The sequence below is a fragment of the Enterococcus sp. R12 genome, assembly GCF_058135755.1.
Window position 1 is genome coordinate 173,014 of the sequence record NZ_CM176874.1, and the last position, 115,343, is coordinate 288,356.

A 115,343-nucleotide genomic window follows, 5' to 3' on the forward strand; every position below is an offset into this window, starting at 1 on the left:
ATAGCAATAATTTTCATCTGGGAAACGCATCGTCTGAATGTCTTCAGATGCAAATTTACAGATCGTGTACTGCCAGCTGCCCTCATTATAAGACGGCAGCAGTTTCCCCCATAAGGAGAAGGGTTCGTTTTTTAAGCGGATGTCAGCTTGATGTTTTTGATCGATCAGTTTGATTTCTAGCATGGGGCACCTCGATTTTCTATAGATTTCAATCATGAGTATTTAAAAGTAAGTTGTTGCAGTTTAGTTTACTACAAAGAATGAAAAATCACGATACTTATTAAACAGTCTGGTCTTCCTGTGAGAAGGGACGTTTTTGTAGGAGAACTTAGTTGTTTGTCTATACGTTGAGGTTGGAAAAAGCAGAAATATTCCATTGATACCTTAGTCACAATGACCGACGGAAAAATACGCCTTAAGTTTGATTATATTTATCGCTTGTTTTTTTATACTGAAGGTAGATAGAAAAAACGGAGGACAATCACTTGAAGAAAGCAATTAGTATGATCCTGCTCGTGTTAACGATCGGGACCGTCACATTGGTTACATGGTCTTATTTTACGAAAGATGATTCCAGCGAACTGGTTCAGCTGGTGGATCGTTTCAATCCGTTCGTACCGGAGAAAAAGGTCTATGTCAAAACATCCGACGAGTATGGTGTGTTGCAAGAACACGATTCCTACGAATATACACAAGAAGGGGTCAATGAAGATGGACAAAAGATAAAAATCACGTTTTGGGCACCACAAAAGCTAAAAGAAAATGCCTACCTAGAGCTTGATGCAAAGGGCAAACATGTGGAGTCGTATCAAGAGGTGACCGAGCAAGATCTCCCTGACGCCGTCAAAGACGAGTTGGTTACGACTCATTGATCATCAAGCCTGCTTGAAAAAAAGGACAGGAAGTCATTTCCCGCAAGTTGGGAGATGGCTTTTTTCGTGCATTCACTTAGAGAAAAGCTCGCCAAGATTTGATTTAGGTGAAAAAGATTAGAGGATGATAGAATTTTCAGAAAAAATAGATAATTTTTTCAATTCTTAGTTGCAATAGCAGAAGCGTCTGGTATTCTCTATGAGGTAGTTAAAAAAAATCATTCATATAATTAAAAATAGCGACAATGAGAGAATCACCTTGTATGGAGGATCAACGGTTTTCAAGGAGGAACCTATGACAGAAAAAAATCAATTAAAAAAGCAGATGAAAACCAGACATATCACTATGTTGGCACTAGGTGGCGCCATCGGTGCTGGCCTATTCAAGGGCAGCGGTGAAGCGATCCAGTTAGCGGGGCCTGCGGTCTTGCTGGCGTTTATTTTTTGCGGGCTGATCTTATTTGTCGTCATGACAGGACTGGGACAGTTGGTCTTATCTGACCAAAAACAACATGGTCTTTCGGGCTTAGTCCAGCCATATCTTGGCGTGCATACAGCCGATTTCATTGACTGGATCTACTGGTCAATGTGGATGATCAACATCATCGCCGAAGCAGTTGCTGCCGCAAGCTTTTTGCAGTTGTGGTTTCCCAATATTCCAGCTTGGATCTTTGTGTTGATTTTGGCACTGCTCACGACCACCATCAATTTGTTTTCGGTTCGCTTGTTTGCGGAAACGGAATACTGGCTTTCCTGGGCCAAAATCAGTGTGGTGATCGCGTTGATCTTGGTGGGTCTCTATCTGGTTGCCACGCAAGTCTTTGATTTGGGCTTTTTCCCGACGATGAGACAAATGACAGACTATGGTGGTTTTGCCCCCCATGGTCTCAAAGGGTTTATCAATTCTTTACTGGTCGTAATCTATTCGTACGGCGGTTCTGAATTAGTAGCCATTACGATCAGTGAAGCGGAAAATCCCAAAAAAGCGATCCCGCAAGCAATCAAAGGAGTGATGACTCGGATTGCCGCTTTTTACATCATTCCCTTGTTTCTTTTACTGATCATTTATCCGTGGAATCAATTAGCCGATCCAAATGTCAGTCCTTTTGTGATGGTGTTTCAAAAAATCCATGTCCCATTTGCCTCCGACATCGTCAATTTAGTGATTATTTTGGCTTTGTTTTCGTCGATCAATTCTGGGGTCTATGCTTCTTCAAGAACGTTGTTTTTCCGATTAAGCAACAATGGCCAGAAAAAAAGCCGCTTTACGATGCTGAATAAAAACAGCGTGCCCCAACGAGCGATCATGTTTTGCAGCGGTACATTATATCTTGGGGTCGTTCTTTCTTACTTTTTAGGCGACAAACTCTTCAATTATCTAGCAGGCTCCCTGTCTTATACTGTATTGCTGATCTGGTTGCTGATCAGCGCGGCGGCGTTTGTTTTGGTACGCAAGCAGAAGAAAATGGGCTATACGATTTTCTTGAGTGGGGCGATCCTTGCACTGATTTTGCTGTTTGTCGGTATTTTGATCACTAACCCATTGGCGGTCACTGGCTTCACCGCACTATTGTATACGATCATTTTTCTTAGTTTTTATTGGAACCATCGAAAAATTGAGAAAACCAGTGAAAAAAGTTGAAGAAACGTCCCTTAAGACATAAACTGATGGGGAAGGAACCCCGCGTTCGGTTGTTTCTTCGGTTCTCAGGAATGTGACGATAAAATAAAGTGTAGGAGAAGACGAAAATGGTTAATTTTTGGACATTGATTTTCGGCACCCTCAGCTGGATCGTGGTGGAAAGTCTGCTTTACAATCCGATGCATAAGTGGGGCAAGTTTTGGGCGAAAGAATCAGGAATGGCAGAGAAGATGGCTGATCAGCAGATGACGACCGGTGACATGCTCTTTACCTTTGGCGGCACGATCGTTGGTGGGATTCTCTTATCAGCAGCGACCTATCAAGTCGTCTATTGGTTTGCAACATTCGATCATGATGGTTGGCTGATGACCTCCTTGCAAGTCGCTTGCTTATTGTGGCTAGGGGTTTATGGGGTCGCCACCTTCGTGATGGCTGTTTACTCGGGACAGTCCCGCAAATTAGTCGGGTTGCACCTTGTGAATGGGTTTCTAGGAGTGATCGTTTTAGGACTTGTTGTCGGCTTGATTGGACAGTAGGCAACGATCATACCCCAGCGAGAGCGTTCAAAGGTCTCAACGAATCAATCCTAAAGAAAGCCGATCTTGTTTCAACAAGGTTGGTTTTTTTTGTGCGTAAAATTAATCTTACTATAAAAAATAGCTATAAAAGCAAATAATTTATGCTATACTAAAAGCACTTTAATCTGTAGGAAACCCAAATCCGCGGATTGCGGAAAAATCATCAAAGAAACAAAATTAGGGGCAAAGAGGAGGAAAAAATGAAAACGAAAAGCATGTTAGGTAGAGGAATATTTGCTGCCGTTTGTTTAGCGACACTATTTTTCTTGACAAGCTGCAGTAGCTCAGGGGTTGACTCTGCAGCTGCGAATCAAGTATTGACCAATAGCAACAGTCATCAACAATATGCTTTGTATCTATTTGAAGATGGAAGGATCACTGTCAATAAAACGCTGACTTTTTTTACCAATCCGAATCAGGAACCTGCGGACTTGGTAGAAGAACAAGAGACACAATTAGCACAGATCAACGAAATACTACAAGCAGAGTTTCCCAAAAGCAAAGCACTGACTGCGGCAGACATCGGTCCTATGCACACCTTTGAAGTGACAAATGCCCAAGTGATCATTGATCAAGAGAAAAAGGAAGTGCGCATGACTGGCGATGATTTTGAGAAAGTATTCAAAATGGCGGACAACAATGACAAGCGTCTGATCGATGACGAACAAAACGAGTACGAGTTTTCGTATGAGGAAAACTAGCAAGTGACAAAAAAACGGCTGCCTCCGACGAGACAACCGCTTCAGACAGTAGACAAACCTTAGACAAAACTGAGGTTTGTCTTTTTTTCGTTGCAAAATTTAGTGGCTATTACGGAAAACATTTTGCGCAAGGAGTAAGTCCGCGACTTTGCGCTTCTGCTAAAGTTGCAGGCGTGTAGGTACCGTTGCCGCATTTTCTCGTATGGTATTTCGAACCTGTTGGTGTAACGAGGACCGACGTTTGGGCTTGATTGCTAGCAGCGGCTGGCTGGTTTTCTTCTGGCACAGCTGCCGCTGCTTGTCGTTCTTCCTCCGCCTTGGCTTGGGCGGCTGCTTGTTCGTTGGCAGTGATCGTTTGCGCCACTGTTTTCGTTCGAGCAGCTAATTCCTCATCGGGGGTCTTGAGACGAGCGACAGCATCTTCTGCACGAGCAAGGGTATCTTTTGTCGGCTCCGCCTCTGCTGCTTCCACCGCTTGGACAGCTTCTGCAACGAGGGCTTCTGCTTCTTTCTCAGAAATCTTGGTTTCTACAGTGGATAACCGACTTTCAAACGTTTCCTTGTTCAAAACCGCTTGTGCGACCAATTCTTTTGCCTGATCGAAATCACTGCGTTCAAGAGAAGCTTCAGCAGTATCAAGGGCTTTGCCGATGGCAAGATGGTCTTCAACTACCGCGAGCCGAGTAGCGAGATCTTCGTAGGTTTTACTTAAAGCATGAATCAGCGTCACGGCTTCGTCGTAATTCTTTTGGTTTGGCTGGGTTTCGGCAAGAGCCAGTGCCGTCTCGGCTTTTACCAGTGCTTCTTGTTCTTGTTTTTCAGCTTGCAAACTCGCTAGAAATGCGCGAGAAGGTTTGACGGTGACGACCTCTTCTTTAGTGATTCCACCCATGGAGGCTTGGAGAGTAAATTCCTGTTCCTCTTCATCTTCCAGTTGGACAGCATAAGAAAATGTTTCGTCCGCCAGCGAAACCTCCACCCCGTTGATCGTCAGTTGCGCTTCTGGGTTGGTTCGCCCAGTGATCGCCGCTTCTCCTTGCTCATTCGTAACCAGTTCTGCTTCATCTATGTGAAGCTCCGGTGTTGCTGCAGGAGTCAATAGTGCCCCGCCAATCAATAAGAGAAAACCACCCATAAAAATAACGATTTTGTTGCGAAGCGGCTTTTTCTTGATCAATCCAAGAATAAAAAAGATTCCGCTTACAACCATTGTCAAAAAACCAATAACAAAAATAAACATCCCCATAACTTTTTCCAATTCCTTTCTTGTGAATATTTTAATTATAACATTTTTATTAACGTATCCGCCATCAATAACCGACTAGTAAGGGTTGCTGAGCGTACGGAGGGAGTTTAATTAGTAAATCATCGGATATTTTTATCAATAATAAATAGATTTAAGATGTTTTTTATTATAAAATGATATAGAAAGAGATGTTTTTCGTTTGCGGTTGTTTTTTTGCTAAACAGCTCTTGGTACAAATACACTTGTTTGCTTCATCACTGGAAAAAATGTTTCGAACAAACGGATGAGAGCGAGCAACTACCTGCAAACAAGCAGCTTTCCTTCGCTGCTTCCCCCAACTAACACCTTAAAAAAGATATTCCCCCTCACTTGCAACCAAGCCACTTCATTGATAAGAAAATCAGTATGTGCAAAAGGAGAAGCAATGAAAATCACACAAATCCAATGTCCCAGCTGCTTGGGTCAGTTAACCGTTGACTGGGAGACAGGAAAAGCAGTCTGCCAGTATTGCTTAACTAAGTCAGTCCTACATTCGCCGCCAAAACAAACGCAAGAAGCTTCGAATGAACAAGCTCCCGTAGTTTTTCAAGAAGTCAAAGAAGGGTTTTATTCGTTTACCTTTAATGAAGACGAGGTAGCAAATGCCTTGAAAAAATGGCTGATCCAACAGGAATCAGTTCCTGAGGACATTGTCGTTCATCTTGAAGTCAGCGAGGTAAAAGGATATTTTATTCCGATTTATGAATTTCAGGTGACCTATACGATGCACTGGGAGGGGGCCTTTGGCTACGATACCCATTCCATTGCTTGGGACGGCTCGCATACGACCACGTGGGAAAAGAAGCGCGGCGACCATCCAGATGAGACGGTCATACTCTATCAATGCGGCAGTTCGGAGGTGATCGAGCAAGAAATTCCTCAGAGCTTCGAGGTCAATAATGAAATGAAAAGAAAACCGCACTTTAGTACCGATCAAAAGGAATTTCAACAGCTAATCTCAGCACATGCTATTCATGTTTTTCCCTTTGATATTGAGCAAGAGCAGGCGCTCTTTGGTTCTGAAAAACAAGCGGAACTGAGAGCCCATGCGAATGCCGTGATCCAGAAGAAAGAATCTGCCGATCATCTAAAAGAGCTGCACCTAGATCTTTCCCTGATCAGCTGTGCTACAGAAAAGCTCTACTTTCCCCTGTATATGGGCACCTTCAAGTACCAAGAGCGATCCTTTGAATTTGCGATCGACGGCAAAGATCCTGACCGAATGAAGCTGCCGATTATCCCACAGTGCCAAGAAACCTTACAAACGGTTGCGAATTTTTCAAAAGCTCGCAAGGTTTTTGGCTGGTCCTCCGTACTCTTTTTTACGTTAGGTGTGCTCCTGCTGTTCTTTGCACTATTCATTTCTGAATGGATCCCTCTAGGAAGAGTGTTCAGAGCTGTCATAGGGGGGATTGTCATGAGTTCCCTGCCAACTGCCGTCTATTGGGTAGTATCGGGGATAGTGTTGCACTTTCTAAAAGAACAGTATCTCAAAACAGTCCAAAAATTTAGAGATGAGCTTAAAAGAGCATTATTAGGCAAGAAAACGGCCGGGGCAGCTTTGTTAGCAAACTACGAGAAGCGTGGAAAGCATCTTGCAAGAATGAGGAAATTTTATGAATGGCTCGATACGCTCGCTTATGTGGTCGTGGTCGTTACCCTTATTTGGAACATTCTTCGGTTTCTTTGATAAACCATCTTGTTGAAAAGAAAAAAAGATTCATAAAAGGAGAAAAAATGAAAATCACCCAAATCCAATGCCCCAGCTGTCTGGGACGTCTAGAAGTTGATTGGGACTCAGGAAAAGCAGTCTGTCAGTATTGCTTGAATGAGCTGTTGATCAAACCGGAACAAAAAAAACAGGAACAAACAAACCAAGCCGTCTCGCTGAAAGAGTTGCCACGCATTCAAGGGACCGTCAAAGAAGGATTTTATCCGTTTGCCTATGATGAAAAGGCATGTGAAGCTGCGTTGAAAAATAAACTCGCCTGGCAAGAGACCATCTCGGAAAGTATCTTTTTTGAGCTAGAGATGGTTCATCTAAAACGTGTATTCATCCCGATGTATTATTTTCAAATTGCTTATGATGCGCAAGTGAGAGGAAGCTATGTCCACGAGGAACAGCAGAGGGAGAGTGGGCGCATTACTGCCGACATTTCTTTACATAACAGCGGGAACACAACGGTTTTCAATGAATATTTCCCTACGGATACCCAAAAAGAAGCGGATTACAGTATCAATGGTAAGCTGCCGCTGCATCTTCAAAAAGGAGCCGCCTATTGCACGGATATGCAGCAGTTTTCGGCACTTAGCCAAGACGTTCAGGTGCTACCCTTTGATATTTCCAGAGAAGCGGCACTCTCTGATACCCATCTATTGGAAGTCTTCGAAGCAAAAGCCAAAGACCATTTGGTGGGAGCAGATGTTGCTAATGAGGTTCAACTGACTCTTTTTCCGAAACAATGTGATACGGAAAAACTGTATTTTCCTTATTACATTGGCGAATTCAAGTACGGAAACCAAACCTATTCTTTCGTGGCTGATGGCACCGATGCTGAACGTCTTTTTCCAACCCAGCTTCCTGAATGTGAACAGCTCGTGCAAGTGAAAAAAAGTTTTTCCAAAACCAGCAGTGTCCTATGGCAGTTCTGCTATACCTTTTTTTCATTCGGAATAATTTCAGGGACCCTTTTAAATGTTCTTTTTGGTGGCTTTTTAATGCCTGCTGTTGCCTTTAGTCTGCTCGCTTCAGCGGTCATCTTGCTGATTGCTTGTCTTGCGACTTGGTATTTCTTGCTCGTACCAGAGGTCAAGTTTTTCTCAGAGTACGGAAGATTCAAAGCAGAACTTTCTCAGACGTTGAGTCAGTCGGATGGATCAACGGCTGCTGTGAAGAAAGCTTTTGAAGCCCGTAGGAAGAAACTCGTCCGAAAGACAGTATTTTACAGCGGTCTGGAAAACATGGCGTATGAATTTGCCTTGATCCTTTTTTTAGCAATCCTGACTTGGTATTTCGGTTTTTATGGCTTATCGTTTCTAGTGCTGCTGGCGTTTGTCAGCTGGAATACGATCCGTATCTTTACCACGGATAGCTCCGATACCTGTATCGAAACGAAAGGATGATTCAATGGATATTATTCCGATTCAATGCCCCCACTGCCTAGGAGAACTAGAAGTCAATTGGGACGCTGGCACGGCGATTTGTCTGTATTGTCGTGGGAAAATGGTGATCAAACAATCTTTCGATCCTACCAAAAGGCCGCATGCCAATTCTATGGCAGCAAAACAGCTTTCGTTGACGCACCTTGCTTTTTTGCTGAAGAAAATCAGTCAATCAGCTGCTGCCAACCAAACGATGGATCCTCTTCCCCTGGGAAACTCCTCAGCGGCAGGGGGTTCAAGTGATCACAAGCAGTCAAAGCAAGCGGCAATGAATCAGACGTCTTTGATTCAGCGGGCGCCACGCGATCCAGTCAAGGAGCGACAAACTCGTTTGAAAGCTTTTTTGCAAGAGCAAGATTTTTTGTTCTATTTTTCTGGAGAAAGACAAGTGCTGCCACGGCAATGGCAAAGACAAGTCCTTACCAGTTTTCAAGTGCCTGAAACGGAGACGCCTCTGGCACTGCTAACGGCACAGATGACTGGCAAGAAAGCGAATGCGGGGCTACTTTTTGGTATCGAGCGAGTGTATTTGTGCACGTACGAAAAGAAAGAAAAACGAATAGCCAGTTTTTCGTGGAGTATTTGGAAAAACCTCGCCTTTGAGGTCCAACATAAAATCTTTGGCAGTTTTTTGGTGGTTCAACAGGAATATCGTGTTCCTCTTCAAGCATTGGGCTTTGCGACCCAATCATTTTTGCAAGAATTACAGCAGTTGTTGCAAGAGTGGGAGGCTGGCTAGTGCTGAGTATCAATAAAATCAAATAATGGATCAATTTATTGGTCAAAAAAACAAAGAGAGCGTCGCAAACAGCGGCGCTCTTTTTTTATTCATTTGGTTTCTAGGTTTCCAACTCAGCGTCGTTGGTTTCTGATAAATACTCGGCTTCATCGTTTAAAAGACTGGCCGTCGTTCGCAGCGTGTCGTAAGAATGCAAAACGGCAGCGAGGCTTTTTTGCGAATCACTGATTTTCATGGTCGTCGAATCGGCACTATCTAACACGACTAAGGCTTGTTGGTTGATGGCTTGCATGGTTGCGGCAATGGTTTGGGTCAACTGCTTGGTCTGTTCGGCTAATTTTTGCATTTCATCCGCAACCACCCGAAAGCCAGCTGCCTGTTCGCCGATCCGTGCCGTTTCGATGGAAGCATTGAAGGACAGCAGTTTGGTTTGTTGCGCAATGCGGTCGATGTCATGCAGCACCGCTGTCACCTGTTGGCTATCCATTTCTAAGGCATGGGTCGTTGCTTGATTTTGATCAGACAGCTGTTTGACTTGCGCCAAGTTCTCTGACAAATGATCGACTTGCTGGTGTCCGTTGGCAGAAAGTCGTGTCAGGGAAGCAGCACTTTCTTGCACTTTTTTGATAGTGACCGCTAAGGCTTGTTCTCTTTGGGTAATGTCAAAAGCGATTTTGACGACGTTAACGACTTCTTGCTGCTCATCGAGGACGGGGAAGTAAATCCCTTCTAAAATCAGTTTTTCTCCTTGTTTGTTTTTCCGAATGATTTTGTCTTGAAACCGTTGCTTTGAGTAAAGCAGTTGATTCCAGAAAGTTTGGTAATCCGTACTGGCAGCATAATGGTCAAAACAAAAGGTCCGATGCGGCAAGCCAATGATTTCTTCTTGGCTATAACCTAGGATATCCGTCATGTTGGCATTGGCGAAAACAACTTCTTTTTGCGGATCAAAGACTATGACAGCGAGTTCTTGAAAAATAGCAGCGAGCAGACGGTTATTTTGTGTTTCATCTAATGTGAATTTCATACGTACTTACCTACGCCTTTCAGTTTTTTGGGAAGTTTACACAGCGAGTGTCTTACAGTTATCGGTGATGAAGGCAAGGCAGTTAAGAGTGCAAAAACCACCTTTTTTGTCGAGCGAAATGCCTGGAAGTAGAAGGAAGCAAGATTCTTTGCATCAGAATGACTTGGTGGTACCCTTAAGGTCAACACGAACGATTTCAAACAAAAGGAGAGAATCGTATGACAGATAGAATTTCGTTGGAAAAAGCAGCCGTTGAATTTAGTGAGGCAAATGCACCGCACCCACGGATCTATGAATTACCGCCAGAAGAAGGGCGCGCACTATTGGAACAAGTCCAAGAGTCACCCGTCAATAAATTGGCGGTTGAGATAGAAGATCAGACCGTAGATACAGGCGAATGGGGGACCATCAATGTTCGTTTTGTTCGTCCTGAAGGAAACCATGCGATTCTCCCTGTCATTTATTATCTCCATGGCGCGGGCTGGGTCTTCGGCAGTGCCGCGACTCATGATAAATTGATCCGTGAATTGGCGGTACGAACCAACTCGATCGTCATTTTTCCTGAATATAGTCGTTCACCAGAAGCAAAATACCCAACGGCGATCGAACAAAATTATGCGGTCTTGCAGCAATTACCGGGATTTGTCGATGTCAAAGGCTTAGACCTTAGCCGTTTGACCGTGGCTGGCGATTCCGTAGGTGGGAACATGGCGACGGTTATGACCTTGTTAACGAAAGCCCGTGGCGGCATTCCGATCGCACAGCAATTATTGTTCTATCCTGTGACAGATGCCCGCTTTGATACGCCTTCGTATGAAGCATTCGGTGAAAATTATTTTCTGACCAAAGAAGGGATGCAATGGTTCTGGGATCAATACACGACGGATGAAACACAGCGGGATCAAATGACCGCTTCTCCACTACGCGCGACCAAAGAGGAGTTAGCCGATCTGCCGCCAGCGTTGATCATTACAGGCGAAGCAGATGTCTTGCGGGATGAAGGGGAAGCCTATGCGCAGCATTTACGAGCAGCTGGCGTGGAAGTCACCCAAGCACGGATGCAAGGGATCATCCATGATTTTGTGATGGTCAATGCGATGGATCAGACCCAAGCCGCACGAGCGGCCATGACACTGGCTGTCGGTTGGCTGACGGAAAAAAATGTCCCCGCAGAATAAGAAACCGACGAAAGCAGCTTCTTTTTATGCGGTGTTCTGATACAGAAAAGGATGTATGGAGTGGAGCGATCCACTCCTTTTTTTGTCGGAAAAATGGAAAGACGTACACCTGCAGTCTGAAGCAGATGCAAACGCTCTCTAAAAAAACTCGCTTTTATAATACAGATTTTAATAAGTGTTTTTCGTTGATAAATAAATAAAAAGTGCTATTATATGTATTGTGATTAATACAGTTTTTGAAAAGAGGTAATACAGTGAGTGCAAAAGGATCAGAAATCATTGTTGAAAGTTTAGAAAATCATCGGGTGCCTTATATCTTTGGGATTCCCGGTGCAAAAATCGATGGCGTGTTTGACGTGTTGAGTGATCGGGGACCAGAGTTGATCTTGGCACGACATGAACAAAACGCGGCCTTTATGGCACAAGCAATCGGTCGCCTGACAGGAGAGCCAGGAGTCGTCATTGCAACAAGTGGACCAGGAGCCAGTAATTTAGCGACTGGGTTGGTCACGGCAACTGCCGAAGGTGATCCCGTCTTGGCACTAGCAGGCCAAGTGAAGCGTTCTGACCTTTCAAAATTGACCCACCAAAGCATGAATAACGCGGCGTTGTTTGCGCCGATCACGAAATTCAGCAGTGAAGTCCAAGATCCTGAAACCCTTTCTGAAAGTATTGCCAACGCCTTTCGCATCGCAAAAACAGCGAAAAAAGGGGCGAGCTTTTTATCCATTCCTCAAGATGTGACAGATGGAACCGTTCAAGGGGCAGCGATCAAACCACTATCTTCGCCTAAATTAGGCAGTGCCGATGCAGAAGATATCCAGGCACTCGTCGATCGGATCAAAGAAGCCAAATTGCCTGTCTTACTCTTAGGGATGCGGGCTTCAGGCGTGAAAGAAACACAAGCGATTCGTCAGTTAGTTGCAAAAACTGGGTTGCCTGTCGTAGAGACCTTCCAAGGTGCTGGGATCATTTCTCGTGAGTTAGAAGAGCATTTCTTTGGCCGCGTCGGCTTATTCCGCAATCAGCCTGGTGATATGTTGTTGAAACGCAGCGACTTAGTGATTGCTGTAGGGTACGACCCGATCGAATACGAAGCCCGCAACTGGAATGCGGAAAAAGATGCCCGCGTGATCGTTATCGATGAAGTACCGATGGAGATCGATCCATTTATGCAGCCAGAAGTTGAACTGATGGGCAGTATCGCGAAAATTATTGAACAACTATCAAAAACCATCGATCAGTATCACTTGAGCGAAGACGCCCAAAACTATTTAACGACGCTGCAAACCAAACTCAATGAAAAACCAGCGGATGTCGAAGGCAGCAACAATACCTTGCATCCTTTGGAAATCATCGATGCTTTGCAACAAGAAGTGACCGACGACATGACGGTAACAGTGGATGTCGGCAGCCATTACATTTGGATGGCCCGTCATTTCCGTAGTTATGAGCCACGGCATCTGCTCTTTAGTAATGGCATGCAGACCTTAGGAGTCGCTTTGCCATGGGCGATCGCTGCAGCGCTCGTGCGACCAAATACTCAAGTGATCTCTGTATCTGGCGATGGCGGCTTCTTGTTTTCTGCCCAAGAGTTAGAAACAGCTGTCCGTTTGAAACAAAACATCATTCACTTGATTTGGAATGACGGTACTTACAATATGGTGAAATTCCAAGAAGAAATGAAATATGATCGTGCTTCTGGGGTTGATTTTGGACCCGTTGATTTCGTAAAATATGCCGAAGCATTTGGTGCCAAAGGTTTACGGGCAACCACTAAACAAGAATTGATGGCAGCCATCGAAGAAGGCTTTGCAACGGATGGTCCAGTGATCATTGATATCCCTGTGGATTATTCAGATAATGCCGATCTGGGCAAAACGATCCTGCCTGATCAATTTTATTAAGACCAAAGGAGCAGCAAGATGAAAGTGAAAAACAAAAGTTATTTATATCAGCATGGCACCCTAGGTGGGTTGATGCAGGATTTAATGGATGGTACAGAGCAAATCGGCAAAATGCTTGAATATGGCAATTTTGGGATCGGTACGTTGGCTGGCTCCAATGGTGAAGTGATTATTTTAGATGGCGAAATCTACCATGTAGACGAATCGGGCAAGGTGCAAGTGCTCCAAGGCAATGAAGGAACCCCCTATGCGGCAGTCGTTGATTTTTCTGCAGCGAAGCACCTGCAGGTCAGCCAAGAAATGACCGATGAAGAAGTGAAAAACCACGTCCTGACAGAAGTCAGCCCGAATTTGTTTTCCGCTGTCAAAATCCATGGGGTATTTACCAAGATGCACGTCCGCGTTGCCCCAAAGCAAGAAAAACCATACCCAAAATTCATTGAGATCATCCAGCATCAGCCAGAATTTCAGGCAGAAAATATCAGCGGAACGATCGTCGGATTCTTTACCCCGCTGTTGTTCCACGGTGCTGCGGCTGCTGGTTTCCACCTGCATTTTATTAGTGATGATCGGACATTTGCTGGCCATGTCTTAGACTTTGAAGTGGCAGCTGGTGAAGTCGAATTGATGGAACTAGCCGAATTTCGTCAGCATTTTCCTATCGACAACCAAGACTACTTGCAGCGGGAGATCGATGTCGCAAAAATTGCCAAAGATATTGAAGCTGCCGAATAAGCAGCAGACAGCAAAAATAATTGATCGCCAGTAGAGTGGTCTTGAATCGAATGGAACGCAAAAAAGCAGTGAAGCCAACGCTTCGCTGCTTTTTTGTGCTTCTTTCTATTCGGATGGTTGGTATCGTCATGTATTATCAAGTACAACTAATCGCAAAATCCTTGGATTGATCCGATTCAAGAGATGATTCCAATCGGCAGCATCAGGTATCGATTTTAATAAGACGCTTTCGACATCCAGCAAATACTCCGTCGCATATTCAGGGTAGTTGGTAATCAGCAAGTTGATATTTTTTTCCTTTAAGTACTCATGGGAAAGCTCGTTTGAATCAGGGTAGTACATTTCATGATAAAACCCTAGATATTTTCGGATAATGCTTTCGGCATGCTCGCAAACATATTCATTGCCTTCAAAAATAACGGCAATGATTCGCGGCTTGCCCCAATTCTCTTCAATAATTGCTTCCATATGGAACGTGAGGCTTGTACAAAAATCATCCAAATGATCGAGAGAATAGAGATTTTTTACAAGCGGGTGGGAAAGGAGAAACTGGCGATTTTTCGCAAATTCTGCGGCAAACTTTTCTTGGACAAAGTCATTGAGGTCGTCAATATTGATATTCATCGTTGGCGATAACAATTCACGGAGTTTGACAACGATGAAAAAAGATTCTAGCCAAAGCAAGTCTTTTTGTTCATCCAAACTATGCCCGCGACTTTGTGCGTAAAAATCTGCAGTGATCTGTTTGATCTCTGGCCATTGGTTGTAATTGCGGCAAAACGCTTCGCTGGCTGCGAGGTCGGTGTTGATTTTGCGGCGACAAATGATACACGTCAAAAGGTAGACGGCTTCTTCTTGAGGAAATTCATAATGAAAATAACGCCGAATGATTGTTTTTAGCGCCTCATAATCAAACAGCAGATCATTTTTTTTGATCAGCTCCTTGAGTTGAGGGGAGGGGGCAGCAAGTAAACCACGTTTGCTGCGCTCCACGCTAATATAAAGGATATAAGCAAAATAAGAAAACGAAGAGCTCTGTAAGGCCTTCGTTTCCAAAAGATCAGTGATTTCCATCACCGCATCTTGGACATGGATCGAAGGGAATAGCGTGTGGACATTAATGTCAGACTCGTAGTAAAAAAGACAGAAAAATTTCCGAATATCGATCTCAGAACCTGCCAAAGAGACGGGGTCAGTTTTGATTTTTAAACCGAAAGGGGATAAAAAAGGCTGTATTTTTCGGAAATAGCTGATCAGTGCTTGTTCAGAAATATTAAGCGTTAAGCTCCAATCAAGGAGTGACTGCTGCTCATTATAAAAAATACTCTCTAAAATTTGGAAAATCGGTTCATCATTTACTAACTCTTGCTTTTGCTTTCGATACCTATCCTGATCGATTACTTCAAAAAGGTACCCGATTTTTGCTGTATGGATCGCAATCGCCCCTTTAAAGTGCTCTCGCAGGCTAGCGATGTCAGTAATCAACGTACGGGTACTGCTTTCGGTCACTTCAGCAAGTTCTCCCAATGTACGGGTGGGACTTTTCTCAAATTCATTTAACAATTGCAGCCAGCGAATCAACGTGCGGTTTCGCATGAATTTTAATTGAAATGTTTTCATGTCAGCCTCCAACAAAATAAGTTTCAATAATTATAGCATAATCATTTGCACAGATAATGAAACCTTCAACTGTTCGGCGTTTTTAGTCATAGTCCCTTGAAGACGCTGACTGCCAGCAGAAAATTTCTAAGAATATCAATTCTTCAGAGTAAGTATAGCAAGGACCTGAGAAACCAATTGCCAAAAATCATACATAAACTTGAGAAAAATGAAGCACGAATAGAAAGGGTCCCAACGCTCGATAAAAAGCCAATGGAGCAAGAAGAGACAATTGAAACACTGTTGTTCAACGGGCAGCCGCCTATTTGAACAACAGTGTTTTTTTCTGATGACGCCAGAGGATCTTAGGCAACAGAAAAAAACTGCTGAAGCCGAGGATCGACAATGCGTTGGATGCAAAACGTGATCTTTTACCAGTAGACCCATTCTCCAAAAGCTCGTTCTCTTTCGCTAGGGCGGGAGTCATTTGCTTGAGTCGAAAAAACGAAGCGTAGTATAATAAAAGAGAATTGATATTTATTTACTAATTGGATGGCAAGATGTTTTTTCAATAGAGGTTGTTAAGAGGAAAAAGAAAGAGAAAGGATTTCGCCTATGAAGCATTCGCAAAAAGGGGTAGCGCTTCTTTTGGTTTGCGGACAACTTTTAGCTGGTGTGCCAGTTTCAGCTGCGGTTGTTGCATCAGAAAGTACGACCGTTACCCAAACATCAGAAACAGCTGCACAAGCAAGTGACAGCAGCACAGCAGGGACGATCGAAGAAACCGCTCCAGCAGTGGAAGGACAAGTGCCCGATCCTGAGCAAGGATCGGTACCTGTAGAAAGTGTACCAGAAGGATCTGAGACAGCGCCGGAGGGAACAGGGCAAACCGAAGAACCAACCCCAGTTCCCCAACCGACCCCAGAGCCAGAGCCAGAACCGACGCCAGAGCCAGAACCAGAGCTACCGAGTAAGCCAGAGCCTTCTCAGCCAGAAGAACCAACGCCAGCACCGAAACCAGAAAAACCAACACAGCCTGAAGCACCCAAACCTGAGACGCAGCCAGAGAAGCCCAAACCGTCAAAACCTGTAGAAACAAAACCGACACCAGAAGCAAACAGTGATGCAAGTCAAGAAACACCTGCGGCTGTGTCACCAATCATGCCACCAAGTACCCAAGCACCAAGCGCGCCAAGTCAATCCGATCCGACACCGCAGCAAGGCAGCGAAACGACCTTGACGGTCACACCAGTAAAAGAAGTGTGGGATTTTATCCGAGAAATTGGTGAAGATGCCCGAGAAATCGGCTTGAAAAATGATTTGTACGCTTCTGTCATGATTGCACAGGCTATTTTAGAGTCAGGTGGAGGGCAAAGCAGACTGAGTCAGGCGCCGTACTTCAATCTCTTTGGTATCAAAGGAACCTATCAAGGACAGGGTGTCGCTTTTCGGACACAAGAAGATGATGGTTCGGGAAATCACTATACGATCACGGCAACGTTCCGCCAATATACTGGCTACAAAGAGTCATTGATGGACTATGCTCGCTTGTTGAAAGAAGGGGTCGGGCAGCAGTCTGATTTTTATAAAGGCGTATGGAAATCAGAAGCGGCTTCTTATCAAGAGGCTGCCCGTTATTTGACTGGTCGGTATGCCACAGATACGACGTATGATCAAAAGCTGACAGCTTTGATCGAAGCCTATGCGTTGACCCGTTATGATCAGAAAAAACCTGATGTGACCGCAAGTGAGACGTATCTTTTTCCTGTTGAAAAAGCCGTTGTCACTTCTACTTTTGGCCCACGTTGGGGAAGCTTTCATCGGGGCGTTGACTTTGCCGCAGCGTTTGGGACCCCAATCCTGGCGAGTCAATCTGGAACGGTCATTCGTTCAGAGGTTCATCCTTCTTGGGGGAATTATGTAGCGATTCTCCATGAGGACGGGATGACGACACTCTATGCCCACAATCAACAGAACCTTGTGAAGGTTGGTCAACAAGTGGAACGAGGAGAAACGATTGCCCTCATGGGTAGTACGGGCAATAGCACAGGCGCACACCTGCACTTTGAAGTCAGTGCATCGCCAAGCTTGAGTCAAGCGCAATTGATCGATCCAATCGCTTTTTTAACAAAATAAGAATAGACAAAAAAGAGAGTATCAGAGATGCTTTCTTTTTTTTGTTTCTTTCTAGTCATTTTTTTCGAGAGCAACGATTTTAATTTTTTTTTCATGAAAACCGAAAAAATGTTTAAAAAAATCGTGCATAGATTCTTTATAATTTTCACATAACCGCAACTGTTGCTAATCCATAAACTGGCGTGAGCAGATCGGTCAGCAAGTAGCACAAATGGTAGATTCGCATGCTCTTGGTGACGAGCGGAGAAGCAAAATCGTTACAGTTGTTACCCCTACGAATAAAAATTTGCTAACGAAGTAGGGGAGCGAATAATCAGGAAGTGCATCAATTATAAGCCTAATCCTTTTTCTATCAGTATTGATCGTTGAAAAGAACTAACAAGAAATGATTAACCATAAAAAAGTAGAAGAGATAAATGAGCTGCTCTTTTTCTGACAAACGAAAAGAACGTCGTAAACAGTGATGCATAAAATAGAAAAAGAGGGGAACATTTTATGAGAATAAATAAAACGGATTTTGAGACAGTGATGGCTAATAGCGAATTTTTAGACTATTACTATCAACTATTTGAACGAAACGGCGTAGGGTCAGTCGTAGATATGCAAGTAAAAGAATTCCAGTATTTGATTCACCAGCAAGTGGCAGCAACGATTCAACAGACTGCACGCTATTCTTTTTTTACTCAAACATACAAGCTGCCGCAAACACTCGCAAAGGATTACCAACTGCTAGCGGAGTGTACTGAGCGGCTTTCAAAAATAGAAATGGATCAGTTGATACCCAAACAATTTATTGAACAGGACTTTAACGTGCAGGTGAAAAAAACAAGTCAAGAATCTCAATATGAGCAGCTTTTAAACATCATGTCAGACACATTTAGACAAATAAAGAAAACATAGTCGATTTTTCACGCAGCAGCTTTTTCAAGCATGAAGCAAGATGCGTATCCGCCCTAGGTGGTCTCTGAGGAAAGCAAAAGCGAAATCCTTGCACTATTTTCAATAGCCGATAAAATAATTGTTATACAACAGTAGTCTTGAAACAACGCTTTTTTTCATCAGGCTATGAAAAAACCGATTTTTTATGTAGGATGAAAACCGATATAATGAGACTGCTTAGGCGCCTTTCATGCGTAATTTAGCCGCAAAAAGAAATCTTTTAGTAAGGAGCTTATGTTTGAAAAATTTTCAATTGAGTTTTGTCACCAGCAAATCGACCGTCCGATGGTTGCAGATTCTAAGTGAATTTGAAAAAAATGAAATTTGCAGTGCCAGTCAATTGGCTGAAGTAACAAGTAGTACCACCAGGACGATTGGCAAAGACATCAGTCAGATCAACGAGTATTTCTGTGGGCTGATCCTGATCACTTCCACCAATCAAGGCTATTCGTTTGAACTATTTGATTATTCACAGTATGAAAAGAAAAAAGCCTCGCTTTTAGCGAATGAACCGCTCTTTATTTTATTGGAAAATATTTTTATTGGAGAGTTAAAGACGATCGATGAGTGGGCGGACTGCTTGTTTTTATCCAAGAGTACCTTATCGAAGTACTTGCAGCGCATTCATGAACAACTGGCACGTTTTGATCTCCAGCTAGCATTAGATCCTGTGAATATCGTTGGGGAAGAAGCAGATATCCGCAATTTCTTCTGTACCTTTTTTTATGAAACGGACAGCACCCCCCACACTGTATTTCCGCCAGCAGCGGTCCAGCAGGCAGTAACGGAAATCGGCAGGATGTTTGACAAAAATAGTTACCACACCGTTTCGTTTTCACAATACACGTATCTGCTCTATATTTCGCTTGAGCGATTTATGCAAGGTAAGACTGTGCAAATCAACGCCGAATTGTACCACGCCTTGCGACACAGTATTCAGCTGATGCATTTTCAACGAATCAATGGGGTCATTGAAAAGTACTTTCAATGTCGATTGACGAACGATGAACTTATCTTCTTATTTGTTAGTATTATCACAAAGAAAAAACTGCAAAATGTGATCGTCGAACAAAAGTTTTGTCTTTCTTATAATCATTGGACAGAGATCCGCATGTTGACCAACGATTTTTATCAGATGTTGAAGGTATCGTCGAAAAAGCCCAAAGAGGATCAGATTCTGATTGAATCCTTTTTTACCTCTGCTAAATTGAAGGAGTGCTTATCCACGTCTGCCAATCGCAATATCTATGATGTGAATGCGTTTATTAAGAAAACCTTTCCTAAGGAGTTTGCTGCTTACCGAGAGTTTTTAGAAAATAGTCGCGAGTACCACAACCTTTATTCTGAGGAGTATCTGACGGATTTTTGTGCAAACTTAGTGATTTATATCGAGTCTGTTCGAGAACGTCATTGGTTTCCCCGAAAAAATATCGCCTTTATCTTCGAAGGAAATAACAATATCGTTCAGTACATTGAAGGCTGGTCTAACCGCTATTTTAGCCGATCTCATCAAGTCTTTTATCCTGACTCAGGGGAAGTCAATGCTCAGTATTTGGAACAAAACACCATCGATCTGCTAGTGACGAACTATGCCGAGCATGCGACCGAATTTCGAGATATCGTTGAGTGCATCGTCTTCAAAACGATCCCTTCTTCTTCTGACTGGAATCGACTGCTTGAACGGATCAATCCTAACGTCACCCGCCAATTTGCCTTAAAAGACCTCTTCTAGTTTCCCATTATGTTTTGACCTAAAGAGCTGCTAGAAAGGGCCTTTTACATGAAAAGAAAGCATTTTTCCTTCACTGCTTAAATAGTGAAAAGGAAAGATGCTTTCTTTTTTAATGGCTTGACTCTCCGCAGCTGTGCAGGAGTGTGGGGAGGGGAAGTGGGGAGTGCATCAGGTACGGATGCAAGCCTTTGGAACCAGCGGTTTTCAATTCAATCGATCGATGTGGGCGAACTCATTGGGCTTCACTTAAGTAAATCAAACTCCAAGGCGCCTTTTGGTTTAGCTGAAGACCGGTCAATTCCCGATAGAAACAGGTTTTGTCTTTGACCGTCAGCTGAATGATCTCTTCTTCCGTATACTCATTTAAAGAAGAAATTTTTAAAACATAAAGTTCTTTTAGTATTTGCAGCTGTGCGTCGATATCTAGTAGCAACGACATTTTTTCGAAAAAAGTACCCTCTTCTTGTTCATAGATCGCCAAAAATCGTTGGCGCAAAGAGAGATAAAAATTAAAGATTTTCGGATGAGTATAAGAACAGGGCGAGTGGATAAATTCTTCGTCAAAAAAGTTTAAATATTCTTCGGCTGATTGGATCGTTTTTAAGTTCATATCAATACTCCTTATAAGTGTTAGGAAAAAGCGACAATACGTGTCATTATCAAAAACAGTCACTGTTAAGCAATGTCTTACTGAGAAGGTCCGTTTGTTTTTTTAAAATGATTGGGGGAAGGACTTTCGCTACATTCAATGTACAGGATATTCCAAATTGGCTCAAACGCGTTTTTTCGTAACCATACGAAGATTTGTTTTTCGCTGGTATTAACGTCAAAAATGTTCAAATATTCTGATAATTGTTGTTATAAAAAGAATATTTCCGTAAATGACCAAATTGCTGGGGTTCCATTCTTTGCCAGCAGGTTGTTTTTTCATTTGCTGAAATCATGGTCGCAGATAAAGCAGTATCAATTGACCGATAGGCTCATCCCCGTCATTTTTTCAAAGGTGTGATACTATAGAATTATCTAGAAAAACGATCCTTTGATTCAAGCTGCCAATGCCAAAACAGTGCCAAGACACGCAGTTGCAGTGAGACGCAACCGTCTGTTTTGACGAGAAGGTTTGGCTAAATAGGGTCGTTCATTAAAGCAAACGAGGAGCAATTCAATGAAAGAGAAAAAAACAGTTGTAGTGATCGGCGGCGGACTTGGTGGTCTATCAGCGGCGGTCTCATTAGCCCAAAATGGCTTTGATGTATCATTATATGAAAAAAATCAACACTTAGGCGGCAAGTTGAACCGACTGGAAACAAACGGCTTCGGCTTTGACTTAGGTCCTTCGATTTTGACGATGCCGCAGATTTTCGAAAAGTTATTTACTGGCAGCAATCGCGATATGGCGGATTATGTTGTGATTCGCCGATTGCCATTGGAATGGCGCTCCTTTTTTCCTGACGGAACAAAGATCGATCTCTATGGCGATCTTGCACGCATGGCAAAGGAAAACCCGCACTTGTCGGAAAAAGACATGGCCGAGTACCAAGACTTTTTGGACTATGCGCAAAAGATTTATGAAATCACAGAAAAAGGCTATTTTGAGAAAGGCTTAGATACCACGAAAGAAATCTTGAAGTATCATGGCGTGATCAAAGCGCTGAAAGGCTTTGATTATTTCTCTTCGATGCATGATGCCATTCAAAAACGTGTCAGCAATCCGCAGCTGCAAGACATGCTGAGCTATTTTATCAAGTATGTCGGCTCATCTCCTTATGACGCTCCAGCCGTCTTGAACATGATGATCTATATGCAGCATGCCCAAGGTGTCTGGTACGTGCCAGGCGGGATGCATCGTTTAGCCGAAGGCATCGTTCGCTTAGCAAAAGAGATCGGTGTGACCTTCCACACGGGACACAAAGTGGAAAAATTGATCGTTGAACAGGAACAGATTCGTGCCGCTCGTTTGGATGATGGCACGTTGATCGAAGCCGACTATTTTGTTTCCAACATGGAAGTGATCCCGGCCTATGAAGAGTTGTTAGAAGAAGCGCCGACCTTTACTCAAAAACTGGAAGAAAAATTTGAACCAGCAAGTTCTGGTTTTGTCTTGCACTTAGGGGTCAAAACCTCCTATCCGCAATTGGCCCATCACAACTTTTTCTTTTCAAATGCCTCAAAAGAAAACTTTGATCAAAATTTCCATCAGCATCAGCTGCCAGAAGATCCAACGATCTATTTGGTCAATGCCAACAAAACCGATCCTTCGCAAACAGTGGCAGGGCATGAGAACATCAAAATCTTGCCTCATATCCCTTATTTGCAGGATAAGCCCTTTACGGAAGCGGAATACGATGCTTTTCGTGAACGGATCTTGATCAAGCTGGAAAACATGGGTTTAACGGATCTACGTAAGCACATCGTGTATGAAGACCGCTGGACACCCGAAGACATCCAAAAGAATTATTTGTCACATCGCGGTGCCATCTACGGCACGGTCTCTAATCGCAAGAAAAATCATGGCTTTAAACACCCGAAACACAGCGAACGCTACGACAATCTATACTTCGTTGGCGGTACGGTCAATCCAGGTGCCGGCATGCCGATGGTGACCCTCAGTGGCCAGCAAGTCAGTGAGATGATCACTAAAAGAGAACACTAAGACAAGAAAGGATGATGACTGTGTACCTGCTGCTCGCTGGTCTTTGCGCCGCTTGGCTGGCAGGCTGGCTGATTTTTTTTCGCCTGCCGACGATACCCACCCGCAAGGAGACAGCCGCATCCAAAGACTTAACGGAGAGGGGAGAACTGTCGATCATCATCCCCGCCCGCAATGAAGCAGAAAATTTGCCGCAATTGTTGGCGTCCTTGCAGCAGCAAACCCTTCATCCTGTGGAGATTTTGGTGGTTGATGACGGATCGGAAGACGAGACGATCGCTTGTGCCAAGGGCTTCGGTGCGACGGTCTTGCAAACCGCTGCTGATTCTGCTGGAAAAGCGGCGGCTTGTTGGTTAGGCGCCTCACAAGCGGTGGGCAAGTATCTATTATTTTTGGATGCCGATACCTTCTTTCTAGCAGAAGATGGCTTAGAGCGTCTTTTCGCTGCGTATGAGGAGCGATCGGGACAAGGACTGCTCTCGGTGCAGCCCTATCATCAAACGAAGCGCCTGTATGAACAACTGTCTGCCGTCTTTAATGTCGTCTTACCTGTCGGGTTGAACCGCTTTTCTATCGTAGGCGAAAAACTCTCAGCTGGCGGCGCCTTTGGTCCGTGTATTTTGTGCAGCAAAACTGCGTACCTTCAAGCCAATGGACATCAGGACATGCCACAAGGAATCTTAGATGATCTAGCATTAGCGAGACGCTTTAAGAAAAAACGCTTGCCGATCGCCTTGTATGGTGGAAAAGACTTGGTGGCCTTTCGGATGTATCCAGCTGGTGTTCGTCAACTTGTTCAAGGCTGGACGAAGGACTTTGCCACTGCTTCGCAATCCACTCACCCTTTGATTATGGCGGGCGTCATCTTGTGGATCAGCGGCGGCATTGGGGTACTGGCGGCACCATTTCTGATGGAACCGCTTTGGCTAGGACTGCTTTTTTATGCTGCTTATTTTGGACAAACTCTGTGCTTTGCCCGCCGTGTCGGCAACTTCAACCGAATCCTGCTGCTTTTTTTCCCATGTTACTTTCTTTTTTTCCTAGGCTTATTTGGTTGGTCGTGGATCCAAACCCATTTGTTGAAATCCGTGACCTGGAAAGGACGCAAAATCAATTTATAGGAGGCGATGCACATGCCGCTGATCACCTTATCCCCACTGCTCTTGCTCATTACAGACAGCTTGGCTTGGCTGCTGTTTCATCTAGGCATCTCCTTTGGCTTGCGCAAAGTCAGCGATGCCTTTTTTGAACGTCATGCCAACTGGTTCCGTTCTTTTGCCTTTGAAAAAGGCGGTAGGATCTGGTCGGAGGTGTTTCGTATTCGTCAGTGGAAAGACAAATTGCCCGACGGCACTGTGATTGCCAAAAAAGGCTTTGACAAATCCCGCTTGGCTCAACAGCAAAAGGACTATCTGGAAAAATTCGTCATTGAGACACGCCGAGCAGAGTTGACCCATTGGCTGCTGATGGTTCCAGCACCGTTCTTTTTCCTCTGGAATCCTGCGTGGGCGGGCTGGGTGATGACCGTCTATGCGTTATTGGCTAACTGCCCATTCATCATGATCCAACGCTACAATCGCCCCCGTTTGGAGCGAGTCTTGCGGAAAAAAAGTGCCCTGCAAGTCAAGCAGAAGGCGACGGTCTAGGTTCCTGTAGGTGCCGCTTTAAGATTCGCTGAAAAATAGGCAAACTGGAAATCAAAAGGATCGGAGGGCAACTGCCTTCGATCCTTTTTAAAAAATTGGTGTTAATTTTTATGGGATGTGCCAAGTCCATTTTTTGTACACTAAGGTCATTCAGAGGAAAGGGTGATCGTATGTCATCAGAAGGATGTGGGCAAATTTTCGAACTGCCATTGCAGACTGCTACATTGGTTGATCGTGTGTTTGGACAGGCACGAAGTATTTTTGTAAGTGTAGAAAAGAGGGAGGGATGCGCAAGATGATTGAAGATAGCCGACAACGGGACCACTATTACGACATGCTGATTGAAAAAAATTCCCAATATGAAGGGATTTTTTTCGTTGGGGTAAAAACCACCGGCGTCTTTTGCCGTCCCACCTGCCCAGCGAAAAAACCACTCAAAAAAAATTGCGAGTTTTTTCAGACGGCACAAGAAGCGCTGCTGGCGGCGTATCGTCCCTGCAAACGATGTCGCCCGCTCAGCTCGCCTAGCCACTTATCCCCTGACGTGAAAAGCCTGGTGGAAGCCGTGGAGAGTAACCCAGAGAAAAAGTGGACCGACAAAGATTTTGAAGCACTAGCGATCCATCCCAATACCGCACGCCGACAATTCAAAAAATATTTTGGCATGACCTTTATCGAATACTCCCGTGCACGCCGCTTAGGATTAGCGTTTAAGCAGATTCGTGAAGGAGAACCGCTGATCCAAGCGCAATTAGAAGCCGGTTTCGATTCTGGCAACGGCTTTCGAGATGCGTTTTCTCGGATTATGGGGGAGTTGCCTTCCAACAGCCGCGAAAAAACGATTCTTTCTTCTGCTTGGCTTGAGACCAAGCTGGGGTCGATGTTGGCGATCAGCGACCAGCAGCAGCTTTACTTGTTAGAATTCGTGGATCGCAGAGGGCTAGAAACGGAGATTGCTGTTTTGAGAAGCCGCTTGAATGCAGTGATCATTCCCCAGCAAACAGCAATCATTCAGCAACTCAAACAAGAACTGACGGAATATTTTGCAGGGAATCGAACTGTCTTCACGGTACCCATCGCATTGATCGGCTCTGATTTTCAGAAAGCCGTCTGGCAGCAGCTGTTGGCGATGAAGATCGGAGAAACATACTCTTACAAACAATTGGCACAGCGAATCGGCAATGAAAAAGCTACCCGAGCTGTTGCCAATGCCAACGGAAAAAATCAATTGGCGTTGATCGTTCCATGCCACCGCGTCATCAATAGCGATGGCAGTATCGGCGGCTATGGCGGCGGGATCGAACGCAAAAAGTGGCTGCTGGCTTTGGAAAAGCAGGTGCAGCCGACTGTAAAGGTTTGAAAAAGAGATAGCTATGGACACTGAGGATGAAGGGGCAATGGGAGAGCCAGAATGACATTGACCGAACATTTCTTATTAAATCTTATATTCAGCGGAAATCATGGTACTTTCATGAATTCCGCTTTTTTGCTGTCTTTTTTAATAGTACTAGATAAGGTGAATTTGCTCTATCAACGCTGCTTCAGTATACAAATATACTATGTTTTTTTGTAATAACATTGCGAGTGCTTACGATCTATTAGTAAAATCCGATTTTTTTACAAAAGAGAGCAGTTTTTGTTGTGCTAGGCTTTTCTCTTGGCTTTTTACCATACAAAGATCGACTGACTGAGAGATTGCAGGAGAAAGCGGAATAACAGTGACTGTTTCTTTATAGACTTCGGTAATATTTTTATTCATCAATAAAGAAATTCCCAAGCCATTTGAAACAAAATCAATAATGTTCGATATCTTTGAATCTGTAAAAACGATTTTAGGAGAGAAGTTATTTTCTGTACATAGGTCAATGACAGTATTATATGGTCGTGACCCTTCCGGAAGTAAGACAAAGTGTTCGTTTTGAAGCTCCTTGATGGTTATCTGTGCTTTATTAGCATATCTATGACTATTCGGTACGACCGCCATCAATTGATCTGTTGTAATCTGTTGTTTATTAAAGATTTGAGTAGGATCATACACATCGCGAATAAATGCTGCATCACAGCGACCTTCTTTTAGCGAAAGCTCAAGTTTTTCAGAGGGTTCGGTGATAACATGTACGTCAACCTTTGAGTGCAATATGAACTTAGTAATTAAATCCGTTAGATGATATTTTGCTAAAGACGGAATGGCACCAATGATCAAAGTATTTTGTTTTTTTGGTAACTTCGAATGAAGTTCGTGAAGGCACTCATTTTCTAAAGAAAGCATTTTTTCTGCGTATGGTTTAAAAACTTCTCCGTATTCACTTAATTCAACACTTTTGGTTGTACGTTCAAAAAGTGGTACACCCAGCTGGTGTTCCAAGCGTTTTATTCGTTTGGATAGAGTAGATTGAGTTATGTAGCATTCTTCTGCGGCAAGACTATAGTTTTTGTATTTAGTTAATGTGATAAAATCACGAATTATTTGGGTATCCATCAGTGAGGGACTCCTTATATTTATTCCGTTTCGTCATAAAAGTAGCCTAAATGGAATTGCTTGTCAATAGCAAAATCTTCATAATAGCAAGTAGATAAGCGGTTACATTGAATGAGAAAGCAGGTAAAGAAATGATTATAGATGCAAATATGTACTGGCTTCCGCAAAAAATTTTTTCAGATAAAAAGATCCGAAATGAATTTCTTCGCTCTATACCCCAAAAATTCGGAACGAGCATTCACGTAGAAGAACAAGCTGAAAGAACGAGTATGATCGTTGAACGACCAATGGGCTATCCGAGCTTAAACTACACTGATACTGATTATCAGCTAGAGCAGCAATTATCTGATATGAATCACCATGGAATTGATGTCGGACTGCTAAAATTACCTGGATGCCAAGAGTGGCTTCCGTTAGAATTATGTAAATTAATTAATGATGAAATGGCGGACCATATCAAACAAAGTCGTGGAAAACTAAGAGGATTGGCAGTGGTTCCTCCCTATGCCGATGAGGAAACAATTTTTGAGTTGGAACGAGCAATTGTAGAGCTAGGACTAACCGGTATTCAGCTATCTGCACATTATGGGAACTATTATTTAGACGATCACCAGTTCAGGCCTTTTTTTAAAAAAATAAATGAGATGAAAATTCCAGTCTATGTCCACCATACTCCGGTTCCAGTGGACTACCAGTCAATCTATCAATATGACAATTTAAGACGAACGCTAGGCCGCAATATTGATCAGCTGACTGCAATTGGTAGAGAAATATTCAGCGGGATGTTCGAGGAATTGCCTGAATTAACATTTATTCATTCAATGATGGGGGGACAGATCAGCAATTATTTAAATGCATTGTTTCCTCAAGATAGTGGCAATGGCCGTTTTGATGATCGAGCGACTCAGTTTAAGAATCGTTTCCGCAGACACATCTTTTTAGAAATGTCTCATGCTCAACCTTGGGGAAAAATACAGCTTGAGGCTGCTGTCAAAGAAATTGGTGCGGACAAAATTATTTATGGTTCTTCTTACCCCGTCAAGAGCAGCTGGTTTACAGAAGGTGTTTCTTTTATTGGTGGGTTGGAGATCACAGAAAAAGAGAAAAAAGAGTTGCTATTTGAAACTGCAAACAGCTTGTACAAACTAAATCTAACTGGAGGAAAATAACATGAAAAAGTTTACGGAACTACTAGAAAAATATTTACAACCATTATCTGGAAAAATATCTAGTCAAAAAGATTTGAGTGCCGTAGCTGCAGGACTAGCTCGGGTCACACCGCTGACAATTTTAGGATCTCTGTTTTTTCTATTGGCGAATTTTCCGATTGAATCCTATAAAGCGTTTCTGCAAGAAATAAACATTCAAAGTACGTTGATGATTCCTTATAATATCACTTTTGCTATTATTTCAATTTATACGACATTCTTTATTGCATACAGTTATGCACAAAGCGAAAAACTAGATGGCGTTTCGGTGGGCGTTCTTTCGATGGTTTCTTTCTTCATTTTGACGCCATTGACTGAAACAGAAGGTGCTTTATCTTATGATTTTACTAACTTAGGCAGTCGAGGCTTGTTTGTAGCAATATTAGTGGCTATTTCTGTCACTCGACTTTATCGATTTATTGTTCGGAAAAATTGGATTATACGTATGCCTGATGGGGTGCCGCCGTTTGTTGAAAAAAGCTTCTCTAGCCTTATTCCTGCCATCTTGATTTCATTCATTATGTTGATCGTTGCTTTTGTATTTAGCCGTACTTCTTTTGGAGATGTCCATAGTTTGATTTATACGGCATTACAAAGACCTTTATTGGGATTGGGTGGCTCATTTGGTGCATTTTTGATTGCTTATGTACTGATTCAAATCCTTTGGTGGTTTGGGATTCATGGATTTAACGTTGTTGGCGCTATTATGCTACCGATTTGGTTAGGATTAGACGCTCAACGATTAGAGCAGATTGCTGCCGGGGAACAAGTGACGACATTTGTAGGTAGTGCCTTTATGACTGCGATTGGTGGGCCTGCACTGGCAGTAACCTTGACGTTCTTACTATTTGCCAAATCTAAGCAATTGAAGGCTGTCTCAAAAATTGCTTTACCAGCGGCTATTTTCAACATTGCTGAGCCAGTGAATTATGGGATACCAACTGTTTTAAATGTGACATTGTTTTTGCCAGTTGCAGTAATTATTCCCTTGTTCAATGCCTGCATTCAATATTTTACGATGGTTGTTGGAATTGTTCCTGCTTTAACTGGCGTCCAAGTACCTCAACAAGTTCCTCGTGGTCTGTGGGGGATTCTACAAGGAAATTGGCAGATTGGTATCCTGCAAATTGTACTAGTTCTCATTAATATTGCGATTTTGTATCCATTTGCTAAAGTTTATGACAATCAATTGCTTCAAAAAGAAAAAGAATTAGAGGCAAAAGAAGTTACTGCGTCTGCTTAAATAGGGTAAAAGACAGACATTCGTTTGTCAAAATTATAGTTGAAGAGAGGGAAGTCTATGAAAGTTGGACGTGGGCGTGTCTGTTTAAGCCCGTATAATAAGGAGTTTTATTTAATTGGTTATAAGACTCCTTTCCGTAATTCTCCAGCAGAAGGGATTCATGATGACATTTTTTGTAATGGATTATTGATTGAAGCAGACGATAAGAAGATTTTTCTAGTCTCTCTTGATTTTTTGGAGCTTGAGGACGAGATGGTGGCGGAGGCAAAATCACGACTTTCAAAAGCATACGGCATTGATCGTGATCTGATTATGATGAGTGCTACTCATAATCATTCATCAATTATGAGTTACCATAAGCACTGGCACTCAGGTATTTTTGAACCTGATTATTATGAGTTTGTTATGAATCAGTTGCTTCTAGTATGTCAGCAATGTTTTGAGTCTCTGCAACCAGCAACAGCGGCATATGGCAGTGATATTATTGTGGGTTATTATGGAAATCGTAATCATCCAGGAGCGCTAGCAGATAACGAAGTGACAGTTATTACATTTAATAATTCGGAGGGAAAAGCCGCCGGTGTTATCGTAAACATAGCGGTTCATTCGACTGTATTAAGTGCTAAAAATAATTTATTAACTAGTGAATTAGCAGGAAATATTTGTAGTCGCTTGGAAAAAGAGTGGGGAATTTATCCATTGATGCTAATTGGAGCAGCCGCGGATTCCAGCAATCGGCATCAACGACAAGGGGATGATTTTACAGAATTAGAACGAGTTGCAGAAGCTTTGGCTGATCGGATCAGTCAGATCAGGCAAGTTCATCCTTTATCCATTGATCGAATTGCTTATCAGACTCTTAGTCATACGATTTATAATGATATGGTAGATACTCATCAAGAAGTACAACACTTTTTAGACAGTGATTCGCCGCTCAAAAATCCTGGGTTAATCAATAAATGTCAAGAGATTTTACAGGTGGATCATTTTTACCAGCAACTTGAATTCGGTGTCTATCATTTAGGAGAGCTCCAAATATATAGTTTTCCTGGTGAGTTAGGTTCGGCTTTTGGCATTCAGCTAAAAAAAGCAAGTGCTACTCACGGCTGCTTAGGAATCGTGGCTGGATATACCAATGGGTTTCATTACTATTTTTTACCCAAAGAAGAGTATGGTCTGTCATTTGAAACAATTGGTAATCCAGTACCGTTAGGTGAGCCAGAAAAAATTATTATAAAGATGATCCAAAGTGCGTTGTTACTTAACAGTCAACTATTAGAGGAGCAAGGCAATGAATGAGTCTTTGCATGGCGGAGTTGGGAAGGCACAAATTAAACTACGAACACAAGATTTTCCAATCAAAGAGTTTGTTTGCCAACATGATCCACTTTATATCCGAGCTCTTTTTTTACAAGCAAAAACAGAATTTTTGCTTCTTTCACTTGAACTTACCTCGTTGACTGAATCGATGGTTTATGACTTGAAAGCAAGCGTTTATGAAGAATTTAATATTCCAATAGAGAATATATGGATTACAGTCACGCACACTTTTTCGGCACCTCATCTTGATAAGTCGTATCCTATCTTTATCAAAAAAGTAAAAGAAGCTGTACAATTGAGTGTTTCTAGAGCATTAGAAAGAGTTACAAAGCTTGCAATTAGTACGGATTCTGTTACGACGAGCCTGAACTGTTCCCGCAATATCGAAACTCCTTTTGGCTGGTGGTTAGGTAGAAACGATCTAGAATATTCGAATCATGACATACGAATATTGAAAATTTATGAGATAAAAACCGATCATCTTCTTTGTGTTCTTTTCAATGGTGATTTGCCTCCTTCCGTAATGGCGGATTCCTATTTGGAGCAAGGAGGTAAGGCTGTCAGTTCAGATCTTATCGGTTATACTTGTCGAAAATTAGAGGAAACAGTGACTCAGACAGCAATTTTTATTTTGGGTGCTGCTGGAGATCAGCGGCCCCTAGAAAAATCTTGTGAGGATATTGTTTCTGAAGAATGTCTGAAGCGAAACGATCTGCATGAAGCGGGTTTTAAATTAGTTGAAACACAAGGGGATAGACTCTATGAAGAAATTTGCAGCTCATTAGTAAAACCCAATCCAATATTTCTTCCTATAAAGGCAATTTCTATTTACGAAAAAAAAGTTTTCTTGGAAGAAAAAGTAATGCCGATTCCCACAAAAGAACTTAAACCGACAAAGCACTTCGATTTTTCTAAAACAGGAAGACAACAAGAGCTGACAATAGCTGGCGTATCATTGGGTTCGATAGTTTTACTAGGTATTCAACCCGAGGTGAATAGCTTGTTTGGAGAGAAGCTGCGTGAGCTTGTAAATGTTCAAACAGTCTTTATTGCATCGATGGTAAACGGAGCGATAAAATACCTCCCTGAAGAAAAAGATTTTGAACGAGTCACCTATACGGCAATGAACACTCAGTTAGGTAGAGGTAGCAGCAAACAATTTTTGGAAGAAGTACGCAGATTTTTAAAAGAGAGTAATCTTTCTGTTGATAAGCAAATAAACTAAAAAATCAAAATCGCCATTAACTATATGATACATCATCTATTTTCCCTATAAAACGACGGTCTACTCCTCATCAAGGAGTGGCCGTTTTTTTTGAGCAGTCAAGCAGTTTGCAAGGTTGCAGAATGAATTTCTTGTTCATAGGGGGGATAAACAAAGCATATCCTTTTACAACTTACAAAAAGTAAGTTATGATTATCTCGAATTCGAAATAAAGAGGTGAGGAAAATGGCGCATCAAGAAGAAGCGCTCAAAGCGTACATCGGTTTACTGCGTACGGCGAGTCGTTTGGAACAAGTGGCAAAAAAAGATGTCCGTTGTTATGGCTTAAATATCACAGAGTTTTCCGTACTGGAATTGCTTTACCATAAAGGCACCCATACGACGCAGGCCATCAAGGAAAAAATCTTGATCGCCAGCAGCTCCACAACCTACGTGGTCGATCAATTAGTCAAAAAAGGCTGCGTGCAACGGGAACCTAGCCAAGAAGATCAACGGGTAACATACGTCAGTATTACGGAAGCAGGCAGGGCGTTGATGGAGAAAATTTTTCCCAGTCATGCACAAAAGATTGCGGCGAGTTTTTCCGAACTCAGCAGTGAAGAATTGCAACAATTAAAAACAATTTTACGAAAAATAACTTACGATCAGAAATGAGGAAAAGAAAATGAGAAAACAAGACCAATTATTAGGGGTACACCATGTGACGGCTATGACAAGTGATGTGGAACGGAATTACCATTTCTTTACAGATGTGTTAGGGATGCGTTTAGTGAAAAAAACCGTCAATCAAGATGACATTTATACGTACCATACCTACTTTGCGGATGATTTAGGGTCACCGGGAACGACCATGACGTTCTTTGATTTTCCCAATACCGCTCGCGGCAGCAAAGGAACCAACTCGATCACCCGCACCAGTTTCCGAGTACCCAGTGATGCTGCCCTTGATTATTATGCCGCACGCTTTGATGAATTTGAGGTAAAACACGAAGCAATCACCACCGAATTTGGGAAAAAAGTGTTGCGTTTTTGGGATTTTGATACGCAAGCCTATCAATTGATCTCTGATGAACACAATACTGGCGTGAAAGCTGGTACTCCTTGGAAAAAAGGACCGGTTCCTACTGAATTTGCGATTTATGGCTTAGGTCCTGTCGAAATGTCTGTTTCTTACTTGGCAGATTTCAAAGGGCTGCTGGAATCCGTTTTTGATTTCAAAACCATTGATCAAGTAGATAATCGCTATTTGCTAGAAGTCGGTGAAGGCGGCAATGGCGCTCAAGTCGTTTTAGTGGAAGATACCACGAGCCCGCAAGCGCAACAAGGCGATGGCGAAGTGCATCATGTCGCTTTTCGCTTAGCTCACCACGACTCATTAGCAGTTTGGCAAGAAATCTTTGATAACTTGGGATTGGCCAACTCCGGCTATGTGGATCGCTACTATTTTGAATCCTTGTATGTGCGCATCGGCCATATTCTTTTTGAACTAGCGACAGATGAACCAGGGTTTATGGGGGATGAGCCATATGAAACATTGGGCGAGTCCTTATCATTGGCACCATTTTTAGAAAATCGCCGTGAATACATCGAAGGAGTCATCAAACCCTTCAATACAAAACGCGCCTAAGGAGGCACATAGTATGCAACCCATTCAACAGATCCACCATATTTCAGCCATCGTAGGCGATCCGCAAACGAACGTTGCCTTTTACCGTGACGTGTTGGGGTTGCGCCTCGTCAAACAAACCGTCAATTTTGATGATCCCTACACGTATCATCTTTATTACAGCAATCAAGCGTTAGAAAATGGGACCATCATCACTTTCTTCCCTTGGGCAAATGCCCATCCTGGACGAGTAGGAAGCGGACAAGTCGGCACGATCGCGTTTCGTATTCCTAAAGGTAGCAGTGCCTATTGGCAAGAACATTTGGCGAAACATCAAGTAACTGTCCAAGAAAGTACATTGTTTGATCGGCCAACTTTAGAACTTCATGATCAGCATGACCTGTCTTTGGCGTTAGTCGAAGCCGAAGAATCGGCGGAAACACCAGCGATTGTAGGCTTTCATGGGGCCGTCTTGCTTTCGGCACAACCAGAAGCGACCATTCAAACGTTGGCAGATGATCTAGGACTAAACATTTTTAACAAAACAGAGAAAAGCACCCATCTTCATACCGCAGGCACCCTCGCTCATGAGATCGTCGTGCCCCATGAAGCAAAGCCAGCAGGGCGCTGGGGTGTCGGCACCGTCCATCACATCGCGTGGTCTGTGCCAACGGAAGCAGTGCAAAAAGAGTGGCAAGAGTACTTGTACGATCAAAGATACGGAGTCACTGAAATCAAGGACCGCAACTATTTCAAAGCCGTCTATTTCCAAGAGCGGGGCAACATCGTCTTTGAGATCGCAACAGAAACCCCAGGCTTTTTCGTTGATGAACCATTAGAAACGTTAGGACAGCAGTTGATGCTGCCAGCCCAATTTGAAAGCCGCCGTGCAGAGATCGAGGATCGCTTGCCAGACTTATCGGTTTAGAAAAAAGGAGACGCTGTATGCACTATTTAGATCCCAAGGATTTGACCCAACGAGAAAATTATAAGCTACTGATTGGCTCCATCATTCCACGGCCAGTGGCAGTGGTCAGTACGCAATCAACCGATGGTATCGTCAACATCGCCCCATTCAGTTTTTTTAACATCGTCAGCTCAGAACCCGTGATCCTCTCGTTGGCTATCCAGCGCAAAGAGGGGGAACTGAAAGACACCGCCCGCAATCTGTTGGCGACGAAAGAAGCCGTCGTGCATATTTTGGATCAAACAAATGTCCAAGAGGCCAATAAAACCGCGGCATTATTGCCCGCAGACCAAAGCGAGTTGACGGTTTCTGGGTTTACCACAACGACATCGAAAATGATTGCCGTTCCTGGCTTGAAAGAAGCCAGTGTCCGCTTAGAAACGATTCTGCATCAGCACGTACCCATCAAAAAAGACCAGCAGACCACTGCCGATCTCTTATTGTTGGAAGTCGTCGGCTACCAGATTGCAGAGGATGTCTATCAAGACGGCAAGATCGATCCCCGTGCCTTACAAGCAGTCAGCCGGCTAGCGGGAAATTCTTACGCAACGATTGGGGAGATTTTCGATATCAAACGACCAAGTTAAAGGAGGAACTTCGATGAAAGCAATCTACCAACAAGGAGCAGCCGACGCACCAGTTTTGGTGCTGCTCCACGGCACTGGTGGCGACGAACAGTCGTTGCTGGAAGTAGGCAAAGCCCTTGATCCCCAAGCATCACTATTAGGTATTCGCGGGAACGTTTTAGAAAACGGCATGCCCCGTTACTTCAAACGTCTAGCTGAAGGAGTGTATGATGAAGTCGACTTAGCACTTCGCGGCGACGAATTAGCCGAGTTCATTCGGCAATCCGCCAAAGAATACAACTTTTCGTTAGCGCAAGTGGTACTGGTGGGTTATTCCAATGGCGCCAACATTGCCATTCGCTTATTACTAAATGATAGTGACCACTTTAAAAAAGCGATCCTCTACCACGCCATGTATCCAGTCGAGAATTTACCGACGAATTCCTTGCCTGACACTCATGTGTTTCTGAGTTTTGGCAGAAACGACCCGATCGTTTCCCTAGCTGACAGTGCTTACGTCCAAGAGATCTTCACCTCCCGGGGCGCAGTCCTTTCAACCGTTTGGACACCAAGTCATCAGTTAACATATGAAGAAGTTGAACACTCACGCATGTGGTTGACCGAACAATAAAGCAGTGCCTCTTTCCTAATCAAACAGCGATCCTGCTGGTTGGTTAGGTTTTTTTGTTTCACGTGAAAACATTGAACAGAGAGTAGATCAGCTCCACCAAGATATGCTTTACATTAGTTCTGTTAGTATGGGTGGTTTTTATATTCTTAAAGCTTCTGGATTATAAGGTAGCATGTTATTTCTAACCTGTTTAAGTTAATAACATGAATTATTCTTAAAAAAAAATGGCAATATAATTTAATAAAACGCATAATGGAAAATGAGTTTGGCGATGATCAAAACCAGTTAGGGATTATACCTAACTGGTTTTTTTATTAAGGCAGCAAATTTGCTGATAGTTCCTTTATTCAACAACGTTGATTGCTGTATCGATGAATGGTGGAGTGACTCATGGTTCTTTAGATACCAGGGCGCAAAAATCAGTGGATTTATTAGTTAAAAATAACGTTGTTATCGTACTATTGATGAATTTCAATACCTTTATCAAGTGGTTTGTTGTTTTAAAATCATTGTTTTGGCGCTATTTTTCGTATTTAAAGATAACAAAGACATTTTTATATAAAAACAAAAATTTTGTTGACAGACAAAATGAAAGCGTTTATATTGGATATGTGGTTACTACCAGTTGAGAATAAGGGGAGGAGATAAGATGCTTGGTTTGGTTTTAACAGGTCATGGAGGATTTGCGCAAGGGATGGAAAATGCGCTTGCGATGATTGCAGGGCCGCAAGAACAGTTTCTAGCAGTGCCGTTTTTAGAGGAAAATCCGTTAGCTGACTTTGAAAAAGAGTTGCAAGGAGCAATCGATCAATTAAAGGAAACCTGTGATGGGGTCGTGATTTGTGCAGACCTTGTGGGCGGAACCCCTTTTAATGTTGCGATGACCGCTGCCAATGAGGATCCGCAAGTCGAGGTCATCGGCGGCAGCAATCTACTGATGCTAGTGGAAGGTTCGTTGACTAGATATACAGCAGCTGATCCAGAGCGTTTTTGCCAAGAACTGGCAGAGATTGGCAAGAGCGGTATTTTTCACGGAAAGATCAAAGGCCATGAGGAAAGCAAGGAGGAAGAAGGGATTTAACGATGTGGGAAATGATCTTAGCAGCCTCAATCGTGGTGCTTGTTTTTCTCTTTCTCTTTTTGGCGGTCTCGTCTTTCTTGAATGGGAAACATCTGAAAAAGCAAAAAGGCTATTTCGCTGAATTGCAGCAGTCCTTGAAAAAGGGGCAGAAAATCAAATTATATGGCGGCATTATTGGGGAGATTCAAGCACTTGGGAAAGAGACAGTAGATCTAAGGGTGAAATCGGGAACGGTGATTGAAGTAGAACGTAGTGCGGTTGCAGAAATCATGCAGTAAATAGAAGGAGGACATATTTATGGGAGAACCAAATATTTTATTGACGCGAATCGACAATCGGTTGATTCATGGGCAAGTTGCCACACAGTGGAACGGTACATTGGGGGCAAATCTAATTTTAGTGGCAAATGATAAGGTCGCCAAAGACAAAGTCAGACAAGGGTTGATGGATATGGCGGCGCCAGCTGGCGTCCAAACGAGGTATTTCTCGCTTAAAAAAACCATCGAGATCATTCATAAAGCATCGCCAAAACAAAAAATTTTCATGGTGGTTGAAAATCCGCAAGATGCGTTGAAATTAGCTGAAGGTGGGGTGCCGATCAAGAAACTGAACATTGGGAATATGCATATGTCAGAAGGAAAAAGACAGGTTGCTACGACAGTTGCCGTCGATGAAGCAGATGTCGATTCCTTTAAAAAACTGAAGGAAATGGGGGTGCAATTAGTGATCCAGCGGGTTCCAACGACACCTGTTGAAGATGAAAAGAAATTGTTTCAGTAATGCAGAGGTAAGGAAGGAGAAAGAAAATGGATTACACGATTTTTCAAATCATTTTAGTCTTCATAGTCACATTCATTGCCGCGATCGATCAATTTAGTTTTTTAGAATCATTGTACCAACCCATTGTTACTGGGATGGTTATCGGACTTATTCTTGGAGATCTTCAAACCGGCTTGATCGTTGGCGGAACCTATCAGTTAATGACGATCGGCAATATGCCGGTGGGCGGCGCGCAACCGCCAAATGCGGTGATTGGCGGAATTATGGCAGCAATCTTAGCGATCACGCTGCAGCTGGAACCCACAGTAGCGGTTGCTACGGCGATTCCGTTTTCTTTGCTGGGGCAATATGGGGTGACGATTATCTTCTCACTAATGTCGCCAGTGATGTCAAAAGCCGACAGCTACGCCCATGATGCCAATACGAAGGGGATTGATCGAATCAATTATTTAGCGATGGCGGGTCTTGGTACGATCTTCGGCTTGATCGTGGTCTTATTCTTTATCGGCGGTGCTGCCTTCGGGAATCAGGCGGTCGCAGCGATCCCTCAATGGTTGATGGGTGGGCTCGGCGCAGCTGGGGGCATGATGCGGTATGTCGGTTTTGCGATTTTACTAAAAGTGATGGTTTCCAAAGAAATGTGGGGCTTCTTCTTTATGGGGTTTGGTTTAGCCACGATCGTAATGGCGGCACCTTCCTTGCAAGGACCAGCCTTGATCATTCTAGCCTTTATCGGTTTTGCATTAGCCTTTTGGGATTATCAAATCCAGTCCAAATTTAAAGTAGCAGCAGCCAATACCTATGATTTCGGAGGCGATGAAGATGGCATATAATATTCCCGATTCTTATAGCGAACAAGCGCCCGCAGAACAACTGGATAAAAAGACCTTGAACAATATGGTCTGGCGTTCCTTATTTCTACAAGCCTCTTTCAACTATGAGCGAATGCAGGCAGGAGGCTGGTTATTCAGTATTTTACCGGGATTGAAAAAGATCCACAAAAATGAAAAGGACTTGGCTGCTTCAATGAGCCATAACTTAGAGTTTTTCAATACTCATCCATTCTTGGTGAACTTTGTGATGGGGATCATTTTATCGATGGAACAAAACAAAGCCGATATTCCCATGATTCGGGCAGTGCGAGTCGCCGCGATGGGACCGTTAGGCGGGATCGGTGATGCGTTGTTCTGGTTTACCTTGGTACCAATCACGGCGGGTATCACAGCCAATATGGCGATCAGCGGCAATATCGCTGCACCGTTTATATTCTTACTGGTATTCAATGCGGCCCAATTTGGTTTGCGGTACTTCTTGATGCACTGGTCCTATCGTTTAGGGACAGATGCAATTGGCATCTTAACGGAAAATGCCAAAGAGTTTACCCGAGCAGCGAGTATTTTAGGGATTTTTGTTGTTGGCTCCTTGACCTGCGTGTATGGAGCGACGTCTTTGGATATTCAGATCCCTAACGGCACTACCAATGAAGTGACGCAAGCGACGACGATCGTGGATGATCAAGCAGCCATTGCCGCTTACGAAGACATGCTGTATACCACGGATGAGAATGGTCAATTGACCGACACATTGCAAGAAAATGCTGCGGTCAACGAACTGGCTAACGGCAAATATGAATTGACGTTTAACAAAGTCAACGAAGTGCCTGTGACGATCGATATTCAAAAAATCCTCGATGGGATCTTGCCGCAAGTGATTCCATTGACCATCACATTGATGCTGTATTTCTTCTTATCAAAACGCGGCTGGACGCCGTTGAAATGTATCGCTTTGCTGCTAGTGATCGGCTTGATCGGTTCTGGCTTTGGCCTGTATCCATCCATTTGGCCGCAATAAGCAAGCTAGCAGAAGAAACGGCGCAACACGTAGGAGGAGTTTTGCTAAGCAAGCAACAGCTGACTTTTCAGCTTAGCTCGTGCTGGCAATTGGTTCATTTTCCTGCGTGAAAAGACACAAATTCAGGAAACAGAGCCCCTGTAGACGATTGTTTGACACGCCTATCGGGAAATAGTACACTCGTTATGTGGTAGTAACCAGTTTGGAGGGGCTTATGAATATCAATAAAAATCGACAACCATTATACGATCAATTGTTAAATTTACTGATTGAAAAAATCGAAAATGAAATGGAAGCAGACACAATGCTTCCCTCAGAAAGAGAGCTGTCAAAGCGCTACGGATTAAGTCGGACCACCGTTCGCTTGGCTCTACAGGAGTTAGAAAAATTAGGCTATATTTATCGCCAACATGGCAAAGGCACCTTTGTCTCGGATATCCGCAAGCAGGCAACCAATTTATCAGGTTCGTATAGTTTTACCGAACAGATGAAAGCACTAGGGAAACAACCAGAAACTAGAGTATTGGCATTCAAAAAAATGGAAGCGACAAAATATTTTGCCACTCAGTTGCAAGTTTCCATCGGCGAGCCGATCTACAAGTTAAAACGATTGCGTCTTGCTGATGGCCAACCGATGATGATCGAGCGTTCTTATCTGCCGGTCAAACGCTTCATGCATTTAACGAGTGAGATGATCGAGCAAAAACCATTGTACGATATATTCCATGAAGACTTTCATCAAGTGATCCGCCTCGCGGACGAAGAATTTTTTGCCAGCATTGCCAGTGCGAAAGATGCGGCATTGCTGAAAATCCACGAAGGTGCGCCAGTGTTGAACCTGGTACGCAGCACGTTCAATATTGAAAATGAAGTGATCGAATACACCTTGAGTGTTGCCCGAGCAGACCAATTTAGATACAAAGTCCGCCACTTGCGTAACGACGAGTAGCGCATTTCCTAGACAGTCTGAAATGATCCACTCGAGCAAAGAAAAGGCGTGTATTAAAAACCAGTGAGGTCGGGGAAGTTTGCCCTTTGGGTGATCGCTAAGCATTCATCCAAGACAAGCGCTCCTCGCACCGTCACTGGGAATACATACTGGAAAAACAGTAGCTAGGAGGAAGAAAGATGTTTCAACTGTCAACAAAGGAATTAGCAGAATTAGGTGCGGAGATTACAACAAGAGAAATCAAACAACAGCCAGAACTTTGGCAAGAAACCTTGACGATCTATCAAGAAAAGCAAGAGGCGATCGCGACTTTCTTACGTACCATCAAGCAAAAGACGGATAAACGCATTCGGGTGGTCTTCACGGGAGCGGGGACGTCGCAATATGTTGGAGATACGATCGTTCCTTACTTGAATAAGACGGGCGCAACTGCGGATTATCTTTTTGAAAGTATTGCTACGACGGATATTGTCGCAGCTCCAGAACAAGTTTTATTTGCGGATGAACCAACACTGCTCGTTTCTTTTGCTAGAAGCGGCAATTCACCAGAAAGTTTAGCAGCGGTCAAAATCGTCGATCAATTCGTTGCCGACAGTTATCATTTGACGATCACTTGTGCAGCCGACGGATCTTTGGCACAACAAGCTGCCGCTGATGAAACGAGCTATCTGTTATTGATGCCTGAGAGGTCAAATGATGCTGGCTTTGCAATGACGGGAAGTTTTTCTTGCATGGCTCTTTCCGCACTGCTGATTTTTGACCAGACGCCTCTGACAGAAAAGAGGCATTATGTTGAAACCCTTAGCCGATTGGGGCAAGAAGTGATCGACAGAGAAACAGAACTCCAAGTACTGACGGACCGTTCCTTTAAGCGGATCGTTTACCTTGGGTCAGGCACGTTGTCGGGGTTGACCAGGGAAGCACAGCTAAAAGTATTGGAACTGACTGCGGGAAAAATCGCCACCGTGTTCGATTCTTCGATGGGCTTCCGTCATGGACCGAAATCATTCGTAGATGACCAAACCCTCGTCTTTGTCTTTGTCAGCAATACGTCCTACACGCGGCAGTATGATCTTGATATGTTGGAAGAATTAAAGAGCGACGGCATCGCCGCCGCAGTGACTGCTATCGGACAGCCAACCGCTGTGAATTTTTCAGGAACAAACTTTTTCTTTCCAGATAACACATCATTGCCAGACGGTTATCTTGCCTTAGCAGACATTGTCTTTGCACAAACGATCGCACTGCTGGCATCGATCAAAGTCGGGAATACACCCGACACACCTTCGCCAACGCGTACCGTCAATCGGGTGGTCAAAGGCGTGACGATTCATCCGTATAACAACGAACGATGACTGAGAAAGCCCACCACGAGCACGTATCTTTTCGTGTACGAAGTCGATACGTGCGGTGGTCAATCAGTTGAACGGCTTCATCAATAGACATTTTTATACGTGCTGACAACCGTTTCGCCAACGCTGAAAAAAGTGAAAGCGGTTGATTCTTTGGCATGGACAAAAAAGGAGGAATTTTAATGAAAGCAACCGTAACGAAAGCCAAAAAAGCAGCGATGGATCGCCTGTCAACGAAAGAAGGAGTGATCGCAGCTTTAGCGATCGACCAACGAGGTGCCTTGAAAAAAATGATGGCAGCACTTGGCGTGGAGGCTGAAGCAGAGAAAATCAGCCAGTTTAAAACGCTAGTCTCACAAGAATTGACCCCTTACGCGTCTTCTATTTTATTAGATCCAGAATATGGGTTGGCAGCTGCGCAAAGCCGTGATCCAGAGGCGGGGCTTTTGCTGGCGTATGAAAAAACCGGCTATGATGCGACTACGCCGGGACGTTTGCCTGATTTATTAGGGCAATGGTCGGTTGAGCGATTAAAAGCAGCTGGCGCAGATGCCATCAAATTTTTGCTTTACTATGATGTAGATGAAGATGCCCAGATCAATCAGTTGAAACATGTCTTTGTGGAACGACTCGGCAGTGAATGCCAAGCGGCTGATCTGCCCTTCTTTTTAGAAGTCCTTTCCTATGATGCTAAGCTGCCTGAAGTCGACTCAAAAGCATATGCGCAACGCAAACCAGAAAAAGTCATTGGATTGATGAAGGAATTTTCAAAACCGCAGTACAAAGTCGATGTGTTAAAAGTGGAAGTACCAGTCAACATGAATTATGTGGCAGGTTTTGCTAAGGAAGAAGCCGTGTATACCAAGGAAGAAGCTGCCGCGTATTTCAAAGCGCAAAGCGACGCGACGCATCTGCCGTTTATTTTTCTCAGTGCAGGCGTATCAGCCAGCTTATTCCAAGAAACGCTGGTTTTTGCCAAAGAAGCTGGCTCCACCTTCAATGGCGTCTTGTGCGGCCGGGCAACGTGGAAAGATGGTGTTGAACCCTTTGTAAAACAAGGAACAGAAGCAGCCAAAGAATGGCTAGCAAGTACTGGAAAACAGCACATCGAAGACTTGAATGAAGTGATCCAAAAGACCGCCACTTCTTGGTGGGACAAAGTCACGGTCGAAGAATAGTTTTTTCGCTGTTTGACAAGAGAAATGGCCAGTAATCAGACATCTTAAGGGCTTTTGAGAAGAAGTGATAGGCTTCTGACTTAAGGCTTTAGGGTGTCTTTTTATGCCTTGACAAGTTCGGTTATCATCGTAGGAATGCAACGTAAATAGGAAGAGGTTGCGAGAGTAATTTACGAGGGGACTTGAATAGGATAAACTAGCAGTAAGAGCCATCAAATCCACCTGCTTCACTTTTGGTCGAAATAAAGTTCAATAAACCTACAATAAAGGAGCATTCATGAACGAGTATACGTTTCATTCCGTCACGTCAGAAAACCAACAAGCTGCCTATAGTATTTATCAGAAAAACCAGGCCTATTTTGCTTTAACGAAAGAGACACCTTCCATCGAACAACTCATGCGTGACATGACTGTTCTTCCGCCAGCCGTGGTTCAAGAGCAAAAGGTATTTTCTATCATTTATTCTGATCAAAAACCTATTGCTATCATGGATTATCTTGTTGATTATCCGCAAGAGGGCACTGTGTATATTGGCTTGCTACTGGTTGGCGAAAGACGTCAGGGGCACGGGCAAGCTATTTATCAGCAAGTAGAACAAGACTGGCACTTAAAGGGACTTTCCTTCGTTTCTCTCGCTGTTATTGAAGAAAATACAGCAGGTAGATCTTTCTGGAAGAGTCAAGGATTTAAAGAGACACGAAAAGCCGTGACAACAGTCAGTGATCAGGAGGTAAGTGTGGTCTGCTTTGAGAAAAAGATGAAATAGGTACTTAAAATAGAAGCAGCTAGAATAAAAGTAAATAACGTCCAATAGTTACTCTAAAGAGAATTATTGAACGTTATATCAAAGATAATTAACTAAATTGAATTATAAAAAAGAATTTAGATTTTCAGTAAAGGAATAAAATCCTACTCTAAACACTCCATTTAGGGGGCTTATCCTATAAATATATTTTTTAAATGGTATGTTAAAAATTCTTTATTTAAATCTTCTCTTTTATATGTTAATTCCTTATTATGAAAAGGATTGTGCGGGTCTGTATGAATAATTTTTTGTGAGTGAACGTCTATTGCAATTGCCCCATAATCAAATTCAACATGGTGGTTGGGACAAAGTATAATAATGTTACTCTCTATATCTGGCCCTTGATGAATACCCCCAAGTTTTTTTAAATGATGTCCTTCGGAGTAATATTTTTCTTTGGACAATGAAATAGATTTACCGCAAATTTGGCATTGATTATTGTATTTTTGCTTCATTTTTTTAACAAGAGACGTGTCCCTAACAATCCTATCGATAGTTGTTTGAATCCGGGCAACCTTCCCACCACTTCCCACACTAAGAAGTTCTTCTGAATCGCCTTCACGTACAATATTTTCTGATCTCTGCTTGTTTTTTTCGTTATAGTAGATAGGTTTTTTTATATAAGGAGTTAAGATTTCTAATAGCTCATTGCTAACAGGCGCCAAGTATTTCTGGGCGGGTTGCATTCGCACACCTGTTTCCGTATAAAAAGATTTTTGAGGCGCTATCGCTTTTAATGCGTCTTTGTTCTGATCGATAACTTCCTGTAAAAAAACTTTGTCTTGAAATTCTGTGTAGTGCTTTAAGGGGATCTGATAGTATTCGTCATATCCAACCCAATTAGCTGGGATCGGTGGCGGGCTTGATAAGATTTTATAGGAACCAGCAACTTGAGAACATCCCCATAATCTATGATTGATATTTCTTTTTTTGTCTTTGATAGAATGTAGAATCATATCCCCCTCTTTGGGTTTCCTCATAATCGTGTTCCATGATGAAGCTACAGGACTCCATAAAACCTCTCCTAGCTCCCAACCTTCTCCTCCATGGATGGGATTAGACAATTCAATATATACGGCCATCTGCGCACTCCTTTCTGATATTATGGATATTTATTCAAATAACGGATTCTATTTTATTATAGACAATCATTCTTCTTTCGTCATGTCTATTTGAATAACAGTTTTATTTTGTCTTTAAGGTATTGTTAATCCTTAGAAATATTCGAATTAAAAAAATGTGAGAAATATTTATTAATCGATAGATATTTATAATATAATTTCTAGGAAATTTTTATGAAAAAAATCGTGGGATTACTGATGAATTATCATATATTCCTCATTTTATCTAAGTTAACTTTCGCCATTTCTCCAATCACTTTCCCATAGCTTCAATTCCTCTTTTTTTGTTAACAGGTTAAGTCTAAAATCCCTCGAAATCTTTTCTCATTTTTCAGCAGTATTGCCAGTAGAAGATCGCTTGATAAAAAAGCCGTTGCTTGCTATTCTGTTCTGTAAATTGATAGAAGGAGATGGCGTATGAAGCAAATGGCAATCAAAGAGAATCCGTTTTTGACGCGTCTGGACTATCAGCGGGCATTGGAAGACATGATCACTCCTTTGCAAGCAGCGATCTTGGCAGATGACTATCTAGGATTGAATCTAGGTAGCAGTGGGGCCGTATATGATCGAACACGAGCTGAGATGGAAGCGCTTGTGCGTCCTTTGTGGGGGCTGGCGCCTTATTGGAGGGTTTGCCCAGATGATCCGTTACGAGCAGCTTACGTAGAAAAAGTGATAGCAGGGACAGATCCTGAACACGCGTTTTACTGGGGAAGGATCACGGATTATGATCAATACATCGTGGAAGCAGCCGCATTGTCATTGACCCTATTGTTGCAAAAGGACGCTTTTTGGACAGCGTTGCCGCAGAAGAACCAGCGAAAGCTAGTGGCTTGGCTTTCCCAAGCACTTGAGTGCAAGATTCCTAAGAACAACTGGACATTCTTCAAAGTGTTGATACGCGTTGCCTTGTTTCACTGTGGGGAACCGTTGGCAAAAGAAGCATTGTCCCAAGAGTTGGCATTGATCGATTCCATGTACGTTGGCGATGGTTGGTACGTAGACGGGAAAACGACGCAGCGAGATTACTACATTCCTTTTGCGTTTCATTATTACGGCTTGATTTACGCTACATTTATGCAAGACGAAGATCCAGAATGGGCGCAGCGTTTTAAAGAGCGAGCCACGCTATTTGCGCAAGACTTCGTCTATTATTTTGATGAAGATGGCGAAGCCTTGCCCTATGGCCGCAGCCTGACTTATCGGTTTGCGCAAGGGGCGTTTTTCTCGGCACTGGTTTTCGCAGACGTCGAAGCGATCCCATGGGGACAGGTGCGAGGACTACTGGCGAAGCACTTGCGCAATTGGATGGCACAAGAAATTTTCACTTTCGATGGTCGCTTGTCCATCGGGTACCACTATGAAAATCATGTAATGGCAGAAGGGTATAATGCACCAGGCTCGCCTTATTGGGGGCTGAAGACCTTTTTGCTTTTAGCGGTCGCAGAAACGCATCCTTTTTGGCGGGCTGAACCTGAGCCAATCAAAAGAGAGCCGCAAAAACGGATTGAAAAAGGCAATATGTTGCTGGTGCACAATGAAAAAAGCCATCATCTGTTGGGGTATCCTGCAGGCTTGATGCTTGAACAGCAAGCCCATGCTCAAGCAAAATACAGCAAATTCGTCTATTCGAGCAAATTTGGTTTCAGTGTGCCGAAAGCTGGCGTCACGTATGCCGAAGGCGCCTTCGATAGCACATTAGCTATTGCTCGAGATGGCAGCTATTTTCGCACGAAGGGCGCAGTCAGGGATTATCGAGTGACGGAAAAAGGGGTCTTTTACCAATGGGCACCCTTTGAGGAGGTAGTGATTGAAACTGAGATTTTTCCCTTTGGTCAGTGGCATGTGCGCGTGCACGAGTTGACGACGACGATTTCGTTGGACCTCCGTGAGGGCGGGTTTAGTGTACCGCTGACTGGACAGTTGCCTCAGGCCCAAACAGGACCGACCTGGAGTCGAGTCAGTGAAGGAGGCTTTTGTTCTCAAATCATCAACATCGAAGGCTATCAACAAGCCAGTATTGTTCAGCCAGAAGCCAATACCTCTGTCTTTTTTCCAAGAACTAGTTTTCCATACTTAGCACAACATATTCCACCAGGGAAGCACCGTTTGATTTGTTTAGTCGGTGGTATCGTAGAAAAAGAAAGGAGCGATCCAAATGATTACGCTAGCAATAAAAAATAAGCAGGACCAGGTGATCGTCGGTCGCATCGACCATGAAAAAGAACCCGCGCCGTTTCAAGTTTCTGGTGATGATTTGGCCGTATTAGCCATTAAAAACTATCCCTATGAGGAAGGGGATAAGATCGTCGTTGAGGTGACGGGGGAAAATCCGTATTATGTCCTTCAGCTTGATGAAACCTTAGCACCATCACTGATCTATCTTTCCCAATCCACTTGGGAATATCAGATCCCTTGGACGGAATCTCATCGAAAGTCCTCGGTGGAAACGGCCTTTGCCTCGCAGCGCCATCACCTGATGGTGCGTAAAGCCCATGCGTTTGAGATCACGAATTATCAAAATTTATCCTTCAATGCCCATGATCAAAAGTCAGCGACAGGGGCGTATCCTCATGCTTCAGCGAATGTGGAGACGCGAGATGATTCCGTCTTTTTTGCCAAGAATGCGATCGATGGAAAATATGGCAACCGATCCCACGGTTCGTATCCGTTTGCTTCTTGGGGCATCAATCAGCAAGCCGATGCTGCATTGACCATTGATTTTGGTCGTCCCGTCTTGATCGATCGGGTTCGTTTTCTATTACGGGCAGATTATCCCCATGATAGCTATTGGACCAAAGGGACCTTGGTCTTTGCTGATGGAGAAGAGCTGGTGGTGGAAACGACAAATACGGCGTCATTTCAAGAAGTTCGTTTTCCGAAAAAAGAAACGACTAAGCTAACCTATAAAGAGCTGCAAAAAGCAGAGGATGATTCCCCATTTCCAGCTCTTACACAAATCGAAGTATTTGGTTGGAACTGTTAAAAAAAAGAGGACAAGAGCATGACAGGTCTGCATTTGTGGGCAGTTGTCATGCTCTTTTTTTAGGAATCAATGAAGGAAGGTCGCTTTTTTTGTTCGTTTACGTTATAATGATTTCAGTTAATATGTTAACAAGTTAAGAGGAGGGTAAACATGCGTCTGCATGAGAACAAACAACGCTTGATCCTGTTAGGAGAAAAAGTGACCGATGTGTGGTTAGCGGATAAAATCACCGCGTGCATCCAACAGATCGAAAAAAATAGTCAGCGCTTTGGCACACAGTTTCCTTCAGCCTGTGCCACCAATGGCAAATATCGGCTGAAAGGCAACGATGATTGGACCAATGGCTTTTGGACCGGGATGTTGTGGCTCGCCTATGAGTGGACCAAAGAGAAGAACTTTTTGACGCGAGCAATGGAGAATATCGACAGTTTTCAAACGCGCTTAGACGACCATTTTGTATTAGATCATCATGATATTGGATTTTTATATAGCTTATCTGCCGGTGCGGGCTACAAGATCACTGGCGATGAACACTGCAAGCAAGAAGTCATTCAAGCAGCAGATGTTTTGTTGGCACGTTTTCAAGAAAAGGGGGAATTTATTCAAGCTTGGGGCACTTATGGCGACCCACAAGAATACCGCTTGATTATTGATTCGCTACTGAACTTGCCGCTTTTATTTGCAGCAACCCAATTATCGGGAGAGACTCGTTACGCAGAGGCCGCGAGTAAGCATTATCAGACAGTGCGAAAGACTGTCATCAAAAATGACGCCACCACCTTTCATACGTATTATTTCGATCCTGAAACGGGGCAGCCAAGTCACGGTGCGACGCATCAAGGAAACAGCGACCAATCGATTTGGGCACGAGGGCAAAGCTGGGCGATTTTAGGGCTTCCTTTGAATGAAAGCTACTTGCATAGCCAGCCTTTTCCAGAAAATTATCCGCAGATCGTGGATGTGTTTTTGGCTCATTTACCCGCAGATCTCGTGCCGTATTGGGACTTTGATTTTAACGACCAACATCCTGCTGAAAAAGACAGCTCAGCTTTAGCGATCGCGGCTTGTGGCTTGTTGGAAGCAGAGAAAATGGAGGCATATCCTGATGCCCAAAAAATCGCTAAAGGGATGCTTTACCAATTAGGCGAGCAGTATGCAGCGAGCCAAGTGCCAGAAAATGAAGGCTTATTGCTGCATGGTGTGTATGCTCATGCGGAAGGCAAAGGCATCGATGAACCCAATCTTTGGGGAGACTATTTCTATTTAGAAGGATTGATCCGATTGGCATTGCCTAATTGGCAAAGATACTGGTAAAGGGGAAGACGACATGCGAACGTTTGAGATAAAAGAAGATTTTTTGTTAGATGGAAAACCAATCAAATTGATCAGCGGAGCGATCCATTATTTCCGCATGACACCGGCGCAATGGACAGATAGCCTCTACAATCTAAAAGCACTGGGAGCCAACACAGTTGAGACCTACATTCCTTGGAATCTCCACGAACCTCGTGAAGGAGTCTACGACTTTGAAGGAATGAAAGACATCTGTGCTTTTGTAAAGCAAGCCCAAGCGCTAAGCTTGATGGTCATTTTGCGGCCTTCCGTCTACATTTGTGCTGAATGGGAATTTGGCGGGTTGCCAGCTTGGCTGTTAAACGAACCGATGCGGTTGCGCTCAACCGACCCACGCTTCATGGCAAAGGTGCGCAACTATTTCCAGGTCTTGCTGCCAAAGCTTGTGCCGTTGCAGATCACCCATGGGGGTCCAGTGATCATGATGCAGGTGGAGAATGAGTACGGCTCTTATGGAATGGAAAAAGCGTATTTGCGCCAAACCAAAGAGTTGATGGAAGAATGCGGCATCGATGTACCCTTGTTTACTTCAGATGGGGCATGGGAAGAAGTCTTGGACGCTGGGACATTGATTGAAGACGACGTCTTTGTCACAGGCAATTTCGGCAGTCGTTCCAAGGAAAATGCGGCTGTGATGAAAGAGTTTATGGCAAAACATGGCAAAAACTGGCCCATCATGTGCATGGAATATTGGGATGGCTGGTTCAACCGCTGGGGGGAGCCGATCATCAAGCGAGACGGTCAAGACTTAGCCAATGAAGTCAAAGAGATGTTAGCAGTCGGCTCCTTGAATCTCTACATGTTCCATGGAGGCACGAACTTTGGTTTTTCCAATGGCTGTTCCGCTCGGGGGGCGCTGGATCTACCACAAGTGTCCAGCTATGATTACGATGCTTTACTGACAGAAGCAGGAGAACCTACCGACAAATACTATCAGGTACAAAAAGCCATAAAAGAAGCCTGTCCCGAAGTGTGGCAAGCCAACCCACGGACCAAGCAATTAGCGGCATTAGGAACCTTTCCCATCGAAAACAGTGTCTCGTTACTGGCCATCAAAGACCAGCTGATGGCACCGCAAGAAAGCATGTATCCTCTAACAATGGAAGCTGCCAGCACAGGCTACGGCTATTTGCTCTATTCGGTTCAGTTAAAAAACTATCATCGAGAAAACAAATTAAAAGTGGTAGAAGCTAGCGATCGGCTGCATATTTTTACCGACGGCCAATTACAGGCGATCCAATACCAAGAGACGCTAGGTGAGGAGCTGTTGATCCAAGGGACACCTGATAAAGAAACCATCGAGCTAGATGTCTTAGTAGAAAACTTAGGGCGCGTGAACTACGGGTTTAAATTGAATGGGCCTACGCAAGTCAAAGGTATTCGTGGGGGCATCATGCAAGATATTCATTTCCATCAAGGCTATCGTCATTACCCATTGACGCTTTCCGCAGAGCAGCTACAAGCCATCGATTATCAAGCAGGAAAAAATCCGACACACCCCTCCTTTTATCAAACGACCTTCAGGCTGACAGAGGTAGGAGATACGTTTATCGATTGCCGTGGGTATGGCAAAGGCGTCGTTATCGTCAATGGCATCAATCTTGGTCGCTATTGGCAACGTGGCCCCGTGCATTCCTTATACTGTCCGAAAGAATTTTTGAAAAAAGGCAGCAACGAAGTCGTGGTATTTGAAACCGATGGCGTGGAGATCAAGGAACTCGTTTTCTGTGAACAACCTGTCGTAGAATAAAAAACTAGAAGTAGAGACCCAAATTTATGCGGGCTCTACTTCTATTTTTGTTTTGAAATATTTCCAATGCTTGTAGCTGACGATGTATTCAGCGACACTTCCATCTGCTAAATAGGAGTGCTTGACTTGTTTGACCGCAGGCTCTCGGAAGCTCAGTAGCAATAAGTTCAACAATTCAGCGTCATCAGGAAAGACGATTTCGTTGGTTTCAACAGAAGCCAATGAGAAAAGGTCGATCGCAAAGTCTTTTCGGACCCGCTCATAAACACTGGCATATCGGTTGAGGTTTTTGGCGATCGGTTCTTTCATCAGCTTCTTCGGCAAATGAGTGATGTGAACCAAGAAAGGAACATCGCCAAAATAGCGGACCCGTTTGATTCGGTAGTAGGAAGCACTGGCAGCCAAGCCTAATTCTTTCAAAATCTCAGGGTCATTTCCTTCTTCCACCGCAAGAACCTTGACCTTTTCTTGGTCTAGTGAATGCAGCTCAATGTCGGAAAACTTCACACTCTGAGATACTTTTGCTTTTGAAACAAAGGTTCCTTTGCCTTGGATGCGATACAGATAGCCAGCACTCGTCAATTCATTCAACGCTTTGACTGCCGTGATCGAACTAACAGAATACATCCGCTTGATATCCGCCTCTGAATAAAACTTATCACCGGGAATGAATTTATGGTCTTTGATTTCTTGTAAAAGATCTTGCTTGATCTGCTCATACTTTGGCAACACAGTGGTTTCCCTCCATTCCATATGAATACATCAAGCATAACATGTTAAATCCTTTCCTGCCACTTAATTATTGTAGAAAATTCGTTGTTTTCCAGTCTGTACAGGCCTAAAAAATAAAATTCAATATGTTAAGATATTAGGTTTACGGATGGCTTGCCATGTGGTATAGTATGCTTACAAGGAACATAACATGTTAAGTAGGGCGACCTACGGAGTAGGAGGGAAATTAGTGGAAAACATTGTATTGATCAGTCATGGAGGCATGGCAGAAGGGGTCAAAAGCAGTCTGGAGATGATCGTAGGCCAACAAGCAAACGTTCACACCGTTTCATTACGACCAGATAGTGACAATCTGCAGTTTGAAAAAGAATTGAACGAGAAAATGAAAGCCCTTAACGGTTCAACATTGATTATTGCGGATCTATTAGGAGGAACCCCGTGCAACGTTGCAGTCAAGAATTATTTAGAGGATGACGAAGTGGCGATTTTCGCTGGAATGACATTGTCCGTAGTGATCGAGGCAGTCGTCAATCAACGAGCGACGATCAACGAGCTGCTTTGCTTAGCCAAAGAAAACATCGTTGATGTCAAAGCAGGGATGAACCAGGCAGAACAAGAAATTTTAGAAGAAAAGCAAGAGGAATTAGGGGATTACAGTGCGTATGCTGGGCAAGAAAATATCGTCAATAGTCGGATCGATGAGCGCTTGATCCACGGACAAGTCGCCGGTATCTGGTCCACCAGTTTAAACACGCAACGGATCATCGTGGCCAATGATGAAGCCGCCGCAGACCCATTACAAAAATCTTCTTTACGAATGGCAGCGCCAACTTCGATGCGACTTTCCGTCCTTCCAGTGGCAACTGCAGCCAAGAATATTCGCGCTGGTCGTTACGGCAAGCAACGGTTGTTTTTACTTTTCAAAAATCCCCAAGATGTTTTGCGTTATATTGAAGCAGATGGACCGATCAAAGCGATCAACGTCGGCAACATGAGCTACAAAGAAGGCGCACGGGAAGTGACCAAAAGCATTCAAGTGCTGCCAGAAGAAGAGCCGATCTTTGAAGCGATCGCCGCAAAAGGAATCACCGTCACGGCACAGCTTGTACCCAATGAACCATCGATCGACTTTATGAAGAAATTACGAGGGTAAATCAGGCAGCGCTTCGATCGAGGAGAATATGTAGCGGAAGATTTGTCAAAAAACGAGTGTTTTTCACGATTTATCTGAGGCGACACAACGATCGATAACCAGCCAGTTAAGACTCGTTCATACAATTAGGAGGAAAATTCATGCATTTAGCAGCGTATCAAATCATTCTTATTACTGTTTATGCTTTTATTGCTATTAATGATTCACTTATTTCCAATACGTTGACCCAACCAGCGATCGCCGGAATGATTTCTGGAATGATCATGGGGGACTTGAAGACCGGTTTGATGGTCGGTGGGACCTTGCAGTTGATGCGTTTAGGGATCGCCGCATTTGGTGGTGCATCCGTCCCAGATTATTTTACCGGCGCAGTACTGGGGACAGCGTTTGCCGTGATCTCAGGAAACGGCGCGGAATACGGCATCGGCTTAGCAGTTCCAGTGTCCTTACTGATGCTGCAACTGGACGTCGTGGCTCGTTTTTGTAACGTATTTCTACTACACCGAATCGATAGAGCCATCGACAACATGCAAGTCAAACGAATCCCACGGTTAGTTTTATCGGGTTCTTTCTTATGGGGATTGTCACGGGCGATTCCGATTTTATTGATGCTTTTAGCTGGAGATGCAGTCGTTACGACGATTACCGATAACACGCCAGAATGGCTGATGACTGGACTAAAAACCGCTGGTGGCGTCTTGCCAGTCGTCGGGGTAGCGATCTTATTGCGCTACTTGCCAACAAAGCACTACATTCCTTATTTGTTATTAGGCTTCTTTTTAGCTGCGTATCTGCAAGTCCCAATGCTCGGCGTTTCCATCATTGGGCTCGTAGCAGCAATGTTAGTCTTTAAACGAGATAGCGAAAAAGGCACCGTTGCAACGGCAGCTGCTGGAGATTTTGAAGGAGGATATGATGGCGATGAGTGATCAAAAACTGACAAAAAAAGAGTTGAATACCATTAGCTGGCGCTATATTTTGGCAAGCCAATTAAACTGGAACTATGAGCGAATGATGAGTTCAGGTTACCTTTACGGCATCCTGCCCGTCTTGAAAAAATTCTATGGCCACGATGAAGCTCAGCTACAAGATATGCTGCGGACCCACAATCAATTTTTCAATACCAATGCGATCTTTGGGAACTTGATCATGGGGATCGATGTCGCGATTGAAGAACAAGACGGACACAAAGCCAAAGAAACGATCATCGCCTTGAAAACGGCCTTGATGGGTTCCTTGGCCGGTGTCGGTGACTCCTTGTTCCACGTGATTTGGGGAACAATCTTTGGCTCTGTTGCCGGCACATTGGCGCAAAATGGTTCCGTCGTTGGCTGTGTCATCTGGATCATCGCCAACATCGCGTTACTTTTCGGTCGGGCAGCGTTGCTACCTCTAGGTTACAAACAAGGGGTCAAATTAGTGACGACCTTGAAAGACAAATTATCGGCCTTCACCAATGCCGCAACCGTTTTAGGGGTTACAGTAATTGGTGCCTTGATTCCCTCTGTGGTCAAAGCAACTGTTCCTTTTGTCTATAAAAAAGACGGTGTCGAATTAGTGATCCAAGACACGTTGGATGCCATCTTGCCATCCCTTGTACCTATCTTGCTCGTCTTGCTGACCTACTGGATGCTAGGCCAAAAGAAACTAAATTCCACTCGAGTAATTTGGATCATCTTGATCTTATCGATCGTTTTGAGTGCGTTTGGTATTTTGGGTTAGAATTAGCAGTAACAACTGATAGATAAGAATATGTAAATAGAAAAAGAGTGTGGAATATTTTTCCGCACTCTTTTTTTATAAAATAATTTGTACGTTTTTACTCGTAAAGAATTTAGTTCAATTGGAAACATAGAAAAAAATAAAATTGGTCATTCCCTTTTTGCTCGTCTACTAATATTTTGATGTGTATTGAATATCTGTTGGAAAGAATCAAAATAAAAAAAGACAGAAACCCTTGATACAGAGGGTTTCTGTCTTTTTGAAGATTATTCCCACTCCACAGTAGCAGGTGGTTTGCTCGTAATATCGTACACGATCCGATTGACGTGTGCGACTTCGTTGACGATGCGGACACTGATTTTTTGTAGGACTTCCCATGGGATGCGGGCAAAGTCAGCGGTCATGCCATCGATTGAAGTGACTGCACGGATGCCGACGGTATAATCGTAGGTCCGGCCATCACCCATGACACCGACGGAGCGGATGCCTGGTAAGACGGTAAAGTACTGCCAAATGTCGCGGTCTAAGCCGGCATTTGCGATTTCTTCCCGCAAGATTGCGTCCGAGTCGCGGACGATCGTTAGTTTTTCTTCTGTTAATTCGCCAAGGACACGAATGCCTAGACCTGGTCCAGGGAATGGTTGGCGCCATACGATACTGTCTGGCATGCCAAGCTGGGTTCCTAACTCACGGACTTCGTCTTTGAACAAGGTGTTCAATGGTTCGATCAATTTGAATTGCATGTCTTCAGGTAAACCACCTACATTGTGGTGTGATTTGATGGTTTGAGCAGTCTCGGTCCCTGATTCGATGACGTCGGTATAAAGGGTTCCTTGGGCAAGGAAAGAAACGCCTTCTTCGCCAGCTAGTTTGGTTGCTTCATCATCGAAGACGTACACGAATTCATTTCCGATGATCTTGCGTTTTTCTTCAGGATCAGAAACCCCAGCAAGTTTTGATAGGAAACGTTCTTTGGCATCAACTTTGATGATGTTCAAGCCGAATTTGCCGCCTAAGCTTTCCATTACTTGCTCGGCTTCGCCTTTACGCAAGAGGCCGTGGTCAACAAAAATACAAGTCAGCTGATCGCCGATCGCTTTTTGTAAAAGAACACCAACGACAGAAGAATCGACCCCGCCGGAAAGACCAAGCAAGACTTTTTTGTCGCCCACTTGTTCGCGGATTTTTGCGATTTCCATATCGATGAAGTTGTCCATTGTCCAATCACCTGTACATTGACAAACGTCAATGGCAAAGTGACGCAATAAGTCGTTGCCGTATTCTGAATGGCGAACTTCTGCGTGGAATTGGATACCGTACATTTTGCGCTCGGCATCTTGGATAGAAGCAATCGGGCAATCTTTGCTCGTTGCCACGACATCAAAGCCTGCAGGTGCTTGAGTGACCAAGTCCCCGTGGCTCATCCACACGGTTTGGGTTGCGGGCGTGTTTTGGAAAAGGGCCGCTGCATCAGAAGTGACTTCCAATTCTGCTTTGCCGTATTCACGGTTTTTGGCAGGTTCAACTTTTCCGCCTAATTTATAAGTAATCAACTGCATGCCGTAACAGATCCCTAAAACTGGGATGCCTAACTCAAAAATTTTCTCGTCGATGCCGAAAGAGTTCTCGTCGTAGACGCTGTTTGGTCCGCCAGATAAGATGATCCCTTTTGGGTTCATCGCTTTTACTTCTTCAGCGGTAATGCGGTGGCTCAATAATTCTGAGAAAACACCGAACTCACGAATACGGCGTGTAATCAGCTGGTTGTACTGACTACCGTAATCAAGTACGATAATTTTTTCGACGTTTGGCAAAGTGTCAACGTTTGTCACAATAAATTACCTCAATTCTTTTAGTTTTTATTGAAAAAAGGCTGGGCCTTTTCAACAGCATAATCATAAAAATGAAGCGGTCAATACTTGCGCAAGAACACTTCATCGATCAAATGGTGCTTTGTTTTATGAAGAATTATATCGGCTCTGCTGCGTGTAGGCAAGATATACTCGTGTAAATTCTTTAAATTCACATTTTTCCATACTTCTTTTGCCATTTTAATCGCTTCCTTGCGATCCCCGATCGCATATTGGTAATAATAATTGCTGGGATCTTGAAAGGCCGTGTCTAGTAATGATTCAAATCGTTCCAAATACCATTTTTCGATCAGTGCTGGTTGGGCATCCACGAAAATTGAAAAATCAAAAAAGTCACTGATATAGATTTGTTGGTTGGCAGGCAGTTGCAGGGTATTGATGCCTTCCACGATCAAGATATCTGGTTGACTGATCGTTTCATACGTATCAGGAATAATATTGTAGACTTCATGGGAGTAGACGGGGATCTGAATGTCTGGTTCTCCTGATTTGACCGCATTCAAAAAGTTGATCAAGGCTTCCATGTCATAACTTTCTGGAAATCCTTTGCGATTCAAGCTGCCGCGTTCCTCCAAGACTTCGTTCGGGTACAAAAAGCCGTCAGTGGTGATCAGTTGGACGGTTCTACGGGGAAACAAACGGGCCAACAAATTTTGGACGAGCCGTGCGGTGGTGCTTTTGCCGACGGCGACACTTCCAGCGATGCCGATGATAAAAGGCGGCATTTTGACGTAGCGGTGTAAAAAGAGTCCCTTGCTGAGGGTCAATGATTCAAACTCTTTCATATAAAGATGGATCAGATGGCACAAAGGCACGTAAACATCTTCCACATCTTGGACCGAGATCCGGTCGTTCAAACTTTTGATATTATCCAATTCTTCTTGAGTGAAAGGCATCATGCCGTTCGTATAAAACCCTTGCCATTGCTCACGAGGAATTTGATAAAAATTCATGGTTTCTTGCATAGTAGGCTCCTTTTTTGCGGCATCATCGGTTTCTGTTAGAAGCGACGGGCCACTGTTCGAAAGTATTTTACCATAGAAACTTGCGGAACTTGAAAAAAAGACATGATTTCCTTTGCAGAAACAACAAAAAACTGTTTTTTCGTTGTTTTTTTTGCTGGGCGTTTACTTCTGACTGTTTTTCGGTATGATTAGAAAGAAGCAGCAGACAAATCTTGCAGGGCTTTTTTACTGGTGATTTCACTATGTTCACTTGTTCGAATAGAAGAAACAAGGAAAAACTAGTAGAAACCAGTAGAAAAAACAAGCGAAGAGGAAATAGAAGAAAGGAGCATAACCATGAGTAATCATTACTATACAGAAAATCCTGATACGGCCCATGATTTTGAGCAGTGGTCGTTTGAATTAAGAGGAAAGAACTTTCATTTTGTGACAGATAGCGGGGTGTTTTCCCGTGACACGGTGGACTATGGCTCGCGGGTGTTGATCGATGCGTTTGAGTGGGGGGAGCTACCAGAAGGAAGTCTGCTGGACGTTGGGTGCGGCTATGGACCTGTTGGCTTAGCGTTAGCTTATGCGAGTCAACGACCTGTCGAGATGATCGATATCAATCAGCGGGCAGTGGATTTGGCAAAAGGCAATGCCCAGCGTAACGGCATTGAACAGGTAGATATCCATCAATCCAATATCTATGCCCAATTAAATCAACCTGCTTATGCGGCGATCCTCAGCAATCCGCCGATTCGGGCAGGAAAAGAAGTCGTTCATGAGATTTTGACGGGGGCGTTTCCTTTGCTTAAAGCAGGCGGGACTTTAACGATCGTGATCCAAAAGAAACAAGGGGCGCCGAGTGCTCAAAAGAAAATGCAAGAGACCTTTGGCAATGCCGAAATCATCAAAAAAGACAAAGGCTATTACATCATTCAAAGCGTAAAAGAAGCGTAGCTGCTCCTTGATTCTCAACAGATCAAAGGTATCGCCAAGACAAGCACTGGTTAGCGGCAACTAGACCAGTTGGTTTCTCAAAAAGCCTGTTGTCATCAGCCTTTGGAGCAATCGCAGCTCCGCTAAAAGAGCTGTCTGTATCATCGGGCCATTTTTGATCAACGAAAAAGAAAGTCGCACACTTGTTGAAAGTGTGCTATTTTTTTTGAGAAAAATTTGCTACACTTTAGGCAAGAGAGGAGAGAAGCAGATGAAATTGACGATTAAACAGATTGCTGAAATGGCTGGCGTCTCTGTCACGACCGTGTCGCAGATCCTAAACAATAAAGGCAGCCGTTTTAGTGAAGAAACCCGAAAGCGGGTCTTAGATATCGTAAATAAATATCACTATAAGCCGGATTTTTTTGCTTCGAATCTTATCAACCGCCATTCAAAAACGATCGGAATGATCGTGCCTGATGTGACGGATTTCTTTTTCTCTAAAGTCATTGAAGGGGCGGAAAGTTATTTCAATCCACTAGGTTACATGCTAGTGTTATGCAATTCGCGCCACAGCCAAGAAAAAGAGGTTCAATATTTGAATGAACTGTCTCATCGTTCGGTAGATGGCATCTTATTAGCGACGCCGCATTTGCTGCCAGAGGATTATTCCTTGAAGAGCGGGTTCTTTGATGACCGACCAATTATTTTAGTTGATCGTGGGATCAATCAGCGGGACAATGGTCGTTTGATCGTGAAAGAATACGAAGGCGCCTACCAAGCCGTCAGCTATTTGATCAAAAATGGTCACCGCAACATTGCGATGCTCAAAGAAATCACCGGCTACTATCAATTAGAGGAACGGTTCAATGGCTATCGCCATGCCTTAAAGGATCATCAGATCCCTTTTAAAGGCCGATATGTAGAAAATGCTGAATTAACGGTTACCGGCGGGTACGAAGCAACGAAGGAATTATTGAAGTACAAAGAGATCACAGCGTTCTTCTGTGGCAACGATGCCATGGCGATCGGCTGTTATCAAGCGATTTATGAGGCGGGCAAAAAAGTACCAGAAGACTACTCGGTGATCGGCTTTGATGCCTTGAAATTATCGGAATACATCACACCACCGCTTACCACGGTCATGCAGCCGACTTTTGAGATCGGGTTTACCGCAGCGAAGTTTTTAGTGGACGCCATTGAGTTTCCGACACGGCGAATTCCAAATAAGATTTTTGATACAAAATTAATTATTCGTGAGAGCGTGAAGACATTGACAAGCGAGAAATAATGCGGTATATTTCTTCTTGTAAGTGTTTTCATAGTTTTGCGATATTTAGTAAACTGTTTTACTAAAGTGGTTTACCCTACGAAAAATTATTGTATAATGTTAAAGGAAGCGAGGGTCATTTCGATGCGAATGGTGGATTTAATTGAAAAGAAACGTGACGGCAAGTCATTGACGAAGGAAGAAATTGACTACATTGTAACTGCGTATACTGAAGGAAGTATTCCAGATTATCAAATGAGTGCCTTGTTGATGGCTATTTTTTATGTAGATATGACAGATGAAGAGATCACGAACTTAACGCTAGCAATGGCAAATTCTGGTGAAGTGATCGACCTATCCTCAATTGAAGGAATCAAAGTCGATAAGCATTCGACGGGCGGTGTTGGTGATACGACCACATTGATCTTAGCGCCCTTAGTGGCTAGTGTTGGCGTACCAGTTGCGAAAATGTCTGGGCGCGGCTTAGGCTATACTGGTGGGACGTTAGACAAGCTTGAAGCGATCCCTGGATTTAAAATCGAGCTTTCTGAAGCCGACTTTATCCGATTAGTCAACGAAAGCAAAGTGGCCGTGATCGGTCAATCAGGAGATTTAGCTCCTGCAGACAAAAAACTGTATGCCTTACGAGATGTGACGGCAACGGTTAGTTCGATCCCATTGATCGCCAGCTCGATCATGAGTAAAAAAATCGCGGCAGGTGCCGATGCGATCGTGTTAGATGTAACCACAGGCGATGGCGCCTTTATGAAAAACTTGGAGGATGCCAAACGCTTAGCCCAAACGATGGTCCGCATCGGAAAATTGGCAAATCGCCAAACGATGGCAGTCATTTCTGATATGTCACAGCCTTTAGGGGAAGCGATCGGCAACAGTTTGGAAGTGGTGGAAGCCATTGAGACACTGCAAGGAAAAGGACCGAAAGACTTGGAAGAAATGTGCTATGCACTGGGCAGCCAAATGGTCGTTTTAGCGAAAAAAGCTGATTCATTGGAAGAAGCACGCCAACTGTTGGAAGAAGCCCTGCATTCGGGCAAAGCGTTAGAAAAATTCAGACAGATGATCACAGACCAAGGCGGAGACGCTACAGTGATCGATGACCCGAGCAAGATTTTGACAGCGAAATATGAAGTGGAAGTCCCAGCGAAAACTAGCGGCGTGGTGACGAAATTAGTTGCCAATGAGCTAGGGATCGCGGCGATGATGTTAGGGGCAGGTCGTAAGACCAAAGACGAAGACATCGACCATGCCGTGGGCATCAAATTGCATAAGAAAGTTGGCGAATCCGTAAGCAAAGGGGAATCGCTATTGACGATCTATAGCAATACCGAAGCAATCGAGGATGTCAAAGCATTGATCGACCAAAATATTGAAATTGGGGAAGATGGCGCAGAACCGCCATTGATCCATGACATTATTACAGAATAAGGAGCGAATAAAAATGGAATTGAATCGCATGATCGACCACACGATTTTGAAAGCAGACGCAACGGAGGAAGATGTTTTACGAATCATCGAAGAGGCAAAAACCTATCACTTCTATTCTGTCTGCATCAATCCAACGTGGGTTTCATTAGCAGCAGAAAAATTACAAGGCGAACCAACGGCTGTTTGTACCGTGATCGGTTTTCCTTTAGGGGCAAACACATCTGAGGTCAAAGCTTATGAAACAACAGATGCGATCAAAAACGGCGCAGATGAAGTCGATATGGTAATCAACGTAGGTGCCTTGAAATCAAAACAATACAAAAAAGTTCAAGCAGACATCGAAGCAGTCGTTGAAGCAGCCAAAGACAAAGCGCTTGTCAAAGTAATCATTGAAACAGCGTTATTAGACAACGAAGAAATCGTCAAAGCCTGTGAATTAGCCAAAGCAGCTGGTGCAGATTTCGTGAAAACCTCAACTGGCTTTTCAACTGGTGGGGCAGTCGTTGAAGATGTTCGCTTGATGCGTGAAACAGTAGGACCAGAAATGGGTGTCAAAGCTTCCGGTGGTATCCACAACGAAGCAGAAGCTGCAGCTATGGTCGAAGCGGGCGCAAACCGCTTAGGAACAAGCGCAAGTGTTGCCATCGTGACTGGCTCAACAGGTGCTGGCTACTAAGCTTAGCATTATTAAGTAAAGTAGCAAAAAATAAAAATAAGAGCGGGGAAGACAATGACAATAGCGAAAAAAGAGTGGATCGACACCGCCGTTTCCGCCTTAGATAAAGCGTATGTGCCGTACTCTAAGTTTCCGGTCGGTGCTTGTCTCGTTGCCAAAAATGGTACGATATATCAAGGGATCAACATTGAAAATGCCTCATATGGCTTAACAAATTGCGCAGAACGAACCGCTTTTTTCAAAGCCGTTTCTGAAGGCGAAAAAGAGTTTCAACATTTGGTTGTGGCGGGTCATACGCCAGAACCGATCTCTCCTTGCGGTGCTTGCCGCCAGGTCATGGTGGAATTTTGTGCGCCAGATATGCCGGTGACCTTAGTCGGCGATGATGGTGTCATCAAAGAAACCACGGTAGAAGGCCTATTGCCTTATTACTTCACGAACAAAGATTTATAAACCATGTTCATTCAGTCGATGCGGCTGTTGAAAAAAACTATATTTTTAGGGGGCTTTACAGCAATGAAAAAAGCAAAATTATTTAGTTTAGGTATTGTTGCAGTAGCTGGGTTGACTTTACTTGGTGCTTGTGGCGGAGGAAATTCAGGTTCAACTGATTCAACTGGCGGAGGTTCTGCAGACGGTACGACTGATGCAGCGCATAGTGTCGCAATCGTTACCGATATCGGTGGGGTGGATGACCGTTCATTCAACCAATCAGCGTGGGAAGGCTTAGAAGCATGGGGTGAGGAACACGGGATCGCTCGCGGTGCTGGTGGTTATGACTACGTGCAATCAAATGAAGCTTCAGAATACACAACCAACGTAAATGGTGCCGTTCAAAATGGTTTCAAAACAGTTTTCGGTGTAGGTTACTTATTGAAAGATTCAATCGCAGCAGCAGCTGACCAAAACCCTGATACACAATTCGGGATCATCGATGATGTGATCGAAGGCAAAGACAACGTTGTTTCAGCAACATTTAAAGATAACGAAGCAGCTTACTTAGCTGGTTTTGCCGCAGCGTATACAACCAAAACAAACAAAGTCGGCTTCATCGGTGGTGAAGAAGGCGTCGTTATCGACCGTTTCGAAGCTGGTTTCATGAAGGGCGTTCAAGACGCAGCTGAAAAATTAGGCAAAGAAATCACGGTTGATCCTCAATATGCAGCATCATTTGGTGATCCTGCTAAAGGGAAAGCATTGGCAGCTTCAATGTACCAAAGTGGCGTTGACGTAATCTTCCACGCATCTGGTGGTACTGGTGCAGGTGTCTTCCAAGAAGCAAAAGCAATCAATGAACAATTGAACGAAGCAGACCTAGAAGACAAAAAAGTTTGGGTCATCGGTGTAGATAGCGATCAACAAGACGAAGGAAAATACACAACTGCTGACGGCAAAGAAGATAACTTCACATTGGCTTCAACATTGAAAGGTGTTGGCGCAGCGGTACAAGATATCTCAACTCGTGCGTTAGAAGACAACTTCCCTGGCGGCGAACATATTGTTTACGGCTTGAAAGATGGCGGTGTAGACATTACTGAAGGATTCCTTTCAGATGATGCCAAAGCAGCGATCGAAACAGCGAAACAAGACGTGATCGACGGCAAAGTAGAAGTACCAGAAACACCTGAAAAATAAAGTTGTTCTTTTCGGTTATCTTGCCCTAGTTTAGGGCAAGATGATCGTCATTGGATTACTATGTTGATGAAAGCTACGGGTTTTCATGAGGATAGTAATCATCCTAAGCAATAGCAATTATTTTTTTGACATGACGAATGGTTTGTATAAGCGAATTAGAAAGTAAGGATGTGAGTAATTTGGCTGAGGAAAAATATGTTGTAGAAATGCGTCATATCACCAAAGAGTTTGGAACGTTCAAAGCCAATGACGATGTCAACTTGCAAGTAAGGCCAGGAGAAATCCACGCATTGCTTGGTGAAAATGGAGCGGGCAAGTCGACCTTGATGAATATGCTGTCAGGATTATTGGAACCAACATCTGGTGAAATCTGGATGAATGGTGAAAAAGTGAATATCACGAGCCCGACCGCAGCAAACAAATTGGGGATCGGTATGGTGCATCAGCATTTCATGCTGGTAGACGCCTTTACTGTAACAGAAAATATCATTTTGGGGAGCGAACCACATCATCTCGGTGTGTTAGATCGCAAGAAAGCCCGCAAAGAAATCAAAAAAGTTTCTGAACAATATGGTTTATCGGTTGATCCAGATGCTTATGTGCGTGACATCTCTGTCGGGATGGAGCAACGGGTAGAGATCTTGAAGACTCTTTACCGCGGCGCAGATGTACTGATTTTTGATGAACCAACGGCAGTTTTGACACCGCAAGAAATCGAAGAGCTGATCGAGATCATGCGCGGATTGGTGCGTGAAGGCAAATCGATCATCTTGATCACCCACAAACTGGATGAGATCAAAGCGGTGGCAGACCGTTGTACAGTTATCCGTCGGGGACAAGGGATCGGCACCGTCAATGTCAAAGACGTCAGCTCGCAACAGTTGGCCGATATGATGGTTGGTCGTTCTGTGTCCTTCAAGACACCGAAGAAAGAAGCGTCACCAAAAGAAGTCGTGCTTTCTGTTGAAAACTTAGTCGTAAAAGAAAACCGTGGCTTAGAAGCAGTCAAAAACTTAAGCTTAGAAGTACGTGCAGGTGAAGTATTGGGGATTGCTGGGATCGATGGCAATGGGCAATCAGAGCTGTTACAAGCCATCACTGGTTTACGGAAAGTCGAAAGCGGCAAGGTCTTGCTGAATGGTGATGACATCACTAACTTCAAGCCTCGGAAAGTCACCGAAGCCGGCGTTGGTCATGTGCCAGAAGACCGCCATAAATACGGACTTGTCTTGGATATGATGTTATCAGAAAACATCGCCTTGCAAACCTACTACAAAAAACCTTTGAGTAATGCAGGTGTCTTGGATTACGGAGAGATCAACGAGTTTGCTCGTGATTTGATTCAAGAATTTGACGTACGAACAGTCAACGAGATCGTACCAGCACGGGCATTGTCCGGCGGGAATCAACAAAAAGCGATCATCGCACGAGAAATCAGCCGCGATCCTGATCTATTGATCGTTGCCAATCCGACCCGTGGGTTGGATGTTGGAGCGATCGAATTTATCCACAAGCGCTTGATTGAACAGCGGGATAAGTTCAAAGCGGTATTGTTAGTCAGCTTTGAATTAGATGAAATTTTGAATGTATCAGACCGCATTGCTGTTATTCATGCTGGTGAGATCGTTGGGGTCGTTGATCCGAAAGAAACATCAGAGAAAGAGCTTGGCTTGTTGATGGCAGGGTACTCCTTGGAGGAAGCAAGACGAGAGCTGCAAATGGAGGAAGTAGGTGGTTCGGTTGAATAACCGCAAAGAAAAGATCCGCAATATATTAGTGCCGATCATCGCTGTCTTGTTGGGATTCGTCCTTGGCGGGATCATCATGGCGGCCTTCGGCTATAGCCCGATCACAGGGTATACACAAATGTTTCGGACCGTTTTTATCAACGGACAAACAGGTGGGTTAAATGCCCGCAACATTGGTGAGATTTTTGTTACAGCAGGACCATTGATCTTTACCGCTCTGGGGTTTGCCGTTGCAAACTCAGCCGGATTCTTCAATATCGGTCTTTCTGGTCAAGCGCTAGCAGGTTGGGTTGCCAGTATCTGGGTCGCACTAGCGATGCCAGATGCGCCTCGGTTGGTGGTCTTGCCATTAGCCGTGATCGTAGGGGCTTTATGCGGGGCGATCGCAGCTGCGATTCCTGGTTTCCTACGGGCATTCTTTGGAACAAGTGAAGTCATCGTGACGATCATGATGAACTATATCTTGCTTTATACGGGGAACCATTTAGTCAATAATGTGATGAGCGAATCCATGATCACGACAAAAGGGGTCACAAAAATGGTGGGGGAAAATGCCTCCATGCAGACGCCGTTTCTAGCAAGCATCACGAGCAACTCTCGCTTGAACTTAGGGATCTTCTTAGCCTTGATCTTCTTAGTTTTGGTTTGGTTCTTGATGAAAAAAACCACTCTTGGTTATGAAATCCGTGCGGTGGGCTTGAACCCAAGCGCTTCTGAATATGCGGGGATGAGCAGCAAACGGACGATCATTATCTCCATGATCATCTCTGGAACGCTTGCTGGATTAGGTGGAGTCGTTCAAGGACTAGGAACGTTTGAAAACTTCTTCGTTCAAGGGTCATCATTGAGCATCGGGTTTGACGGTATGGCTGTATCCTTGTTAGGAAGCGGCTCATCGATCGGAATCTTGCTTTCAGCCCTCTTGTTCAGTATTTTGAAATTAGGTGGACAAGGCATGCAGTTTGCAGGTATTCCATCTGAATTAGTCGATGTCAATATCGCAATTATTATTTTCTTCGTAGCGATCAGTTTTGTGATTCGTTTCTTGTTGGCAAAAATCTTTGATGGCAAAAAAGAAGCGCTGGTCGTACAGGAGATTGAAGCCCAACCAAACGATCAAGATCAGGAAGGAGGAACCATCTAATGGATATTAGTTTAATTTCTTCGATCGTCACTCAAACATTGATTTATGCGTCTCCTCTGATTTTGACGGCGCTAGGTGGCGTGTTCTCAGAGCGCAGCGGGATCGTTAACGTGGGTCTTGAAGGAATCATGGTTATGGGTGCTTTTAGCTCGATTGTTTTCAATATTGAATTTGCGTCACAATTCGGTGCGTGGACACCGTGGTTAGGGATGCTCGTCGGCGGACTGGTCGGTGTGGTTTTCTCCTTGCTGCATGCGGTGGCAACCATCAACTTCCGTGCCGACCATATCATCAGTGGTACGGTGATGAACTTGATGGCACCAGCTTTGGCCGTGTTCTTAGTCAAAGCGATCTACAACAAAGGGCAAACGGATAACATCCAACGGACATTGGGGTATTTCAATTTCCCGATTCTTAAAGATATTCCTATCATTGGCCCGATTTTCTTTAATCAAACATTCTTACCGGCGTACTTCGCTATTTTGATCTCAGTGATCGCATGGTTCGTGATTTTCAAAACACGCTTTGGGTTGCGTCTTCGTTCTGTCGGTGAGCATCCACAAGCAGCGGATACCTTAGGGATCAATGTTTACGTGATGCGCTACTCAGGTGTCTTGATCTCTGGTTTCCTTGGCGGGATGGGCGGTGCCTTGTTTGCTCAATCGATCGCGGGTCGCTTTGCCGTGACAACGATCGCCGGTCAAGGGTTTATCTCGATGGCTGCGATGATCTTTGGTAAATGGAATCCACTTGGTGCGATGGGAGCTGCGATTTTCTTCGGTTTTGCGCAAAACATCAGTATCGTAGGTGGCCAACTGCCAATCATCTCTTCCATTCCAGCGGTTTACTTACAGGCTGCGCCTTATGCCTTGACGATCATCGTGCTCGTTCTTTTCCTTGGAAAAGCCGCTGGTCCGAAAGCTAACGGGAAGAACTACATTAAATCTAAATAATTTTTCAGTATGAAAGGGTGGGGCTATGGGACATGAATGTGTTGCTGTGTCCTGCCCTTTTTCTATCCTCTGGGTGAAAGGAACGCATCAGGAAATTTCCAAAGCAACCCAGCGCAATTTTTGCTTAAGTTTAGTATGATAGAGGTAGTAGATCCGCTTGTAAAAGCATAAAATAAAGAAAGTAGGGAATAGAATGTTTAAACGTGTACACTTGATCGTGATGGATTCAGTCGGAATTGGTGAAGCACCTGATGCGGCAGCTTTTGGTGATGTCGGTTCAGATACGTTAGGCCATATTGCAAAAGAAGCAGGCTTGACGATCCCTCACTTGGAACAATTAGGCCTAGGGACGATCCGTCCTTTAGAAGGCGTGAAGGCGGTAGCTGACCATGATGGGTATGCAACCAAATTGGAAGAAGTTTCCGTTGGGAAAGATACGATGACAGGGCACTGGGAGATCATGGGCTTGAATATCCAAAAACCTTTCCGCGTATTTCCCGATGGGTTTCCCGATGAATTGTTGCAACAGATCGAAGCGTTCTCTGGACGTAAAATCGTCTGCAATGCGCCGTATTCAGGGACAGCAGTCATTGATGACTTCGGCGAACATCAAATGAAGACAGGCGATCTGATCGTTTACACCTCGGCTGATCCAGTGTTGCAGATCGCCGCGCATGAGGAAATCATTCCATTAGAAGAATTGTATCGTATTTGTCAGTACGTCCGGGACATCACGAAAGATGAGCCATATATGATCGGCCGCATCATCGCGCGTCCGTATGTCGGTGAGCCTGGAAACTTTACTCGTACGAGCAATCGTCATGACTACGCACTCGATCCATTTGGCCATACAGTATTAGATTCCTTGAAAGAAGCTGGAAAAGACGTGATCGCCGTTGGGAAGATCAATGATATCTTCAACGGACAAGGAATCACCGATTCTGTACGGACGAAGAGCAATATGGACGGTGTGGATCAGTTACTGAAGGTGATGAAACAAGACTTTACGGGTCTAAGCTTTACGAACTTGGTCGACTTCGATGCGCTTTATGGTCACCGTCGCGATGTCGTAGGGTATGCCCATGCCATTGAAGATTTTGATTTGCGTATTCCAGAACTTTTAGAAGCAATGGGAGACGAGGATCTGTTGTTGATCACAGCTGACCACGGCAATGACCCAACCTTTACGGGAACGGATCACACGAGAGAATATGTGCCATTATTAGCGTACAGCAAGAAATTCCAAGGCCAAGGCAAATTGCCACAAGGCTATTATGCGGATATTTCCGCAACGATCGCTGAAAACTTTGGTGTTTCAGCTACAGAAAACGGAACAAGCTTTTTACAACATTTAAACTAGAGGTGATGAAATGACAACGTTACATGAGAAATTACAAGAAACAACGGCATTTATCCAAGAAAGCGGCGTCGGTGAAGTGGAATTTGGGTTGATTTTAGGATCTGGCTTAGGTGAATTAGCCGATGAGATCGAAAACCCAATCGTGTTGCCTTACAACGATATCCCGCATTTTCCTGTTTCGACAGTGGTCGGTCATGCAGGACAATTGGTCTATGGAACATTAGCTGGGAAAAAAGTCTTAGCGATGCAAGGACGATTCCATTATTATGAAGGCCATTCGATGCAGACGGTCACTTACCCCGTCCGTGTGATGGCGGCATTGAAAGCTCACTCTTTAGTCGTGACCAATGCCTGTGGCGGCGTAAACGAAAGCTTCCAGCCGGGAGACTTGATGTTGATCACCGATCAAATCAACTTTATGGGGGACAACCCACTGATTGGTGAAAACGAAGAAGAAATGGGGCCACGTTTCCCAGATATGAGCCAAGCCTACCATTTGCCTTATCGGGAAGCGGCACAAAAAGTTGGTGCATCAAAAGGATTGCACTTAAAAGAAGGCGTTTATATGGGCTTCTCAGGTCCTACGTATGAAACGCCAGCAGAGATCCGCTTTGCTCGGACGATCGGTGCCGATGCTGTCGGTATGTCGACTGTCCCGGAAGTGATCGTTGCTGTTCACAGTGGCTTGAAAGTCTTAGGTGTTTCTTGTATCACAAACTTGGCTGCTGGTATGCAAGCGAGCTTGAATCATGAAGAAGTCGTGGAAACGACGGAACGGGTCAAGGCAGAATTTAAAGCGTTGATCAAAGAAACGTTAGCAGTACTATAAAAAGCAGACCAAAGGAGAAAAACGAATGAGCGTTCATATCGAAGCAAAAGCAGGCGAGATCGCAGACAAAATCTTGTTACCAGGTGATCCACTGCGGGCAAAATATATTGCTGAAACATTTTTAGAAGACCCGATCTGTTACAACAACGTTCGGGGGATGTTGGGCTATACAGGCGTTTATAAGGGCGAGCGGGTCTCTGTCCAAGGAACCGGCATGGGCATGCCTTCAGCGAGTATCTATGCCCATGAATTGATCAACTCTTACGGCGTGAAGAAATTGATTCGGGTCGGTACGTGTGGTGCCATCTCAAAAGATGTCCACGTGCGTGATCTTGTGATTGCCCAAGCGGCAGCAACAAGTTCATCGATGGTAGCAAAAAACTTTCAAAGTTTCCATTTCCCACCAATCGCTGACTTTGCACTGTTGCGTAAAGCCTATGATACAGCGATTGAATCAGGATTTACGACTCACGTCGGTAACATCTTATCTGAAGATACCTTCTACAAAGATGACATGACGGAAACGTTACAGTTGGCAGACCTTGGGGTGATGGGTGTTGAGATGGAAGCCGCAGCCTTATACTATTTAGGGGCGAAATTCCACGTTCAAACTTTAGCGATCTGTACCGTCAGCGACCACATCATCACTGGAGAAGAAACAACGCCAGAAGAAAGACAAACGACATTTAACGACATGATCAAAGTTGGCTTAGAAACAGCGATCGCGTAAAAAAGATACCGCAGGATCGGTGCATGAACGATGCGAAGGCTGCTTGCTTTTGATAGAGCAAGCAGCCAAATCGTATTGGTTTGCATGCAACCGAGAATGTGTTATCTTTTTTTGTTGGCAAAAAGCCACGAAGAAGCGTTGCACTTTTGCCAGAAAATGGTTTAATGAAAAGAAAAGGTGTAAAAAGGAGACGAGACAATGAATAATTTTACGTTTCATGTAACGACGGACATTCGTTTTGGGAAAGACCGTCTGAACGAGCTGCCAGAAGTACTGAATACATTTGGAAAAAACGTCTTGCTAGTCTATGGTGGCGGCAGTATCAAGAAAAACGGTTTGTACGATGCAGTCATGGCGCAATTGACTGCCAACGGCAATCAAGTCACTGAATTGACTGGTGTCGATCCAAATCCACGAATCGAAACCGTTCGTCAAGGAGCCGCTCTTTGTCGTTCAGAAAAGATCGACGTCATTTTAGCTGTTGGCGGCGGTTCTGTAATTGATTGCAGCAAAGTGATCGCTGGGGCGGCTTGCAGTGAGCAAGAGCCTTGGGACTTAGTTCTTTCCAGAAGCTATCAAGGACCAGCGATTCCATTAGTAACGATCTTGACCCTTGCGGCTACTGGCAGTGAAATGAATCGCGGCGCGGTGATCTCTAATCTAGAAACGAAACAAAAACTTGGTGTTCACGGACCCGAATTTTTACCGAAAGTATCTTTTTTAGATCCAACAACGACCTTTAGTGTCAGTCGCTATCAAACGGCTGCCGGTTCAGCGGATATCATGAGCCATCTGATTGAAAATTATTTCAGTAAAACAGAAGGAACAGATGTCCAAGACGGTGTAGCAGAAGGATTGCTAAAAGCAGTCATTAAAAATCTGCCCATCGCATTAAATGACCCCACAGACTATGATGCACGGGCGAATTTGATGTGGGCGAGCACCTTAGCCTTAAATGGTTTGACTGGAAGCGGCAAGGGTGGTGCTTGGTCTTGTCATGCGATGGAGCATGAGTTGAGTGCATTTTATGACATTACCCATGGCATCGGCTTAGCGATCCTGACCCCACGCTGGATGCTTCATGTATTGAATGAAGAAACGGCGCCGAAATTTGCGCGGTTTGCTAGAGAAGTCTTTGGTGTCCAAGAAGCAGTGCCAGAATTAGCTGCCCGAATGGGGATTCAAAAACTGTATGACTTTTTTGCTTCTTGCGATATTCCGATGACTTTGCCAGAAGTAGGGATCGCCGATGACACTCATTTTGCTGAAATGGCGGCTCAAGCAGTTCAATTCAGCTCTATTGCAACAAATGCGTATGTACCGCTGCAAGAAGAAGACGTGATTGCAATTTACCAAGATTCCTTGACTCCTTCAACCTATCTTTGATCATAAAAAAGACCGTTCCTGCGACTTGGTTGTCGCGGAGCGGTCTGTTTATTTACCCTTCAGAAGAAAAAGCCAAACGGGCCATTAGCTGATCTGCAATCAAGGCGTGTCCAGCAGGAGTGGGGTGCACCCCGTCATCGCCTGTCAGTGCCTGCGGGGAGCTAGCAACGGCAGCTTCGGCAAACAAGCCATCCAGCGGCAGCAGCTGACAATGAAAGGCGGCAGCTAAGTGACGAACGATTTGGATTTTCGGATCAAGATCGATCCGCCAAGTTTGGCGATCCTCAGGATATGGCAAAACAAAAGGTTCCAGCAAGAAAATGCGCGTGATCCCCTGTTGGGTCACTTGTTCCAGAATTTGACGGTAGGTTTCCTCAAAGGACGTTGCGGCCTCTTCTGAACCAAAATCGGGACCACCGGCATTGTGCCACGTGTCGTTGATCCCAATCATAAAGATCAAGACGTCAGGTGCTAATTGAAGGCAATCTTCTTGGAGACGGGCTAAGACGTCGGCAGCTTTGTTGCCGCCGATCCCCCGATTATAAAAGGTAAATCCTGCAGTGGGGAATGTTTCTGCCAGCTGATCGGCAACGAGACGGGCAAACCCATGTCCTAAATCGTGGGGATCTTGGCGATCACGATCGCAATCTGTGATGCTGTCACCTAAAAATAAAACGGTATCATTTTTGACTAGTTCCATAGTAAGCTCCTTTCGAGTACGCCCTCAATTATAAAAGAGGGGGGAGGAATTGCCAATAAAAAAACTGCCCTTTTTTAAAAAAGGGCAGCGATAAGCGAGGCTTATAAGTAGTATTTTTTCGCAACAGTCAAATCATCGTTCAATTCATAAACAAGTGGTTGACCAGTTGGGATCTCAAGATCCATGATATCTTCGTCAGAAATACCTTCGATATGTTTTGCTAATGCACGTAGAGAGTTTCCGTGAGCCGCAACTAAGACAGTTTTGTCGTCTTTTAATGCTGGGGCGATTTCATCTTGCCAGAAAGGCAATGCACGTTCTAAAGTAACTTTTAAGTTTTCTCCACCAGGTACGTCGCGAGGGTCAAGCATTGCATAACGACGGTCGTTTGCAGCAGAACCTTCATCTGAAGCTTCCATCAATGGAGGTAAAACATCGTAAGAACGACGCCAGATGTGTACTTGTTCGTCACCGTATTTTTCAGCAGTTTCTTTTTTATTTAAACCTTGTAATTTACCGTAATGACGTTCGTTTAAGCGCCATGATTTGATCGTTGGTACCCAAAGTTGATCAGAATATTCTAAAATGTAATTACAAGTTTTGATGGCACGAGTTAAAACAGATGTGTAAGCAACGTCAAATTCGATGCCTGCTTCTTTGATTTTACGTCCGCCTTCGATTGCTTCTTCGACACCTTCTGGCGCTAGATCAACATCAGCCCAACCGGTAAACTGGTTTAATTTGTTCCATTCGCTTAGTCCATGACGAGAAAATACTAATTTTGGCATGTAAAACTCTCCTTTAGATATTCGATATTTTTCTGAAATTTTCAATTCCGTATTTATTGTACACTCTTTCTCAAAGAATTTCCATGGTTTTGGAGGAAAAGCTGGGGGAAAACGCCATTCTTAAGGAAAAACAAAAGGGGATCATTAAAAAGAGGACCGCTTTTGTTTCATGCTGTTCTAGGGGGAGTCGACAACTATGAACGTAACTTGTTCCATTCTTCTTCGGATAATTTTATGTATTTATAGCATGTACCTACAGAAACACCGCATTTTTCAGAAATATATTGAATCGTTTCTTTTTTCTCGTAGTACAATTGACGGATTTTTTTGATCGTTTTCGGATCGATTTTTGGACGACCACCAATTTTGCCTTTTTTGCGGGCTTTATTTAAGCCGACCAGCGTGCGCTCTTTGATGAGTGAGCGTTCCATGATCGCAAGTCCTTCCATTAAATTGAAGTAAACCTGTCCCATCGGACCGCGGGTATCGATTTGTTCTGCCAGTGAAACCAGATGAAGCTCTCGCTGTTTTAATAGATCAGTGAGATCGGTCAGCTGTCTGGTGGTTTTCCCTAAACGATGCAGTTCCGTAACGACTAAGGTGTCGCCGGGCTGCATTTGTGCCACCACTGACTCCAATGAATGATTTTCTTCACTTTCTTCCACGCTAAATGTCTCATGGAAAAATTCATGACACCCAAATTCTTCGAGCTTGTTTAATTGTTCACTTGTTGAGTTGTCGGTGATCGTTGAACGAGCATAGCCTATGATTTTCATAAACCCTCCTACCTTTCCCTTTTTATTGAATGTATCATAATTATTTCTTAAATGATAGGGTAATTTGCACAAAAAATAATAAAAATTAAGTCGATTGAAGAAAAATAACGAAAAAAAGAGAAGCGATATCGCTCCTCTTTTTTGTTTCCTTTATCTAACGTGCTTGGTACTCGGGCCTTCAGGCAATCCAACAATGATCGTATGCACCATATCCAAAAACAGACCGTGTTCAACCACGCCTACTGTAGCATCTAATTCCTGTGCCAACTCAGTAGGGGCGGTGATCGTTTCTAGATGAAGATCGATGATGTAATTGCTGCAATCGGTTTTTAACGGTTCGCCTTCTTCATTCAGACGCAGTTTTGGATGGTAGTTTTTCTTCTCGAACAGACGCAACAGCTGTTGGCTGCCATAAGGGATCACTTCCACTGGCAACGGGAAGGCACCAAGTGTTTCGACCATTTTCGATTCATCAACGATCCACAAGACTTTCTTGGAGTTAGACGCCACGATTTTTTCGAATAAAAGGGCTGCACCGCCGCCTTTGATGCCATGATAATCCTGGCTGATCTCATCTGCACCGTCGATCGTTAGATCCACAGCGTCCACTTCATCGATGGTGCGAATCGGGATACCTAATCCTTCTGCTTGTTTTTTCGATGCCCAAGAAGTTGGGACACCCGTGATCGATAGACCTTCTTCTTTTACACGTCGACCCAGTTCTTCAATCATGTAGTAGGCTGTTGAGCCAGTGCCCAAGCCAACGACCATGCCATCTTTTACATAACTAGCCGCTTCAATGCCGACCATTTCTTTTAGGTTCATTTTCTTCCCGCCTTTTTTAAATAAATGCTTTGTCTCTATTATATAGGAAGAAGCGCAAAATTTGCGGATTTTTTCGTAACAGATTTCTTTTGAAAAAAGCTTAGGAGGATACTTGACAGGTAAGAATAAGCATGATATTCTATCAAAGGTGCTTTATCTACAGGTCTCTCGTTGGAGACGTGCTGACTGTCTATCAAAGCATAGTTGATATGAATGCAGAGAATGCATTATTTTTTATCGCAAAAAAAGAACCACCTGGATGTGTGGGACTATAAAGCGAATCAAGGAAGGAGGACAACTAGGGATGCCTACAATTAATCAATTAGTACGTAAACCTCGTAAATCCAAGGTTGAAAAATCAAATTCACCAGCATTGAACAAAGGATATAACAGTTTCAAGAAAGCTCAAACGAATGTTAACTCACCTCAAAAGCGTGGGGTAGCTACTCGTGTGGGAACTATGACACCGAAAAAACCGAACTCAGCTCTACGTAAATATGCGCGTGTTCGTTTGTCAAACTTGATTGAAGTGACAGCTTATATTCCAGGTATCGGACACAACTTACAAGAACACAGCGTGGTCTTGTTACGTGGTGGACGTGTAAAAGACTTACCAGGGGTACGTTACCATATCGTTCGTGGTGCATTGGATACTGCCGGTGTTAACGATCGTAAACAATCTCGTTCTAAATATGGTACAAAACGTCCTAAAGCTTAATCTTTAAGACAAACAGATCAAATGAATCTTATTTAAATCAGAACTGATATCTCGGAAGGAGGAGTTACGGATGCCTCGTAAAGGTCCTGTTGCAAAACGTGATGTTTTACCAGATCCTATTTATAACTCAAAATTAGTAACTCGTTTGATCAACCGTGTAATGGTTGATGGTAAACGCGGTGTTGCTGCAAATATTATCTACAATGCTTTTGGCATTATCAAAGAATCTACAGGAAATGATCCATTGGAAGTTTTCGAACAAGCAATGAAAAACATTATGCCTGTATTGGAAGTTAAAGCTCGCCGTGTCGGTGGTTCTAACTACCAAGTACCAGTAGAAGTACGTCCTGAACGTCGTACAACTCTAGGTCTTCGTTGGGTGGTAAACTACGCTCGTTTGCGTGGCGAACACACAATGGAAGAACGTCTTGCAAAAGAAATCATGGATGCAGCAAACAACACTGGTGCTTCTGTGAAAAAACGCGAAGACACACACAAAATGGCGGAAGCCAACCGCGCATTTGCTCACTATCGTTGGTAAGATCCTCACTGCTTTTTATTGGAAGGTACTGAGACAACCTTAGCTTAAGTTAAGTAAGAATGAGAGGGGAACAACCTAGAATGGCAAGAGAATTTTCGCTAGAAAAAACTCGTAATATCGGGATCATGGCCCACGTTGACGCTGGTAAAACAACGACAACTGAACGTATCCTTTATTACACAGGTAAAATCCATAAAATTGGTGAAACACATGAAGGTGCTTCTCAAATGGACTGGATGGAACAAGAACAAGAACGTGGGATCACAATCACTTCTGCTGCGACAACTGCGCAATGGAAAGAAAACCGCGTAAATATCATCGACACACCAGGACACGTGGACTTCACAATCGAAGTGCAACGTTCATTGCGTGTACTTGATGGTGCTGTAACTGTGTTGGACTCACAATCAGGTGTAGAACCTCAAACAGAAACAGTTTGGCGTCAAGCGACAGATTACCGCGTACCGCGTGTTGTATTCTGTAACAAAATGGACAAAATTGGTGCAGACTTCTTATACTCTGTATCAACTTTACATGATCGTTTACAAGCAAATGCTCACCCAATCCAATTACCAATTGGTGCGGAAGATGACTTTACTGGTATTATCGACTTAGTAAAAATGAAAGCTGAAATCTACACAAATGACTTAGGAACTGAAATCCAAGAGACTGAAATTCCTGAAGAATACGTAGAATTAGCTGAAGAATGGCGCGAAAAATTAATCGAAGCTGTTGCTGATACTGATGAAGAACTAATGATGAAATTCTTGGAAGGTGAAGAAATCACTGAAGAAGAATTGAAAGCTGGTATTCGTCAAGCAACATTGACTGTTGACTTTTTCCCTGTTCTTTGCGGATCTGCCTTTAAAAACAAAGGGGTTCAATTGATGTTGGATGCAGTCATCGACTACTTGCCTTCACCACTTGATGTTCCTGCGATTAAAGGGATCAATCCTAAAACAGACGAAGAAACTGATCGTCCGGCTGACGATGAAGCACCATTTGCTTCATTAGCATTTAAAGTAATGACTGACCCATTCGTAGGTCGTTTGACATTCTTCCGTGTGTATTCAGGTATCTTGAACTCTGGATCATACGTATTGAATGCTTCAAAAGGCAAACGCGAACGTATCGGTCGTATCCTACAAATGCACGCCAACACTCGTGCTGAAATCCAAACAGTATACTCAGGCGATATCGCCGCTGCTGTTGGTTTGAAAGACACAACAACTGGGGATACACTATGTGATGAAAAATCACCAGTAATCCTTGAATCAATCGAATTCCCAGAACCAGTTATCGAAGTCGCTGTTGAGCCTAAATCAAAAGCTGACCAAGATAAAATGGGGGTTGCTTTACAAAAACTTGCTGAAGAAGATCCATCATTCCGTGTGGAAACAAACGCTGAAACAGGCGAAACTGTTATCGCTGGTATGGGAGAACTTCACTTGGACGTCTTAGTTGACCGTATGCGTCGCGAATTTAAAGTTGAAGCAAACGTAGGTGCGCCTCAAGTTTCTTATCGTGAAACATTCCGTGCAGCAACACAAGCGGAAGGTAAATTTGTACGTCAGTCTGGTGGTAAAGGTCAATACGGTCACGTATGGGTCGAATTTACACCAAACGAAGAAGGTAAAGGCTTCGAATTCGAAAACGCGATTGTCGGTGGTGTGGTTCCTCGTGAATACATCCCAGCAGTTGAAAAAGGACTTGAAGACTCAATGGCGAACGGTGTCTTAGCCGGTTACCCATTAGTAGACATCAAAGCAAAACTTTATGATGGTTCATACCATGATGTCGATTCAAGTGAAACTGCCTTCCGTGTTGCAGCTTCTATGGCTTTACGTGCTGCAGCGAAGAAAGCAAACCCAGTAATTCTTGAACCAATGATGAAAGTAGTTATCACTGTACCAGAAGATTACTTAGGTGATGTTATGGGTCACGTAACTGCTCGTCGTGGACGCGTAGAAGGAATGGAAGCACACGGTAATTCACAAATCGTGAACGCAATCGTGCCATTAGCTGAAATGTTCGGTTACGCAACAACACTTCGTTCATCAACACAAGGTCGCGGTACGTTCATGATGACATTTGATCACTATGAAGATGTACCTAAATCTGTTCAAGAAGAAATCATCAAGAAAAACGGCGGCAAAGCTGAATAATTGATGGAAGTATAGGAAATTAAGTAAAAAGCTATATTTTTTTCTGAGTTTCGTGTACAATATTATCGATGATAAGGGATGGGGGGCTGCGGCTCCCTACCTATCAAATATAAAAAATAAACTGCATTTTTAGGAGGAACATTTTAAAATGGCAAAAGAAAAATTTGACCGTTCTAAACCCCACGTAAACATTGGTACGATCGGACACGTTGACCATGGTAAAACTACACTTACAGCTGCTATCACAACTGTATTATCTAAAAAAGGTTTGGCTCAAGCTTCAGCTTACGACCAAATCGATGGCGCTCCAGAAGAACGCGAACGCGGAATCACTATCTCAACTGCTCACGTTGAGTACGAAACTGAAGCACGTCACTATGCTCACGTTGACTGCCCAGGACACGCGGACTACGTTAAAAACATGATCACTGGTGCTGCTCAAATGGACGGCGCGATCTTAGTAGTATCTGCTGCTGATGGTCCTATGCCTCAAACACGTGAACACATCTTGTTATCACGTAACGTTGGTGTACCATACATCGTTGTTTTCTTAAACAAAATGGATATGGTTGATGACGAAGAATTACTAGAATTAGTTGAAATGGAAGTTCGTGACTTATTGTCAGAATATGACTTCCCAGGCGACGATGTTCCTGTAATCGCTGGTTCTGCTTTGAAAGCTCTTGAAGGCGATGCTTCATACGAAGAAAAAATCATGGAATTAATGGCTGCAGTTGACGAATACGTTCCAACTCCAGAACGTGACACTGACAAACCATTCATGATGCCAGTCGAAGACGTATTCTCAATCACTGGACGTGGTACTGTTGCTACAGGCCGTGTTGAACGTGGACAAGTTCGCGTTGGTGACGAAGTTGAAATCGTTGGTATTGCTGAAGAAACTGCTAAAACAACTGTAACTGGTGTTGAAATGTTCCGTAAATTGTTAGACTATGCTGAAGCAGGGGATAACATTGGTGCATTGCTACGTGGTGTTGCTCGTGAAGACATCCAACGTGGACAAGTATTGGCTAAAGCTGGTACAATCACACCTCATACAAAATTTAAAGCTGAAGTTTACGTTTTAACAAAAGAAGAAGGTGGACGTCACACACCATTCTTCACTAACTACCGTCCTCAGTTCTACTTCCGTACAACTGACGTAACTGGTGTTGTTGAATTACCAGAAGGAACTGAAATGGTTATGCCTGGTGATAACGTAACAATCGACGTTGAATTGATCCACCCAATCGCTATCGAAGACGGAACTCGTTTCTCAATTCGTGAAGGCGGACGTACTGTTGGTTCAGGCGTTGTAACTTCAATCCAAGCTTAATTTGATTGATCAAAGAGCAAAAGCGTACGCGCTTTTGCTCTTTTTTTGACTCTTGTAGAAAAAAAGCCGCTCTTTCTAGCGTGGATGAATCCGTTACGGTTCATCGAAGCTAAAGAGAGCGGTGCTTTTTATTTTATTAGATTTTGCTTCTTCAAGAAGGCGTCAAATCCTTGGTCAGGACGATTGCTGTAAAAGCCAGCGAATTTTTCTGACCATGGTTTGGTCTCGCGGGCTTCTCCAAAAGCAGTCATCGTTTGATCGTACGCTTCGATCGCCTCATAAGAATAGTCCTGATAATGGTTGTAATGAATGACCGCTTCTTCTGGCAAGCGAGGTTTGACCTTCATTTCTACGATTGGTTTACCGATGCTCAAACCAGCCACAGGATAGACATATTCTGGTAAGTGCAACAATTCAGCGATTTTGGCGCTGTCTTTGCGGACACTGCCGGAAATGACGGTGCCTAAGCCCAGTGATTCAGCAGCGATCGCACCAGATTGCAAAGCGATGCTGGCATCAGTTGTGGCGATCAATAATGGCTGATAGCCCTCATCGATTGGATAGGGAGTCTGTTTTTCGTCAGCAACTTTTTTGGTTCGGTTTAAATCAGCTAAGAATAGCAGAAAGAGTGAACTTGCTGCGATATGAGGATTGCCAGGATTCCATTCGACCATTTGTTGGCGAATCTGCGGGTCGTCGATCACTAAGATCGAATAGGCTTGCCCGTTCATCCAGCTAGGTGCTTGACGAGCCGCAGTCAAAATCGCGGTTACTTGCTCTTGGCTCAAGCGGTAGTCAGGATCAAATTGTCGGTAAGTGCGGTGGTTGTGTAAAAGCTCAATGGTTTCGTTCATAGGTTTGCTCCTTTAACTGTTGGGTGATTTTTGTGAATCGTTCTTGAAATCGCGGTAAATCATCTTTGGCTAAGCGGGTATAGTTCAAACGCAAGCCATTCGTATCGTTACTGAAAAGAAACGCAGGTGCTACTAAGCAATCGTTCGCCAAAAAGAGTGCCCAATCTTTGCGAGTCAATGTGCGGTGACGCCAAGTCAACCACAGGTAAAGACCACCTTTCGTCGGCTGCCATTGCCAATCCTCCTGAAATGCCTGCAAGAGTTGGAGTAAGTCTTGCTGACGCTGGGCCATTTCTGCAAGCAGTGTCCGCTGTTGCTGGTGGTAATCAAAGGAGCGTAAGGCGATGTTGGCAAGGACTTGCGGGAAGATCGTGGTATCGATCGCCATCCGTTTTTTCGCTTGGGCAAATTGGTCGGCTAACGCTTCTGGCACCAAAAGCCAGCCGATTTTGATGGATGATCCTAGTAATTTGGAAAGCGAACCTAAATAAATGACGGTTTCGGGAGCCATGGATTTTAGCTTGGGCGGTACTTTCTCAAAAGCCAACTCGCTAAAAACATCGTCTTCTATGATCGGTACTTGGTAGGTCTGGCAAAGGCGGATGATCGCTTGGCGCCGATGGTCACTCATAGTATGACCCGTTGGATTTTGGAAGGTGGGATTCAGATAGACGAATTTGATCTTCTTTTCCTTCAACACTTTTTCCAATGCCGCAGGCCGCATCCCTTCGCTATCTTGCTTGATCCCGATCAGCTGGACATTCATCGTGGAAAACAAGGGGAGAGAGAACAAGAAAGAAGGGTCCTCTGTCGCGATACAATCCCCCGCATGCAATAAGACTTGCATTAGCAAGGTGATTCCTTGTGTCGATCCAGCAGTGATCACTAGTTTTTGTCCGTTGGTGGGCAAATTGAAGGAATCAGCAAGGTGCTGCAATAAGATTTCTTGCAAAGGTTCATAACCCGTCGGTAATACTTTGGTGCTTTCCTTGCGAATCTCTTCCCAGGTAAAGGCAGGAAACGTGAAATCGGGGATCAGATCGGCAGGTAGATCACCTGTGTACAGATCCAGCACATCCTTCTCGGTGCGCAAATGCTGAATCTGTTGAACGTAAGGGTCTTGCTGCAGATAAGGGCTGCTTAAAGACGAGCGCAAATAAGAAAGTGGCGTTTGGCGGTTCCCCCAACGGCCTTCCAATACACGAGAGCCGCTGCCTTGTTTTCGTTCGATCCATCCTAAGCTTTTTAATTCATCTAACGCTTTGACGACGGTGGAACGATTGACGCCAAAAGTCTGGGCGAGGCTGCGCTCTGGTGGCAAACGATCCCCAGGTCCATAGATTCCCGCTTGGATCTCTTCGATAAAATGAGTCACGATCTGCTGGTAAATCGGTTGTTTCTTCTGTTTGTCGATACTTGATGAAGCCATCCTGCACCACCTTTTTCAATTGGATGGTTTAAAAATAAGCCAAATGGCTCTTTTCGTCAAGGGGAAGATTGACTATACTTAGCAAAAAGCACAAGGAGATGAGGAAGATGGAAAAAGTCCTATCAATTGCTGGGTCAGATTCAACCGGAGGTGCCGGTATCGAAGCAGATTTAAAAACATTTCAGGAATATGGTGTCTTTGGTTTTGCCACGATCGCTTCGATCGTCACGATGGACCCACAAGCAGGTTGGAGCCATGAAGTAACAGCGATGGAAACAGCGCTTGTCGAAAAACAATTGATCGCTGCTTTTGCAGGTGATCCGATGGATGCTCTGAAAACGGGCATGTTAGGCAATGAAGACAATATTGTCCAAGCTGCGCAGATGATCCAACAGCAGCAAGTCAAAAATGTGGTGATCGATCCTGTCATTGCTTGCAAAGGGACTGCAGAAATCTTACAGCCAAAAAGCGTCGATGCCATCATCACGCATTTGTTGCCGTTAGCAGATGTTGTCACCCCTAATTTAGTAGAAGCGGGGATTCTTTCAGGTTTGGGTGATTTGACGAGTGTGGAGGCCATGAAGCAAGCTGCTGAAAAAATCCATGAATTAGGTGCTAAATACGTCGTGATCAAAGGGGGGCATCGCTTGCCAGGAGCAAAAGCCGTTGACCTCGTTTATGATGGGCAATCCTTCCTCTTGTTAGAAAGTGAAAAAATCGCTACCGATTTCAATCACGGGGCAGGCTGCGCCTTTTCAGCTGCGATCGCTGCTGGTCTTGCAAAAGACAAACCCGTCGTGGAAAGCGTTCGGTTAGCGAAAGCCTTTGTCACAGCGGCAATCAAAGAAGGAGTGGTGATCAATCCTTATGTGGGTCATGTGTGGCATGGTGCCTATACCCACGCCCAAGACCGTATGCAGGAGGAAGCGCCGCAATAGCAGGTTTTCTTCTATAATAAATGGGAAATGAAGAAGTGCTTAAAAGAAGCGGTCAACGCTTCTTTTTTTGTGTTACGAAACCAAAAGAAAATTTTCTGAAAGAAATGCAAAAGAATCCCGGTTTTTCCATAAAAAAAGCTTGCAATCAATGTTTATCCGTAATATAATCATAAAGGTGCTGTTTACGTAAATACGTAAGTCACACTGGCAGCAAAGAAATTTTCTGCCGGCTACGAAACGAGAGGTTGCGACACGCCCGGACGCTTTGCCATGGACGAGCGTGACGGAAAATTTTCGTGGAGCTATGTCTACTTTTCAAAATAGGCGAAGGAGGGAAAACAATGGCAAAACAAAAAATTCGTATCCGTTTAAAAGCGTATGAACATCGTATTTTAGATCAATCAGCGGATAAAATCGTAGAAACTGCAAAGAGAACTGGAGCTGGCGTATCTGGTCCAATTCCATTACCAACTGAACGCAGCTTGTACACGATCATCCGTGCGACGCACAAATACAAAGATTCACGCGAACAATTCGAAATGCGTACACACAAACGTCTAATCGACATTGTGAATCCAACACCAAAAACTGTTGATGCTTTAATGAAGCTAGACTTGCCAAGCGGTGTTAATATCGAAATCAAACTATAATAATTAAGATGGAGGTGTAATCATGACCAAAGGAATCTTAGGGAAAAAAGTGGGAATGACTCAAATCTTCACTGAATCTGGCGAATTGATTCCAGTAACTGTAGTAGAAGCTACACCAAACGTAGTGCTACAAGTGAAAACAATCGAAAATGACGGCTACGAAGCAATTCAAGTCGGCTACCAAGATATGCGTGAAGTTTTGTCTAACAAACCTGCGAAAGGTCATGTTGCAAAAGCAAACACGGCTCCTAAGCGCTTCATTCGCGAATTCAAGAATGTAGAGCTAGAGGGCTTAGAAGTAGGATCAGAAATCAAAGTTGATATTTTTGAAGCAGGAGACATCATCGATGTAACCGGCACTTCGAAAGGTAAAGGATTCCAAGGCGTTATCAAACGTCACGGACAAAGCCGCGGACCAATGGCTCACGGTTCTCGTTACCACCGTCGTCCTGGATCAATGGGTCCAGTTGCACCTAACCGTGTATTCAAAAACAAACGTCTTGCTGGACGTATGGGCGGAAATCGCATCACGATCCAAAACTTGGAAATCGTACGCGTAGACGCAGAACGCAACGTTATCTTGATCAAAGGTAATGTACCTGGCGCGAAAAAATCATTGATTACAATCAAATCAGCTGTGAAAGCTAAATAAGTAGATAGGAAGAAAGGAGGAACTAAGGAATGCCGAATGTAGCATTATTCAAACAAGATGGAAGCCAAAATGGCGAAATTACATTGAACGAAGAAATCTTCGGAATCGAACCAAATGAATCAGTTGTCTATGATGCGATCATCATGCAACGCGCTTCATTAAGACAAGGAACACACGCTGTGAAAAACCGCAGTGCCGTTCGTGGCGGTGGCCGTAAACCATGGCGCCAAAAAGGAACTGGACGTGCCCGTCAAGGTTCAATCCGTTCACCACAATGGCGTGGAGGTGGCGTAGTCTTCGGACCAACACCACGTTCATACAGCTACAAACTTCCTAAAAAAGTTCGTCGCTTAGCAATGAAATCTGTATTGTCAGAAAAAGTTGCTTCAAATAACTTGGTAGCAGTAGAAGGATTAAGCTTTGATGCTCCAAAAACAAAAGAATTCAAACAAGTTTTAGCTAACTTGACAATTGACTCTAAAGTATTGGTAGTTTTAGAATCTGAAAACGACTTTGCCGCTTTATCTGCGCGCAACTTGCCAAAAGTTTCTGTAGTTACTGCTGATAACATTAGTGTTTTAGACATCGTTTCTAACGACAAAATGTTAGTGACACAAACTGCTCTTACTCAGATCGAGGAGGTGCTTGCATAATGAACTTACTAGACGTTATTAAACGCCCAGTGATCACTGAAAAATCAATGCTTGCCATGGATGACAAGAAATACACTTTTGAAGTGGACACAAAAGCTAACAAAACTTTAGTAAAACAAGCTGTAGAAGCTGCCTTTGACGGAGTGAAAGTGGCAAACGTGAACATCATCAACGTTCGTCCGAAATTCAAACGCATGGGTAAATATGCAGGATATACAAAAAAACGTCGCAAAGCTGTTGTGACTTTAACTGAAGATTCTAAAGAAATCCAAATTTTCGAAGCTGCTGAATAAGCAACTCACGCATAAACTTTACATGGGAGGGAAAAAGACGTGGCGATTAAAAAGTACAAACCTACCACGAACGGCCGTCGTAATATGACAAGTTCTGATTTCGCTGAAATCACAACTTCAACACCAGAAAAAACATTGTTAGCTCCTTTGAAAAACAATGCTGGTCGTAACAACAACGGACGTATCACGGTTCGTCATCAAGGTGGCGGTCACAAACGTCAATACCGTTTGATCGATTTCAAACGTAACAAAGACAACGTCGTTGCTACGGTTAAAACGATTGAATATGATCCAAACCGTTCTGCTAACATTGCGTTAGTACATTACGAGGATGGAGTAAAAGCATACATCTTAGCACCTAAAGGATTAGAAGTTGGCATGACTGTCGTTTCTGGTCCAGATGCAGATATTAAAGTAGGGAATGCATTACCACTAGAAAACATTCCAGTCGGTACTGTTATCCACAACATCGAAATGAAACCTGGTAAAGGTGGACAATTGATTCGTTCAGCTGGAACAAGTGCTCAAGTACTTGGTAAAGAAGGCAAATACGTATTGATCCGCTTGAACTCTGGTGAAGTACGGATGATCTTAGCATCATGTCGTGCAACAATCGGTTCTGTTGGTAATGAACAACACGAATTGATCAACATCGGTAAAGCCGGTCGTTCTCGTTGGATGCGCAAACGCCCAACTGTACGTGGTAGCGTAATGAACCCTAATGATCACCCACACGGTGGTGGTGAAGGTAAAGCACCAATCGGACGTAAAGCACCAGTTTCTCCTTGGGGACAACCTGCACTTGGTTACAAAACACGTAACAAAAAAGCAAAATCAGACAAACTTATCGTTCGTCGTCGTAAAACTAAGTAATATACTTGACCGTGTGTCGCACATTTTGAGAGGAGGTACACCATGGGTCGTAGTTTGAAAAAAGGACCTTTTGTCGATGACCATTTGATGAAAAAGGTCGAAGCACAAGAAGGCGCTGAAAAGAAAAAAGTGATCAAAACTTGGTCACGTCGTTCTACAATTTTCCCTAATTTTATCGGATTTACAATTGCTGTGTATGATGGACGGAAACATGTACCAGTTTACATCCAAGAAGACATGGTAGGACACAAATTAGGTGAATTTGCACCAACAAGAACTTATCGCGGACATGCTGCCGATGATAAGAAAACAAGACGCTAATTTTGAGGGGAGGATATCCAAAAATGGCAGAACAAATCACATCAGCGAAAGCAACTGCTAAAACAGTCCGCGTTTCTCCTCGTAAATCTCGTCTAGTTATTGACTTAATCAGAGGGAAAAGCGTTGCTGAAGCAATCGCGATCTTAAAGTTCACACCAAACAAAGCAGCTGGAATCATCGAGAAAGTCTTGATGTCAGCTATTGCCAATGCAGAAAATAATTTTGACTTAGATGTTGAAAACTTGATTGTTTCTGAAGCATTCGTAAACGAAGGACCAACGATGAAACGTTTCCGTCCACGTGCGAAAGGTTCAGCTTCACCGATCAACAAACGTACAAGTCATATTACTGTAGTCGTATCAGAAAAATAAGGAGGGACAATCAGTGGGTCAAAAAGTACATCCAATTGGAATGCGTGTAGGCATCATCCGTGACTGGGATGCTAAATGGTATGCTGAAAAAGAGTATGCTGAATTTCTACATGAAGATTTGAAAATCCGTAAATTTATCGCATCTAAACTTGCTGATGCCGCTGTGTCTACAGTTGAGATCGAGCGTGCAGCAAACCGCGTGAATATTTCAATCCACACAGCTAAACCAGGTATGGTTATCGGTAAAGGCGGATCTGAAGTCGAAAACCTAAGAAAAGAATTAAATAGCCTAACTGGCAAACGAGTTCACATCAACATCGTTGAAATCAAAAAACCAGATTTAGATGCTAAATTAGTAGGCGAAGGAATCGCACGTCAATTAGAAAACCGTGTTGCTTTCCGTCGTGCTCAAAAACAAGCGATCCAACGCACAATGCGTTCTGGCGCTAAAGGAATCAAAACACAAGTTTCTGGCCGTCTAAATGGTGCGGATATCGCTCGTTCAGAAGGTTACTCAGAAGGAACCGTTCCACTTCATACATTACGTGCGGACATTGATTACGCATGGGAAGAAGCAGATACAACATACGGCAAACTAGGAGTTAAAGTGTGGATTTATCGTGGAGAAGTTCTTCCAACTAAAAAGAACACTGAGAAAGGAGGGAAATAAACATGTTAGTACCTAAACGTGTAAAACACCGTCGTGAGTTCCGCGGAAAAATGCGTGGCGAAGCGAAAGGCGGAAAAGAAGTAGCATTCGGTGAATACGGCTTACAAGCTGTTGAATCACACTGGATCACAAACCGTCAAATCGAAGCTGCCCGTATCGCAATGACTCGTTATATGAAACGTGGCGGGAAAGTATGGATCAAAATTTTCCCTCACAAATCTTATACTGCCAAAGCTATCGGGGTACGTATGGGTTCTGGTAAAGGGGCTCCTGAAGGATGGGTATCACCAGTTAAACGTGGTAAAATCATGTTTGAAATTGCCGGTGTACCTGAAGAAGTTGCGCGCGAAGCGCTACGTCTTGCTTCTCACAAATTACCAGTGAAAACGAAGATCGTAAAACGTGAGGAAATGGGTGGTGAATCGAATGAAGGTTAAAGAAATCAGAGAATTAACCACTGCCGAAATGCTAGATCAAGAAAAACAATTGAAAGAAGAATTGTTCAATCTTAGATTCCAATTAGCAACAGGTCAATTAGAAAACACTGCACGTATCAAAGAAGTACGTAAATCGATTGCACGCATTAAAACAGTATTGCGTGAACAAGCTAAGTAATAGTGGAAGGAGGCCATTTAGCGTATGACTGAAGAAAGAAATCAACGCAAAGTTTACCAAGGTCGCGTGGTATCAGACAAAATGGATAAAACTATCACTGTTGTCGTTGAAACAAAGAAAAACCACCCTATCTACGGCAAACGTCTGAACTATTCTAAGAAATACAAAGCACACGATGAAAACAACGAAGCAAAAGTTGGCGATATCGTGAAAATTATGGAAACTCGTCCATTATCAGCTACGAAACGTTTCCGTCTAGTAGAGATTGTTGAAAAGGCAGTGATTATCTAATCACACGAGATTTTCCTATATAGATTGTGAATTGCAAAATCTGAAAGGAGGATACACATCGTGATCCAAGCAGAAAGCCGATTAAGAGTGGCGGACAACTCAGGTGCCCGTGAAATTCTAACGATCAAAGTCCTTGGCGGATCTGGTCGTAAAACTGCCAATATTGGTGACGTGATTGTTGCTACGGTTAAACAAGCAACGCCAGGTGGGGTTGTCAAAAAAGGTGACGTCGTTAAAGCCGTTATCGTTCGTACTAAATCAGGAGCTCGTCGTACAGACGGTTCATACATCAAATTCGATGAAAATGCTGCGGTTATTATCCGTGACGATAAGAGCCCTCGTGGAACTCGTATCTTTGGCCCAGTTGCCCGCGAATTGCGTGAAGGCAACTTTATGAAGATCGTTTCCCTAGCACCAGAAGTATTGTAATAGTGATTCTTATCTAAAGGAGGTGCGAAACAAACATGTTTGTTAAAAAAGGCGATAAAGTTAAAGTTATCACTGGTAAAGACAAAAACAAAGAAGGCGTTGTGCTAGCAGCGTTTCCTAAAAAAGACAAAGTCGTTGTTGAAGGTGTCAATGTTGTCAAAAAACACCAAAAACCTTCTCAAACTGCTCCTCAAGGCGGAATCGTTGAAATGGAAGCACCAATTCATGTTTCTAACGTGATGGTGGTTGATCCATCGAACGGTGAAGCTACGCGTGTCGGTTACAAAGAAGTTGACGGCAAAAAAGTCCGCGTTTCTAAGAAAACCGGAGAAGTTCTTGATAAATAATCTGATGAAGGAAGGAGGGGCTAACAGATGAACCGCCTTAAAGAAAAATATTCAAAAGAAGTTGTCCCATCATTAATGGACAAATTTAACTACAGCTCAATCATGGAAGCACCAAAAGTTGATAAAATCGTTATCAACATGGGTGTCGGTGACGCTGTTTCTAATGCTAAAAACTTAGACAAAGCTGTTGAAGAATTACAATTGATCTCAGGTCAAAAACCATTGATCACAAAAGCGAAAAAATCTATCGCAGGATTCCGTTTACGTGAAGGAATGCCAATCGGTGCGAAAGTAACACTACGCGGCGAAAGAATGTATGAATTCTTAGATAAACTAGTAAGTGTGTCATTGCCACGTGTCCGTGACTTCCACGGTGTGAGCAAAAAAGCGTTCGACGGACGCGGAAACTACACTTTAGGTATCAAAGAACAATTGATTTTCCCTGAAGTAGATTATGATTTGATCGACAAAGTACGTGGTATGGATATCGTGATTGTAACAACAGCAAACACAGATGAAGAATCTCGTGAATTGTTGACACAATTAGGCATGCCATTCCAAAAATAAAAAAAGGAGGCGAACTACGTGGCTAAAAAATCAATGATTGCTAAAAACAAACGCCCTGCTAAATTCTCAACGCAAGAATACACTCGTTGTGAACGTTGCGGACGTCCACATTCAGTTTATCGTAAATTTCATCTTTGCCGTATTTGCTTCCGCGAACTTGCCTATAAAGGACAAATTCCCGGCGTGAAGAAAGCTAGCTGGTAAACTATACTCGCATAAAGGAGGTAAATTATCCCATGGTCATGACAGATCCAATTGCAGATTTTCTAACGCGCGTGCGTAACGCAAACATGGTTAAACACGAAAGCCTAGAAGTACCTGCTTCAAAAATCAAACGTGATATCGCTGAAATCTTGAAACGTGAAGGTTTCGTCCGCGATGTTGAATACATTGAAGATGACAAACAAGGCGTGATCCGCGTATTTCTTAAATACGGTAAAAACGGTGAACGTGTTATCACAAACTTAAAACGTATCTCTAAACCAGGCTTGCGTGCTTATGTCAAAGCTGACGAAGTACCAAAAGTATTGAATGGTCTAGGAATCGCGATTATCTCAACTTCTGACGGTGTAATCACTGACAAAGAAGCTAGAGCAAAAAATGTTGGCGGCGAAGTAGTCGCTTATGTATGGTAATTTAAAATATTCCACAAGGAGGTGCCTCTAAGTGAGTCGTATCGGTAATAAGATCGTCGTTCTTCCTGCTGGTGTTGAAATCAAGCAAAACGGAAACGACATTACAGTTAAAGGACCTAAAGGTGAATTAACACGTACTTTCTCTTCTGATATCACAATGAATATCGAAGGAAACGAAGTAACATTCACTCGTCCAAATGATAGTAAAGAAATGAAAACTATCCACGGAACTACCCGTGCAAACTTCAACAACATGGTTGTTGGTGTTTCTGAAGGTTTCCAAAAAGCGTTAGAATTAATCGGGGTTGGGTACCGTGCTCAATTACAAGGGAAAAAACTTGTATTGAACGTTGGTTACTCTCATCCAGTTGAAATCGAAGCGCCAGCTGGAATCGAAATCGAAGTTCCTTCAAACACTTCTGTGATCGTTAAAGGATCAGATAAAGAAGTCGTTGGCGAATTGGCTGCCAATATCCGTGGCGTTCGTCCTCCAGAACCTTATAAAGGCAAAGGAATTCGTTATGTTGGCGAATTTGTACGCCGTAAAGAAGGTAAAACTGGTAAATAGTCGTAATTCTTTACGACTAGCAGCTTAGGCTAGCAAAATTAAAAGAGGTGACAAATTGTGATTACAAAACCAGATAAAAACAAGACACGTCAGAAAAGACATCGTCGTGTACGTAACAAAATCTCTGGTACTGCTGAGTGCCCACGCTTAAACGTGTTCCGTTCGAACAAAAACATCTACGCACAAGTAATTGATGACGTAGCGGGTGTGACGCTAGCAAGTGCCTCTGCCTTAGACAAAGAAGTTTCAGGTGCAACAAAAACTGAACAAGCACAAGCTGTCGGTAAATTAGTCGCAGAACGTGCAGCAGCAAAAGGTATTAAAGAAGTAGTCTTTGACCGTGGTGGATACCTTTACCATGGCCGTGTAGCAGCTTTAGCTGAAGCAGCTCGCGAAAATGGACTGGAATTTTAAGAGAAGGAGGAACACCATTCATGGTTTATATTGATCCAAAACATTTGGAATTAGAAGACCGCGTTGTTGCGATCAACCGTGTAACTAAAGTTGTTAAAGGTGGACGTCGTCTACGTTTTGCTGCATTAGTTGTTGTCGGTGACAAAAACGGACACGTAGGTTTCGGTACTGGTAAAGCACAAGAAGTACCAGAAGCAATCCGTAAAGCAATCGAAGACGCGAAGAAAAACTTGGTGGAAGTACCAATGGTTGGTTCTACAATCCCTCACGAAGTTATCGGTGTATTCGGCGGCGGACGCATCCTTATGAAACCTGCTGTAGAAGGTTCTGGGGTAGCTGCTGGTGGACCAGTTCGTGCCGTATTGGAATTAGCTGGGGTAGCTGATATCACATCTAAATCTTTAGGTTCTAACACACCAATCAACGTTGTTCGCGCAACAGTTGAAGGTTTAAAACAATTAAAACGCGCTGAAGAAGTGGCAGCACTTCGCGGCAAATCAGTAGAAGAATTAATCGGTTAAGGAGGACACTATAATGGCTGAATTGAAAATTACTTTAAAACGCAGTATTATCGGACGTCCCCAAAACCAACGTGATACTGTTAAAGCGTTAGGTCTTACAAAGTTGAATTCAACAGTTGTAAAACCTGCTAATGATGCAATCAAAGGCATGGTTAACACTGTTTCTCACTTAGTGGACGTTGAAGAGGTCTAAGGATCAGCAGATCTAGTTTGATTAAGGAGGTGCCAAACCTATGAAACTTCATGAATTAAAACCATCAGAAGGCTCACGCCAAGTACGTAACCGTGTCGGTCGAGGAACTTCATCTGGTAACGGTAAAACAGCTGGACGTGGACAAAAAGGTCAAAAAGCTCGTTCAGGCGGCGGAGTACGTCTAGGATTCGAAGGTGGACAAACACCATTGTTCCGTCGTTTACCAAAACGTGGCTTTACAAATGTGAACCGCAAAGAATATGCAGTCATCAATCTTGATGTCTTGAACCGCTTTGAAGACGGTGCTGAAGTAACACCTGTTGCTTTACACGAAGCTGGAATCGTCAAAGACGAAAAAGCTGGAATCAAAGTATTAGCTAACGGAGAATTAACGAAGAAATTGACTGTGAAAGCAGCTAAATTCTCAAAAGCAGCTGAAGAAGCAATCGTTGCTGCTGGTGGATCAATCGAGGTGATCTAATGATCAGACTATTGAAGGATGCCTTTAAGGTTAAGGATATTAGATCCAGAATATTGTTCACCGTCTTAATCTTGTTTGTCTTTCGTCTGGGAACACATATTACTGTGCCAGGCGTAGACGCAAGTCGCCTAAATACCATCGCAGATCTACCATTTTTAAACATGTTAAACTTGGTAAGTGGTGGCGCCATGCAACAATTTTCGATTTTCTCGATGGGGGTTTCGCCTTACATCACTGCCTCAATTGTTATTCAGTTGTTGCAGATGGATATCGTCCCTAAATTTGTTGAATGGTCGAAGCAAGGTGAAGTGGGTCGTAAGAAACTAAATCAGGCAACACGTTACTTGACGTTGGTATTGGGCTTTGTTCAATCCATGACATTAACGGCTGGATTTAACTATTACACTCAACTCGGGTTTGTAAACAATCCTAATATGGCAACCTATATCGTGATTGGTCTGATTTTAACAGCCGGAACGATGTTAGTCACTTGGTTAGGAGAGCAGATCACCGAGCGTGGTATCGGAAACGGTGTGTCAATGATCATCTTTGCAGGGATCATTTCACGCTTACCAGCAAGCATCAAAGAATTGATTGAAGATTACTTCATTAACGTGGATCAATCGGATATCTGGCTAAATGCTATCTTTATGGCGCTGCTTGTGATCGCTGTGTTGATCGTCATTACTTTAGTAACGTATGTTCAACAAGCAGAACGCAAGATTCCGATCCAATATACAAAACGGGTAGCAGGAGCGCCTACCAGCAGTTACCTTCCTTTGAAAGTAAATGCTGCCGGGGTTATCCCAGTTATCTTTGCCAGTTCTTTTATTACAACACCAAATGCGATCATTCAAGCATTAGGTAGTTCATATAAAGGAGAAACTTGGTACGACGTGGTGCAAACGATCTTTAGTTACAACACTGTACCGGGTGCGATCATCTATACTGTCTTGATCGTTGCGTTTACTTTCTTCTACGCATTTGTTCAAGTGAACCCTGAGAAATTAGCGGAAAACTTGCAAAAACAAGGAAGTTACATTCCGAGTGTGCGTCCTGGTAAAGGAACCGAAGAATATGTATCACGTTTGTTGATGCGATTAAGCACGGTTGGATCGATCTTTTTAGGATTGGTTGCTTTACTTCCAATCATCGCTCAGATGGCTTGGAATCTACCGCAATCGATCGGTCTAGGTGGAACGAGTCTATTGATCATTATCGGTGTGGCACTTGATACTGCCAAGCAGTTAGAAGGGCTCATGCTGAAACGGAAATATACTGGTTTCATCAATTAAAGTTATTGAAGTGTTGAGGATTTCCTCAACACTATTCAAAAACTTACAGGAGGAATTAGAATGAACTTCATTTTAATGGGATTACCTGGTGCTGGAAAAGGTACTCAGGCAGAACGTATCGTTGCTGAATACGGTCTTCCTCATATTTCAACAGGCGATATGTTTCGGGCTGCGATGGCGAACGAAACAGAACTAGGCCTTAAAGCAAAATCATACATGGATCAAGGCGCATTAGTTCCTGATGAGGTTACCAATGGGATCGTTAAAGAACGTTTAGCTGAACCTGATACCGAGAAAGGTTTCTTATTAGATGGTTTTCCTCGTACATTGGATCAAGCAAAAGCGTTAGATGAGATGCTAGCTGACCTTAACAAAAAACTTGATGCCGTTATTGATATTCATGTTCCTGAAGAAGTTCTTGTAGAACGTTTAGCCGGCCGCTTCATGTGCCGCAATTGTGGGGCAACTTATCATAAATTGTTCAATCCTCCAAAAGAGGAAGGAACATGTGATCGTTGTGGAAGTCATGACTTCTACCAACGTGAAGATGATAAGCCTGAGACGGTCAAAAATCGTCTAGCTGTCAATATCAAAAGCAGTGAACCAATTTTGACTTATTACAAAGACAAAGGGTTATTGCAATCGATTGATGGGGATCGCGACATCGACGCTGTATTCGAAGATGTTCAAAAGATCATTGACTAATCATAGATTGCCCGAGTCCAACTTGCAGCTTAAAACTTTCTCTTGAAATCTTTGACAGGATATGATAGAATATGTCAGTCCGACTTCTACTTTTTATTAAGTAGGAGCATAGTTTGAGAATATCAGGTGGGAACCGAGTTTCCGCCATTTTATCGTGTGAAAATCACAAGTACAAGGAGGTACTGTGCGTGGCAAAAGAAGATATGATTGAAGTCGAAGGTACAGTCGTCGAAACTTTGCCGAATGCAATGTTTAAAGTAGAATTGGAAAACGGACACCAAGTTCTAGCGACCGTTTCTGGTAAGATCCGGATGCACTACATTCGTATTTTACCTGGAGACAAAGTGACGGTGGAATTATCCCCGTATGATCTGAACCGTGGCCGCATTACTTATCGCTTTAAATAATTGTACTCCGTAAAACCACAGGAGGTATTATCATGAAAGTAAGACCATCAGTAAAACCAATGTGCGAACATTGTAAAGTAATTCGTCGTAAAGGACGCGTTATGGTGATTTGCCCAGCAAATCCAAAACATAAACAACGTCAAGGATAATCGGAGGTGTAACAAATATGGCTCGTATTGCAGGAGTAGATATTCCTCGTGATAAACGTGTGGTCGTTTCACTTACTTATATCTATGGTATTGGTAACACGACTGCAAAACAAATTTTAGCTGACGCTGGCGTGTCTGAAGAAGTTCGCGTTCGTGATTTAACGAATGAACAAACAGATGCTATCCGTGCGGAAGTTGATAAATTAAAAGTTGAAGGTGACCTTCGTCGTGAAGTGAACTTAAACATCAAACGATTGATGGAAATCGGTTCTTACCGTGGAATCCGTCATCGCCGTGGATTGCCAGTTCGTGGACAAAACACGAAAAACAATGCACGTACTCGTAAAGGCCCGTCTAAAACAGTCGCAGGCAAGAAAAAATAATTCCTAAGTGAAGGAGGTTAAAACTTCATGGCAGCAAAAAAAGTGAGTCGTAAACGCCGTGTGAAAAAGAATATTGAAGCGGGTATTGCACATATTCACTCAACATTCAATAATACAATCGTAATGATCACTGATACTCATGGTAATGCATTAGCATGGTCATCAGCTGGTTCATTAGGTTTCAAAGGAAGCAAAAAATCTACTCCTTTTGCCGCTCAAATGGCAGCAGAAACAGCTACCAAAGCAGCAATGGAACACGGATTAAGAACTGTTGAAGTAACAGTTAAAGGACCTGGTTCTGGACGTGAAGCAGCAATTCGTTCATTACAAGCAGCAGGTTTGGAAGTGAGTGCGATCCGTGACGTGACTCCAGTCCCTCATAATGGATGCCGCCCTCCAAAACGCCGTCGTGTTTAATGAGTGCTGCTCATTTTGAGTGTAACAAATACGTCATTGAACAAGACACTTTTCGTTTTGAAAGGGGTAATAGATAAGAATGATTGAATTCGAAAAACCAAGAATCGCAAAGATTGATGAAGACAAAGATTATGGCAAGTTCATCGTGGAACCTCTTGAAAGAGGCTACGGAACTACACTAGGAAATTCCCTACGTCGTATTTTATTATCTTCTTTACCTGGTGCGGCAATCACCAATATTCAAATCGATGGAGTTTTACACGAATTCTCAACTGTTAAGGGTGTTCGGGAAGACGTTGCTCAAATCATCTTGAATATTAAAGGTCTTGCATTGAAAATGTACGGGGATGAAGAAAAGACCCTTGAAATTGATATTTCAGGACCTGCTACAGTAACTGCTGGCGATATCATCGTCGATAGTGATGTAGAAATCCTTAACAAAGATATGTATATCTGTACCGTTTCTGAAGGTGCTACGTTCCATGCTCGCTTAACAGTGAAACCTGGCCGCGGCTACGTTCAAGCGGACGAAAACAAAAAAGAAGACATGCCGATTGGCGTTCTTCCAGTCGATTCAATCTATACACCAGTACGTCGTGTCAACTACCAAGTAGAAAACACACGTGTCGGTCGTCGGGATGATTTCGACAAATTAACGATGGAAATATGGACTGATGGCTCAATCGAACCATTGGAAGCAATGAGTTTGTCTGCGAAGATCATGACTGAACATTTAGACATCTTTGTTAACCTAACGGATGAAGCGAAAAACGCTGAAATCATGGTTGAAAAAGAAGAAACACAAAAAGAAAAAATGTTGGAAATGACGATCGAAGAATTAGACTTATCTGTTCGTTCATACAACTGTCTAAAACGTGCAGGAATCAATACTGTACAAGAATTGACAAACAAATCTGAACCAGAAATGATCAAAGTAAGAAACTTAGGCCGTAAATCTCTTGAAGAGGTCAAAGTGAAATTACATGATTTAGGTTTAGGACTACGTAAAGACGATTAAACCGTTTTCGATTACGTTAGTTCGGTTCGTCTGACCGATACAACATTCGAAAGTGAAGGAGGGAAACCACGTGAGTTATCGTAAACTAGGACGCACATCTAGCCAACGTAAAGCGATGTTGCGTGATTTGACAACTGATTTATTCATTAACGAACGTATCGTTACGACTGAAGCTCGTGCGAAAGAAGTTCGTTCAACTGCAGAAAAAATGATCACTTTAGGTAAACGTGGTGATTTGCATGCACGTCGTCAAGCAGCAGCATTCGTTCGTAATGAAGTTGCAAGTGTACGTGAAGAAAACGAAGAAGTAGTTATTGAATCAGCATTACAAAAATTATTCAATGATATCGCTCCTCGTTACACAGATCGCCAAGGTGGATATACTCGTATCTTGAAAACAGAACCAAGACGCGGAGATGCTGCACCAATGGTTATCCTAGAACTTGTTTAAAATCACACTTATCATCACTTTATAGATGTTTACTAAGAGTGTTATGATGTTGGAAGAAACTTTCCGAGTCTAGCTCAGCGCCTACACCTCGATGTATTTCGAGGTGTACGCACTCATCATAAAGTGCTTTTTTTTTACTTTCGATTACCTGTCAAGACAGGTAATGGCAAGTGAAAAAAAGATCTGGAGACAAATCGTGCGTGAATCATTGAAAAACGTGCACTTTTTTGGTAGTGTTAGAAAGAATTAATCGCAAATGAAGGAGTCTATCATGAAGCCAATCATTGAATTGAATGCTATTACTGTGCGTTATAGCGAAGAAGAGCGTGCCGCGTTAAATAACGTACCCTTTTCCATCAACAAAGGGGAGTGGGTGGCGTTGATCGGCCATAACGGCTCTGGTAAATCAACTTTAGCAAAAACCATCAATGGCTTGATCTTGCCGCAAGAAGGCAGTGTTTCTGTCGGCGAATTGCCTTTGAATGAAGAAAATATCTGGAATATTCGAAAAATGGTCGGTATGGTCTTTCAAAACCCTGACAATCAATTCGTTGGTTCGACGGTGGAAGATGATGTGGCTTTCGGTTTAGAAAATCAAGGAATCCCGCGAGAAGAAATGCTGGTTCGTGTCAAAGACGCTCTGGAACAAGTACGGATGAGCGAGTTTGCGACCCGGGAACCCGCGCGTCTTTCTGGTGGTCAAAAACAGCGGGTAGCCATTGCTGGCGTCGTTGCATTGCGCCCAGATATCATCATTCTTGATGAAGCCACTAGTATGCTAGATCCAGAAGGTCGTGAAGAAGTGATCGCAACGATCAAAAAAATCAAAGAAAAAAACAATTTGACCGTGTTATCGATCACCCATGATATCGATGAAGCAGCCAACGCCAATCGGGTGCTGGTGATGCGTCAAGGAGAGCTCGTCCGCGAAGGGACACCCGCAGAGATTTTTTCTGCAGGTCCAGAACTGATTGAGCTAGGCTTAGATCTGCCATTTCCTGAAAAATTAAAGGCGGCACTAAAACAGCGGGGCGTCACGGTACCGCAAGCGTACTTAACTGAAGAAGGGATGGTGGATTGGCTATGGACATCCGTTTTGAACAAGTAGGATTCACCTACCAACCGCATTCTCCGTTTGAACAACGGGTTTTGTTCGATATTGATTTAGAGATCAAAGAAGGCTCTTATACTGCCTTAGTCGGTCATACAGGGAGCGGAAAATCTACGTTGTTGCAGCACTTGAATGCATTATTAAAACCAACGACCGGCACGGTCACGATCGGTGAGCGAGTCATCAAACCCGAGACAGACAACAAAAATCTAAAACCGTTACGTAAAAAAGTCGGGATCGTTTTTCAATTTCCTGAATCCCAATTATTTGAAGAAACCGTTGCGAGAGATATCGCTTTTGGACCGAAAAACTTTGGGGTCTCCGAAGAAGCAGCCAAAGGTTTAGCCCAAGAATACATTCAATTGGTAGGTTTAGATGAAAGTTTTCTGGAACGTTCACCCTTTGACCTTTCAGGGGGCCAAATGCGCCGTGTAGCGATTGCTGGGGTCTTGGCTATGGAACCAGAAGTTTTGGTCTTAGACGAGCCGACAGCTGGCTTAGATCCACAAGGACGCAAAGAGATGATGGAAATGTTTGATCGCCTGCATCGGGAAAAGAACATGACGATCATTTTAGTGACCCACTTGATGGATGATGTGGCAAACTATGCTGATTATGTCTATGTGTTAGAAAAAGGCCGTCTCGTCAAAGCAGGCACGCCGTCTGTTGTGTTTCAAGACACTGCCTGGCTGCAAGAAAAGCAGTTGGGTGTACCGACAGCAACCGCATTTGCGGAGCAACTACAAGCCAGAGGATTGGCATTTGAGCAGTTGCCGCTAACAGCTGATGAGCTGGCAGATGTTTTAGTAGCAAAGGGGGCGACTGCCCATGATGAATAAACTGATTTTCGGTCGTTTTATTCCCGGGGACTCCTTGATTCACCGCTTAGATCCACGAGTCAAATTGATTGCTAGTTTTTATTTTATCGCGATTATCTTTTTGGCGAATAATTGGCAAAGCTATTTATTAGCGGGTGCTTTTACGCTCTTTTGTATCTCCTTTTCAAAAATCGATTTTGGCTTCTTTATTCGAGGCGTGCGTCCTTTGATTTGGCTGATTTTATTTACTGTGGCGTTACAGATTTTATTTACTACCGGCGGCGACGTCTACTGGTCTTGGTGGATCTTTAACATCACAGAATTTGGTGTCCAAAACGGGATTTTTATTTTTTGCCGTTTTGTTTTGATCATTTTCATGTCGACCTTGTTGACGTTAACGACACCCCCATTAGAGCTTTCAGATGCGATCGAATACATTTTGCGTCCTTTAAAAGCGATCCGTTTCCCTGTCCATGAAATCTCACTGATGCTGTCGATCGCGTTGCGCTTTGTGCCAACCTTGATGGATGAAACAGAAAAAATTATGAATGCTCAGCGTGCCCGCGGGGTCGATTTCGGCGAAGGGGGACTGTTGCAGAAGATGAAGGCGATCGTTCCTTTATTGATTCCTTTATTTGTCAGCAGCTTTAACCGTGCGGAAGATCTAGCTACCGCTATGGAAGCCAGAGGCTATCAAGGCGGCGAAGGGCGTACGAAGTATCGGATTTTGCACTGGCATCAACGGGACACATTGGTTGTCATCGTTTTTGCGCTCTTTACAGTCGCGTTAGTGTTCTTAAGAGGATAATCGAAGACCTATGATTGAAGTCAACCCACGAAAGGTTCTTAACGAAGCAACGAGGCTGCTGGCGATCCCAGCGGCTGGTTCGAAAAGGCCTGTCGATCGATCAGACTTTTCTCATAGGCTTTTTTGTGAAAAAATAGAAAGAAACAGGTGATTCAATGGTCCGCTATAAAGCGACGATCGCTTATGATGGCACGAATTTTCAAGGGTTTCAGCGTCAACCCAATGGACGAACGGTTCAAGAAGAGATTGAAAAGACATTAACGAAGATGAACAATGGGCAGCCGATTCAGATTCATGGCTCTGGCCGCACCGATGCGGGGGTCCATGCGCAAGGGCAAGTGATCCACTTCGATTTCCCTCAAAAGCGCCCACTGGAAAAAATGCGCTTTGGTTTAGATACCCAAACGCCAGAAGATGTTGCGGTAAAATCGGTGGAGATCGTTGACGATACCTTCCATGCCCGCTACTTAGTCGTTGAAAAAACCTACCAGTTTCGAGTAGACATTGGGAAACCTCGCAGTCCTTTCCGTCGCCATTATGCCAGCTATTATCCGTATCCGCTAGATTTGGAAAAAATCCAACGAGCGTTGCCAGATTTTTTAGGCACCCATGACTTTACCAGTTTTTGTGCGACGGGCAGTTCCGTTGATGACAAAACACGGACGATCCATGAAGCGTCCATGGCGGTCAATGACGCTGGAGATGAGTTGATTTTCACCTTTCGCGGCGATGGATTTTTGTACAAGATGATCCGAATCATGGTGGGCACATTGTTGAAAATCGGCAATGGACGCCTCGCACCTGACAGTATTCCTGCGATCATTGCGCAAAAAGACCGAAATGCGGCAGGACCCACAGCTCATCCAGAAGGATTGTATTTGGTTCACGTTGCCTATGAATAAGGAAAAACACAAGCTTCGCTGCTCTTGTCCAAAAGAGAAAGCGAAAGCTTGTGTTTTTATTTTTTCTCAGGCAAAACAGGGGAAGTTTCTTGCCAATCTTCAGTCCTTTCCGCAGTGGTTTTAGACGCAGCAGTGGTGGGTGTTTTTTCTAAGGTACTGGCAGCGACTAAGGCGGCGATGGCTACCAAAAATGCGAAAAGCAAGTAAAGCAGCCAGCTCCAAGCAACGTGATAGCGATTGCCGATGCCTAAAAAGACCATTTGACCGACGGGTCCCCCTAGCATCACAATGGTGGAAAAGATCCCGCTGCTGATGGCGAGATGTTCTTCATCGATCTCACGAATCAGATGTGCCGAAAAGCGAGGATTGATTTTTCCAATCAGATAGCCTTCAGCAAAGAGCAGCACAATCATGAGCCAACGATTATGCAGGAAGAGAAAATTCAAGGTCAATAGACATAAAACGAAGGAGGTATACGCAATCAAGCGAACCAGACCAGTATTCTTGAACCAGTCGGCAGCAAACAAGGCGCCAGCGACCATGCCGATGGAAGTGGCGATGCCTGCCATCGCAACGGTGTTGCCATAAGTGGCAAACCAAAGCGCAAGATCATCCAACAGCTGGAGATTTAGTAGACCGCTCGTACTAGCGGCTAAGGTATTGATCAGTAAGGCAAAGAGAATCATCTTTTTAAGAAAAGCCGTACCAGTCAATAATTTAAAGGTTTCCGAGAAATTCTGAAAGAGTGGTGTTGGTGCTTGATTGATTCTCCCAGGCACCGCATTAAAGAGCGAGCGGTTCCAGAAGATCACGATGGCGGCTAAGAAAAACGTCACGGCATTGATCAAACCAAAAGCGGCAAAATTATTATTCAGTAAAATGATCCCCCAAGCACCGATCCCTTGAAAGACGATTTGAACGGTGGTTTGACACGCCATTTGAAAGCCCATGGCACTGTCTAAGGCGTCAGCAGGCACAAGACGGCGAACATAGGGCAGCTGCAACCCAGAACAATAAGCACCCAAACAATCAGATACAATGTTGATGCCTAGCAAAAGGAAGAAAGACCATAAACTAGGCGGCAGTTGGATCAAAAAAGCGAGTGCCACAAAAAGGACCCCTTGTAATAGTCGACTGCTGATCATCCATTGCACTTTATTTTTGGTACGATCGGCTAGATAGCCAGTCAGGATCCGTAAGAGATCAGGGACTAACAGTGCCATGGAGGCTAAGGAAACAGCAAGGGCATTAAAGGGTAATGTACTGGCATAAACTACAAAGACGATATTAAATAAACTCATGCCGATGCCGCTGAGTAAGGCGGCGTTGACTAAGGCACGATAGCCTTTGTTTTGTTGATATTCTTTCATCGAAATCATCCTTTCACGTTCTACGTTGTAAAATCAGTATAGGATGCTTTATACTAAGAGAAGAAAATAATCCACTATAGTGGAATTTAAATGTACCAGGAGCGTACCAGAGGTTACTGTCACGAGTGGCTAACAGCTAAAAGAGTGGCATGTAAATAGGGTACCGTAGATTTTGTTCCTCAACATTTTATAAGGTTGAATCTAAATTTGAATCTAAAATAGTAGCATTTAATGGCAGAGCTTCATTCGTAAAGCAAATTTGGTTTGGCGTTTGCAGACTGATCGCTAGGAGGATGGTTATGGAAGAAGGAAAACTGTACCGACAATTGCGCAAAGAGCGCGGCTATACGATCGCTCAAGTGGCGGATGAACAAAACAGTCGCTCGTTTATCAGTAAATTTGAGCAAGGTGCTTCAAGTATTAGTATTCATCGATTGGAACGCTTATTAGAAAATATACATGTTACGGTGGAGGAGTTTTATTATTTACGTGCGCAGCAAAAAGGCATAAAAAGTCACGACAACCTGATGAGCTTCCCCAGCTATATGACGAGCGAATTTATGGATTTACTGGATCGAATTTTAGGGATCAACAAAGAAGCTTACTTGAGTAACGCCCACGCCCAGCGAAGCAAAGAAGGGCTGGAGGAAATGCGCAGCGAACTGATCGCCGCTTCCAAACAGCATTCTTTTGTTTTTCTGTACCTTGAGATCACAAAGGAGATACATGAAATCAATCTCTCAGGTCCTAAACCCAATCACTCTTCTGGTGACTATATGGAAAAGCTGCGCACCAAAACTCGCCCCGTCATTCCCTACCTTACGAAAGTAGACAACTGGGGCGTTTATGAGATTTTACTGTTTCGGTATTTTCAATTCTTGTTTCCTGTCGAAACCTCCTATCACTTACTGCAGATCGCTATTTCCCGCACAAAAAAAGAACAAGGCTTGTCCTTGATGCGAGAAATTCAAATGGATTTGATTTTTAGTTGTTTTACGACGTTTGTCAATTTTCGCCGCCTGGAGTGGGCAAAAGAGGTGTTGACCATTGCAGAGGAATTATTGGCAGAGCGCGGAGACATGCTAAACAGCACGCATCTTCTTTGCTATCAAGGGTGGTACTGGTATATTTATGGCGATCAAGAAAAAGGACTGTTGAAAATCGACCAAGGGCTTTCGATCTTTCGCGTCTTGAAACAAACCAAAATGGTTAACTTATGGGAGCGATCGTTGCACTCCATCAAGAAAAATGCGGAAGAACCTAACAGTTATCTTATGTTTCGCTAAACGCTCTAAGGGCTAACGGGCTAGGCATTTGCCCCCGCATCGAAGGGGATCTAGTCGGCAGTGGAGGCTAAGACCACTAGAGCGAACAACTGCGAAACGCCAGCACAAAAAAAGAACCAAACTCGCCGATCATTGAGCGACACCCATAAGTCAGCGTTTGCTCTAACTTATGGGGAGCGCCTCAAAAAGACGAGTTGGTTCTTTTTCGATTAGGTTTCTGGTGGTTGATCCATGAGTTGACGTTGGTCGTCTAAGACTTGCTTTTTGGCTACTTGTTTCTGGTAAAACCAAGCAAACAGGATAAACAATGCGATGCAGCCGAAGAACAAGCAAACACCGATAACAAAGCCTTGCGGCAAGAAGGACAGTTCCAAGTGATGGGTGCCACTTGGGATCGTCACACTGATAAAGCCGTCTTGAAAGGCGGTGATTGGAACTTCTTTGCCGTCAAGCGTAGCAGTCCAGCCCTTGTCATAAGGGATGGTCGTTACAAGCTGTTGCTCTTTTTCAGTCGTGATATCGGCTTTGGCACTGCGTTTGCCGACCGTCATAGCGACCCCTCGATCTTGGATCGCATCAATTGCTTGTTGGTAAGCGTTGGTATCCAAGGTCACGACTTGCGGGTTTTGGAAGGAGATTTCAGGCGTTCCGTAGAAGCTGACGGTGAATTGAACCGTCGTATCGGTCTCATAGTGCCCTAAGTCGTAGTATTGACCGTTGATACTGATTTGCGTTTCTCGCTGCTGACCGTTGACTGTCACGGTGGCAGATGAGCTTTCCAATTCCCCAAAGTTGGCAGGGAAAAGACTCAAGTATGCTTGCGAGTTCGCTGGAACCTCCACTTGCCAAGTCACTTCTTTTGCGACATTGCTTTCTTGCTCGGTAAATTTCATATACATGCCGTCATTGGTGATATCTGTATTTTTACTATGGATCACCGTGATCGGCTGAAAGGCAAAATACTCTAAATTTAAATCCGCCAAGCCATTGAAAAGATTTTTCTGGCTCGTCAAGTTGTCATTTTGCGGCTGTTCAATCGATTCAATGGTTGGTTCAGCCAAGAAACCTAGCGGTAACGCATTTTGATTCTCATAAAGCTTGTATTCACCAGATTCCCCCACACGTTGAAAGCCGTATTTGGTGAGATTTGGCTTGGAGATATTGTATTTGATCCCTGTAAAAGCATCCATCAGCAAGGTATTGTTCGGATAGCGGATATTTAAATTGGTGCCGCGGGACCGAAAGCCCAGCTTATCCAGGTAGCTTGAGGAATTGCGGTTACGGATCGAAGAAAACATGCTGACACCGCTGTAGCCATAATTGATACTGTCGTTGGAAGAAACAGGATCAAGGTTTTCTAATCGGAAAAAGGTATCATTGTCTTCGTTGGCTTGAGTGACTAGTTTTTTTATGTCCGGATAAGGTTCTGTATACAAACTGCGAGAAGCATAGTTCCAATCATTCAAAATTCCGCGAACCATGCCGCTCGTATTGACGGCCATTTCTCCGCAGACGAAGATCAGCATCAAGATCGTCACTCGTTTTTGTGTTAAAAGACCTAATTGCCCGAACCCAATACATAACAAGTAAAGAACAAAGAATACGATCGTTAGCGCAAAAGAAGTAGCGGAAACATATTCATAGGTTCCAGGTCCTTTCAATGCGTAGGAGAGAGCAAACACCACGATCGTAGAAAGACCAATAATGAGAAACAATCCGCGATCTTTTTGCTGCAGCTGCTCCCACCCGTATCCCGCCAGCATGATCACTAAGAAGGAGAACAAATAGGCATAACGGAAAAGGAACATATTTGGGGCATGCATCCCGTGCCAAAAAAGATTCATCGGCACGATATAAAAACTGGCGATCAAAACAGCAAACATGCCAGCGTATAAGAATTTATCCTTCAAGCGAATTTTCTTCGAAACAAAATATAAAATACACAACAGCAGCGGCAATAACCCGATATAGATGAAGGGAATGGAGCCGTATTTTGTCGTATCGTAAACACCGATCATGTTTTTCATCACAAGGTCAAAGACATCGGTGGCTTCGGTTTTAAAGGAAGATATCGTCGTCAATTCTTCCCCGTTTGAGCGTAAATCCAATAAGGCAGGTAAGATGATCACCATTGAGGCGCCGCCAGCTAACAAGGAGGTGATGCCGTAAGGGATGATCGCCCCCCGAGCTTGCTTCCAGTTGCGACCCAACTGAACCAAGAAATACATCACGGAAAAGAGACCGATCATAAAGCCCATGTAAAAACTGGATAAAAATAACAGCAGATAACTGATAAATAACACGACTGGTTTTTTCTTTTTCACTAAACGGTCAATACCTAAAATCACTAGCGGTAGATAGATCATGGCATCAAGCCACATGATCAGTTCCGAATGGGCGGTGATGAAGGACATCAAGGCATAACAGACAGCTAAGGTCACATGCTGCCAACGTTGGATCTTAAAGGTTTGGCTGGCATAAAACCAAAACGCCAAACCCGCACTGCCGATCTTGATCAAGGTCAAGAAGTACAACGCATCTGGCATCAGCTGATTTGGGAAAAACAAGACCAGAGGAGTGAAGATTCCGCCTAAGTAATAGGAGATCAGTGCCAGATAATTCAAGCCTAAAGAGGCGTTCCATGTATAAAAGATACTTTGTTTGCCTAAGAGCATATTGCGAAAGCTGGCATGAAAGTTTGAGAATTGCGAAAAGGCATCACTGGCTAAGACACTGCGGCTGCTGCCAGGGTAGATGCCGATGGTCAAATAGATCACTGCCATGATAAGAAACGGCAAGAAGAAACTAGCAAGCATATAAGGCCAATGTTGTTTGGCAAATGTTTTTATTTTCGTCACAAGAAGTCACCTGTTCTTTATCAATTTTTTCTTAGTTTACCACAGGTGAATCGATTAAAAAAACAAAGACCTGTTTTCTTTAATGAAAACCTAAGTGAAAGCGCACCAAAGAAAAAAGGGTACAAAAAAAGCCGTTCAAAACGAACGGCCGAAAAGGTCTAATTATACGCGCTCAACTTTTCCAGATTTCAAAGCACGAGTTGACACCCAAACTTTTTTAGGTTTTCCGTCAATCATAACGCGAACTTTTTGCAAGTTAGGTTTCACAGTACGTTTTGTCGCATTCATTGCGTGAGAACGATTGTTTCCACTTGTAGTTTTACGTCCAGTAAAGTAACAAACTTTAGCCATGTGGTTATTTCCTCCTTTGCCTTGATGTTGGAGCGCTATTTCAGCTCATACCATCTGAATTTATCACAGAAAGGTGAAAAAAGCAAGAGTAATTTTCAAGAAACATTGACTTTTCCCGGTAAACATTGTAAATTAAACAAGGTCGAAATGCAAGACGTTTGGTCAGAAAGCCCCTTTTCATATGTCTCATCCTTTTATTTGCGGTACAGCTATGATAAAATATGTAAGAAGAAAGATGGGTCATGCCCATTGAAGGAGGCTATAAAATGGCTGTAAAAATTCAAACCTCATCAGGTATTATTGAAATCAGCAATGAAGTCATTGCAACAGTGGTCGGAGGCGCAGCAACAGATGTGTTCGGCATTGTTGGTATGGCTAGCAAGAAACAAATCAAAGATAACATCAATGAAATTTTACGAAAAGAAAATTATTCTCGCGGTGTCGTTGTCCGCCAAGAAGAAAACGGCATTGCAGTGGATGTATACACGATCGTCAGCTATGGAACAAAAATTTCCGAAGTTTCCCGCAACGTGCAGGAAAAAGTGAAATACAACTTAGAAACGATGCTAGGTGTATCTGCGAACTCGGTGAATGTATTTGTTCAAGGCGTACGTGTACTGCCAGATTAGGCAAGGGATCCGTTCATGGCGGATGATTTTAAGGAGGACTATCTAAGTGAAGGTAACGAATATCAGCGCAAGTCAGTTTCAAGAAATGGTGCAGGCAGGCGCGGCTCGTCTACAAGTTAATGCAGAGTTTGTCAACTCATTGAATGTGTTTCCTGTTCCAGATGGAGACACTGGGACAAACATGAATCTATCCATGACCAGTGGAGCAAAAGCGGTCGCAGATGCGACTTCAGAAAACGTCGGCGATCTTGCCGCTACACTTTCAAAAGGACTATTGATGGGCGCACGTGGGAATTCTGGCGTCATTTTATCTCAATTATTCCGCGGTTTTTCTAAAGCTATCCCGACCGCAGAAACACTTACTGCACCAGAATTGGCTCAAGCCTTTACTCATGGAGTAGAAACCGCCTATAAAGCAGTCATGAAACCTGTGGAAGGAACCATCTTGACTGTGGCACGCATCGCAGCTGAATATGGCGAGAAAAAAGCACAAACTACCGATGATTGTATCGAAGTGATGAAAGCCGTGGTTCACGGTGCAAAACGTTCATTGGCGAAAACCCCAGATCTATTGCCCGTCTTAAAAGAAGTCGGCGTGGTAGATAGCGGCGGTCAAGGATTGTTGTTCATTTATGAAGGCTTCTTAAATGCGTTGACGGGTGAATACCCAGCCGATGAAATCTTCGAACCTTCCCCAGCGGCTATGGATGAAATGGTCAATGCCGAACATCATCGCAGCGTTCAAGGACACTTAGCGACAGAAGATATCACCTTTGGTTACTGTACAGAAATCATGGTGAAGATCGGTGAAGGTCCGACTGTAGATAGTGAATTTGATTATGAAACATTCCGTAATTACTTAAATGAGTTAGGGGATTCCTTATTAGTGGTCAACGACGATGAGATCATCAAAGTCCATGTCCATACGGAACATCCTGGCGAAGTCATGAATTATGGTCAAAAATTCGGCTCATTGGTGAAAATCAAAGTCGACAACATGCGTCTTCAGCATGAAACGATTTTGGAACACGACCAGCAAGGTGCAAAACCTGCACCAGTGAAACGTCCACGGACACCATTTGCGATCATCGCGATCGCGGCTGGCGAAGGCTTGAAAGAATTGTTCACTAGCCTGGGTGCTTCATATGTCATCAGTGGCGGCCAAACGATGAACCCAAGTACGGAAGACATTTTGTTGGCCATCAATGAAGTTAATGCCGACCAAGTGATCGTTCTACCAAATAACAAAAATATCTTTATGGCTGCACAGCAAGCAGCGGAAGTTTCCGAGATTCCAGTAGCGGTTGTTGAAACACGGACGATCTCACAAGGGATGACAGCGATGCTGGCATTCCACGAGCAATCCACACTAGCTGAAAATCAGCAAGCTATGACCGATGTCTTAGCAAGTGTTGTCAGCGGATCAGTGACTCATGCGATCCGTAATACATCAATTGATGGCATCGAAATTACAGAAGGCGACTTCTTAGGAATGGTCGACGGAAAAATCGTTGTTTCTGTTCCGGATCGTTTCTCTGCTTCCATGACTACCTTAGAAAAAATGATCACAGAAGATACTGAGATCGTCACCATCATTATCGGTGAAGAAGGCAAAGCCAAAGAAGCAGCGAAAATTGAAGAAGCGATCGTTGAGCTGCATCCTGAGATCGAAGTAGAGATCCATCAAGGCGATCAGCCAGTTTATCCGTATCTTTTCTCAGCAGAATAAACAAATTAGGCGGCGGGGGCAAAAATCGTAGATGATTTTTGGCTCCGTCTTTTTCTATGAATGCAGGAATCTCTGCAATAAATAAAATTACTTTGGAAAAGGAGGGTACCTATGCTGAATCAGCCACTTACGGTATTAAAGGGTGTCGGAGAAAAACGCGCCCAAGACTTGGCGAGTTTAGGGATCGAAACCATTGAAGACCTGCTGAAGTATTATCCGTTTCGTTATGAAGACATTCAAGAACGGCAATTAGCGGAGATTCAAGACCAAGAAAAAGTAACGATCAAGGGGATCGTCGTTTCCCCGCCGGTCGTCAATCGCTTTGGCTATAAGAAAAGTCGGTTGCAATTTCGCATGATGCAAGACCACGACGTCTTTAATGTCTCCTTTTTCAATCAGCCTTATTTGAAGGATAAAGTAGAGGTCTCAGAAGAGATCGCCGTCTATGGCAAATGGGACGCCAAACGCAAAGGACTGACGGGAATGAAAATTCTCGGCAGCAAGAGCGCAGAAGACTTTGCCCCTATTTATCATGTCAATAAAGCCGTGCGTCAAAGTGTATTGATCGAACTGATCAAACAGGCATTCCTTGATTTTGGTGATCAGATCACAGAAATCTTGCCTTTGTCATTGATCGAAAAATATCGCTTGTTGGATCGGAAATCCGCGATGTTTGCGATGCATTTTCCTAAAGATCCCCAAGAGAGTCATCAAGCGAAGCGTCGAGTGATTTTTGAAGAGTTCTTTTTGTTCCAGATGCAAATCCAAGGACTGAAGAAAAGCGAAAAAGCCGAGAAAAACGGCTTAGCGATCGATTATGATGTGCAACGCTTGAAAGAATTTACTCGTAAACTGCCCTTTGAATTGACGAATGCGCAAAAGCGCGTGACCAATGAAATCTGCCATGACCTGAAAAGTCCGCAGCACATGCAGCGACTCTTGCAAGGAGATGTAGGAAGCGGGAAAACAGTCGTGGCGGCGATCGCCCTTTATGCCACGATGACGGCTGGCTTTCAGGGCGCACTGATGGTGCCGACTGAGATTTTGGCCCAGCAGCACCTAGAAAGCTTGAATCAGCTCTTTGACCCCTTAGAAGTGACCACCGCTCTTTTGACAGGCTCGACCAAACCGAAAGAACGGCGAGTCATCTTAGAACAATTAGCAGCCGGGGAGATCGACATCATCGTCGGGACCCATGCGCTGATTCAAGAAGGCGTGGACTTTGCACATCTTGGCTTAGTCATCACCGATGAACAACACCGTTTTGGGGTCAATCAGCGAAAAGTCTTACGGGAAAAAGGCTATCTGCCTGATGTGCTCTTTATGACCGCCACACCGATCCCTCGTACGTTAGCGATCACGGCTTATGGCGAAATGGATGTTTCGGTGATCGATGAAATGCCAGCAGGACGGATTCCTGTAGAGACTCGCTGGGTCCGTCCGCCGCAGTTTGAATCGATCTTAGAGTGGGCGCAAAAAGAATTGGCACAAGGGCATCAGATGTATGTCATCTGTCCTTTGATTGAAGAATCCGAAATGCTGGATGTCAAGAATGCCACGGAGATTTATGAGCAGCTGCAAAGTTACTTTTCTCCTACTTATCAAGTGGGAATGCTGCATGGGAAAATGAAGAATCAAGAAAAAGACAGCATCATGGAAGCTTTCAAAGAAAATCAACTGCAGATCTTGGTTTCCACGACGGTCATCGAAGTAGGGGTCAATGTCCCCAATGCGACAGTGATGCTGATCATTGACGCCGATCGCTTCGGGTTAGCCCAGCTTCATCAATTGCGTGGACGGGTAGGGCGCGGTGCCGATGCTTCTTACTGTATATTGATCGCAAACCCGAAGAACGAGACAGGGGTCGAGCGAATGAAGATCATGACAGAAACCACCAACGGCTTTGTAGTCAGCGAAAAAGATTTGCAGTTGCGAGGACCAGGAGAAGTCTTCGGCAATCGACAATCGGGCTTGCCAGAGTTTGCGGCTGCCGATTTGGTCGCGGATGCCCATATTCTAGAAGTGGCACAAGTCGAAGCTGCCCAGCTTTGGCAAAAAAATGGCTGGCAGCTGTTGCCAGAATTTTCGGCATTGGCAAACTATTTAGCAGCAAAAAAAGCAGACAAACAATTTTTTGATTAAAGAATATGCTATACTGATTGGGAAAATGAAGGGAGTGGCAGCGAGATGCGGATTGCTGTTGATGCAATGGGCGGAGACAACGCCCCAAAAGCGATCGTAGAAGGAGTCATGCTGGCAAAAAAAGACTTTCCAGAGATTGAATTCCTCCTTTACGGAAAAGAAAATGAAATCAAAAAATACATGACGGACGATAAAAATGTCACCATTATCCACACGGATGAAAAAATCAATAGTGATGATGAGCCTGTCAAAGCGATCAGACGAAAAAAAACCGCCTCAATGGTCTTGGCAGCACAAGCGGTCAAAAATGGTGAGGCAGATGCGATTTTTTCAGCTGGAAATACTGGGGCCTTATTAGCGGCTGGTTTGTTTATCGTCGGTCGGATCAAAGGGATCGACCGTCCCGGATTGATGTCCACAATGCCAGTGATCGGCAAAGATGCTGGCTTTGACATGCTGGATCTAGGTGCCAATGCCGACAATAAACCAGAACATTTGGCAAACTATGCCGTCTTAGGGTCCTTTTATGCCCAAAAAGTTCGCGGGATCAATCGACCACGGGTCGGCTTGTTAAATAACGGGACGGAAGAAACCAAAGGCAGTGAATTAACGAAAAAAGCCTTTGAACTGCTTTCGCAAGACCCGACGATCCACTTTATCGGCAATGTCGAGGCTCGGGAATTATTGGATGGTGCAGCTGACGTCGTCGTGACAGATGGCTTTACTGGAAATGCTGTTTTGAAATCGATCGAAGGAACCGCCTTGAATTTGATGGCGCTGTTGAAACAATCGATTCTCGATTCCGGTGCCAAAGGGAAATTAGGCGCATTATTATTAAAAGATGCGTTGCGGAAAGTGAAAAATGAAATGGATTATGCGAAACACGGCGGTGCCGTATTGTTTGGGTTGAAAGCCCCAGTCATCAAAACCCATGGTGCGACAGGACCAGAAGCGGTGGCGTACACCATCAAGCAGATCCATACGATGTTAGCGACAGATGTCGTGGCACAATTGGTCGCCCATTTTGAAGAAATGCCGACTGACAAAGACGAAACGCAATCATAATGCAATCATTGTAATGAAATTGCAAAAATATCTAGACAAAAAGCATAGAAAGCAGTACAATGTTTGTTAGCCATTCTATGTTTTGTGCAAACGCGTGGAGGTGAAGCCAGTTGACACGAGATGAAGTATTCAAGAAAGTTGCGGTCGTGATCGCCAATCATTTTGAAATTGACGCAGAGAACGTAACGGATACGATGAGCATTAAAGACGACTTGAACGCTGATTCGATCAGTGTGATGGAATTCGTCCTTGAACTAGAAGATGAATTTGGTACCGAGATTTCTGATGAAGATGCCGAGCAGATCGAAACAGTCGGTGGAGCGGTTGATTATATTTCAAGCCATCTTGCTTAAGACAGACATAAGAGCTAAGTCCTAGATGACTTAGCTCTTTCTTTCTCATAATTGATCCGCAGTGATTTTGAGCGGCTTTTCTTTGGTAGTGAGATCTAAAAAACGGTCGTTAAACCTGACATGACGGCGTTGAAAGCATAATGTAAATTTTCTGAAAATTCAGTGTATTAACTTTTCTGGGACTTGCATTATTGGTGGCATTTCTATATAATTATTAAGAATATATTATACAATGTTAAGAAAGCTTTTGGAAATGAAATGCATGTTCCTTCTTTTTTTACATTAAATTGCAAGACATCTTAGAAAGTAGAGAGGGGTATTCGATTGTCCAGAGATAATCAATTACTAGATGTTCAAAACCTTCACACAGGTTTTCGTATTAAAGACGATTACTATGACGCAGTAGATGGTATTTCTTTTACACTGGATCGCAATGAGATCTTAGCGATCGTAGGAGAATCTGGTTGCGGCAAGAGTACGTTAGCTACAACGATCATGGGGCTGCATGACCCAAACAACACGAAAATCACCGGAGAAATCTTATATAAAGATTTAAACTTGTCAAACTTAAACGAAACGCTGTACAACAAAATTCGCGGAAATGATATTGGGATGATTTTCCAAGATCCATTGTCTGCACTGAATCCTTTGATGCGGATCGAAGATCAAATCAAAGAAGGGTTATCCTACCATACGGATATGACCGCCGAACAGCGTCAAGCACGAGCATTAGAATTATTAGAACAAGTGGGGATCCCGAATCCACCGCGAGTAGGACGTCAATACCCTCATGAATTGTCAGGTGGGATGCGTCAGCGGGTCATCATTGCGATCGCGATTGCTTGTAAACCACCAATCATTATTGCCGATGAACCAACGACCGCGTTGGACGTGACGATCCAAGCACAGATCCTTGATCTACTAAAAGATTTGCAAGAAGAAACGCAAACGGGGATCATTTTGATCACCCACGATTTAGGTGTCGTAGCAGAGATGGCCGACCGAGTAGCCGTAATGTACGGGGGACAGTTTGTGGAAGTCGCAACAGCCGAAGAGTTGTTTGCCAATCCGAAACATCCATACACCCGCTCATTGCTTAACTCGATCCCTCAAGAAAATTCACAAGACAGTGAACTGCACGTGATTGAAGGCGTAGTTCCTTCATTGAAAAATATGCCACGGACGGGTTGTCGGTTTGCCGCACGGATTCCTTGGATTCCTGAAAGCGACCACGAAGCAAACCCAGTCTTGCATGAAGTAGCACCTGATCATTTGGTCCGTTGCACATGCTACAAGCATTTTCATTTTAGAGACGAAGAAGGAGAAGTGTAGATGACAGAATTAATTACAATTAAAGATCTGAAAGTCCACTATCCTATTCGCAGCGGATTTTTCAACCGCGTCACAGACCATGTGTATGCCGTTGACGGTGTGGACTTCATCATAGAAAAAGGAAAAACCTACGGATTGGTTGGTGAGTCTGGTTCTGGTAAATCCACGACGGGGAAAGCCATCGTTGGGTTAGAAAAAATCACCAGTGGCGAAATCATTTATGATGGGCAAGACGTGACCAAACGTTCCGTCCGCAAAAAAATGAACTACAACAAAGATGTCCAAATGATTTTCCAAGATTCAATGTCCAGCTTGAATCCTAAAAAACGCGTGGTAGACATTATCGCCGAACCATTACGCAACTTTGAACGCTTAAGCGATCAAGAAGAGAAAAAACGAGTGAAAAGCCTTCTGGATATCGTTGGGATGCCAGAAGATGCCCTATACAAATATCCTCACGAGTTCTCTGGTGGTCAACGTCAGCGGTTAGGGGTTGCCCGCGCGGTAGCATCCAATCCAAAACTGATCGTCGCCGATGAGCCGGTTTCAGCCCTTGACTTATCCGTTCAAGCGCAGGTACTAAACTTTATGAAACGGATCCAGCAAGAATTTGGCTTAAGTTTCTTATTCATCTCTCATGACTTAGGGGTCGTAAAACACATGTGTGACAATATCGCCATCATGTATAAAGGCCGCTTCGTTGAGATCGGGACACGGGAAGACATCTATCAAGACCCGCGTCACATCTATACAAAACGTTTATTATCAGCGATTCCTCAAATCGACGTAAAAAATCGCGATGCTCACAAAGAAAACCGCCGCAAGGTCGAGTTGGAATATGTGACCCATCAAAAAGATTACTACGACGAAACTGGCAGAGTGTATGACTTGCGTAAAATCACCGAGTCGCACCAAGTCGCATTGAAAAACGGGGGTGCTGAATAATGTGGAAAACAATTCTACGTCGTTTGTTGTTGATGATCCCGCAAGTCATTATTTTGAGTATCTTGATTTTCTTGATCGCACAAGCAATGCCTGGGGATCCATTTACCGGTTTGATCAATCCAAACCAAGATCCAGCTGTTATTGAGCGGATGCGTGAAGCCGCTGGTTTGAATGACCCATGGTATACCCAGTATTTCCGTTGGATCGGAAATGCCTTAAAAGGGGACTTTGGTCAAAGTTTCATCTTTAAATTACCTGTTTCAACGTTATTAGCAGGACGTATCAGCAATACATTGTGGTTATCTTTACTGACGGTCATTTTGACTTACGTGATTGCCATTCCTTTAGGGATGTGGGCAGGACGTTACCAAAATTCATTGCTTGATAAAGTCGTCGTTGTTTACAACTTCTTCAGTTTCGCCGTACCGTTGTTTATCTTTGCGTTGATCGCATTGTTCATCTTCGGTTACCGATTGGCTTGGTTCCCAACGGGTGGTTCCGTTGCACCGGGGGTCAGCGGCATGGCTGAGTTTTGGAGTCGCTTGTATCACCTACTATTACCGGCGATCACTTCTGCATTATTAGGAACAGCAGTGACGATCCAATACTTGCGAAGTGAAGTCATTGATTCGAAATCATTGGATTTCGTTCGTACCGCTCGTTCAAAAGGGGTACCAACGAATAA

121 protein-coding genes (2 of these 121 only partly in view) are annotated in these 115,343 nt (G+C 43.7%); 102 read left to right on the forward strand and 19 right to left on the reverse strand.

Going from position 1 to position 115,343, the window contains the following annotated elements:
* A protein-coding gene (locus ACTW1R_RS00815; RefSeq protein WP_249270001.1) for a GNAT family N-acetyltransferase crosses the window boundary here: on the reverse strand, window positions 1–183 show its beginning. It extends 429 nt beyond the left edge of the window; the window shows 183 of its 612 coding nt (coding positions 1–183); its start codon is at window positions 181–183; its stop codon lies beyond the left edge, outside the window.
* A gap of 320 nt (window positions 184–503) precedes the next feature.
* Between ACTW1R_RS00815 and ACTW1R_RS00820 the strand changes: the two genes are divergently transcribed.
* From ACTW1R_RS00820 to ACTW1R_RS00835, 4 genes are all read left to right on the forward strand, one after another.
* Complete coding sequence (locus ACTW1R_RS00820; RefSeq protein ID WP_016609076.1) at window positions 504–872, forward strand: YxeA family protein; 369 nt, start codon at window positions 504–506, stop codon at window positions 870–872.
* A gap of 295 nt (window positions 873–1,167) precedes the next feature.
* The gene (locus tag ACTW1R_RS00825; protein WP_270289987.1) at window positions 1,168–2,514 is read left to right on the forward strand and encodes an amino acid permease; all 1,347 of its coding nucleotides are present in this window, start codon (window positions 1,168–1,170) and stop codon (window positions 2,512–2,514) included.
* Between the two features lie 107 nt (window positions 2,515–2,621).
* Window positions 2,622–3,050: a DUF1761 domain-containing protein gene (locus ACTW1R_RS00830; RefSeq protein ID WP_271814382.1), complete on the forward strand. Its 429-nt coding sequence runs from the start codon at window positions 2,622–2,624 to the stop codon at window positions 3,048–3,050.
* 242 nt (window positions 3,051–3,292) lie between these two features.
* Window positions 3,293–3,793 carry a hypothetical protein gene (locus ACTW1R_RS00835; RefSeq protein WP_087626730.1) on the forward strand — a complete coding sequence of 167 codons (501 nt, stop codon included), beginning with the start codon at window positions 3,293–3,295 and terminating at the stop codon, window positions 3,791–3,793.
* A 109-nt stretch (window positions 3,794–3,902) separates the two neighbouring features.
* Here ACTW1R_RS00835 and ACTW1R_RS00840 read toward each other — a convergent pair whose 3' ends face one another.
* Window positions 3,903–5,039: a serine protease gene (locus tag ACTW1R_RS00840; protein ID WP_270289988.1), complete on the reverse strand. Its 1,137-nt coding sequence runs from the start codon at window positions 5,037–5,039 to the stop codon at window positions 3,903–3,905.
* A gap of 424 nt (window positions 5,040–5,463) precedes the next feature.
* Between ACTW1R_RS00840 and ACTW1R_RS00845 the strand changes: the two genes are divergently transcribed.
* The 3 genes from ACTW1R_RS00845 to ACTW1R_RS00855 are packed head-to-tail and all read left to right on the forward strand — an operon-like array spanning window position 5,464 to window position 8,979.
* The gene (locus ACTW1R_RS00845) at window positions 5,464–6,768 is read left to right on the forward strand and encodes a hypothetical protein (protein WP_270289989.1); all 1,305 of its coding nucleotides are present in this window, start codon (window positions 5,464–5,466) and stop codon (window positions 6,766–6,768) included.
* A gap of 47 nt (window positions 6,769–6,815) precedes the next feature.
* Window positions 6,816–8,201 carry a hypothetical protein gene (locus tag ACTW1R_RS00850; RefSeq protein ID WP_270289990.1) on the forward strand — a complete coding sequence of 462 codons (1,386 nt, stop codon included), beginning with the start codon at window positions 6,816–6,818 and terminating at the stop codon, window positions 8,199–8,201.
* A gap of 4 nt (window positions 8,202–8,205) precedes the next feature.
* A complete protein-coding gene (locus tag ACTW1R_RS00855; RefSeq protein WP_087626734.1) occupies window positions 8,206–8,979 on the forward strand; it encodes a hypothetical protein in 774 nt (257 codons plus the stop codon).
* 100 nt (window positions 8,980–9,079) lie between these two features.
* Here ACTW1R_RS00855 and ACTW1R_RS00860 read toward each other — a convergent pair whose 3' ends face one another.
* Window positions 9,080–10,006: a methyl-accepting chemotaxis protein gene (locus tag ACTW1R_RS00860; protein WP_081116133.1), complete on the reverse strand. Its 927-nt coding sequence runs from the start codon at window positions 10,004–10,006 to the stop codon at window positions 9,080–9,082.
* Window positions 10,007–10,224: 218 nt separating this feature from the next.
* Between ACTW1R_RS00860 and ACTW1R_RS00865 the strand changes: the two genes are divergently transcribed.
* The 3 genes from ACTW1R_RS00865 (at window position 10,225) to budA (ending at window position 13,826) form a co-directional block, all read left to right on the forward strand.
* Complete coding sequence (locus ACTW1R_RS00865; RefSeq protein ID WP_015508776.1) at window positions 10,225–11,184, forward strand: alpha/beta hydrolase; 960 nt, start codon at window positions 10,225–10,227, stop codon at window positions 11,182–11,184.
* A 254-nt stretch (window positions 11,185–11,438) separates the two neighbouring features.
* Window positions 11,439–13,091 (forward strand): acetolactate synthase AlsS, encoded by a 1,653-nt coding sequence (gene alsS, locus ACTW1R_RS00870; protein ID WP_270289991.1) that lies wholly within the window; start codon window positions 11,439–11,441, stop codon window positions 13,089–13,091.
* 18 nt (window positions 13,092–13,109) lie between these two features.
* A complete protein-coding gene (gene budA / locus ACTW1R_RS00875; RefSeq protein WP_218212444.1) occupies window positions 13,110–13,826 on the forward strand; it encodes an acetolactate decarboxylase in 717 nt (238 codons plus the stop codon).
* Between the two features lie 126 nt (window positions 13,827–13,952).
* Here budA and ACTW1R_RS00880 read toward each other — a convergent pair whose 3' ends face one another.
* Window positions 13,953–15,446, reverse strand: a complete 1,494-nt coding sequence (locus tag ACTW1R_RS00880) for an AcpB/EbpR/MafR family transcriptional regulator (protein ID WP_270266614.1) — start codon at window positions 15,444–15,446, stop codon at window positions 13,953–13,955.
* 594 nt (window positions 15,447–16,040) lie between these two features.
* Here ACTW1R_RS00880 and ACTW1R_RS00885 point away from each other — a divergent pair.
* The 3 genes from ACTW1R_RS00885 (at window position 16,041) to ACTW1R_RS00895 (ending at window position 20,232) form a co-directional block, all read left to right on the forward strand.
* Entirely contained in the window at window positions 16,041–17,561 is a 1,521-nt protein-coding gene (locus ACTW1R_RS00885) for a glucosaminidase domain-containing protein (protein ID WP_489927374.1), read from the forward strand.
* A gap of 495 nt (window positions 17,562–18,056) precedes the next feature.
* Window positions 18,057–18,461 (forward strand): hypothetical protein, encoded by a 405-nt coding sequence (locus ACTW1R_RS00890; protein ID WP_060791626.1) that lies wholly within the window; start codon window positions 18,057–18,059, stop codon window positions 18,459–18,461.
* Window positions 18,462–18,738: 277 nt separating this feature from the next.
* A complete protein-coding gene (locus ACTW1R_RS00895) occupies window positions 18,739–20,232 on the forward strand; it encodes an AcpB/EbpR/MafR family transcriptional regulator (protein WP_249270002.1) in 1,494 nt (497 codons plus the stop codon).
* A gap of 232 nt (window positions 20,233–20,464) precedes the next feature.
* Here the strand turns inward: ACTW1R_RS00895 and ACTW1R_RS00900 are convergent, their stop codons facing one another.
* Complete coding sequence (locus tag ACTW1R_RS00900; RefSeq protein ID WP_034868894.1) at window positions 20,465–20,842, reverse strand: DUF7006 family protein; 378 nt, start codon at window positions 20,840–20,842, stop codon at window positions 20,465–20,467.
* A 555-nt stretch (window positions 20,843–21,397) separates the two neighbouring features.
* Between ACTW1R_RS00900 and ACTW1R_RS00905 the strand changes: the two genes are divergently transcribed.
* The 4 genes from ACTW1R_RS00905 to ACTW1R_RS00920 all read left to right on the forward strand — a co-directional run bounded on the left by ACTW1R_RS00905 (window position 21,398) and on the right by ACTW1R_RS00920 (window position 25,888).
* Entirely contained in the window at window positions 21,398–22,885 is a 1,488-nt protein-coding gene (locus ACTW1R_RS00905) for a phytoene desaturase family protein (protein ID WP_270289994.1), read from the forward strand.
* An 11-nt stretch (window positions 22,886–22,896) separates the two neighbouring features.
* On the forward strand, window positions 22,897–24,003 hold the full coding sequence (locus ACTW1R_RS00910; protein ID WP_270289995.1) for a glycosyltransferase: 1,107 nt from the start codon (window positions 22,897–22,899) through the stop codon (window positions 24,001–24,003).
* Between the two features lie 12 nt (window positions 24,004–24,015).
* Window positions 24,016–24,528, forward strand: a complete 513-nt coding sequence (locus ACTW1R_RS00915; protein WP_260667611.1) for a glycosyl-4,4'-diaponeurosporenoate acyltransferase CrtO family protein — start codon at window positions 24,016–24,018, stop codon at window positions 24,526–24,528.
* A 295-nt stretch (window positions 24,529–24,823) separates the two neighbouring features.
* Window positions 24,824–25,888, forward strand: coding sequence for a bifunctional transcriptional activator/DNA repair enzyme AdaA (locus ACTW1R_RS00920; RefSeq protein WP_270290095.1), 1,065 nt, complete (start codon window positions 24,824–24,826; stop codon window positions 25,886–25,888).
* 228 nt (window positions 25,889–26,116) lie between these two features.
* On the opposite strand, the gene ACTW1R_RS00925 is transcribed toward ACTW1R_RS00920, so the two are convergent.
* Window positions 26,117–27,007, reverse strand: coding sequence for a LysR family transcriptional regulator (locus ACTW1R_RS00925; protein WP_271814839.1), 891 nt, complete (start codon window positions 27,005–27,007; stop codon window positions 26,117–26,119).
* Window positions 27,008–27,138: 131 nt separating this feature from the next.
* Here ACTW1R_RS00925 and ACTW1R_RS00930 point away from each other — a divergent pair, with 131 nt between their 5' ends.
* The 18 genes from ACTW1R_RS00930 (at window position 27,139) to ACTW1R_RS01015 (ending at window position 43,730) form a co-directional block, all read left to right on the forward strand.
* On the forward strand, window positions 27,139–28,176 hold the full coding sequence (locus ACTW1R_RS00930; RefSeq protein WP_489927375.1) for an amidohydrolase family protein: 1,038 nt from the start codon (window positions 27,139–27,141) through the stop codon (window positions 28,174–28,176).
* 1 nt (window position 28,177) lies between these two features.
* A complete protein-coding gene (locus ACTW1R_RS00935; protein WP_123833531.1) occupies window positions 28,178–29,458 on the forward strand; it encodes a PTS sugar transporter subunit IIC in 1,281 nt (426 codons plus the stop codon).
* Between the two features lie 57 nt (window positions 29,459–29,515).
* Window positions 29,516–30,757, forward strand: a complete 1,242-nt coding sequence (locus ACTW1R_RS00940; protein WP_123833532.1) for a neutral/alkaline non-lysosomal ceramidase N-terminal domain-containing protein — start codon at window positions 29,516–29,518, stop codon at window positions 30,755–30,757.
* A complete protein-coding gene (locus ACTW1R_RS00945; RefSeq protein WP_270289999.1) occupies window positions 30,750–32,003 on the forward strand; it encodes a hypothetical protein in 1,254 nt (417 codons plus the stop codon). The genes ACTW1R_RS00940 and ACTW1R_RS00945 overlap by 8 nt, the downstream gene beginning before the upstream one ends.
* 225 nt (window positions 32,004–32,228) lie before the next feature.
* Window positions 32,229–32,657 (forward strand): MarR family winged helix-turn-helix transcriptional regulator, encoded by a 429-nt coding sequence (locus ACTW1R_RS00950; protein ID WP_010748593.1) that lies wholly within the window; start codon window positions 32,229–32,231, stop codon window positions 32,655–32,657.
* Between the two features lie 10 nt (window positions 32,658–32,667).
* Entirely contained in the window at window positions 32,668–33,630 is a 963-nt protein-coding gene (locus tag ACTW1R_RS00955) for a ring-cleaving dioxygenase (protein ID WP_081117709.1), read from the forward strand.
* Between the two features lie 13 nt (window positions 33,631–33,643).
* Window positions 33,644–34,537, forward strand: coding sequence for a VOC family protein (locus tag ACTW1R_RS00960; RefSeq protein WP_270290000.1), 894 nt, complete (start codon window positions 33,644–33,646; stop codon window positions 34,535–34,537).
* A gap of 17 nt (window positions 34,538–34,554) precedes the next feature.
* Window positions 34,555–35,163: a flavin reductase family protein gene (locus tag ACTW1R_RS00965; protein ID WP_213334474.1), complete on the forward strand. Its 609-nt coding sequence runs from the start codon at window positions 34,555–34,557 to the stop codon at window positions 35,161–35,163.
* A gap of 13 nt (window positions 35,164–35,176) precedes the next feature.
* A complete protein-coding gene (locus ACTW1R_RS00970) occupies window positions 35,177–35,773 on the forward strand; it encodes an alpha/beta hydrolase (protein ID WP_118215652.1) in 597 nt (198 codons plus the stop codon).
* A gap of 649 nt (window positions 35,774–36,422) precedes the next feature.
* Entirely contained in the window at window positions 36,423–36,854 is a 432-nt protein-coding gene (locus ACTW1R_RS00975; RefSeq protein WP_270290002.1) for a PTS sugar transporter subunit IIA, read from the forward strand.
* A 2-nt stretch (window positions 36,855–36,856) separates the two neighbouring features.
* Window positions 36,857–37,132 (forward strand): preprotein translocase subunit YajC, encoded by a 276-nt coding sequence (gene yajC / locus ACTW1R_RS00980; protein ID WP_008376459.1) that lies wholly within the window; start codon window positions 36,857–36,859, stop codon window positions 37,130–37,132.
* A 19-nt stretch (window positions 37,133–37,151) separates the two neighbouring features.
* On the forward strand, window positions 37,152–37,634 hold the full coding sequence (gene agaV, locus ACTW1R_RS00985; RefSeq protein WP_087626760.1) for a PTS N-acetylgalactosamine transporter subunit IIB: 483 nt from the start codon (window positions 37,152–37,154) through the stop codon (window positions 37,632–37,634).
* Window positions 37,635–37,660: 26 nt separating this feature from the next.
* On the forward strand, window positions 37,661–38,467 hold the full coding sequence (locus ACTW1R_RS00990) for a PTS mannose/fructose/sorbose/N-acetylgalactosamine transporter subunit IIC (RefSeq protein WP_005226770.1): 807 nt from the start codon (window positions 37,661–37,663) through the stop codon (window positions 38,465–38,467).
* Window positions 38,457–39,485, forward strand: coding sequence for a PTS system mannose/fructose/sorbose family transporter subunit IID (locus ACTW1R_RS00995; protein ID WP_005226771.1), 1,029 nt, complete (start codon window positions 38,457–38,459; stop codon window positions 39,483–39,485). The genes ACTW1R_RS00990 and ACTW1R_RS00995 overlap by 11 nt, the downstream gene beginning before the upstream one ends.
* Window positions 39,486–39,699: 214 nt before the next feature.
* The gene (locus ACTW1R_RS01000) at window positions 39,700–40,434 is read left to right on the forward strand and encodes a GntR family transcriptional regulator (RefSeq protein WP_005226773.1); all 735 of its coding nucleotides are present in this window, start codon (window positions 39,700–39,702) and stop codon (window positions 40,432–40,434) included.
* A 179-nt stretch (window positions 40,435–40,613) separates the two neighbouring features.
* A complete protein-coding gene (locus ACTW1R_RS01005; protein ID WP_270290003.1) occupies window positions 40,614–41,789 on the forward strand; it encodes an SIS domain-containing protein in 1,176 nt (391 codons plus the stop codon).
* 179 nt (window positions 41,790–41,968) lie between these two features.
* Window positions 41,969–42,964 carry a tagatose-bisphosphate aldolase gene (lacD, locus tag ACTW1R_RS01010; protein ID WP_311903443.1) on the forward strand — a complete coding sequence of 332 codons (996 nt, stop codon included), beginning with the start codon at window positions 41,969–41,971 and terminating at the stop codon, window positions 42,962–42,964.
* A gap of 277 nt (window positions 42,965–43,241) precedes the next feature.
* Window positions 43,242–43,730 (forward strand): GNAT family N-acetyltransferase, encoded by a 489-nt coding sequence (locus ACTW1R_RS01015; protein ID WP_223597663.1) that lies wholly within the window; start codon window positions 43,242–43,244, stop codon window positions 43,728–43,730.
* Window positions 43,731–43,900: 170 nt separating this feature from the next.
* On the opposite strand, the gene ACTW1R_RS01020 is transcribed toward ACTW1R_RS01015, so the two are convergent.
* Window positions 43,901–44,851 (reverse strand): HNH endonuclease, encoded by a 951-nt coding sequence (locus tag ACTW1R_RS01020; protein WP_270290005.1) that lies wholly within the window; start codon window positions 44,849–44,851, stop codon window positions 43,901–43,903.
* Between the two features lie 456 nt (window positions 44,852–45,307).
* On the opposite strand from ACTW1R_RS01020, the gene ACTW1R_RS01025 reads away from it, so the two are divergent.
* The 4 genes from ACTW1R_RS01025 (at window position 45,308) to ACTW1R_RS01040 (ending at window position 50,979) form a co-directional block, all read left to right on the forward strand.
* Window positions 45,308–47,074, forward strand: coding sequence for a DUF2264 domain-containing protein (locus ACTW1R_RS01025; protein ID WP_270290006.1), 1,767 nt, complete (start codon window positions 45,308–45,310; stop codon window positions 47,072–47,074).
* Window positions 47,049–47,876: a DUF7402 domain-containing protein gene (locus ACTW1R_RS01030; protein WP_142965099.1), complete on the forward strand. Its 828-nt coding sequence runs from the start codon at window positions 47,049–47,051 to the stop codon at window positions 47,874–47,876. Before ACTW1R_RS01025 ends, ACTW1R_RS01030 begins: the two co-directional genes overlap by 26 nt.
* A 150-nt stretch (window positions 47,877–48,026) precedes the next feature.
* Window positions 48,027–49,190 carry a glycoside hydrolase family 88 protein gene (locus tag ACTW1R_RS01035; RefSeq protein WP_270290008.1) on the forward strand — a complete coding sequence of 388 codons (1,164 nt, stop codon included), beginning with the start codon at window positions 48,027–48,029 and terminating at the stop codon, window positions 49,188–49,190.
* Between the two features lie 13 nt (window positions 49,191–49,203).
* Window positions 49,204–50,979, forward strand: coding sequence for a glycoside hydrolase family 35 protein (locus tag ACTW1R_RS01040; RefSeq protein ID WP_087626766.1), 1,776 nt, complete (start codon window positions 49,204–49,206; stop codon window positions 50,977–50,979).
* Between the two features lie 24 nt (window positions 50,980–51,003).
* On the opposite strand, the gene ACTW1R_RS01045 is transcribed toward ACTW1R_RS01040, so the two are convergent.
* Window positions 51,004–51,711 carry a GntR family transcriptional regulator gene (locus tag ACTW1R_RS01045; RefSeq protein WP_087626767.1) on the reverse strand — a complete coding sequence of 236 codons (708 nt, stop codon included), beginning with the start codon at window positions 51,709–51,711 and terminating at the stop codon, window positions 51,004–51,006.
* 229 nt (window positions 51,712–51,940) lie between these two features.
* Between ACTW1R_RS01045 and ACTW1R_RS01050 the strand changes: the two genes are divergently transcribed.
* The 3 genes from ACTW1R_RS01050 (at window position 51,941) to ACTW1R_RS01060 (ending at window position 54,586) form a co-directional block, all read left to right on the forward strand.
* On the forward strand, window positions 51,941–52,864 hold the full coding sequence (locus tag ACTW1R_RS01050) for a PTS sugar transporter subunit IIAB (protein ID WP_087626768.1): 924 nt from the start codon (window positions 51,941–51,943) through the stop codon (window positions 52,862–52,864).
* 140 nt (window positions 52,865–53,004) lie between these two features.
* Window positions 53,005–53,793 carry a PTS mannose/fructose/sorbose/N-acetylgalactosamine transporter subunit IIC gene (locus ACTW1R_RS01055; RefSeq protein WP_005226797.1) on the forward strand — a complete coding sequence of 263 codons (789 nt, stop codon included), beginning with the start codon at window positions 53,005–53,007 and terminating at the stop codon, window positions 53,791–53,793.
* Entirely contained in the window at window positions 53,777–54,586 is an 810-nt protein-coding gene (locus ACTW1R_RS01060) for a PTS system mannose/fructose/sorbose family transporter subunit IID (protein ID WP_034695281.1), read from the forward strand. The genes ACTW1R_RS01055 and ACTW1R_RS01060 overlap by 17 nt, the downstream gene beginning before the upstream one ends.
* Window positions 54,587–54,852: 266 nt before the next feature.
* On the opposite strand, the gene guaA is transcribed toward ACTW1R_RS01060, so the two are convergent.
* Window positions 54,853–56,418, reverse strand: a complete 1,566-nt coding sequence (gene guaA / locus ACTW1R_RS01065) for a glutamine-hydrolyzing GMP synthase (protein WP_008376418.1) — start codon at window positions 56,416–56,418, stop codon at window positions 54,853–54,855.
* Between the two features lie 80 nt (window positions 56,419–56,498).
* On the reverse strand, window positions 56,499–57,422 hold the full coding sequence (gene coaA / locus ACTW1R_RS01070) for a type I pantothenate kinase (RefSeq protein WP_005226828.1): 924 nt from the start codon (window positions 57,420–57,422) through the stop codon (window positions 56,499–56,501).
* A 336-nt stretch (window positions 57,423–57,758) separates the two neighbouring features.
* On the opposite strand from coaA, the gene ACTW1R_RS01075 reads away from it, so the two are divergent.
* The 13 genes from ACTW1R_RS01075 (at window position 57,759) to ACTW1R_RS01135 (ending at window position 71,520) form a co-directional block, all read left to right on the forward strand.
* Complete coding sequence (locus ACTW1R_RS01075) at window positions 57,759–58,364, forward strand: class I SAM-dependent methyltransferase (protein ID WP_005226831.1); 606 nt, start codon at window positions 57,759–57,761, stop codon at window positions 58,362–58,364.
* 250 nt (window positions 58,365–58,614) lie between these two features.
* Window positions 58,615–59,634 (forward strand): LacI family DNA-binding transcriptional regulator, encoded by a 1,020-nt coding sequence (locus ACTW1R_RS01080; RefSeq protein WP_005226832.1) that lies wholly within the window; start codon window positions 58,615–58,617, stop codon window positions 59,632–59,634.
* A gap of 123 nt (window positions 59,635–59,757) precedes the next feature.
* Window positions 59,758–61,059, forward strand: coding sequence for a pyrimidine-nucleoside phosphorylase (locus ACTW1R_RS01085; protein WP_005226834.1), 1,302 nt, complete (start codon window positions 59,758–59,760; stop codon window positions 61,057–61,059).
* A 13-nt stretch (window positions 61,060–61,072) separates the two neighbouring features.
* Complete coding sequence (gene deoC / locus ACTW1R_RS01090; protein ID WP_005226835.1) at window positions 61,073–61,735, forward strand: deoxyribose-phosphate aldolase; 663 nt, start codon at window positions 61,073–61,075, stop codon at window positions 61,733–61,735.
* Window positions 61,736–61,789: 54 nt separating this feature from the next.
* A complete protein-coding gene (locus tag ACTW1R_RS01095) occupies window positions 61,790–62,188 on the forward strand; it encodes a cytidine deaminase (protein ID WP_005226837.1) in 399 nt (132 codons plus the stop codon).
* A 63-nt stretch (window positions 62,189–62,251) separates the two neighbouring features.
* A complete protein-coding gene (locus ACTW1R_RS01100; RefSeq protein WP_015508805.1) occupies window positions 62,252–63,370 on the forward strand; it encodes a BMP family lipoprotein in 1,119 nt (372 codons plus the stop codon).
* Window positions 63,371–63,507: 137 nt separating this feature from the next.
* Window positions 63,508–65,118 (forward strand): ABC transporter ATP-binding protein, encoded by a 1,611-nt coding sequence (locus ACTW1R_RS01105; protein ID WP_005232559.1) that lies wholly within the window; start codon window positions 63,508–63,510, stop codon window positions 65,116–65,118.
* Window positions 65,111–66,262, forward strand: coding sequence for an ABC transporter permease (locus ACTW1R_RS01110; protein ID WP_005226844.1), 1,152 nt, complete (start codon window positions 65,111–65,113; stop codon window positions 66,260–66,262). Before ACTW1R_RS01105 ends, ACTW1R_RS01110 begins: the two co-directional genes overlap by 8 nt.
* The gene (locus ACTW1R_RS01115) at window positions 66,262–67,215 is read left to right on the forward strand and encodes an ABC transporter permease (protein ID WP_005232556.1); all 954 of its coding nucleotides are present in this window, start codon (window positions 66,262–66,264) and stop codon (window positions 67,213–67,215) included. The genes ACTW1R_RS01110 and ACTW1R_RS01115 overlap by 1 nt, the downstream gene beginning before the upstream one ends.
* Window positions 67,216–67,408: 193 nt before the next feature.
* Window positions 67,409–68,575, forward strand: coding sequence for a phosphopentomutase (gene deoB, locus ACTW1R_RS01120; protein ID WP_015508806.1), 1,167 nt, complete (start codon window positions 67,409–67,411; stop codon window positions 68,573–68,575).
* 10 nt (window positions 68,576–68,585) lie between these two features.
* Window positions 68,586–69,404: a purine-nucleoside phosphorylase gene (locus tag ACTW1R_RS01125; protein ID WP_005226849.1), complete on the forward strand. Its 819-nt coding sequence runs from the start codon at window positions 68,586–68,588 to the stop codon at window positions 69,402–69,404.
* Window positions 69,405–69,429: 25 nt separating this feature from the next.
* On the forward strand, window positions 69,430–70,134 hold the full coding sequence (gene deoD / locus ACTW1R_RS01130) for a purine-nucleoside phosphorylase (protein ID WP_005226852.1): 705 nt from the start codon (window positions 69,430–69,432) through the stop codon (window positions 70,132–70,134).
* Window positions 70,135–70,332: 198 nt separating this feature from the next.
* Window positions 70,333–71,520: an iron-containing alcohol dehydrogenase gene (locus tag ACTW1R_RS01135; protein ID WP_010748609.1), complete on the forward strand. Its 1,188-nt coding sequence runs from the start codon at window positions 70,333–70,335 to the stop codon at window positions 71,518–71,520.
* A 52-nt stretch (window positions 71,521–71,572) separates the two neighbouring features.
* On the opposite strand, the gene ACTW1R_RS01140 is transcribed toward ACTW1R_RS01135, so the two are convergent.
* From ACTW1R_RS01140 to rpiA, 4 genes are all read right to left on the reverse strand, one after another.
* Window positions 71,573–72,220, reverse strand: a complete 648-nt coding sequence (locus ACTW1R_RS01140) for an SGNH/GDSL hydrolase family protein (protein ID WP_270287879.1) — start codon at window positions 72,218–72,220, stop codon at window positions 71,573–71,575.
* Between the two features lie 101 nt (window positions 72,221–72,321).
* Window positions 72,322–73,008: a 2,3-diphosphoglycerate-dependent phosphoglycerate mutase gene (gene gpmA / locus ACTW1R_RS01145; protein ID WP_005226871.1), complete on the reverse strand. Its 687-nt coding sequence runs from the start codon at window positions 73,006–73,008 to the stop codon at window positions 72,322–72,324.
* A 194-nt stretch (window positions 73,009–73,202) separates the two neighbouring features.
* Window positions 73,203–73,784, reverse strand: coding sequence for a recombinase family protein (locus ACTW1R_RS01150; protein ID WP_005226873.1), 582 nt, complete (start codon window positions 73,782–73,784; stop codon window positions 73,203–73,205).
* A gap of 150 nt (window positions 73,785–73,934) precedes the next feature.
* Window positions 73,935–74,609, reverse strand: coding sequence for a ribose-5-phosphate isomerase RpiA (gene rpiA / locus ACTW1R_RS01155; RefSeq protein WP_010748612.1), 675 nt, complete (start codon window positions 74,607–74,609; stop codon window positions 73,935–73,937).
* 304 nt (window positions 74,610–74,913) lie between these two features.
* Here rpiA and rpsL point away from each other — a divergent pair, with 304 nt between their 5' ends.
* From rpsL to tuf, 4 genes are all read left to right on the forward strand, one after another.
* Window positions 74,914–75,327 (forward strand): 30S ribosomal protein S12, encoded by a 414-nt coding sequence (gene rpsL, locus ACTW1R_RS01160; RefSeq protein WP_003127956.1) that lies wholly within the window; start codon window positions 74,914–74,916, stop codon window positions 75,325–75,327.
* A 70-nt stretch (window positions 75,328–75,397) separates the two neighbouring features.
* Window positions 75,398–75,868 (forward strand): 30S ribosomal protein S7, encoded by a 471-nt coding sequence (gene rpsG, locus ACTW1R_RS01165; RefSeq protein WP_003127957.1) that lies wholly within the window; start codon window positions 75,398–75,400, stop codon window positions 75,866–75,868.
* An 80-nt stretch (window positions 75,869–75,948) separates the two neighbouring features.
* Window positions 75,949–78,033 (forward strand): elongation factor G, encoded by a 2,085-nt coding sequence (gene fusA / locus ACTW1R_RS01170; protein ID WP_005226900.1) that lies wholly within the window; start codon window positions 75,949–75,951, stop codon window positions 78,031–78,033.
* A 148-nt stretch (window positions 78,034–78,181) separates the two neighbouring features.
* A complete protein-coding gene (tuf, locus tag ACTW1R_RS01175) occupies window positions 78,182–79,369 on the forward strand; it encodes an elongation factor Tu (protein ID WP_005226902.1) in 1,188 nt (395 codons plus the stop codon).
* Window positions 79,370–79,497: 128 nt separating this feature from the next.
* Here the strand turns inward: tuf and ACTW1R_RS01180 are convergent, their stop codons facing one another.
* Window positions 79,498–80,223 (reverse strand): nitroreductase family protein, encoded by a 726-nt coding sequence (locus ACTW1R_RS01180; RefSeq protein WP_015508810.1) that lies wholly within the window; start codon window positions 80,221–80,223, stop codon window positions 79,498–79,500.
* Window positions 80,207–81,652, reverse strand: coding sequence for an aminotransferase-like domain-containing protein (locus ACTW1R_RS01185; protein ID WP_074934450.1), 1,446 nt, complete (start codon window positions 81,650–81,652; stop codon window positions 80,207–80,209). Before ACTW1R_RS01185 ends, ACTW1R_RS01180 begins: the two co-directional genes overlap by 17 nt.
* 107 nt (window positions 81,653–81,759) lie before the next feature.
* Here ACTW1R_RS01185 and thiD point away from each other — a divergent pair, with 107 nt between their 5' ends.
* The 34 genes from thiD to truA all read left to right on the forward strand — a co-directional run bounded on the left by thiD (window position 81,760) and on the right by truA (window position 100,598).
* Window positions 81,760–82,590 (forward strand): bifunctional hydroxymethylpyrimidine kinase/phosphomethylpyrimidine kinase, encoded by an 831-nt coding sequence (gene thiD / locus ACTW1R_RS01190; protein ID WP_087626777.1) that lies wholly within the window; start codon window positions 81,760–81,762, stop codon window positions 82,588–82,590.
* A 341-nt stretch (window positions 82,591–82,931) separates the two neighbouring features.
* Window positions 82,932–83,240, forward strand: coding sequence for a 30S ribosomal protein S10 (gene rpsJ / locus ACTW1R_RS01195; RefSeq protein ID WP_003127966.1), 309 nt, complete (start codon window positions 82,932–82,934; stop codon window positions 83,238–83,240).
* Between the two features lie 22 nt (window positions 83,241–83,262).
* The gene (rplC, locus tag ACTW1R_RS01200) at window positions 83,263–83,892 is read left to right on the forward strand and encodes a 50S ribosomal protein L3 (protein WP_003127967.1); all 630 of its coding nucleotides are present in this window, start codon (window positions 83,263–83,265) and stop codon (window positions 83,890–83,892) included.
* Between the two features lie 29 nt (window positions 83,893–83,921).
* Complete coding sequence (gene rplD, locus ACTW1R_RS01205) at window positions 83,922–84,545, forward strand: 50S ribosomal protein L4 (RefSeq protein ID WP_005226910.1); 624 nt, start codon at window positions 83,922–83,924, stop codon at window positions 84,543–84,545.
* Window positions 84,545–84,838: a 50S ribosomal protein L23 gene (locus ACTW1R_RS01210; RefSeq protein ID WP_005226911.1), complete on the forward strand. Its 294-nt coding sequence runs from the start codon at window positions 84,545–84,547 to the stop codon at window positions 84,836–84,838. The genes rplD and ACTW1R_RS01210 overlap by 1 nt, the downstream gene beginning before the upstream one ends.
* A gap of 39 nt (window positions 84,839–84,877) precedes the next feature.
* Window positions 84,878–85,711, forward strand: coding sequence for a 50S ribosomal protein L2 (gene rplB, locus ACTW1R_RS01215; RefSeq protein ID WP_005226912.1), 834 nt, complete (start codon window positions 84,878–84,880; stop codon window positions 85,709–85,711).
* A 42-nt stretch (window positions 85,712–85,753) separates the two neighbouring features.
* A complete protein-coding gene (gene rpsS / locus ACTW1R_RS01220) occupies window positions 85,754–86,032 on the forward strand; it encodes a 30S ribosomal protein S19 (RefSeq protein ID WP_005226914.1) in 279 nt (92 codons plus the stop codon).
* Window positions 86,033–86,055: 23 nt separating this feature from the next.
* Window positions 86,056–86,403, forward strand: coding sequence for a 50S ribosomal protein L22 (gene rplV, locus ACTW1R_RS01225; RefSeq protein ID WP_003127973.1), 348 nt, complete (start codon window positions 86,056–86,058; stop codon window positions 86,401–86,403).
* 13 nt (window positions 86,404–86,416) lie between these two features.
* On the forward strand, window positions 86,417–87,073 hold the full coding sequence (gene rpsC / locus ACTW1R_RS01230; RefSeq protein WP_005226916.1) for a 30S ribosomal protein S3: 657 nt from the start codon (window positions 86,417–86,419) through the stop codon (window positions 87,071–87,073).
* Between the two features lie 2 nt (window positions 87,074–87,075).
* Entirely contained in the window at window positions 87,076–87,510 is a 435-nt protein-coding gene (gene rplP / locus ACTW1R_RS01235; RefSeq protein ID WP_005226918.1) for a 50S ribosomal protein L16, read from the forward strand.
* On the forward strand, window positions 87,500–87,688 hold the full coding sequence (gene rpmC / locus ACTW1R_RS01240; RefSeq protein WP_002288664.1) for a 50S ribosomal protein L29: 189 nt from the start codon (window positions 87,500–87,502) through the stop codon (window positions 87,686–87,688). The genes rplP and rpmC overlap by 11 nt, the downstream gene beginning before the upstream one ends.
* Before the next feature lie 24 nt (window positions 87,689–87,712).
* On the forward strand, window positions 87,713–87,979 hold the full coding sequence (rpsQ, locus tag ACTW1R_RS01245; RefSeq protein WP_003128005.1) for a 30S ribosomal protein S17: 267 nt from the start codon (window positions 87,713–87,715) through the stop codon (window positions 87,977–87,979).
* A 60-nt stretch (window positions 87,980–88,039) separates the two neighbouring features.
* The gene (rplN, locus tag ACTW1R_RS01250; protein WP_003128006.1) at window positions 88,040–88,408 is read left to right on the forward strand and encodes a 50S ribosomal protein L14; all 369 of its coding nucleotides are present in this window, start codon (window positions 88,040–88,042) and stop codon (window positions 88,406–88,408) included.
* A gap of 35 nt (window positions 88,409–88,443) precedes the next feature.
* Entirely contained in the window at window positions 88,444–88,755 is a 312-nt protein-coding gene (rplX, locus tag ACTW1R_RS01255) for a 50S ribosomal protein L24 (protein WP_003128007.1), read from the forward strand.
* 27 nt (window positions 88,756–88,782) lie between these two features.
* Window positions 88,783–89,322 carry a 50S ribosomal protein L5 gene (gene rplE / locus ACTW1R_RS01260; RefSeq protein ID WP_005227088.1) on the forward strand — a complete coding sequence of 180 codons (540 nt, stop codon included), beginning with the start codon at window positions 88,783–88,785 and terminating at the stop codon, window positions 89,320–89,322.
* A gap of 18 nt (window positions 89,323–89,340) precedes the next feature.
* Window positions 89,341–89,526, forward strand: a complete 186-nt coding sequence (locus ACTW1R_RS01265) for a type Z 30S ribosomal protein S14 (protein WP_003128010.1) — start codon at window positions 89,341–89,343, stop codon at window positions 89,524–89,526.
* Between the two features lie 32 nt (window positions 89,527–89,558).
* On the forward strand, window positions 89,559–89,957 hold the full coding sequence (rpsH, locus tag ACTW1R_RS01270; RefSeq protein ID WP_005227093.1) for a 30S ribosomal protein S8: 399 nt from the start codon (window positions 89,559–89,561) through the stop codon (window positions 89,955–89,957).
* A gap of 31 nt (window positions 89,958–89,988) precedes the next feature.
* Complete coding sequence (rplF, locus tag ACTW1R_RS01275; RefSeq protein ID WP_005227095.1) at window positions 89,989–90,525, forward strand: 50S ribosomal protein L6; 537 nt, start codon at window positions 89,989–89,991, stop codon at window positions 90,523–90,525.
* 57 nt (window positions 90,526–90,582) lie between these two features.
* Entirely contained in the window at window positions 90,583–90,939 is a 357-nt protein-coding gene (gene rplR / locus ACTW1R_RS01280; RefSeq protein WP_081118833.1) for a 50S ribosomal protein L18, read from the forward strand.
* 20 nt (window positions 90,940–90,959) lie between these two features.
* Window positions 90,960–91,460, forward strand: a complete 501-nt coding sequence (gene rpsE, locus ACTW1R_RS01285; RefSeq protein WP_003128014.1) for a 30S ribosomal protein S5 — start codon at window positions 90,960–90,962, stop codon at window positions 91,458–91,460.
* A gap of 13 nt (window positions 91,461–91,473) precedes the next feature.
* A complete protein-coding gene (gene rpmD, locus ACTW1R_RS01290; RefSeq protein WP_003128015.1) occupies window positions 91,474–91,653 on the forward strand; it encodes a 50S ribosomal protein L30 in 180 nt (59 codons plus the stop codon).
* Window positions 91,654–91,693: 40 nt separating this feature from the next.
* The gene (gene rplO / locus ACTW1R_RS01295) at window positions 91,694–92,134 is read left to right on the forward strand and encodes a 50S ribosomal protein L15 (protein ID WP_003128016.1); all 441 of its coding nucleotides are present in this window, start codon (window positions 91,694–91,696) and stop codon (window positions 92,132–92,134) included.
* A complete protein-coding gene (gene secY / locus ACTW1R_RS01300; protein ID WP_087626778.1) occupies window positions 92,134–93,429 on the forward strand; it encodes a preprotein translocase subunit SecY in 1,296 nt (431 codons plus the stop codon). The genes rplO and secY overlap by 1 nt, the downstream gene beginning before the upstream one ends.
* 60 nt (window positions 93,430–93,489) lie before the next feature.
* Window positions 93,490–94,134 carry an adenylate kinase gene (locus ACTW1R_RS01305; protein WP_005227100.1) on the forward strand — a complete coding sequence of 215 codons (645 nt, stop codon included), beginning with the start codon at window positions 93,490–93,492 and terminating at the stop codon, window positions 94,132–94,134.
* A gap of 188 nt (window positions 94,135–94,322) precedes the next feature.
* The gene (gene infA, locus ACTW1R_RS01310) at window positions 94,323–94,541 is read left to right on the forward strand and encodes a translation initiation factor IF-1 (RefSeq protein ID WP_002288695.1); all 219 of its coding nucleotides are present in this window, start codon (window positions 94,323–94,325) and stop codon (window positions 94,539–94,541) included.
* Between the two features lie 32 nt (window positions 94,542–94,573).
* Complete coding sequence (gene rpmJ / locus ACTW1R_RS01315; protein WP_002288710.1) at window positions 94,574–94,690, forward strand: 50S ribosomal protein L36; 117 nt, start codon at window positions 94,574–94,576, stop codon at window positions 94,688–94,690.
* Between the two features lie 17 nt (window positions 94,691–94,707).
* On the forward strand, window positions 94,708–95,073 hold the full coding sequence (gene rpsM, locus ACTW1R_RS01320) for a 30S ribosomal protein S13 (protein WP_005227102.1): 366 nt from the start codon (window positions 94,708–94,710) through the stop codon (window positions 95,071–95,073).
* Between the two features lie 27 nt (window positions 95,074–95,100).
* Window positions 95,101–95,490, forward strand: coding sequence for a 30S ribosomal protein S11 (gene rpsK / locus ACTW1R_RS01325; protein ID WP_005227104.1), 390 nt, complete (start codon window positions 95,101–95,103; stop codon window positions 95,488–95,490).
* Window positions 95,491–95,569: 79 nt separating this feature from the next.
* A complete protein-coding gene (locus ACTW1R_RS01330) occupies window positions 95,570–96,508 on the forward strand; it encodes a DNA-directed RNA polymerase subunit alpha (RefSeq protein ID WP_008376367.1) in 939 nt (312 codons plus the stop codon).
* Between the two features lie 70 nt (window positions 96,509–96,578).
* Entirely contained in the window at window positions 96,579–96,959 is a 381-nt protein-coding gene (gene rplQ, locus ACTW1R_RS01335; RefSeq protein ID WP_003128038.1) for a 50S ribosomal protein L17, read from the forward strand.
* Window positions 96,960–97,230: 271 nt separating this feature from the next.
* Entirely contained in the window at window positions 97,231–98,067 is an 837-nt protein-coding gene (locus ACTW1R_RS01340; protein ID WP_489927376.1) for an energy-coupling factor ABC transporter ATP-binding protein, read from the forward strand.
* Window positions 98,043–98,909: an energy-coupling factor ABC transporter ATP-binding protein gene (locus ACTW1R_RS01345; RefSeq protein WP_005232516.1), complete on the forward strand. Its 867-nt coding sequence runs from the start codon at window positions 98,043–98,045 to the stop codon at window positions 98,907–98,909. The genes ACTW1R_RS01340 and ACTW1R_RS01345 overlap by 25 nt, the downstream gene beginning before the upstream one ends.
* Complete coding sequence (locus tag ACTW1R_RS01350; RefSeq protein ID WP_005227113.1) at window positions 98,899–99,696, forward strand: energy-coupling factor transporter transmembrane component T family protein; 798 nt, start codon at window positions 98,899–98,901, stop codon at window positions 99,694–99,696. The genes ACTW1R_RS01345 and ACTW1R_RS01350 overlap by 11 nt, the downstream gene beginning before the upstream one ends.
* A gap of 155 nt (window positions 99,697–99,851) precedes the next feature.
* Window positions 99,852–100,598: a tRNA pseudouridine(38-40) synthase TruA gene (gene truA / locus ACTW1R_RS01355; protein ID WP_010748617.1), complete on the forward strand. Its 747-nt coding sequence runs from the start codon at window positions 99,852–99,854 to the stop codon at window positions 100,596–100,598.
* Between the two features lie 56 nt (window positions 100,599–100,654).
* On the opposite strand, the gene ACTW1R_RS01360 is transcribed toward truA, so the two are convergent.
* The gene (locus tag ACTW1R_RS01360; RefSeq protein WP_213334378.1) at window positions 100,655–101,968 is read right to left on the reverse strand and encodes an MFS transporter; all 1,314 of its coding nucleotides are present in this window, start codon (window positions 101,966–101,968) and stop codon (window positions 100,655–100,657) included.
* 299 nt (window positions 101,969–102,267) lie between these two features.
* Between ACTW1R_RS01360 and ACTW1R_RS01365 the strand changes: the two genes are divergently transcribed.
* Window positions 102,268–103,254: an Rgg/GadR/MutR family transcriptional regulator gene (locus tag ACTW1R_RS01365; protein WP_489927377.1), complete on the forward strand. Its 987-nt coding sequence runs from the start codon at window positions 102,268–102,270 to the stop codon at window positions 103,252–103,254.
* 209 nt (window positions 103,255–103,463) lie between these two features.
* On the opposite strand, the gene ACTW1R_RS01370 is transcribed toward ACTW1R_RS01365, so the two are convergent.
* On the reverse strand, window positions 103,464–106,112 hold the full coding sequence (locus ACTW1R_RS01370) for a YfhO family protein (RefSeq protein WP_128487969.1): 2,649 nt from the start codon (window positions 106,110–106,112) through the stop codon (window positions 103,464–103,466).
* A 162-nt stretch (window positions 106,113–106,274) separates the two neighbouring features.
* Window positions 106,275–106,463: a 50S ribosomal protein L28 gene (gene rpmB / locus ACTW1R_RS01375; RefSeq protein WP_003128045.1), complete on the reverse strand. Its 189-nt coding sequence runs from the start codon at window positions 106,461–106,463 to the stop codon at window positions 106,275–106,277.
* Between the two features lie 266 nt (window positions 106,464–106,729).
* Here rpmB and ACTW1R_RS01380 point away from each other — a divergent pair, with 266 nt between their 5' ends.
* The 8 genes from ACTW1R_RS01380 to opp4B all read left to right on the forward strand — a co-directional run.
* The gene (locus ACTW1R_RS01380) at window positions 106,730–107,092 is read left to right on the forward strand and encodes an Asp23/Gls24 family envelope stress response protein (RefSeq protein ID WP_005227125.1); all 363 of its coding nucleotides are present in this window, start codon (window positions 106,730–106,732) and stop codon (window positions 107,090–107,092) included.
* 46 nt (window positions 107,093–107,138) lie between these two features.
* Window positions 107,139–108,821: a DAK2 domain-containing protein gene (locus ACTW1R_RS01385; RefSeq protein ID WP_005227126.1), complete on the forward strand. Its 1,683-nt coding sequence runs from the start codon at window positions 107,139–107,141 to the stop codon at window positions 108,819–108,821.
* A gap of 111 nt (window positions 108,822–108,932) precedes the next feature.
* Window positions 108,933–110,963 (forward strand): ATP-dependent DNA helicase RecG, encoded by a 2,031-nt coding sequence (recG, locus tag ACTW1R_RS01390; RefSeq protein WP_015508817.1) that lies wholly within the window; start codon window positions 108,933–108,935, stop codon window positions 110,961–110,963.
* 45 nt (window positions 110,964–111,008) lie between these two features.
* Complete coding sequence (gene plsX, locus ACTW1R_RS01395) at window positions 111,009–112,028, forward strand: phosphate acyltransferase PlsX (protein WP_016609182.1); 1,020 nt, start codon at window positions 111,009–111,011, stop codon at window positions 112,026–112,028.
* A 110-nt stretch (window positions 112,029–112,138) separates the two neighbouring features.
* Window positions 112,139–112,381 (forward strand): acyl carrier protein, encoded by a 243-nt coding sequence (gene acpP / locus ACTW1R_RS01400; protein WP_005227129.1) that lies wholly within the window; start codon window positions 112,139–112,141, stop codon window positions 112,379–112,381.
* A 324-nt stretch (window positions 112,382–112,705) separates the two neighbouring features.
* A complete protein-coding gene (locus tag ACTW1R_RS01405; protein WP_005227130.1) occupies window positions 112,706–113,713 on the forward strand; it encodes an ABC transporter ATP-binding protein in 1,008 nt (335 codons plus the stop codon).
* On the forward strand, window positions 113,714–114,658 hold the full coding sequence (locus ACTW1R_RS01410) for an ABC transporter ATP-binding protein (protein ID WP_005227131.1): 945 nt from the start codon (window positions 113,714–113,716) through the stop codon (window positions 114,656–114,658).
* Window positions 114,658–115,343 carry the 5' portion of an oligopeptide ABC transporter permease gene (gene opp4B / locus ACTW1R_RS01415; protein WP_005227132.1) on the forward strand. Its footprint extends 271 nt past the window's final position, so the window shows 686 of its 957 coding nt (coding positions 1–686); its start codon is at window positions 114,658–114,660; the stop codon falls past the right edge of the window. Before ACTW1R_RS01410 ends, opp4B begins: the two co-directional genes overlap by 1 nt.

Coding starts and splice junctions, on each gene's coding strand:
- ACTW1R_RS00820 (WP_016609076.1), top strand. CDS start 504: ATGATCCTGCTCGTGTTAACGATCGGGACCGTCACATTGGTTACATGG.
- ACTW1R_RS00825 (WP_270289987.1), top strand. CDS start 1,168: ATGACAGAAAAAAATCAATTAAAAAAGCAGATGAAAACCAGACATATC.
- ACTW1R_RS00830 (WP_271814382.1), top strand. CDS start 2,622: ATGGTTAATTTTTGGACATTGATTTTCGGCACCCTCAGCTGGATCGTG.
- ACTW1R_RS00835 (WP_087626730.1), top strand. CDS start 3,293: ATGAAAACGAAAAGCATGTTAGGTAGAGGAATATTTGCTGCCGTTTGT.
- ACTW1R_RS00840 (WP_270289988.1), bottom strand. CDS start 5,039: ATGGGGATGTTTATTTTTGTTATTGGTTTTTTGACAATGGTTGTAAGC.
- ACTW1R_RS00845 (WP_270289989.1), top strand. CDS start 5,464: ATGAAAATCACACAAATCCAATGTCCCAGCTGCTTGGGTCAGTTAACC.
- ACTW1R_RS00850 (WP_270289990.1), top strand. CDS start 6,816: ATGAAAATCACCCAAATCCAATGCCCCAGCTGTCTGGGACGTCTAGAA.
- ACTW1R_RS00855 (WP_087626734.1), top strand. CDS start 8,206: ATGGATATTATTCCGATTCAATGCCCCCACTGCCTAGGAGAACTAGAA.
- ACTW1R_RS00860 (WP_081116133.1), bottom strand. CDS start 10,006: ATGAAATTCACATTAGATGAAACACAAAATAACCGTCTGCTCGCTGCT.
- ACTW1R_RS00865 (WP_015508776.1), top strand. CDS start 10,225: ATGACAGATAGAATTTCGTTGGAAAAAGCAGCCGTTGAATTTAGTGAG.
- budA (WP_218212444.1), top strand. CDS start 13,110: ATGAAAGTGAAAAACAAAAGTTATTTATATCAGCATGGCACCCTAGGT.
- ACTW1R_RS00880 (WP_270266614.1), bottom strand. CDS start 15,446: ATGAAAACATTTCAATTAAAATTCATGCGAAACCGCACGTTGATTCGC.
- ACTW1R_RS00885 (WP_489927374.1), top strand. CDS start 16,041: ATGAAGCATTCGCAAAAAGGGGTAGCGCTTCTTTTGGTTTGCGGACAA.
- ACTW1R_RS00890 (WP_060791626.1), top strand. CDS start 18,057: ATGAGAATAAATAAAACGGATTTTGAGACAGTGATGGCTAATAGCGAA.
- ACTW1R_RS00900 (WP_034868894.1), bottom strand. CDS start 20,842: ATGAACTTAAAAACGATCCAATCAGCCGAAGAATATTTAAACTTTTTT.
- ACTW1R_RS00905 (WP_270289994.1), top strand. CDS start 21,398: ATGAAAGAGAAAAAAACAGTTGTAGTGATCGGCGGCGGACTTGGTGGT.
- ACTW1R_RS00910 (WP_270289995.1), top strand. CDS start 22,897: ATGATGACTGTGTACCTGCTGCTCGCTGGTCTTTGCGCCGCTTGGCTG.
- ACTW1R_RS00915 (WP_260667611.1), top strand. CDS start 24,016: ATGCCGCTGATCACCTTATCCCCACTGCTCTTGCTCATTACAGACAGC.
- ACTW1R_RS00920 (WP_270290095.1), top strand. CDS start 24,824: ATGATTGAAGATAGCCGACAACGGGACCACTATTACGACATGCTGATT.
- ACTW1R_RS00925 (WP_271814839.1), bottom strand. CDS start 27,007: ATGGATACCCAAATAATTCGTGATTTTATCACATTAACTAAATACAAA.
- ACTW1R_RS00930 (WP_489927375.1), top strand. CDS start 27,139: ATGATTATAGATGCAAATATGTACTGGCTTCCGCAAAAAATTTTTTCA.
- ACTW1R_RS00935 (WP_123833531.1), top strand. CDS start 28,178: ATGAAAAAGTTTACGGAACTACTAGAAAAATATTTACAACCATTATCT.
- ACTW1R_RS00940 (WP_123833532.1), top strand. CDS start 29,516: ATGAAAGTTGGACGTGGGCGTGTCTGTTTAAGCCCGTATAATAAGGAG.
- ACTW1R_RS00945 (WP_270289999.1), top strand. CDS start 30,750: ATGAATGAGTCTTTGCATGGCGGAGTTGGGAAGGCACAAATTAAACTA.
- ACTW1R_RS00950 (WP_010748593.1), top strand. CDS start 32,229: ATGGCGCATCAAGAAGAAGCGCTCAAAGCGTACATCGGTTTACTGCGT.
- ACTW1R_RS00955 (WP_081117709.1), top strand. CDS start 32,668: ATGAGAAAACAAGACCAATTATTAGGGGTACACCATGTGACGGCTATG.
- ACTW1R_RS00960 (WP_270290000.1), top strand. CDS start 33,644: ATGCAACCCATTCAACAGATCCACCATATTTCAGCCATCGTAGGCGAT.
- ACTW1R_RS00965 (WP_213334474.1), top strand. CDS start 34,555: ATGCACTATTTAGATCCCAAGGATTTGACCCAACGAGAAAATTATAAG.
- ACTW1R_RS00970 (WP_118215652.1), top strand. CDS start 35,177: ATGAAAGCAATCTACCAACAAGGAGCAGCCGACGCACCAGTTTTGGTG.
- ACTW1R_RS00975 (WP_270290002.1), top strand. CDS start 36,423: ATGCTTGGTTTGGTTTTAACAGGTCATGGAGGATTTGCGCAAGGGATG.
- yajC (WP_008376459.1), top strand. CDS start 36,857: ATGTGGGAAATGATCTTAGCAGCCTCAATCGTGGTGCTTGTTTTTCTC.
- agaV (WP_087626760.1), top strand. CDS start 37,152: ATGGGAGAACCAAATATTTTATTGACGCGAATCGACAATCGGTTGATT.
- ACTW1R_RS00990 (WP_005226770.1), top strand. CDS start 37,661: ATGGATTACACGATTTTTCAAATCATTTTAGTCTTCATAGTCACATTC.
- ACTW1R_RS00995 (WP_005226771.1), top strand. CDS start 38,457: ATGGCATATAATATTCCCGATTCTTATAGCGAACAAGCGCCCGCAGAA.
- ACTW1R_RS01000 (WP_005226773.1), top strand. CDS start 39,700: ATGAATATCAATAAAAATCGACAACCATTATACGATCAATTGTTAAAT.
- ACTW1R_RS01005 (WP_270290003.1), top strand. CDS start 40,614: ATGTTTCAACTGTCAACAAAGGAATTAGCAGAATTAGGTGCGGAGATT.
- lacD (WP_311903443.1), top strand. CDS start 41,969: ATGAAAGCAACCGTAACGAAAGCCAAAAAAGCAGCGATGGATCGCCTG.
- ACTW1R_RS01015 (WP_223597663.1), top strand. CDS start 43,242: ATGAACGAGTATACGTTTCATTCCGTCACGTCAGAAAACCAACAAGCT.
- ACTW1R_RS01020 (WP_270290005.1), bottom strand. CDS start 44,851: ATGGCCGTATATATTGAATTGTCTAATCCCATCCATGGAGGAGAAGGT.
- ACTW1R_RS01025 (WP_270290006.1), top strand. CDS start 45,308: ATGAAGCAAATGGCAATCAAAGAGAATCCGTTTTTGACGCGTCTGGAC.
- ACTW1R_RS01030 (WP_142965099.1), top strand. CDS start 47,049: ATGATTACGCTAGCAATAAAAAATAAGCAGGACCAGGTGATCGTCGGT.
- ACTW1R_RS01035 (WP_270290008.1), top strand. CDS start 48,027: ATGCGTCTGCATGAGAACAAACAACGCTTGATCCTGTTAGGAGAAAAA.
- ACTW1R_RS01040 (WP_087626766.1), top strand. CDS start 49,204: ATGCGAACGTTTGAGATAAAAGAAGATTTTTTGTTAGATGGAAAACCA.
- ACTW1R_RS01055 (WP_005226797.1), top strand. CDS start 53,005: ATGCATTTAGCAGCGTATCAAATCATTCTTATTACTGTTTATGCTTTT.
- ACTW1R_RS01060 (WP_034695281.1), top strand. CDS start 53,777: ATGATGGCGATGAGTGATCAAAAACTGACAAAAAAAGAGTTGAATACC.
- coaA (WP_005226828.1), bottom strand. CDS start 57,422: ATGCAAGAAACCATGAATTTTTATCAAATTCCTCGTGAGCAATGGCAA.
- ACTW1R_RS01075 (WP_005226831.1), top strand. CDS start 57,759: ATGAGTAATCATTACTATACAGAAAATCCTGATACGGCCCATGATTTT.
- ACTW1R_RS01080 (WP_005226832.1), top strand. CDS start 58,615: ATGAAATTGACGATTAAACAGATTGCTGAAATGGCTGGCGTCTCTGTC.
- ACTW1R_RS01085 (WP_005226834.1), top strand. CDS start 59,758: ATGCGAATGGTGGATTTAATTGAAAAGAAACGTGACGGCAAGTCATTG.
- deoC (WP_005226835.1), top strand. CDS start 61,073: ATGGAATTGAATCGCATGATCGACCACACGATTTTGAAAGCAGACGCA.
- ACTW1R_RS01095 (WP_005226837.1), top strand. CDS start 61,790: ATGACAATAGCGAAAAAAGAGTGGATCGACACCGCCGTTTCCGCCTTA.
- ACTW1R_RS01100 (WP_015508805.1), top strand. CDS start 62,252: ATGAAAAAAGCAAAATTATTTAGTTTAGGTATTGTTGCAGTAGCTGGG.
- ACTW1R_RS01105 (WP_005232559.1), top strand. CDS start 63,508: ATGGTTTGTATAAGCGAATTAGAAAGTAAGGATGTGAGTAATTTGGCT.
- ACTW1R_RS01115 (WP_005232556.1), top strand. CDS start 66,262: ATGGATATTAGTTTAATTTCTTCGATCGTCACTCAAACATTGATTTAT.
- deoB (WP_015508806.1), top strand. CDS start 67,409: ATGTTTAAACGTGTACACTTGATCGTGATGGATTCAGTCGGAATTGGT.
- ACTW1R_RS01125 (WP_005226849.1), top strand. CDS start 68,586: ATGACAACGTTACATGAGAAATTACAAGAAACAACGGCATTTATCCAA.
- deoD (WP_005226852.1), top strand. CDS start 69,430: ATGAGCGTTCATATCGAAGCAAAAGCAGGCGAGATCGCAGACAAAATC.
- ACTW1R_RS01135 (WP_010748609.1), top strand. CDS start 70,333: ATGAATAATTTTACGTTTCATGTAACGACGGACATTCGTTTTGGGAAA.
- ACTW1R_RS01140 (WP_270287879.1), bottom strand. CDS start 72,220: ATGGAACTAGTCAAAAATGATACCGTTTTATTTTTAGGTGACAGCATC.
- gpmA (WP_005226871.1), bottom strand. CDS start 73,008: ATGCCAAAATTAGTATTTTCTCGTCATGGACTAAGCGAATGGAACAAA.
- ACTW1R_RS01150 (WP_005226873.1), bottom strand. CDS start 73,784: ATGAAAATCATAGGCTATGCTCGTTCAACGATCACCGACAACTCAACA.
- rpiA (WP_010748612.1), bottom strand. CDS start 74,609: ATGAACCTAAAAGAAATGGTCGGCATTGAAGCGGCTAGTTATGTAAAA.
- rpsL (WP_003127956.1), top strand. CDS start 74,914: ATGCCTACAATTAATCAATTAGTACGTAAACCTCGTAAATCCAAGGTT.
- rpsG (WP_003127957.1), top strand. CDS start 75,398: ATGCCTCGTAAAGGTCCTGTTGCAAAACGTGATGTTTTACCAGATCCT.
- fusA (WP_005226900.1), top strand. CDS start 75,949: ATGGCAAGAGAATTTTCGCTAGAAAAAACTCGTAATATCGGGATCATG.
- tuf (WP_005226902.1), top strand. CDS start 78,182: ATGGCAAAAGAAAAATTTGACCGTTCTAAACCCCACGTAAACATTGGT.
- ACTW1R_RS01180 (WP_015508810.1), bottom strand. CDS start 80,223: ATGAACGAAACCATTGAGCTTTTACACAACCACCGCACTTACCGACAA.
- ACTW1R_RS01185 (WP_074934450.1), bottom strand. CDS start 81,652: ATGGCTTCATCAAGTATCGACAAACAGAAGAAACAACCGATTTACCAG.
- thiD (WP_087626777.1), top strand. CDS start 81,760: ATGGAAAAAGTCCTATCAATTGCTGGGTCAGATTCAACCGGAGGTGCC.
- rpsJ (WP_003127966.1), top strand. CDS start 82,932: ATGGCAAAACAAAAAATTCGTATCCGTTTAAAAGCGTATGAACATCGT.
- rplC (WP_003127967.1), top strand. CDS start 83,263: ATGACCAAAGGAATCTTAGGGAAAAAAGTGGGAATGACTCAAATCTTC.
- rplD (WP_005226910.1), top strand. CDS start 83,922: ATGCCGAATGTAGCATTATTCAAACAAGATGGAAGCCAAAATGGCGAA.
- ACTW1R_RS01210 (WP_005226911.1), top strand. CDS start 84,545: ATGAACTTACTAGACGTTATTAAACGCCCAGTGATCACTGAAAAATCA.
- rpsS (WP_005226914.1), top strand. CDS start 85,754: ATGGGTCGTAGTTTGAAAAAAGGACCTTTTGTCGATGACCATTTGATG.
- rplV (WP_003127973.1), top strand. CDS start 86,056: ATGGCAGAACAAATCACATCAGCGAAAGCAACTGCTAAAACAGTCCGC.
- rplP (WP_005226918.1), top strand. CDS start 87,076: ATGTTAGTACCTAAACGTGTAAAACACCGTCGTGAGTTCCGCGGAAAA.
- rpmC (WP_002288664.1), top strand. CDS start 87,500: ATGAAGGTTAAAGAAATCAGAGAATTAACCACTGCCGAAATGCTAGAT.
- rpsQ (WP_003128005.1), top strand. CDS start 87,713: ATGACTGAAGAAAGAAATCAACGCAAAGTTTACCAAGGTCGCGTGGTA.
- rplX (WP_003128007.1), top strand. CDS start 88,444: ATGTTTGTTAAAAAAGGCGATAAAGTTAAAGTTATCACTGGTAAAGAC.
- rplE (WP_005227088.1), top strand. CDS start 88,783: ATGAACCGCCTTAAAGAAAAATATTCAAAAGAAGTTGTCCCATCATTA.
- rpsH (WP_005227093.1), top strand. CDS start 89,559: ATGGTCATGACAGATCCAATTGCAGATTTTCTAACGCGCGTGCGTAAC.
- rpsE (WP_003128014.1), top strand. CDS start 90,960: ATGGTTTATATTGATCCAAAACATTTGGAATTAGAAGACCGCGTTGTT.
- rpmD (WP_003128015.1), top strand. CDS start 91,474: ATGGCTGAATTGAAAATTACTTTAAAACGCAGTATTATCGGACGTCCC.
- rplO (WP_003128016.1), top strand. CDS start 91,694: ATGAAACTTCATGAATTAAAACCATCAGAAGGCTCACGCCAAGTACGT.
- secY (WP_087626778.1), top strand. CDS start 92,134: ATGATCAGACTATTGAAGGATGCCTTTAAGGTTAAGGATATTAGATCC.
- ACTW1R_RS01305 (WP_005227100.1), top strand. CDS start 93,490: ATGAACTTCATTTTAATGGGATTACCTGGTGCTGGAAAAGGTACTCAG.
- rpmJ (WP_002288710.1), top strand. CDS start 94,574: ATGAAAGTAAGACCATCAGTAAAACCAATGTGCGAACATTGTAAAGTA.
- rpsM (WP_005227102.1), top strand. CDS start 94,708: ATGGCTCGTATTGCAGGAGTAGATATTCCTCGTGATAAACGTGTGGTC.
- rpsK (WP_005227104.1), top strand. CDS start 95,101: ATGGCAGCAAAAAAAGTGAGTCGTAAACGCCGTGTGAAAAAGAATATT.
- ACTW1R_RS01330 (WP_008376367.1), top strand. CDS start 95,570: ATGATTGAATTCGAAAAACCAAGAATCGCAAAGATTGATGAAGACAAA.
- ACTW1R_RS01340 (WP_489927376.1), top strand. CDS start 97,231: ATGAAGCCAATCATTGAATTGAATGCTATTACTGTGCGTTATAGCGAA.
- ACTW1R_RS01345 (WP_005232516.1), top strand. CDS start 98,043: ATGGACATCCGTTTTGAACAAGTAGGATTCACCTACCAACCGCATTCT.
- ACTW1R_RS01350 (WP_005227113.1), top strand. CDS start 98,899: ATGATGAATAAACTGATTTTCGGTCGTTTTATTCCCGGGGACTCCTTG.
- truA (WP_010748617.1), top strand. CDS start 99,852: ATGGTCCGCTATAAAGCGACGATCGCTTATGATGGCACGAATTTTCAA.
- ACTW1R_RS01360 (WP_213334378.1), bottom strand. CDS start 101,968: ATGAAAGAATATCAACAAAACAAAGGCTATCGTGCCTTAGTCAACGCC.
- ACTW1R_RS01365 (WP_489927377.1), top strand. CDS start 102,268: ATGGAAGAAGGAAAACTGTACCGACAATTGCGCAAAGAGCGCGGCTAT.
- rpmB (WP_003128045.1), bottom strand. CDS start 106,463: ATGGCTAAAGTTTGTTACTTTACTGGACGTAAAACTACAAGTGGAAAC.
- ACTW1R_RS01380 (WP_005227125.1), top strand. CDS start 106,730: ATGGCTGTAAAAATTCAAACCTCATCAGGTATTATTGAAATCAGCAAT.
- recG (WP_015508817.1), top strand. CDS start 108,933: ATGCTGAATCAGCCACTTACGGTATTAAAGGGTGTCGGAGAAAAACGC.
- plsX (WP_016609182.1), top strand. CDS start 111,009: ATGCGGATTGCTGTTGATGCAATGGGCGGAGACAACGCCCCAAAAGCG.
- ACTW1R_RS01410 (WP_005227131.1), top strand. CDS start 113,714: ATGACAGAATTAATTACAATTAAAGATCTGAAAGTCCACTATCCTATT.